The following is an 83,131-nucleotide window of genomic DNA, read 5'->3' as shown; positions in this document are numbered from 1 at the left end:
GACTGCCACCGTGGCGCATTGACGCCTCGGCTGGGGCGAGTCCATCCAATTACAGTGGATCGGGTACAGCCGTGGGAGATGGGTTGGTTGTGAGGTCGCCTTCGCTGGCAAGCCAGCTCCTACAGTAGATCGGGTACGGCCGTGGGAGATGGGGCGGTTGTGAGGTCGCCTTCGCTTCAAGCCAGCTCCTACAGTGGATCGGATACGGCCGTGGGAGATGGGTCGGTTGTGAGTAGATCGGGTACGGCCGTGGGAGATGGGGAGATTGTGAAGTCGCCATCGCCGGCAAGCCGGCACCTACAGGGTAATGTGTGCATTTGAAGTTACGTATCTTCCAGTAGGAGCTGCCGCAGGCTGCGATCTTTTGATCTTGCTTCGGCTTACCAGATCGGCAACGTATAGCTGAGGATCAGGCGGTTTTCATCCAGGTCGCTGCCAAAGTTGGTCGAGCGAACCGTCGCGTTACGCCATTTCACGCCGACGTTTTTCAATGCACCGCTTTGCACCACATAACCAATGTCGGTATCGCGCTCCCATTCCTTGCCCTCGGGACGGTTGTTGCCCAGGTCAATGTTGTCGCCGGTGAGGTAGCGGGTCATGAAGGTCAGGCCTGGCACGCCCATGGCCGCGAAGTTGTAGTCGTAGCGTGCCTGCCAGGACTTTTCGTCCTTGCTGGCGAAGTCGCCGATCTGCACGAAGTTCACCAGGAACGCGTCGGCACCGTTGATGTAGGCGAAACCGGTGTCGCCGCTCATGCCTTGATAGCCCAGGCCGAAAGCATGCCCGCCGAGGCTGTAGGTGAACATGGCGCCGATCGCGTTGTTGTCGACATTGCTGCCGCCATCGTCGGTAGAACGGGCGTAACGCAGGTCGGTCTTCAATGACTGGCCGGTGGTCACCGGCAACACGTAGGTCAGGTTGACCATGTGCTGGTCGTAGAAATTGTCGAGATGGCCGTAGGCGTAGCCGGTGGCGAGGTTGCCGGTCCACTTGTAGTTCAGGCTGGCGAAATCGAAGCTGTCGCTGGTGACATGGCGGGACGTGATGCCCTTGGCGCCGGTGCGGGTGATGCCCATGTCCTCGTAGTCCGAGGAGTCGCGCTGGTTGACCTGCGTCAGGCGACCGGCATCCACGGTCAGGCCTTCGAGTTCGAGCGAGGTCAACTGACCGCCCTTGAAGGTTTGTGGCAACAGCCGTGAATCGTTGGCCAGTACCGTCGGCAGTTTCGGCAGTAGCGTGCCGAGTTTCAGCGTGCTTTTCGAGGCGCGCAGTTTGGCGGTCAGGCCCAGTTCGCCGTATTCGTCCTGGGCACCTTTGCTGGTGTCGCTGTGGCGTTTGAGCAGGCCGGAACCGGCGCGATCGGGGCTGGAGTCGAGCTTGACCCCGAGCAGGCCGATGGCGTCGAACCCCACGCCGACCAGACCTTCGGTAAAGCCTGACTCATAGCGCAGCAGAAACCCCTGGGCCCATTCCTCCTGTTTGGATTGCGCGGCGTTGGCCTGGCGATAATCCCGGTTGAAGTAAAAGTTGCGCAGTTCCAGGCTGGCCTTGCTGTCCTTGATGAAGTCAGCAGAAGCAGGCGCCGTGAGGCTGATGACGCCGCCGGCCAACAGGAGACGGGTAGCGAGAATACGAGTGCTGCGGTCCATGGTGAAGCCCCTTGGTTTTTATTTTTGAAATGACGGGCACAGCAGCCCCTGCCGCGGTGGCAAGGGCCCGGGAAGTAAAAACCGCGACGCCAAAAGAGAGGAGCCGACGCCGCGGCGGTTCAATCGTCAGAACTGTTCGGCCGACAGGCCATACAGCGAGGCGCTGCCAGCACGAATGGATTGCTCCAGGCTCAGAATGCGTGGCAACAGGCGGTGGATGTAGAAGTCGGCGGTGGCGATTTTCGCGCCGTAGAAACTGTCGTCTTCGCTGCGTTTCTGCCCGGCAACCTGGGCCATGCGCGCCCACAGCCAGGCGTAGGCGACGTAACCGAACAGGTGCAGATACTCCACCGAGGCGGCGCCGACTTCGTTGCGGTTGGTGGCGGCGCGATCCTGCAGCCAGTCGCTGATGTCTTCCAGCCGTTGCACGGCATCGAGCAGTTGTGTGGCATAGGGGGCATCGGGCCGGGCGGCGAAGCGGCGAATCTCGCCGGTGAACTGGCGCAGCGCGAGACCTTTGTCGGCGAGCACTTTGCGCCCGAGCAGGTCCAGCGCCTGGATGCCGTTGGTGCCTTCGTAGATCTGCGCGATGCGCACATCGCGAACCAATTGTTCCTGGCCCCACTCACGAATGTAGCCATGCCCGCCGAACACCTGCTGGCCGTGGATGCAGCTTTCCAGGCCGGTATCGGTGAAAAATGCCTTGGCCACCGGTGTCAGCAGCGCGACCAGGTCCTGTGCGCTTTCCCGTTCCCCGATATCGTCGGAAAACTTCGCCAGGTCAAGTTGTTGCCCGACATAACTGGCGAACGCGCGACCCCCTTCGGTCATGGCTTTCATGGTCAGCAGCATGCGTCGCACGTCGGGGTGAACGATGATCGGGTCGGCCGCTTTGCCCGGCGCCATGGCGCCTGTCGGCGAGCGGCTCTGAAGGCGTTCGCGGGCGTACGCCACGGCGCTCTGATAGGACGCTTCGGCACAGCCGATACCCTGGATGCCGATGGACAGGCGTTCGTAGTTCATCATGGTGAACATCGCCGCCAGGCCCTTGTTCTCCTCGCCAACCAGCCAGCCGCTGGCGCCGTCGAAGTTCATCACGCAGGTCGCCGAAGCCTTGATCCCCATCTTGTGTTCAATCGAGCCGCAACTCACTGCGTTGGAAGCGCCGAGGGAACCGTCGGGATTGACCAGCACTTTGGGCACGACAAACAGCGATATGCCTTTAGGGCCCGCAGGCGCATCCGGCAGTTTGGCCAGCACCAGGTGCACGATGTTCTCGGTCAGGTCCTGATCGCCGCCGGTGATGAACATCTTGCTGCCGGTGATCTGGTAGCTGCCGTCAGCCTGAGGCTCGGCACGGGTGCGGATCAGTCCCAGGTCGGTGCCGGCATGGGCTTCGGTCAGGCACATGGAACCGGCCCAGCGGCCTTCATACATCGGCGGCAGGTAGAGGTTTTTCAAGGTCTCGCTGGCATGGGCATCCAGCGCCAGGCAGGCGCCGGAACTCAATGCCGAATACAGCGCAAAACTCGAGTTGGCGCCGTAGAGCATCTCTTCGAACTGCACCGCCAGCATCTTCGGCATGCCCATGCCGCCGAACCCGGCATTGCCGGACAGCCCGACCCAGCCGCCTTCGATGTAGGTGGCGTAGGCCTGTTTGAAACCAGCAGGCGTGGTGACACGACCTGCATGCCACTGCGCGCCTTCTTCGTCGCCGCTGCGATTCAAGGGCGCAATCAGCTGCGAGGTGACTTTCGCCGCCTCCTCGAGAATGGCGTCCGCGGTATCGGCGTCGACACTGTCGGCCAGGGCCGGCAGGCGCGCCCACAGGGCCGGGGCGTCAAAGACTTCATGCAGGACAAAGCGCAGGTCGCGCAGCGGGGCTTTGAAATCGGGCATAACGTGAACCTCAAAAGGACGGTTGTGCGATGGGCACGGCAGCGAATGCCGTGCCCTTGCAATCAATGACTGGAAGCGCTGGCGGCACCCAGGCCGGTCTGCGCGCGCACGAACTGGTCGGCGTAGGCGTCACGTTCCTTCTCGGCGCGCACGCTGCGGTCGAGCCGGGACACCACGACAATCACCAGGAACGCCAGCGGCATGGAGAACAGGGCAGGGTGGTCGTATGGGAAAATGGCGTGGGTATTGCCAAGCACCGTGACCCAGACCGCAGGCGACAGGATCACCAGCACCAGTGCGCAAATCAGACCGGCAAAGCCGCCGATGATCGCGCCTTTGGTTGTAAGCCCTTTCCAGTACATGGCCATGATCAGCACCGGGAAGTTGGTCGATGCGGCAATACCGAAGGTCAGGCCCACGAGGAACGCGACGTTCATCTTCTCGAACAGAATGCCCAGCAGGATCGCGATGATGCCCAGCCCCACGGTCGCCATGCGCGTGACGCGCATTTCCTGTTTCTCGCTGGCCTTGCCTTTCTTGAACACGGTGGCGTAGAGGTCGTGGGAAATCGCCGAAGCACCGGCCAGCGCCAGCCCGGAGACCACCGCGAGGATGGTGGCGAACGCCACAGCCGCGAGGAAACCGAAGAACAGGTTGCCGCCGACCGCTTTGGCCAGGTGCATGGCAACCATGTTGCCGCCGCCGATCAGGGCACCGCCGACTTCACCGTTGACGTAGTACTGCGGATCGGTACCGATGATCACCATGGCGGCAAAACCGAGGGTGCAGACCACGAGGAAGAAGAAGCCGATGAAGCCGGTAGCATAGAACACCGACTTGCGGGCTTCCTTGGCATTGGGCACGGTGAAAAAACGCATCAGGATGTGCGGCAGGCCGGCGATGCCGAACACCAGGCCAAGGGACATCGACGCGGTGTTGATCGGGTCGGCGAGCATCGAGCCCGGGCCCATGATGTTCCAGCCACTGGCGTGGGCCTGCACGGCCTTGTCGGCCAGGGTCTCGTAGCTGAAACCGAACTGCGACATCGCCATGACCGCAAGCGTGGTGCCGCCGGCCAGCAACAGCACGGCCTTGATGATCTGTACCCAGGTGGTCGCGATCATGCCACCGAAGATCACGTAGACCAGCATCAACGCACCGACGATCACCACGGCTACCGGGTAGTCGAGGCCGAACAGCAGCTTGATCAACTGACCCGCGCCGACCATCTGTACGATCAGGTAGCAGCACACCACGGTCAACGAGCCGAAGGCCGCGAAGATCCGCACCTTGTTCTGATCCAGTCGATAGGAAACGATGTCGGCGAAGGTATAGCGCCCCAGGTTGCGCAGACGCTCGGCCATCAGGAAGGTGATGATCGGCCAGCCGACGAAGAAACCGATGGTATAGATGAAGCCGTCATAGCCCTTGGCAAACACCAGGCTGGAAAGCCCCAGCAGGGTGGCCGCGGACATATAGTCACCGGCAATCGCCAGGCCGTTCTGGAACCCGGTGATACCACCGCCCGCCGTATAGAAATCGGAGGTGGACTTGGTCTGGCGCGCAGCCCACCAGGTGATGGCCAGCGTGCCCAGCACGAAGACGAAGAACATGCCGATGGCATTCAGGTTGAGCGGTTGTTTTTCCACCGCGCCCAGCGCGGGCGCGGCAATGGCGACGGAAACAGGCAACAGGCCGGCAGCGGCGAGGGCAAGCGTACGGAACAGGTTCATCACTTGCTCTCCTCGAGAATGGCGGCGCCCAGTGCGTCGAAGCGGGTGTTGGCGCTGTACACGTACCAGCCGGTCAACAACCAGGAAAACACGATGATCGCCGCGCCAACCGGCATCCCCAGCGTCAACATCCGATGTTCCCCAAGCGGCGCATGCAGCCACTGCGGGACAAAGGCCACAATCAGCATGAACAGGTAATAAATGCCCAGCACGGCGGCGCTCAACGACCAGGCCAGGCGCGACCGGCTACTCACCAGTTGGAGGAATTTCGGATTGCCGCGAATGCGTTCGCAGCGTTGCGTATCGGTTGAATGGATGTCGGTCATCGCTAGCTCCACTTTGTTCTTGTTATCGGTCTGTGGGGGCCGGGCAGCCGTATTCGGCGTGCACGAGCCCGAGGCGGCAGGTCAATCACCTGCCACCGTGGGGTACAACGTGGTTTTCGGTTAGAGCGCCTTGGCCCGGTCGCGCAGCACGTACTTCTGCACCTTGCCGGTGGACGTCTTCGGCAACAGGGTGAAGATCACGGTACGCGGCACCTTGAATCCGGCCAGGTGTTCGCGACAGAAACTGATGATGTCGGCTTCGCGAACGTCCTGGTGATCGGCCTTCAAGGTGACGAAGGCGCAGGGCGTTTCGCCCCATTTCTCATCGGGGCGGGCGACCACGGCCGCTTCCATCACGCCCGGGTGGCGGTAGAGCACGCCTTCGAGCTCGATGGTGGAGATGTTCTCGCCGCCGGAGATGATGATGTCCTTGAGCCGGTCCTTGATCTCGACGTAACCATCGGGATGACAGACCGCCAGGTCGCCGGTGTGGAACCAGCCGCCTTCGAACGCTTCGGCGGTGGCGGTCGGGTTCTTCAGGTAGCCCTTCATCACGGTATTGCCGCGCATGAAGATCTCACCGATGGTCTGGCCGTCACGCGGGGTGGGTTCCAGCGTCGTCGAGTCGCCGACCATCACGCCTTCGAGCGTCGTGTAGCGCACGCCCTGGCGGGACTTGATCTGCGCCCGCTCATCCAGGGGCAGCTCATCCCATTCCGCGTGCCAGGCGCACAGCGTCACCGGGCCATAGGTTTCGGTCAGGCCATAGACGTGAGTGACCTGGATGCCCATCTCTTCCACGGCGCCTATCACTTTGGCCGGCGGTGCCGCACCGGCGACCATGGCGTTGACCGGGTGATCGATGGCCGCTTTCGCCGACTCCGGCATGTTCACCAGGGCATTGAGCACTATGGGCGCGCCGCACAGGTGAGTGACCTGATGCTCGCGGATCAGCGTGAGGATTTTCTGTGGATCGACCCGGCGCAGGAACACGTGCACACCGGCCATGGCGGTAATGGTCCAGGGGTAGCACCAGCCGTTGCAATGGAACATTGGCAGGGTCCAGAGGTACACCGGATGGTTGCCCATGGCCCAGGTCATCTGGTTGCCCAAGGCGTTCAGGTACGCGCCGCGGTGGTGGTAAACCACGCCCTTGGGGTTGCCGGTGGTGCCGGATGTGTAGTTCAGCGAGATGGCTTGCCATTCATTGACTGGCCACTTCCAGTCGAACGCAGGGTCACCTTCGGCCAGCAACGCTTCGTAGTCCAGGTCGCTGACGGCCTGGCCTTCGCCGTATTCCGGGTCATTGACGTCGATCACCAGGGGCGGGTGATCCAGCATGCCGATGGCTGCGTGAATCACGCTGTGGAACTCGCGGTCGGTAATCAGCACCTTGGCCTCGCCGTGCTGCAGCATGAAGGCGATGGCTTCTGCATCCAGGCGCACGTTGAGCGGGTTGAGCACGGCGCCGATCATCGGCACGCCGAAGTGCACTTCAAGCATTTCCGGAATATTGGGCAACATCACTGCCACGGTGTCGTCCTTGCCGATACCGCGCCCGGCCAAAGCCGAGGCCAGGCGCCGACAACGGGTATAGGTCTGCGCCCAGGTGCGGCGGATCGAGCCGTGGATGACGGCGGTGTAGTCCGGGTAGACGTTGGCGGTGCGCTCGATGAAGCTGAGCGGAGACAGGGCAATATGGTTGACAGCCGAAGGGCCTAGCCCTTGTTCATAGATCGACATGTACGGGTACTCGGTGGCTGATTGTTAGCTCTATGGGAGCCCCTGCGGTGTACGCGCAGGGGTCGCCTTTTTTATGTCCGGTTTACTTTATATAACATTCATCCATTGATATGGAAGTACAACCTAAGTAATATAGTAAATGTACTATATTCAATTAGTCCGGTACCAAATCACTTGCCCCCGGACTTCCGTAGCCGGTATATGCTTGGATTTATTGAAGAAGTGGACCGGCAATGACCCTGACTCCCGTTCGACTGCACAGCTGGTTGCGCCTGCAACGTGAAGGCGTGTCCCTGGCTGCCCGGGCCGACGCGCTGTGTCATGCGCTGCAGGATTGCCCGGAAGTGCAGCGGGCGGTTTACTTGAGTTGGCAGCCCAATGCGCGGATCTACAGCCATGAGGGGGCGGCCCAGCATTTCCCGCCGGGCCTGGGCGACCCGGCGCTGGCCAGCGATCAGTTATTGTTCGAGCAACTGATCGAGGCCGGGCGCCTGGACCTGGCGCAAGTCAGGCAATTGGACTGCTGGCTGGCCGGCCGCCTGCGCCGAGCCGCCATCAGCCATGGCCAGGTATTCGACCTGGCCTTGCAGCCGGGGCAGGCGGGATTGCTGCTGGTGGAAGTGTGCGAGGGGGTGAGTCTTGACTGGCTGGGCTGGGTGCGGGATTTGCTGACGACGCTGTTGAGCAGCGTCAACGGCATGCTCCGCGGCTCGCCGCTGCTGGGCCACGATCCACAACCGAGCCTGTTGCTCGATGCACAGGGCCGACCGCTGGAGTTCAATGCGGCGCTGTTGGCCCTGCTGGCCGAGAAGCCATTGCCTGATGTATTGGGTTTTTTGCCGGTCAATCATCGGGTGCTGGTGCGCGCCTGTCTGGATCAGCAACGGGCCATTGAAGGGGTCGAGGCTCAGTTCGAAACGCAGATCCTGATCTGGACATTCATTCCCGACCCGCAGGACAACCGCGTGCTCGCCCGTTGCCGCGACGCCACGACCCAGGTCCTGGCGGAACGAGAAGCGACCACCGCACGCCGGCTTTACCGGCTGATCATCGAAAACACCACCGACCTGATTTCCCGCCACACCCCGGACGGGCGCTTCCTCGATGCGTCGCCCGCGTCCTGGACCCTGCTCGGCTACTGGCCGGAGGAATTGCGCGGGCAAATGGCCCAGGGCCTGTTCCATGGCCAGGATCTGGCCGGCCTGATGCAGCGTGCACGGGATGCGCTGGAACAGGATGGCTATCACACCATGACCTATCGCATCCGCCATCGCGACGGCCATTACCTGTGGTTCGAATCCGCCAGCCGGGCGATCCGCGAAACCTATACCGGGGCGGTGGTCGAAGTGGTGAGCGTCTCCCGGGACATCACGGCCCGGGTGCTCGCCGAGGAGAACAAACGACGCCTGGCCGAAGTGGTCGAGGCCAACATCGATCCGGTGTTGTTCATCGCTCCCGAGGGCCTGGTCACTTACCTCAATCCCGCCGCGCGCCGCATCCTCGGGATTGATGAGCAGCAATCCATGCCGGCCCTGGCCGATCTGTTCGCCAGCGGCGACCTTGCGCGCCTGCAACGGGATGGCTGGAGCAGCGCCGAGCGCGACGGCGTCTGGAGCACCGATGCGCGGCTGCAACCACCAGGCGGCGGTACGTCCGTGCCGGTATCGCTGGTGTTACTGGCCCACCGTTCCGCCGGCGGCGAGCGTTATTACTCGCTGGTGGCGCGGGACATGACCGAACGGGAACTGCGCGAAGCGCAACAGCGCCGCCATCAAGACGAACTGGCCCACACCGCGCGCCTGGTCACACTCGGTGAATTGGCCTCGGGCATCGCCCACGAAATCAATCAGCCGCTGGCTGCCGTGGTGAATTACGCCAACGCCAGCCAACGCTATCTACAAACACTGGGTTCCAATCCGCAGGCCGCCGTCCGGGTGGCGCAAGGCCTGGAACGCATCACCCATCACGCCACCCACGCCTCCGAAGTGATCCGCCGGTTACGCTCGTTTTTGCGCAAGGGCCAGCGGCGCATGCAGGCGCTGAACCTGACCGACATTGCCCGCGAAGCCGTGCGTTTATGCGCGTGGGAGGCCAGTCATTGCGAAGTGACAATCGAGGATCGACTGCCGGATAATCTGCCGCCGGTGTATGCCGACCGCGTGTTGCTGGAACAGGTGCTGCTCAATCTGTTGCGCAATGCCATCGACGCCAACCGTGACCAGCATCCGCACGAGCCTTCGCTGATCGTGATGGCGGTGGAGCAGGGCAGTGGCGCCACCGTGGAAATCAGTGTGCAAGACCAGGGCCCGGGCGTCAGCGAGCCCGAGCTCGAGCAGATATTTACCCCGTTCTATACCAGCAAGCCCGATGGCCTGGGGCTCGGGTTGTCCATGAGCCGCAGCATCATCGAAGGTTTCGGCGGCGAACTGAATGCCCGGCGCCAGCCTGTCGGGCTGCTGATGTGTTGCCGATTGCCGCTGGCCGGCCCAACAAAACAACAACAGGAATGACGTAATGGCAGGTGTGGCGGAGCACGTGGTGTATGTGGTCGACGATGACCAGGGAATGCTCGATTCGACGGTCTGGTTATTGGAGTCGGTCGGCCTGACAGCCCTGCCGTTTACCAGTGGTATCGAGTTTCTCCAGGCCTGCGATGCCAGTCTGGATGCCTGCGTGCTGCTCGACGTGCGCATGCCCGGCATGGGCGGGTTGAACGTGCAGGAGGAAATGCGCGTACGCCAGCTGAATCTGCCGATCATCTTTGTCAGCGGGCACGCCGATGTGCCCATCGTGGTCCGTGCGTTCAAGGCCGGTGCCCATGATTTCATCGAGAAGCCCTATAACGAGCAGTTGCTGCTGGACAGCGTGCAACAGGCGCTGGGCAATTGCGCCGCGCAACGCTACGGCAATCAGGGCCAGGAGGCGTTGCAGGCCCGCTTGCTCACGCTGACGCCGCGAGAGCGGGACGTCATGTTGCCGTTGGTGCAGGGCTACACCACCCGCGAAATCGCCGAGCAACTGGGGGTCAGTGCCAAAACCGTCGATCTGTATCGCTCTCGCGTCATGAAACGCATGCAGGCCAACACACTGCCGGACCTGGTGGGCATGGCGATTGCGGCAGACTTGGTGGATCCACTTAAATTGCGTTGATCCTTCACGTTGTGAATTGTGCGTCTATGCTGGGCTAACCGGTTTTCCTTCCCAGTGAACTGTCAGGAGACGTCCATGGTACCCATGCCGCTGTCAGAGAAGGCCTTGTCCCGCGGGTTGCTCGATGTTTTGATCCGCGCCGGACTGATTGTCGTGCTGGTGCTGTTCTGCTTTGAGATTTTTCGCCCGTTTCGCGACTTGATGCTGTGGTCGGTGATCCTGGCGATCACCCTCTACCCCTTGCAACAACGGCTGCGGGGACCGATGGGAGAAAAGGACGGACGTATTGCGACGCTGATCGTGCTGGTGGCCATCGCCATTCTCATGGTCCCGATCTACCTGTTGGGCACCTCGATTGCCGACTCGGTCGAAAATGCCATGACCGTGGTCCGGGACGAAGGCATCCGCATTCCGCCTCCGTCCGATTCCGTTGCCAGCTGGCCACTGGTGGGTAAACCGCTGTCGGCGCTGTGGCTGCAGGCGTCTACCGACCTTCCCGGGCTGACGTCGAAGTACATTCCGCAAATCAAGGACGTCAGCCTGTCGGTACTGGGCAAGGTGGCCGGCGTCGGCATGGGCCTGCTGATGTTCATCGTCGCGCTGATCCTTGCCGGGATCTTCATGGCCTATGGCGAAGCGGGTAGCCGCGCCTCCGTGCAGATCGCCTCGCGGATCAGCGGACCGGAAAAAGGTCCCCAAGTGGCCACCTTGTGCACCGCAACCATCCGCGCCGTGGCGCTCGGGGTGGTCGGCATCGCGTTCATCCAGATGCTGCTGGTGGGGCTCGGGTTCGTGTTCAAGGGGGTTCCCGGCGCCGGGTTGCTGGCATTGGCGGTGCTGTTGCTGGGCATCATGCAGCTGCCGGCAACCTTGATAACGGTACCGGTCATTGCCTTTGTCATCGCGACCGAAGGGGCCAATACCGTGACCATCATCTTCTCCATCTATGTCTTCGTCGCGGGCCTGGTGGACAACGTGCTCAAGCCATTGATGCTGGGGCGCGGGGTCGACGTGCCGATGCCGGTGATATTGATCGGAGCCCTGGGCGGGATGGTCACCGGCGGCATCCTGGGCTTGTTCATCGGCCCGGTGGTGCTGGCGGTGGGTTACCAGTTGTTCTGGCAGTGGGTGCAGGATCCGCCGCCGCCGGTGGTGGAAGAACGACTGTAGACACGAAAAGGGGCCGACGCGCCGTCGGCCGGTTCCTGCTTCAGAATCCGAGGTAACAGCAGTAGACAAGGGCCAATGCGGCGGCGACACCGAAGGCTCCCAGCGCCTTGATGGTCAAGGGGTGCGTGGACTCGGGGTTGATCTCGCGCTGCAGGCGGGGATCGGAGTAGGCCACCGGTTGATAGGGCCCGCGCATGATTGCCAGGTAGGTGTAGCGCAACCCGATCAACAGGAACAGGCTCGCCAGGCTGAGGAGCAGGGTGGCAAAGGTCGCAGGTCCGGCCGCTTTCCCGTGGTCATTTTCGCAGGCCGCGCTGTCGACTGCCACGACACTGATTTGCCCATGATCCGTCGAAGGCCGTACGCCTTCATTGAGCAGCCCGGCCTGTTGCACCAGGTCCAGAGTCTGGTACTGCCAGAGCGTCGTTGACCCTTCCCGGCAGTAGGTGAACCTTCCGGGGCTTGAGGCGGCGACGATGCACGCGTCGTCGATCCCACGCTTCTTGAGGGTTTCCATGGCGGTGCGGGAGAAGTCCAGATCGAGCACCGGCGCAATCCCCGTGGCGCAAACCGCGCCCGAGACCAGCAGACTCCCCACAACGCCGATAGTTGAAGTTTTCAAGGCTGGACTTCCTGGTTTTTATTGGCTTTTTTGTCAGGGACGCGGAGCTTTAATGAACCTGCCAGTAGTGGAGTCTAGAACGCGTTAGTCACTTTGATAAGCATGCGCATTTAAAAAATTGAACGGGTCGAACTAATCGCAGTCATCGGCAACGGCCTTCTCGGCACGCTGGATTTCCTGCTTGATGTCGGTGGTGATGCGCTGTTCCTTGCGTTCCTGGACGAGGAACTTCTGCTCACCCCGGGACTTGACCTCTGCGTCTTCAGCATGGATCTGTTTTTCGATGGCGGCAGAATGCTGGTCGATCACGGCATCGACCTCGGCTTCGTTCTTTGCCGTATCCAGCGCCGACACCAGTTTGCCGGCCTCGGCCTTTTCGGCTTCGGCATAGGCCTCCACCGACAACCCGGCGGCCAGGGCCCGCGCCTGTACTTCCAGGTCCTTGAGGTGCTGGCGCGCTAAGGTACAGACCGCTTCCTGGCGCTGACTCTGCAGGGTTTTCCAGGTGTTCAGTCCATAGACAGCGGTACCGATGACGACGACGGTAACAGCGACCCCCAGTAACTTGGCTTTCATTCCATCCCCTCAAGTGGCCACGAAACAGCCTTTGGCAATGATTCCCGAATCCATTCGGGGGAAAGAAAAGCGTAGCAGACTGGGTGGCACTCAAGTGCCATCTGGTTCGCAAGAAAGGCTTTGCAGGAGAAAGTTCTCGCTTATGCAGGGTTACTTTCACTTGACGGGTTAGCGGCGCACCAGCGATTTCGTCCCTGACGTTTCGCTGCGTAAAGCAGGGCGTCGGCGGCTTTGATCAGGGTGGCCGGCGTCACGTCCTCGACGTTCGGCCGGTGGGTGGTGATACCCGCACTGGCCGTGACCCTGCCCAGGGGATGGGCATTATGCTCGATGTCCATTGATCGAATGGCCTGCAGGATCTCTTCGGCGACCTGGGCTGCGCCCGCGCCATCGGTATTGGGAAGCAGCACGGTAAATTCCTCGCCACCGTAGCGGACGGCCAGGTCCCCGGGTCTTTTGACCGCCTGCTGGATCGCGGCGCCTACCGCACCCAGGCAATCATCGCCGGCGGCGTGGCCGTAGCTGTCGTTATAGCGCTTGAAGTAATCGACATCGAGCATGATCAGTGACAGCGAGGAGCCCTGGCGTGCAGCCAGGCGGATTTCCTCCGGCAGCGCGGTGTCCAGGCGGCGACGATTGCCCAGGCCGGTCAGGCTGTCTGTCAGCGCCATATCGCGCATGGCCTGGTGCGCGTGACGCAACTTTCTTTCCGTCACCATTCGCTGGCGCAACTGACTCAAGACGATGAGCCCGAACACCGCGAGCACCCCGATCAGCACCACCAGCACCCAGCCGGTTTTCAGCAGATCGCGACGCCAGGGGGCGATGATCGAATCCCGGGACAGTCCGGCTTCCACCACCAACGGGTAGGTGGTCAAGGCCCGGTAACCGTACAGACGCTCGGTGTCGTCCACGACGGCCTTGACTTCGGCGATGCCCTGGTTGGCATTGGGCAGGTAACGCTGGAAAATCTCGCTGCCCGCCAGGCTCTTGCCGACCACGGAGGCAATGAAGGGGCGCCGCACCAGGATTGTTCCGCTGCGGGTGGCCAGCACCAGGGCACCCTTGTCATCGATCTTGAAGTCGCCGTAGTAGTCGACGAAGTAGCTGACCTTGATCGTTCCCAGCAGAACGCCAGCGAAGGTGCCATCCGGATTGTTCAGGCGCCGGGAGATGGGGATGATCAGGTCGTTGGTTGATCTACTGGTGACTACCTCGCCGATGCGCACGTTTTTATCCGTGTGCGTGCGGTGATACTGGAAGTAATCGCGGTCGGCGTTGTTCACCAGCTCCGGCGTTGCGTCCTTGTCTGTCACGATCCATTGCCCGTCAGGGCCGTAGATGAACAGGCCATGCAGCTGCGGCATGATGTTCGATTGCTGGACCAACAGTTTGTGGATACGCGGGACGTCGATGTTCTGCAAGCCGTCGCCTTCCACCCGCTCACCGAGCGCGGCAGTCAGTACATCCACTTGCCGGATGGCATCTTCGGCGTGCTGCGCCGTGGCTCGCGCCAGGTTCGTCACCGAGTCGCGGGCCGAGGCGAAGGCTGACCGGTAGTCACGCCACGTCCGCCAACCCTCGACCGCGAGAAACGCCAGGACCACCACCAGCATGAAGCTCACCGTGAGCCGGAAGACCGCCCCAGCACGCAGCGTTCTCGCAGAGACAGTTTCAACGCCGCCATCAACCAGGGTTGGTGGCTGCTTGCGTCCAGGCATCAACCTCTCCTTTTGCGAGCGATCTGGGCTCGCCGAACGCAACCTGGGCTATACAAGACCGACAAATGACAGGATAACCAGGACGATTACGACGGCACCAACGATGTAGATAATATTGTTCATGGGGACCACCTCTGTCTCTCAAGGGAATGCGACACCGGGGTGTCTAGTACAAATGACACCTGCGGTCGTACATGCGTTCCGCAATCGGCCACCATCAGTCCTTGAGATCGTCCCGGGTTCTCGTGTGAGCCTGTTGGTAGATGTGGTTGACCATCGCGAAGAACAGGCCCGTGGATAACCCGCACATGAGGATGCCGGTCAAGCCTTCGATTGGCGCGAGCAACCGCCAGGGCGTTGCCAGCACCACCTCTCCGTAGCCAATCGTCGCGTAGGTGACAGCCGAGAAGTAGAGTGCCGTTTCGAGATCGGGCAGGCATTGCTGCCACAGATAAAAGGCGGCCCAGATCGAAATTTCCGCCAGGTGCAGAATCACCAGGTAGACCGCCACCCAGGCCAGCCTCCAGCTGATGGCCCAGAGTCGCGTCGCAGCCTTGCGGCGATTCAGAAGCCTGAGCATCAGCGCGATGCCGACGGCGTGCACGATCACCGTACTGACCGCCAGCCCCCAGGCGAAAAGGATGTTTGAAGACATGGGTGTTCCTCCGTCCGTATCGACCCAGGCACCCGAGCGTGGCAGCAAGGAGGGTGCCGCTTGACTCTAGTCGATGGACGGCTGGGCAACCAGCAAGCGCTTTCGCGCCTGGGGTTATTGACCAAGCAGGAGCATGCGGAAAAAATTCATCCCCGCGCCGCGCAGACAATCACCTCGACCAACAACGCCTTGTCCGCCAGTTTCGCCTCGCCACAGGCCCGGGCCGGCGCATGTCCGGCCGGTACCCAGGCGTCCCACACGGCATTCATCGCTGCAAAATCGGCCATGTCGGCAAGCCAGATGGTGGTCTGCAACAGTTGTTCCCTGGAGGAACCGGCTTGCTCAAGCAAGGCATCGACCCGTGCCAGCGCATCGCGGGTCTGCCCGGCCACGTCGTGATGGCGTTCGCCCACTTGCCCGGCCAGGTAGACTGTATTGCCGTGGATCACGATCTGGCTCATGCGTGGGTTGGTCTGTTGGCGCTCGATGGTTTGCATCCATTGTTCTCCTGTGGAAAGACGTTGCTCAGAAGCGTTGCACGGAAAAACTGTCCAGCCATTGGGGCGTTTTGCCGGCGATGCAGTCGGCGACCAACTGGCCGGTGGCCCCGGCCAGCGTCAGGCCCAGGTGCTGATGGCCGAAGGCGTAGATCATGCGCGGCTCGTTCGGTGACGGGCCAATGACCGGTAGCGAGTCGGGCAGGGAAGGGCGAAACCCCAGCCATTTGCGCGCGACCGGTTGCGTCAGGCCCATGACCCTGCGCACGTGACGCTCCAGATAATCGAAACGCTGCGGATTGGCCGGGTCGTGGGTCGAACCCAGCTCCACCGTGCCCGCCACCCGCAGTCGGCCCGCCATCGGTGTCATGTAGAACGCGCTTTCCACCGGGCAGCACGGGCGGTTGAGCAAGGTGTCCTGCAGGTCGAATTCGAGGTGATAGCCGCGCTCGGTATCCAGCGGGATGTGATCGCCCACCTGCCGGGCCAGCGCCGCTGACCAGGCCCCGCCGCACAGCACGACGCGGTCGGCGCGCCAGGATTTTCCTTCCACGCAGCTCAAGTACAGGCCATCGCTTTTACGTTGTACACCGGTGACCGTGGCCTGATGCAGCGCACCTTCGGCAATCAGCGGGGCCGCCAGCGCTTCGATGAAGGCGCGCGGGTCATCCATGTGTGAGGACTCGGGAAACAGGATGCCGGCCACCGCCTTGCCCGCCAGGGCCGGCTCCAGTTGTTCGACGTCTGCCGCGTTCAACACTTGCTGGGCAATGCCCAGTGAGCGGCGCAATTCGATCGCCGCCTGGGCACCGGCGAAACCTTGCTCGGTGCCATAGGCATAGAGGCAGCCGTTATGGCGCAGATGCCCATCGGCCTGCGGGCAGTCGTCCAGCAACGGCGCATAACCGCTGTAGGTGTGTTCGAGGATGCGGGTCAGCGCCTGGGTATTGGCTTCGCAACGCGAGGCGCGACATTCATTGAGAAACCGCAAAAGCCATGGCATCAGCCGGGGCAGCCGTGCCCAGTTGATGACGAAGGGCGACTCGCGGGAAAACAGCAGCGACGGGATGGCTTTCAGCAGCGACGGCTGGGCGATCGGCATCACACCGTAGGGGGCCAGGGTGCCGGCATTGCCGTAGGACGCGCCGCTGGCGATGGCGTCGCGCTCCAGCAGCACCACCCGGTAACCCTCGCGGCGTAGCCAGAGTGCCGTGGCTACCCCGACCACCCCGGCGCCGATAACGGCGATTTCACAATGAACTGGCTGTGTCATGTCCTCAGATCCGGTTGTGCATGTGGAGATGACCCTGGCGTGCCAATTGACTGATGACGCTCAGGGCTTTGATCAGATGCTCCCGTGACAGGGCCGCCGAGATGTTGATGCGTACCGCTTGCGGCGAAAGCTCCGGGCGCAAGGTAAAGGCGCCACCGGCCAGCAGTACCACGCCGCGATCCTGGCAGAGGCGGGCGAAGCGCGAGCCGGTCCAGGGTTCGGGCAGTACCAGCCAGGCGTGGGTACCGGTGGCGCTGTGCTGGAACTCCAGGCCTTGCAGGTGCGTGGCGAGCAGCGCCTGGCGGATCCGCAGTTCTTCGCGCTGTTCCGCGACCAGCTGCTCGGCATGCCCGTCTTCGATCAGGCGCGCGGCGATCAGTGCGGTCAGTGGCGAGGTGCTCCAGCAGTCGATGCGCTGCATGGCGGCGATGTCCTGCACCAGGGCGGGTGGGGCCATGACAAAGCCCATACGCAGGCCCGGCGCGATGCACTTGGACAGGGCCGAAATGTAGATCGTGCGCTCTGGCAGCAAGGCGACGAAGGGCGGCGGCGACTGATCCAGCAGCGGGCGATACACGTCGTCCTCGATCACCAGCAGATCGGTTTCGCCGATGACGCTCGCCAGTTGTGCACGGCGTTCGGCGTCCAGGGTGATGGCGGTCGGGTTATGAATAGACGGCACCAGGAACAACAGCCGCGGTTGATGTTCGGCGCAGGCCTGGCGCAGCGCCTCGGGAGACATGCCGCGCTCGTCGGCGTCGACCCCGACCAGGATCAGCCCCAGCGAACGGCACAGGGCATTGATGCCTTGATAGGTCACGCTGTCGGCCAGCACGGTGTCGCCGCTGTTGGTGAGGCTGCGCAAAGTACTGGCGATGCCGTGCTGCGCGCCTTCGACGATCAGCATCTGCGAGGCCTGGGCCTCGACGCCGGTGTGCCGCAGCCATTGCGCCGCCGCCTCCCGGGCCCACAACGGACCTTCGGAAGGGTGATAGTCCTTCATGTCGGCAAAGCGCGGGTCGCTGGCAAGACGCGGCAGCAACTGCGCCAGTACCCGGTTGAAGCCGTCGGTGGCCGGACGATTGACGCTCAGGTCGACGGTTCCCGGAGCATTGCTCGGTGCCGATTGAAACTGCGCAGCCGGATGCCGGGGCTGCGCGACCTGGGTACCGCGCCCCGGACGACTTTCCACCAAGCCTTTTTGCTGCAGCACCGCCATGGCCTTGGTCACCGTGGTGATGTTCACCCCCAGCGCGCTGGCAAAGTCTCGATGGGGCGGCAGGCGCTCGCCGGCCTTGAGCCTGCCATTGGCGATGGCCTCGGCCAGGGAATCGGCCAGCTGCGCGTAAAGGGTTTCGGCCTTGTCACGCTGCAAGGCGGCACTGGCCTTCAGTTCATCCAGCAGTTGTTCGAATTGACTCATGGTGCTTTATCCCTGTTGTCGTGCTCGTAGCAGGGCAATGAGCAGATTTGTATTGCTTTTTATCCGATACAAGGCCCATTGACAAGCTAAAAATCCGTGATTAGTGTGTGAGTTGTAATGCTTGTCATGCAACACAATAAGAAAATGGCTGCCATGCTCAGCCCCAACGGGTACGCACATGACCAATCAGACGATCCAGCCAGGTTCCGCCCTGGCGACCCGACACCACCGACCATCAAGCCTGTTCGCGGGCGGCACAGAGTATCCGATGTGTTGTCCCCCTCGCGCAAAGTCTTCGGTGAAATTATCCGGTCGCTCGACCCTATCCAATGCAGCGGAGGCCTTCCGATGAAAAGTGCCCAGCCAACCGAGACAAAACCCGGCCAACAGCGCCTCAGCGGGGCACTGCGCCAGCGTCACATCACCATGATTTCCCTGGGCGGGATCATTGGTGCCGGCCTGTTTGTCGGCAGCAGCGCGACGATCCAGGCGATCGGGCCGGCGGCTTTTCTCAGTTATCTCGCCGCCGGCATCGTGGTGATGCTGGTCATGCGCATGCTCGGTGAAATGGCCGTGGCGCTGCCCGGGGTCGGTTCCTTTACCGAATACGCACGGATCGGCCTGGGCAGCTGGGTCGGCTTCACCAGCGGCTGGTTGTACTGGTACTTCTGGGTGATCGTGGTGGCGGTGGAGGCGGTGGTCGGCGCCAATATCCTGGAGCAGTGGATACCGCTGCCGGCCTGGATGATCGGCCTGAGCCTGCTGGCGATCATGACCGCCATCAACTGCCTGTCGGTTAAATCCTATGGCGAGTTCGAATACTGGTTCGCCTCATTGAAGGTGTTCGCGATCATCGTCTTCATCGCTGTCGTGGGCGCCTACCTGTTCGGTTTCGCGCCCAGCACCAGTACGCTGCTGGGCAACCTGGTGAATGACCGCGGCTTCATGCCTTACGGCGTGAGTGCGGTGCTGGCCGGGGTGCCGACAGTGATTTTTGCCGTGGGCGGCGCCGAGATCGCGACCATTGCCGCCGCCGAGTCCGACGACCCGTCGAAGAACGTGGCGAACATGACCCGCTCGGTGATCTTTCGCGTCATCACCTTTTATGTCGGCTCGATATTCCTGATTGTCTGCGTGGTGCCTTGGGGGCAGATCGTCGCCGGTCATTCGCCGTTCGTGGCAGCGCTTGACGTGCTGCGCATTCCCGGTGCGGCGATGATCATGCAGGCGGTGGTGTTGGTGGCCGTGCTGTCGGCGTTGAACTCCGGGCTGTACGTGTCTTCGCGGATTCTGTTCGGCCTCAGCCAGCGGGGCGATGCGCCGGCGAAACTGGCGGTGCTCAGCGGGCATAAAGTACCAAGAGCCGCGGTGCTGCTCAGCAGTGTCATCGGCTACATCGCCATCATGGCGGCGATCATTTCCCCAGAGGGCGTGTTCCTGTTCCTGGTCAACGCTTCCGGCGCGGTGATGCTGTTCGTGTACCTCGCGGTGGCGCTGGCGCAGATCAAGGTGCGCCGCCAGGTCGAAGCCACCGCACCGGCCCGGCTGACCCTCAGGATGTGGCTGTTCCCCTGGCTGTCCTATGCTGTGGTGGCAGTCATCGCGGGTGTATTGGTCGCCATGGCGTTCCAGGAATCCTTGCGCACCCAGTTCCTGGCCAGCCTCGTCAGTCTTGGCGTGGTATCCGCTGCCTATCTGATGCTCAAGCGTCGTCGCTTGCAGGCCAACAAACCCCATGTCAGCGCCATCGACATCCTGGAGGGATTGCCTGCGCGTTCATGAGTCACAGGTCACTCAAACAACAGGAGGCAGGCGCCAGGGACGGTTATCAAGGCTTGTACCGGTCAAAACAATAATATTTGCCTATAGGTGATCTATGTCCGACTTCAAGTTCGATTCTCAGGGTTTCTCCCGGCGCGGGCTGCTCAAGGCAACTGGCTACGGATCATTGGCGGCATTGCTGGGCAGCGCGATGGGCCCGATGTCTGTTGCCTTCGCTGCCGGTGCGCCGATCAAGACGGTACGCCCCGGCTACCTGACTGCGGCCTGCCTGGGCGACATGCCTTTGGGTGCGCTGCGCGAGGGTGTGCCCGTCGGCACGGACCTGGAACTGCTCAAGCTCATCGCCGACCGTCTCGAGCTCAAGCTCGAGGTACTGACCATGGGCTTCCCGGCCGTCGTCGAAGCCGTGAGGTCGGGACGTGCCGACTGGTTTGGCGGCAACTTCGCCTGGAATCCCATGCGTTCGAAAATCCTGCTGTTGACCGACCCGGTGTTCTACACCGGCGCCTACGTGATCATGCGTGACAGCGAGCCGTTCGACACCTCGATCACCGTCAACGACGTGAAGGGCCGCACCATCGGCGCCATCACCGGTTATTTCACCATCCCCGACATGAAGAAAATCGAGGGCGTGAAGGAGGTCAAGCTCTACGACAACACCGACTCCTGCCTGCGTGACGTGCGCGCCGGTCGCCTGGATTTCGCCGTGCTGGATGCGCCGACCATCGACTACATGATCCTGCAGGACCCGAGCCTCAAGCTCAAGCAGATCCCCATGACCTACGATGAAAAATTCCCCAGCCTGACCGCCAAGTTCGAGGCGATCTGGGGCGTTCATCCGCAGAACCAGGACCTGTTCGATGGCGTGAACCAGGGGCTGCGCTGGTTGAAAGCCACGGACCAGATCCGGCCCATTCTCGCCAAGTACGGCATCAAGAACCCCGATTACCTGGTGCCACCGGCCAAGGATCCGCGCATCGGCGTGGACCGCGACGAGAAGGGCAACCTGATTGGACCGTTCGCTCACCCCGCCCGGGATTTCAGCCAGGCCTTTGCCTGAGTCGAGGACATAGCTCATGGCTGAATCAACTCCACTGGTGCGAATCGAGGGGCTGCACAAGTCCTTCGGTAGCCTGGACGTCCTCAAAGGCATCGACCTGAATGTGCAGCAGGGCCAGAAGATCTCGCTCATCGGCCCAAGCGGCTCGGGCAAGACCACCTTGCTGCGCTGCGTCAACTACCTGGAAGAGCCGACCAAAGGCGACATCTACATCGATAACGAACTGATCGGCCAGCGCCTGGTGGGCACCCGCAAGGTGCCCATGAGCGACAGGGAGCTGGCGCGGATGCGCGCCGGGATCGGCATGGTGTTCCAGCGCTTCAACCTGTTCCCGCACCTCTCGGTGCTGGAAAACATCATTCTCGGCCCGCTCAAGGTGCAACAGCGCAACCGCGCCGAGGCGGTCGAGCTGGCAGAAGACCTACTGAACAAAGTCGGCATGTTCGCCAAGCGTGATGCGTTCCCGGAGCAGCTCTCGGGCGGGCAACAACAACGCATCGCCATTGCCCGGGCGCTGGCGATGCGGCCCAAGCTGATGCTGTTTGACGAGGCCACTTCGGCGCTGGATCCGGAGCTGGTGGGTGAAGTACTTGGCGTCATGCGCAAACTGGCCGAGGAGGGCATGACGATGATCATCGTGACCCACGAAATGAGCTTCGCCGAAAGTGTCTCCGACGAGGTGATCTTCATGGCCGATGGCAACATCGTCGAGCAAGGGCCGCCCCGGCAGATATTTCGCGAGAGCCAGGTCGAGCGAACCCGCAACTTCATCCGCGCCGTGAAGGAGCATTGATCAATGCTCGATACCACTGCGCTGCACAAAGCCATCGAGATGCTGCCGTACTTTTTGAATGTGCTGGGCATCGGTGCATTGACCACCGTTGGCTTGACCGCCGCCGCGTTCGTCGTCGCTGCACTGCTGGGGTTCTGCCTGGCGCTGATGCGGCTGTCGCGCAGCCGCGTGCTGAGCCTGATCGCCAGCGTGTACCTGGAGATTTTCCGCAACATTCCGATCCTGACCCAGCTGTTCATCCTTTACTTCGGGCTCACGTACATCGGCATCACATTGCCCGCCATCGGCGCGGCGATCATCGGTTTTGGCCTGAACGGGGCGGCGATCCTGTCGGAAGTGTTCCGCGCGAGCATCCGCACCATCGACCGTGGGCAAAGCGAAGCGGCGTATACCATCGGCATGACCCGGTCGCTGGCGATGCGCATCATCGTCTTGCCCCAGGCGTTCAAGGTCGCCATTCCTGGCATGGCCAACTTCGCAATCGGGCTGCTCAAGGACACCTCCCTGGCATCGGCAGCCGCCGTGCCGGAGCTGACGTTCAAGGCCAAGATGCTGGTCAGCGAAACCTACCAGACCAACCTGATCTACTTCCTGCTGGCCATGATCTACCTGGTCCTGAGCCTGGTGCTGTCCCATTGCGCGGCGCGCACCGAACGCCGTCTCAAAGTCGTCAAGGAGCATTGATATGGGCTATGGCGAATTGTGGGAAGCAACCCATGTTGAATTGCTGGCGGCCGCCTGGGCCACGCTGCAATTAGCCTTCGGCGCCTTGGTCATCGGTTTGATCGTCGGTTTGCTGGTGGCGCTCGCACGGCTTTCGAACAGTCGGCCGTGGCGTCGGGCGGCATTGTTCTACATCGAGGTATTTCGGGGCACGCCGGCATTGGTGCAGTTGTTCATCGTCTACTTCAGCCTGACCGAAATCGGCGTTCAGTTCAGCTCGTTCCAGGCCGCGATGATCGGCCTGGGGCTGAACGCCGCGGCGTACCTGTCGGAGATCTACCGCTCGGGGCTGGAGGCCGTGCCCAAGGGGCAAGTCGAAGCGGCGAAGGCGATTGGCATGCCCCATCTCAAGGTGTTGCGCTGGGTCGTATTGCCCCAGGCCATTCGCATCGTGCTGGCGCCGATCGGTAACGTCGCGATCTCTCTGTTGAAAGATACATCCGTGGCTTCGCTGATCGCCGCGCCGGACCTGATGTTGCGGGCCCAGGACTTGAGCTCCGTGTACTTCATGCCGCTGGAGATCTACATCCTGGTCGGCGCGATCTACTTTGCGTTGTGTTACCCGCTGTCACTCGGTGTGCGATTGCTTGAGCGCAGGACGAGGCATTGATCCGTTCGAGTAGATTGAGGCGACACTTTAGCGTTACATGGGCATGGATGCGTTTGCGATGACGCCATCGCTGGCAAGCCAGCTCCTACAGGAATTGTGGGGTATGTTGAGTTTGTGGTGAGACGCCGATCTGTAGGAGCCGGCTTGCCGGCGAAGGCGTCCTTGAGGGCATCTTCGCTGGCAAGCCAGCTCCTACAATGGGTTGCGCAGCACGTGAATCCGTGACCGCCGCGAGTGATTGGGTAGAATTCAATATTCTTGAGGTGATTGCCAACTTCGACAGGAAGTAAAAAAACCTTGGCTCAACATTCCGCCTTCTCACCATGGCTGGCACTCCTGTTTCTGTGCCTGACACTTGAAATACCCGCACAGACCAGCGCCTGCCCGGCCGGCGAGAAGCAGGTGTGCCTGGACGGTTGCATCTGCCTGCCATTGCCTGACGACATCTACCAGATCGCGGCACCGGCCCTCGCGCTGTGGCTGACCCAGGCCCGCGCCGAAGCTGCCAACGCCGGCATCCAACCCATTCCACCGCAGATCCGTTTACAACTGCTGCGCTGGTACGACCCCGGCGTCCTCGATGCCGCGCGCTACAAAGTCAGCGACAACGGCCAGTTCAGCGCCGCCACCGCCATGCTGCAAAACCCCGACGTCGGTGCCGTGACATTGATCGACATCATCCTCTTTCGCGACGCCGAAACCGCCGAACAGAACGTCGCGCTCTGGGCCCACGAATTGAAGCATGTGCAGCAGTACCAGGAATGGGGGGTAGACGGATTTGCCCAGCGCTATACACAGGACTTCAATGCCGTGGAGGCGCCGGCTTATGCCATACAGGCCGAGGTCAGGCGGGCGGTGCGGGATCAGAAACAGGTGTCGCCTTGAAAGATCGCAGCCTGCGGTAGTGACTCGTGGGGCCATGAATCTGTCCCACCCAAAACAACTCCAACACGGTCATACCCCATGCACCCGTTACGTCAAAGCCTGCACAACGAACTGCACGCGCGCCCGTCACTGTATTTCGATGAACCGGCCCATGTGTTTCACCTGGCCTTCCTCGGCAGCGAGCAGGTGTGCAATGCCTTTCTTCAGGACTGCTGCCTGGCCGGCCTCGATCTGACTGCCGTCCAGGGCATCACCCAGCTCGACGGCCACGCGCTGAAATGGGAGCGCCATGCCGAATTTTTCACCCTGACCCTGGTGGTCACTTCCTCCGGCGATGATCTGTCCTGGACGGCGCTGCCCGACGTACTGGCGCAAAAAATCCAGGCGCATTTGCCGGCGCTGATCAATTCGGTGCAGATCGTGGTACGCGGTGAAGTGCAGCTGGAGCTGTCCCGCTACGGCTTCAAGGACCCGTGCGGTTCCTGCGTGGGGGGTGGCGATGCGGTGGTCTGGAGCGATTTTCGGATCAGCGAGGATGGCAGCAACCACCTGTTGTTCATCAATCGGCGCCTGAACGCGTACCGCCAGGGTCGTATGATCCGCCGGCTGCTGGAAATCGAGACCTACCGGATGATGGCCTCGTTATCCCTGACCATGGCCAAGGAAGTGAGCGCGCAGCTGGATATCTTTGACAAAACCCTGGTCACCCTCTCAGAACGTAACGCCGACCCCGACGGCAGTAATGCCAAAGCCCTGCTGGCGGATATTTCCAACCTGTCTGCCCAGGTGGTCAGCAGCACCGCGAAAACCCGCCACCGCTTCAGTGCCACCCAGGCCTATGCCCAGTTGGTGTTCGAGCGCCTGGGTGAATTGCGCGAAAGTCATGTGGGTGATTGCCAGCGCCTTGGCGTGTTCATCGAACGCCGCTTCAAGCCCACCGTCCGGTACTGCACCGCCACCGAGCAGCGACTGGAGCATCTGGCCGAAAGCGTGGCCAACCTGGGCGATCTGCTGCAGGCACGGGTCCAGGTCGAAATGGAAGAACAGAACTCGGAAATCCTCAAGAGCCTGAACGCCCGCGCCGACGCGCAGATCAAGATCCAACGCGCCGTGGAAGGCCTGTCGATCATTGCCATCAGCTACTACCTGCTCAGTCTCCTCAAGCTCGGTTACTCGGGGCTGCACCTGCTCGGCGTCGAGCTGGCCCCGCGCGAGGCCATGTTCGCCATGGCGCCGCTCGCGATCGGGATTCTTGCGTGGATCATCCTTCATATCAAAAAAGTCAAAGAGCATTGAAACGCCGAAAGGATGACGGACTGCAGGCGAACAGCCGACTGAACCAGCGGGAGAAGGCGCTCAATTCGGAAAAGCCGAGGACTCCGGCAATTTCGCTCAAGGGATGGTGGGGGTTTGCCAGGTAACGGGTGGCCAGTTCCCTGCGCACTTGATCCAGCAGCGAAGAGAACGTTGCACCCTCGCGCGTCAGTTGCCGGTGCAACGTCCGGCGGTCACGTCCAAGGTGGGCCGCCACCTGTTCTACGGAGCACCGCCCGGTAGGCAGCAGCGTCCAGATCATCTGGTGCACCTGTTCCAGCACGGCGGTCCTGGAATCTTCGTGAATGCTTTTCAGGTACTGATGAACGTGCCGGGCCATTTCCGGATCGGCACTGGGCAGGGCGCGATCCAGATCACTGCTGCGACAGACAATGCCATCGAGCAAGCAGTTGAACTGTACCGCGGTACCAAACACACGCTGATGCCGGCCATCTTCCCGTGGCGCGCAGTGGCGAAAACACACGGCGGTTGGGTGCCAGTGGTCACCCAGCAGGGTCTTGAGCATCCGGTGAGTCACCGCTACCGCCAACTCTACGGACTGGCGTACGAACAAGTGGCTCACGGTCACCAGTTCAAGCCGCAGCACCGCCACGCCGGCGTTTTCTTCAACCTCCAGGACCAGCCCCTGATTGTGCAGATAAAGAAATTCCTGAAGCGCTTTCAAGGCCGAGCGCAGGGTTGGCTCGCGCCACAGCAGTGCCAGGGGCCCGAGATTGGAGGCTTTGCGACTTTCCGCCAGGCGCAGGCCGAAATCTTCCACGCCGGCTTGCCGCGCCGAACTGTCCAGCAACCGCGCCACCGCATCGATGGAAATTTTCAGGTCTGGCTGCAGCAAGCAGCGCGGATCAAGACCGACAGCACGCAATTGCTGCATGGGATCGACGTTCATCGAGCGGGCAATTTCCGCGTAATTAGTGAGGCTGGCACTGCGAACAAGACCTTTCATTGAGGCGTTACCCATACGTTGCACATGTCCCGAGATGTCATGCCCGTGCCCCCTGGAGTCAATACGAGGGGCACTGGAATGCTTAGAGTTGAAAGCAACCACTCAACCTTGAGGAACTGCAGATGAACGAAGATCAAACCCGGACCGACACCCCAACCTGCGATGCCATGCGTGAAACCGGCAACTGGAATCCCGCCTGGGACTCATTGACCGAGCTGGATGCGCAATGGGTGGAAAAATTCTTCGGCATGGCCACACACCCGATACGCAAAGGGGTACTGGAACCCAAGACCTTCGAATTGATCGCCATCGCCGTCGATGCCTCCTGTACCCACATGTATGCCCCGGGCGTGCGTCGCCACATCCGCAAGGCACTGGAACTGGGCGTCACCATCGAGGAAATCCTCGCGGTGCTGCAACTGACCTCGATACTGGGCATTCACAGCATGGCGCTCGGCGCACCGATCCTCATCGAGGAAGCCAAAAGACTCGCCGACGAGGGACCGGTACAAGGCGCATTCTGAAATCATCAAGACTCCTCCAGCTCTGATGCGAAGGCCGGATCGGCCTTCGCTGATCCGCGCTTTACAATCCCCAGTGCAGCAACAGCAGCACCAGCCCGACCAGAAATACGGTTTCCCCGACCATCAGCAGGATTGGCTTGAGGCCGATCGTGGCGAGTTCCTTGAGCTGCGTCTTCATGCCCAGGGCGCTGATGGAGATCACCAGGCACCAGCGCGACAGTTCGTTAACAAAGCCTTGCACCGCCGGCGCGATCCAGCCGGTGCTGTTGATACAGGCCAGGAGCAGGAAGCCCACGGCGAACATGGGCAGCAGCGGAGGGCACTTGCCAGTGGCGTCCGCGCCCTGTGCACGAACTTGCCATCGCCGGCCAGAAAATTCATCGCGATACCGAGCAGCAGCGCGAACAGCATGACCGGTGCGCCATAGTGCTCGGCGAGGAAGGTCGCCGCGATGGCAACGATCACGCTGACGAAAAAACCCGGCGCAAGGTCGAGTGCGCGGGGGTGAATATTGACGAGAGCGATAGAGCTCATGGAGTTTTGTCCTCGCAGGCGATGCCATGGGGAGGTGAGCAACTGCCAGTGCGGCAGATGATTCACTCTAAGGCGATGGCCGCTGGAGAACTTCTCATTTGATGCCAGCGACCTTTCAATTGATGCCAGATTCGGCCGCTGGATTGCCGGGTCGAGCAGGGCGCCATGGACCCGGCGTAGCGTTGTTCATCCGACCAGGATCGATTCAGGCGAACTGCCCGCGGTGGCGAGTACGCGCAAATCCTTGCGCAATATCTTGCCCACCGTGGACTTGGGCAGTGCCGTCAGGAACCGCACCTGGCGCGGTACCTTGTAGGCCGCAAGGTGTGCGCGGCAGTGCTGGACCAGCGTGGCTTCGTCGAGTGTGGCGTTGGCCGCCTTGACGACGTAAAGGCAGACGGATTCACCACTGCGCTCATCCGGCATGCCGATCACCGCGCATTCGCTGACGCCTGGGCAACTGGCGACAACGACCTCCACTTCGTTGGGGTAGACGTTGAAGCCCGAGACGATGATCAAGTCCTTTTTGCGATCGACGATCTTGAGCAAACCATCGGCGGCAAAGATGCCAATGTCTCCGGTGCGAAAGTAACCATCGGCGGTAAACGCCTTGGCATTGGCAGTGGGTTTTTGCCAGTAACCGGACATGATCTGCGGCCCCTTGGCGCAAATTTCCCCGGCCTCGCCGAGGGTGGCGGGTTGATCATCGTCCTTGAGCAGCACGATGTCGGTCGAAGGCAGGGGCAAGCCCACAGCCGCCGAAAACTGGCTGCGTCCCATGACGTTCAGGCACAAGATGGCCGACGTCTCGGAGAGGCCGTAGCCTTCGAGGATTTCCTGCCCGGTGATGGTCTTCCACTGTGTGGAGGTGGCCGGCAGAACCGCCGCGCCGCCGCCAATGGCCAGGCGCAGGCGCGAGAAATCCACTTCACCGATGCGCGGATGGCGGACCAGCGCGCCATACAGCGTATTGACCCCGGTCAACAGCGTCGGCCGGGCGTTGATCAGTGTGTCGACCAGGTCATCGCTGTTACGCGCATCGGGGACCAGCCAGTTCTCGGCGCCGGCCGAAAAACCGATCAGCAGATTGATCGTCAGGGCGAACACGTGGAACAGCGGAAGCGCTGTCACCACCACGTTGGCACCCTCGGTGTCGAACATGTCAGGCAGAAAAGCACGCGCCTGCAGGATGTTGGCGATCAGATTGCGGTGTGACAGCGCCGCACCTTTCGAGGGGCCCGTGGTACCCCCGGTGTACTGCAGAAAGAGCAAGTCGTCGCCCGTCAGCTCGACCGGTGTCAACGCCAGCTGGCCGCCCTCGTGCAGGGCATCGGTGAAACGCGTTATCGGAAAGGCCGGCGATGAGGGGAGGTCGAACTCGCAGTTCCCCACGGGCCCGTCCAGGGTGTCTCCGGGGTGGACCACGATGACTTTCCTGATGGTGGTGCTGACCAGTATCGATTCCAGCGCAGGGAGGGCACTGGCGATGATGACAATGGTCTGGACCCCGGCGTCATTGAGCTGGTGCAAGAGCTCCTGCGGGGTGTACGTCGGGTTGACATTAACCTGGGCTGCACCGGCCCGCAGGATACCGAACATGGCGACTGGAAACGCCGGGATATTGGGCAGCATGACCGCGATACGATCCCCGCGCTGCACGCCCAGGTGCTGCAGGTAGGCAGCCATTGCGCGTGACTGCTGGTCGACATCGCCATAGCTGAGTGAACGCTTGAAGCAGTGGAATGCGGTGTGGCTGGCATAACGCTGCATGGCCTGTTCGGCCATGGCGACAACGGTAGGACAGGCATCCGGGTTGATATCGGCAGGTACGCGGGCGTCGTAACTCTGTTGCCAATGACGAGGGGGAGTGAAGGGTGTGGTCATGATCAACCTGCTATTGAAGTTATTGGTGGCGGGTGATGGGTTGGGGCAGAGTGATACGAATGCGTTCGTCGACGACCTCTACCGGATAGGCGCGCACGTTCATGCCACCACCGCGCATGCAGCCAGTGGCGAGGTCGAAGCTCAGGCCATGGGCGGGGCATCGCACGAAGCGACCCTCGAGTTTGCCGAACAACAGCGAGGCGCCGCTGTGGGGGCAACTGTCGTCGATGGCGTAAATCTGGCCATCGATGTTGAACACTGCGATATCGATGCCGTCGGATCGCACGCGAGCGCGCTTGCCGATGCCCAGGTCAACGGAACCGGGCACATCCAGGGTATGCGTCATGTTTTGCCTCCAGAGTGTGGCGGGGCTTGGCCGGCGACTGGCGCTTGCGATGGCGCCCGATCAGGAACAGGGTTGCGGGCAGATGCGCTCAAGATCAGTGCGATAGTTGCGAACCCCGACCATCAGCACCAACGCGGCGGCAATCCCCGCCAGGGGCAGCAGTTGCAGGGCCGAGGCCAGGCCAATGCGATCGGCGAGCAAGCCGGTGACGAAAGGGCCCGGGGCCATGCCCAGCAGGTTGTTGGCAATGGCCAGTGTGGCCATGGCGGTGCTGTGCAGGGCTGGCGGCGTCAGGTCGGCGACCATGGTGCCGGAGGGGCCGACGATACCGCCGCCCACGAACATCGCCAGGCCGATCATCACCAGTTGAGCAATACCCACCGGCAGCGCCAAGGCCAGGGTCAACAGCGCACTGCAGAGCAGGCAATAGCCCATGGTCAAGCGGATCTTGCGGGTTGGCGAACCGTTGCAAAGCCGGTCGGCGATGGCGCCGCACAGTGGCATGCCGACCGCCGTGCAAAGCATGAAGAGGGCGGCGATGGCACCGGCGCTGGTCAGCGGCATGTCGTAGAAGCGATTCAGATAGCTGGGCAACCACGTCAGCAAGGCGGCGATGGCGAACAACTGCAGGCCGCTACCGATGTAGATGCTCAGCACCGACGACGTCGAGAACAGGCTGCTGAGTGGAGGATGGGCCTTGGCCGGGCTCGAGCCCGAGCGAGTGCGTGGCGATTCAAGGCGGCCAGGGCGCACGACCAACGCGTACACGACCGTCAGCCCAATGCCATAGATGGCCATGCCCACAAAGGACGCTCGCCAGCCAAAATGGCTCGCCAGCACTCCGCCAAGGCCAATGCCGAGCACGGAACCGACCATGCTCCCGGCCAGGAAGGCCCCCGTGACCGTGGACCGCTGCTGCGGTGGAAAGATGCTCAGCACCACGGCCAGTCCGACGCTGCCATAGGCCGCTTCGCCGACGCCGATGAAGAAGCGCGCGACGAACATTTCCTGATAGTCGGAGGCGAAACCGCACATCAGGGTGGCCAGGCTCCAGATCGCCGCCATCAGAATCAGGCTGCGGATGCGTCCCAGGCGATCGGCGACCACCGACAGCGGAAAGGCCAGCACACCGACGGCAATGGCGACGACGCCGGACAGCGCGCCCAGCTCGGAATCGGAGAGGCCCCATTCGGCCTTGAGCTGCGGAAAAACCACCGTCAGCACCTGCCGCGACATGAAGTCTGACAGCAGCAGGCCGAAGGTGAGGGCGAAGACCACCCAGGCGTAGGGCCTTGCGACGCGTCGCCAGGTGTCACTGCGTACTTCCATTGGTGCATGCAAAGTCACGGAGTCTTTCCTCTTGTTACGGCCGCGTGCAATTCGCAGCTCTTGAAATGACGTGTTGCGGGGTTTGCGGGACGCACGCCGGTCTGGCAAGCGTGCCCCCCGCAGGGTGAGCTCAGCCGAAATGGGTAAAGCCTTTCTGACCGGATTGACGGTTCGGCGCAAAGCCGTTCTCGGCCAGCGTCTCGTCGGCGTCCTTGTAGAACGTGCCGATCTTGTAGATCTCGCGGGCTTCTTTGCCATTGGCCACTTCACGACCCATTTCCCGGGAAATGCGCACCAGTTGCTCGATCTGCTCGACGTTGCTCATCTTGCGATCACGGCCCTGGGTCCAAAGGTTGTCCTCGGTGCCGCAACGCACATGCATGCCCATGGCAATCGCCATCACGTTCAGCGGCAAGACATTGAGCATGGCGGTTTCCAGAGTTAGCACGGCACCGTCCGGACAGGCACGCACGAAGTTCGCCAGGTTGTAGAGGTTGGGCGCGTCGGAGCCACCACCAATCGCCACCCAGGTCAGGACCAACGGCACGTTGCAGACGCCACGGCGCATCATGCGCTCGACTGTTTCGAACGAGGGGATGTTGCCGAGCTGGAATTGCGTCTGAATGCCAGCTGCCGAGAGGCGCTTGATGTGCTCTTCAACCCATTCCGGGCCGGCCGGAATGGTCATTTCGCGGTAGGCGCGATAGATCTCTGGTGTGGCAATGCTGGTGCCGGCAAGATCGGCCTCGCACATCTGCTCGACGATGTTCATCTGGTTGCTGTTGATGGCAATCGTCACCTGGTCGGGCTTGGGCGAGAGTTCGGCAAGCATGTGGCGGGTGTCATCGGAGAGCCATTTGGCGACGTCGCTATCACCTTCCGGGGCGAAGGAAATCGAGCCACCGACCTGAATGATCATGTCCGGTACCGCTTCTCGTACGCCGGCGATCAGTTCATTGAACTTGGACAATCGCTTGGAGCCTTTACCATCGAGCTCACGGACATGCAGGTGAAGCACAGTAGCGCCGGCGTTGTAGCAGTCGACAGCCATTTGCACCTGCTCTGCCATGGTGACGGGGATGTCTTCCGGGAAGTCCGAAGGCATCCACTCCGGCGCGTAGGGAGCAACGGTGATGACGAGCTTCTGTTGATTTTCGGGGTGCAGGGATCCGTCGAGAAAGTTCATGCATGACTCCAATCTGTTGTTGTTTTTGTGACGCGGGTTTATGGCTTTCACTCTGGGCCAGCTGACCGCTGCAAACTTCTCATGCCATGCCAAAAAGCTTTCATTTCGTGCCAGGAACCACGGTGCTGGCAATCGGTGCCATATAATCGATTGCAGGCGGTAAACATCAGGCAGGGGAGATGAGATGGACGCGTTCGTAAGAGCCGCAACGCTCAAGCACTACATGGAGGTGGCGCAGACTCTGGCTTTGAATCCGGGCGAGATGCTGCGTGACGTCGGCTTGCTGCCAACCCTGCTCGACGACCCGGAATCCTTGCTGCCACTGGATGCGGCGCTCAGGCTGCTGGAGAATTCCGCCGAGCGTTCAGCGTGCCCGACCTTTGGCTTGCGCATGGCACAAGCGCGGCGCATGTCGGATATCGGAGTGGTCAGTTTGCTGCTCAGCCATCAGCGCACGCTGCGGGACATGTTGCTGACCAGTATCGAGTATCGGCACCTGCTCAACCGGACGCTGGCCATGAACCTGGAGACCACGGGCAATATGGTGCTGATCCGCGAGGAGATCATGGCAGAGGCGGGCATGCCCAAGCGTCAAGCCACCGAACTGGCCATTGGTATCCTGCACCGTACGTGCAAGTCGGTCATGGGCAACCAGTGGAATCCGCAGAGTGTTCATTTCAGCCATGAAGCGCCGGCAAGTGCGCATGAACACACGCGATTCTTCCGCTGCCGGGTGGTGTTCGACGCCGAATTCGATGGCATCTTTTGCAGTAAGGAGGACATCGATCAACTCAACCCACAGGCCGACCTGGCGATGGCCGGCTATGCCCGTCAGTTCATGGACTCGATGGCAGGCGCCAACGAACGCTCGGTGATTTTCGACGTGCGCAAGGCGATCTATCTGTTGATGCCGGTTGGACGCGCCACTATCCATCAGGTGGCTTACGCCCAAGCGGTCAGCGTGCGAACCCTGCAACGGGAACTCGACGAAGAAGGCCTGACATTTTCCGCGTTGCTCAACGCGGTACGTCGCGAACTGGCGCTGCGCTACATGGAAAACCGCAACTATTCCCTGCAGCGTGTGGGGATGATGCTCGGTTATACGGTTCCCACCTCATTCACGCGCTGGTTCTGCGCCGAATTCGGCTGTGCACCACGGGAATGGCGCAACCGCAACAAACAGCTCGCCAGCGATTCCTTCACCTGACCGCTCGATGTCCCACTGTAGGAGCCGGCTTGCCGGCGAAGGCGTCATGACAGCCAACCAATCTCTCGCGGCTGTATCCCATCCACAGGTCTTGCGAATGCCGCTCGATGATGGGGCGACCGGCCGGCCTGACCGGTTTTAACGACCGCCTGTCCGGCGTCCCGAAATGTCAAACCCATGCCCCGGCAAGTCAATCCGGTTCACAGCGATTTTCTTAAAGTGAATTCCGGGATCAGCGCTAACCCACCCGTAGCACGACCCCAATTACCCGTCGTCAGCCGCCATGGCTGACCTCAAGCCACAACAAAAACAATAAAGGTGTATCACCCGATGAAGAGTCGCAATCTCCTGTCTGCGCGACGCCAATTGCTCGCCACGGCTATCCTGGCCTCGAGCCTGCCGGCTGCCCACGCTTTCGAGCTGGATACCGGTAGCGAGGACTGGTCGGTCCGTTTCGACAACACCGTCAAGTACAACTATGGCGTGCGGACGGAAAGTGCCGACACGCGCATCCTGGGTACGCCCAACAGTAACGACGGTGATTACAACTTCCGCAAATCCGGCACCAACATCACCAACCGTGTCGACCTGCTGACCGAGCTGGATGTGGTCTACCAGAACAAGGCCGGTTTTCGTGTCAGCACGGCGAGCTGGTACGACAAGGCATATGAAAATACCGGCTCGAACGCCAACCCGTTCCCCAATGGCAACGACGATTATTCTTCGATCGCCGGGTTTGGCGGTCGTCCAGGCGCGCCGGCCGTGTTTGGCAGCCCGCACCTGAGCAACTATGCCCAGCGCTACTACAACGGGCCGTCCGGTGAAGTGCTCGATGCCTTCGTGTTCTACAACACCCAGGTGGGCGACGATTCCCAGCTCAGTATCAAGGCTGGCCAGCACAACGTGTTCTGGGGCGAGACGGTACTCAGTCCGGTGCATTCGCTGAGCTATGGCCAGGCGTCCCTCGACCTGGCAAAGGCGGCCGCATCGCCCGGTACCGAAGCCAAGGAGATGTTCGTTCCACGCAACCAGATCTCCACGACCTTTACCCTCAACCCCGAACTGACCTTCGGCGCCCAGTATTTCCTGGATTGGGAAGGCGCGCGCTTGCCCGAGGCCGGGACCTTCTACAGTGGGTCCGACGTGGTGGGCTTCGGCGCTCAGTCATTCCTCCTGGGGCATACCGGCGGTGCGGGACTGGCGGGGCCGAACGGCACGCTGACCACCGTTCGACGCGGGCATGACTACACCCCGGACAACCGCGGGGACTGGGGCCTGATGCTCAAATGGTCGCCCGAGTGGCTGGACGGAACCCTGGCTGCCTACTATCGCAAGACTTCGGACATCCTCCCGCAAGCTGTTCTCGACACCCGAGGCTTGACCAGTGTCGGGGGAGTGGCGGGACTGCGCAACTCGATCGGCACGACCTCCTATGAATTCGCTTATGGCGATGACATCGACATCTACGGCCTGAGCCTGTCCAAGGAAGTGGGCGGGGTCAGTATCGGCAGTGACTTGAACATTCGCCACAACATGCCGCTGGCCAGCATTCCGGCAATCATCAGCGCCGCAGGGCCTGGCGGGTTGCAGGCCGGGCTTGGCTTGCTGCCGGCGCGTAATCCGGGTACCGGCGTGATCACCGATGTGCCACGCGACGGTGACAGCCTGGCCGCCACGGGCGACACACTGCACTGGACCATCAACGGCCTGGTCGCCATTGCCGACACGCCGCTGTTCGATTCAGCGACCCTGTTGGGCGAGCTGTATTACAGCAACCTGTTGAGCCTCGATAGCAAGAACAAGGCGCTCTACAAGGGCGAAGACACCTATCGCGGTGTCGACAAGCCGACCCGCGACAACTGGGGCATCGCCGTCAACTTCACGCCGACCTGGTACCAGGTGTTTCCCGGTGTGGACCTGAGCGCGCCAATGTCGGTCAACGTCGGTATCGACGGTGTTTCGCCTGTGGTAGCGGGCGGTGCGGAAGATGCCGGCAACTATGCGGTCGGAGTGAGCGCGGCCATCTACAACAAGTACTACGTCGACCTCAAGTACGTCGACGCCTTCGGCAAAACCACCGACTGCAACGACGGCGCCACCGATGGTGCGACCCCTAACGCCCTTGATGGCACGCAGCGGTACACCTGCTATGCGGGCGGTCTTGCCTCGGCCTCCGGTTCCGGTGCCACCGAGGACCGGGGCGCGGTTTACCTGACCCTGAAAACCACCTTCTGATTCACCCAGCCTCGCGAAAGCAGGAGAACAACAAGATGAAATTCGCCTATACCCTGATGGCCGCTTCTCTGGCCCTGGCCCTTGCCGGGCCTGCCCACGCCGCCGTCGATGCCTCTGAAGCCGCCAAACTGGGTAACCAGTTGACCCAGGTCGGCGCCGAAAAAGCCGGTAATGCCGACGGTTCCATTCCGGCCTATCAAGGTGGCCTGAGCACGCCCCCGGCCGGCTTCAAGGCGGGCGACAAATTGCGCCCGGACCCTTTCGCTGCCGAAAAGCCGCTGCTGGTGATCGACGGCAAGAACGTCGACCAGTACAAGGGCCAACTGACCGCGGTGACCGCCGAGCTGGCCAAACGTTATCCCAGCTTCAAAATCGAGGTGTTCCCGACCCACCGCACCGCCGCGTTGCCTAAAGGCGTGCTGGACAATACGGTAAAAAATGCCACGGCGGCACGCTCCACCGAAGGCGGCAATTCCATCGAAAACGCGCTGCCAGGCATTCCATTCCCGATCCCCAAGACCGGTGCCGAGGCGATCTGGAACCACTTGCTGCGTTATCAGGGCGTCAACCTGCAGACCAAGTACGACAACTGGAATGTCGACTCCGCCGGCGTCGCCAGCCTGGCCACCACCGGTATCGCCCAGATCAACTATGCCGCCTATGACGACCTGGCCAAACCGCTGGCCGCCGCAGACACCTATTACCAGATCAAGCTGGCCTTCACCGGTCCTGCCCGTCGTGCCGGCGAGGCTGTGTTGGTGCGCGATGCGGTCAATCCGCTGGAGCAACCGCGCCGTGGCTGGCAATACCTGCCGGGCCAGCGCCGCGTGAAGCTGGCGCCGAGCCTGGCCTACGACACGCCTAACCCGGGCAGCGCGGGCGCCTCGACCTGGGATGATTCCTTTGTGTTCAACGGTGCCCTGGACCGCTTCGACTGGAAGCTGGTCGGCAAGCAGGAAATGATCGTTCCGTACAACACTTACCGTGTGACCTATCAAAACGATCTGAAGCCGATGATGACCCCCAACCACTTGGCGCCCGAGTTCGTGCGCTGGGAAAAACACCGGGTGTGGGTGGTCGAGGCGACCCTCAAGCCAGGCGCCCGGCACATTTACGCCAAGCGCCGCTTCTACCTGGATGAGGACAGCTGGGTCGCCCTGGCATCCGACCAATACGACGCGAACGGCCAGCTCTACCGCGGCGTCTTCACCTTCCTCAGCCAAAGCTACGACCAGCAAGTGCCGGATGCCTCGCCTTACCTGAGCTATGACCTGGTCGGTGGCACGTACAGCGCCGTCGGCTTTCCAGGCCCCTACGGCGGCATCAAGTACAGCGAGGCGCTGAGCAAGACCCAGTGGTCTCCTGAATCGCTGGCGGGTTCCGGTATCCGCTGACAGCTTCGCCGCTACTGCCGATTGCTGATCGCGCAGTTTTTGCGCCGGGTCGTACCCAGGTACCACCCGGCGCCTTTTTGCCAAGAGGGCGCAACATGGGCTCCTGTAACAAGAAGATCGCGCCACGGGTGCTGGGGATGCTGCTGGTATTGCTGCAGGGCGGCGCGCAGGCATCATCCTACGTTGACGTGCTGGACCTGCCGGCGCAGTCGAGTGCGCTGGTGCAGCGCAGCCCCTTGCTCGGGGTGACCCAGGCAGGGCAGCGCCTGGTCACAGTGGGCCAGCGTGGCCATATCCTTTATTCAGATGACGCCGGCCTGCGCTGGCAGCAGGCCGACGTGCCGGTCAGCTCTGACCTCACGGCGGTGAGTTTCCCTTCGGCAACCCAGGGCTGGGCGGTCGGCAATGACGGCGTGGTGTTGCACAGCAGCGATGCCGGCGTCACCTGGACCCGGCAACTCGATGGCCGCCAGATCGGCGAGCTGATGCTCAAGCACTACAGCGCCCTGGCCAAGGCCGAGCCGCAGGTCGAGCAATGGGCCCTGTTGGCCGCCGACGGCCAGCGGCTGATGGAGGAGGGTGCCGACAAACCGCTGCTCGACGTCTGGTTCGCCAACGACAAGGTCGGCTATGTGGTCGGCGTGTTCAACGTGATCCTGCGCACCGAAGACGGCGGCCAGACCTGGACCCCATTCCAGGATCGTACCGACAACCCGCAAGGTTTCCACCTCAACGCCATCACCTCCACCGGCGATGCGCTGTACATCGCCGGCGAACAAGGCCTGCTGCTCAAATGGGATGACGCCCGCCAGCGTTTCATGGCACTGCAGACGCCTTATGAGGGCAGCTTTTTCGGTGTGGTCGGCCAGCCCGGCGAAGTACTCGCCTATGGCCTGCGCGGTCATGTATATCGCAGCGCCGATGGCGGGCTCAGCTGGACCCGACTCGACAATGACCTGAAGGTCAGCGTCACCGCTGCCACGCTGGACGTCGACGGCCGCTTCCGGCTGTTCACCCAGGCCGGGCACATGCTCATGAGCCGAGGGGGTAATGCCCCGCTGCAACTGATGCCGCAAGCCCGACAGTCACCGGTGGCCGGTGCCGCATTGGCCGTCAATGGTGCGCTGGTGCTGGTTGGCGGTCTTGGTGTGCGTACGCTGCCCGTCGAATAACGATAAGAACCAGAGTGAGTACCCAGACATGGGCAATTTGAAGCAAGACACCCTGCCGGTGATCCGCGAACTGCCGGACTTCGACCGGCGCTCCGGCAATCTGCTGGAACGGCTGGTGTTCAACCATCGACCGCTGTTCATGCTGCTCATGGCCCTGGCCACCGTGGTCCTGGGCTACATGGCCATGACCCGCCTGGAACTGCGCCCCAGCTTCGAAAAGATGATTCCGCAGAGCCAGCCCTACATCCAGAATTACCTGGAGAACCGCCAGTCGCTGCGCGGCCTGGGCAACTCGGTACGGGTGGTGGTGGAAAACACCCGGGGCGACATCTTCGATCCGCACTACCTGACGGTCCTCAAGCAGGTCAATGACGAGCTGTTTCTCATGCAGGGCGTCGACCGCGCCTGGATGAAATCGCTGTGGAGTTCGGCGGTGCGCTGGACCGAAGTCACCGAGCAAGGCTTCCAGGGCGGCCCGGTGATGCCTGACAGTTATCAGGGTTCTGCATCGGACATCGAGCAACTGCGCCAGAACATCAACCGTGCCGGCATCGTCGGCAGCCTGGTGGCCAGCGACTACAAGTCCAGCATGCTGATCGTGCCGCTGTTGGACAAGGCCACGGCCACCGGCCAGGGCATCAACTACCACGCCTTTTCCCGCCAGCTCGAAGAGCGCTTGCGCGACAGGATCGAGTTCGCCAGCGACGCCGTGCACAAGGCCGGGGAGGAGGGCAAAGGTCAATACAAGATCCGTGTGATCGGTTTCGCCAAATTGATGGGCGACCTGATCGACGGCCTGATCCAGGTGATGATGTTCTTCGGCCTGGCCGTGGTCACCTCGCTGCTGATCATCTACGCCTACACCCGTTGCGTGCGCAGCACCTTGCTGGTGGTCGGCTGCTCGCTGATCGCGGTGGTCTGGCAGTTGGGCATCGTCGCCTGGCTGGGTTATGCCATCGACCCGTATTCGGTGCTGGTACCGTTTTTGATCTTCGCCATCGGCGTGTCCCACGCGGCGCAGAAGATGAACGGGATCATGCAGGACATCGCCCGTGGCACGCATAAACTGATCGCCGCGCGCTATACGTTTCGCCGTCTGTTCATCGCTGGCGTCACCGCGTTGCTGGCCGATGCGGTGGGCTTCGCCGTGCTGATGCTGATCGACATTCCGGTGATCCAGGACCTGGCGATCACCGCCAGCATCGGTGTGGCGGTGCTGATTTTTACTTCCTTGCTGCTGATGCCGGTGGTGCTGTCCTATATCGGCGTCGGGCGCAAGGCGGCCGAGCGCGCGCTGAAAATCGACACCCGTGCCGCCGAACATCGTGGCTTCGGCAAGTTGTGGGACCTGCTCGATCGCTTCACCACCCGCAAGTGGGCCACTTGCACCGTGCTGGTCGCCGTGTTGCTGGGCATCGGCGGCTTCATGGTCAGCCTGCAACTGAAAATCGGCGACCTCGACAGCGGGGCACCGGAGTTGCGTGCCGACTCGCGCTACAACCGCGACAACGCCTACATCACCAGCCACTACGCACTATCCAGCGATCAGTTCGCGGTGATGATCAAGACCGCGCCGGAAGGCTGCCTGGACTACAAGACCCTGATCCTGGCCGACCGCCTGGCCTGGAAGCTGCAGCAGCACCCGGGGGTGCAGACCACCGTGTCACTGGTCAATGCCGTGCGCCAGATCACCGCCGGCACCTTTGAGGGCAACCCCAAGCTCAACAACATCCAGCGCAATCAAAACGTGCTGAACTACGCCGCGCAACAGGCCTCGGTCAACGCCCCGGAGCTGTTCAATACCGACTGCTCGCTGATGCCGGTGATCGCCTACCTCAAGGATCACAAGGCCGAGACCCTCGACGCCGTGGTGGCGATCGCCGAGCAGTTCGCCAGGGAAAACAGCAGCGAGGATCGCCAGTTCCTGTTGGCCGCCGGCAACGCCGGCATCGAAGCGGCCACCAACATCGTGGTGCGCGAGGCCAATCGCACCATGCTGCTCTATGTTTATCTGGCGGTGACGCTGTTCTGCCTGATCACCTTCCGCAGTTGGCGCGCCACGCTGGTGGCGCTGCTGCCGCTGGTGCTGACCTCGATTCTTTGCGAAGCCTTGATGGTGGCCATGGGCATCGGCGTGAAGGTGGCGACCTTGCCCGTGATTGCCCTGGGCGTAGGGATCGGGGTGGACTACGCCTTGTACCTGCTCAGCGTGCAACTGCAGTACCAGCGCCAGGGACTGTCGCTGTCCGAGGCCTATCGCAAGGCCGTGGCCTTCACCGGCCGGGTGGTCGGGCTGGTCGGTATCACCCTGGCCGCCGGCGTGGTGTGCTGGGTCTGGTCGCCAATCAAGTTCCAGGCCGACATGGGCATCCTGCTGACCTTCCTGTTCCTGTGGAACATGCTTGGGGCGCTGATCCTGATTCCGGCGCTGTCGTATTTCCTTTTGAACGGCGATCGGCGCCGCCAGGACGCGGGAGTCCAGGGTCAAGTCACCGGCCTCAAGCCTCACTACGATACGGGCACTTCCGAATCCTGAATCTGCATTGTCCAATTTTCAAGCGAGCGATTTCATCATGGCTGACTACAAAGCACCCCTGCGCGATATGCGTTTTGTTCTGAATGAAGTGTTCGAGGTTTCCAGGCTTTGGGCGCAACTGCCAGCCCTGGCCAATGTGGTGGACGAAGACACCGCCAGCACCATTCTCGAAGAAGCCGGCAAAGTCATCGCCGGCACCATTGCCCCGCTGAACCGCAGCGGCGATGAGCAAGGCTGCTCCTGGGCCGACGGCGCGGTGCAGACCCCCAAGGGCTTCCCCGAGGCCTACCAGACCTACGCCGCTGGCGGCTGGACCAGCGTCGGTGGCGACGAACGGTTCGGGGGCATGGGCATGCCCAAGGTGATTTGCGCCCAGGTCGAAGAAATGCTCAACTCGGCCAACCTGTCTTTCGGCCTGTATCCGATGCTGACCGCGGGCGCCTGCCTGTCGATCAACGCCCACGCCAGCGAAGAACTGAAGGCTGCGTACCTGCCGAACATGTATGCCGGTGTCTGGGCCGGTTCCATGTGCCTGACCGAGCCTCACGCCGGTACTGACCTGGGCATCATCCGCACCAGGGCCGAGCCGCAGGCCGATGGCAGCTACAAGGTCAGCGGCACCAAGATCTTCATCACTGGCGGTGAGCACGACCTCACTGAAAACATCATTCACCTGGTGTTGGCCAGGCTGCCGGATGCTCCGCCAGGACCCAAAGGCATTTCGCTGTTCCTGGTACCGAAATTCCTGGTCGATGCCAACGGTGCGTTGGGCGCGCGCAACAGCCTGTCCTGCGGCTCGATCGAGCACAAGATGGGCATCAAGGCCTCGGCCACCTGCGTGATGAATTTCGACGGCGCCACCGGCTACATCATCGATGCGCCGAACAAGGGCCTGGCAGCGATGTTCACCATGATGAACTACGAACGCCTGGGCGTCGGGATCCAGGGCCTGTCCCTCGGTGAACGCTCCTATCAGAACGCCGTCGAATACGCCCGCGACCGAATCCAGAGCCGGGCGCCAACCGGCCCGGCCGATCCGGACAAGCTCGCCGACCCGATCATCGTGCACCCGGACGTGCGTCGCATGTTGCTGACCATGAAAGCGTTGAACGAAGGCGGCCGCGCGTTCTCCAGCTACGTCGCCCTGCAACTCGATAGCGCAAAATTCAGCGAAGACGCCGCCACCCGCCAACGCGCGCAAGCACTGGTGGTCCTGCTGACGCCGGTGGCCAAGGCGTTCCTCACCGACATGGGGCTGGAAACCACGGTGCATGGACAGCAGATCTTCGGCGGTCATGGTTTTATCCGTGAATGGGGCCAGGAACAGCTGATCCGCGACTGCCGCATCACCCAGATCTACGAAGGCACCAATGGCATCCAGGCACTCGACCTGCTGGGTCGTAAAGTACTCGGCAGTGGCGGGGCGTACTACCACCTGTTCGCTGACGAAATTCGGCAATTTACCGCTTCGGTCGGCGCTGACCTGATGGAGTTCACCCAACCGCTGAACGACGCTGTGCAGACCCTCGACGAACTGACCGCATGGCTACTGGATCGGGCGGCATCCAACCCGAATGAAATCGGTGCGGCGTCAGTCGAGTACCTGCACGTATTGGGCTACACCGCTTACGCCTACATGTGGGCGCTGATGGCGCGTACCGCGTTGCAAAAGCAGGGCAAGGATGTTTTTTACCGGACCAAACTGGGAACTGCGCGCTTCTTCTTCGCTCGCCTGTTGCCTCGGGTCCACTCCCTGGCCGCTGCGGTCAGGGCCGGTAGCGAGAGCCTGTTCCTGCTCGATGCCGATCAATTCTGACGTGACGAACGCATCAACCCCATTTCAAGGAACCCCCATGAACGTTTTAATCGTGCATGCCCATCCCGAACCGAAATCCTTCACCGCGGCGCTGCGCGACCAGGCGGTCGAGACCTTGCAGGCGCAAGGGCATCAAGTCCGGGTATCCGACCTCTACGCGATGAACTGGAACCCGGTGGCCAGTGCCGAGGACTTCTGCGTCAGGGAGAATCCCGAATACCTGGTCTACGCCCTCGAGCAACGACGCAACAGCAAGGAGCAGACCCTCGCCGCCGATATCCAGCAGGAGCTGGACAAACTGTTGTGGGCGGACCTGCTGATCCTCAATTTCCCGATCTACTGGTTCTCCACGCCGGCGATTCTCAAGGGCTGGATTGACCGGGTGCTGGTATCCGGCATCTGCTACGGCGGCAAGCGCTTCTATGATCAAGGCGGCCTGAGCGGCAAGAAAGCCCTGGTGACGGTGACCCTGGGCGGGCGTGAACACATGTTCGGCGAGGAAGCCATCCATGGTCCCCTGGAAGACATGTTGCGCCCGCTGTTGCGCGGGACGCTGGCCTATGTCGGGCTGGAGGTGCTACGGCCTTTTGTCGGTTGGCACGTGCCGTACATCAGCGCTGAAGACCGACAGGCATTTTTGCTCAGCTATCGCCAGCGCCTGGAAAATATCGAAGCGGATGAGCCCATCCAATACCCACGCTTGAGTCAGTTCGATGATCGGCTGTATCCGCTTCAACCCGTTACCATGTGATGCCTTGACTTGCAGATTCACTAGGCGCTGGCATCGGCTTCATGCTCATCGGCGAAGGCCATTAGCACGTCCAGATCAAGGACATCCAGCTTGATCCGCGAGATAAACGCCGAGAACGCCAGGTTGGCGGCGAGCAGGCGCAGGTCGCGGGCCCAGGCCGGCACATGGACCGGTGCCTGGAGCCAGCCGGACTCGAACAGCGGGGCCAGGCGTACGGTGTCCCCCAGGCTCAGGCGCCCGGCGAACAGATAGCCGACCAGCTCCGGCCGGTTGTCACGGATGGCGATGCGCAGCAAGGTGTGCACGCCGAGCAGACCGGTCAGGTAGGCCGCGTCCTTGGTGAACGCCGAACCGCCGCGCAGGTCGGCGCCGCGAAATACCCGCTGGGTCGAACGGAAGGACTCTTCCTGGGTCTGGCCGGCAGCGAGAAAACCTTCGAACACCTGGATGAAATCGGCACCATCGAGCGCCTGTTGCACCGCGAGCACGCGCAAGGCCAGGCGACGCAGGCGGTTGATGTCCATGCTGCCGGTGAACAGCTCGGCCAGGGTGGCGATGCCTTCCTGGGTCTGGGTGGTACGCGGCGCGCCCAGGCCAAGGCTCTTGAGGTTCGATTGCAGCGCGCCGTTCTGCGCCGTGGCCACATGCACGAACGCCTCGTGCTGCAACAGCTGGTTCTTGTCCAGTTCGGAAAACAGCGCGCTGGCCCGCAGGCGAATGCGGCTCGCGCCGGCGATGGCCTTGGCCGCCAAGGTCGGATCGAGCAGCACGGTGATCCGGCCGGGGCCGAAGAAGCGGTCCAGTTCCGGCTGCATCCAGGCCGCGAAGGCTTCGGCCGGTATCTCCGCCGGGCTCGGCGGGATCCGCGCACCGCCAATAAGGGCGTCGGTGGTGTTGAGGAAGAAGTTCGCCGCGTCCAGCATGCTCAGGTTCAGATTCGGGTAGGAGAAGTCCGGGCGCCGGTACAGCGCCGACGAATACTGAGTGAAGGCGGGCGTGCCAATGGCACCGAGCATGTGCCCGGCCGTGGCATAACTGCGCGCAGTCATGGCCAGGTGGCGCCCGGCCGGATGGCCCACATCGCAGCGGTCGATAAAGCCTTCGAGCGCGTCAATGTCGGCGCTGTGATCACGCGGTTGCAGTTGGACCCTGGGCAACTCGGGCTGCCCGGCGCGCCAACTCGCCAGGAACGCTTCCTCGACCCCATCCGGCCAGGACAGGGCGTCCAGCACGCGAATCTTGCGCACAAGGCCAGGCAGGGCGGCATCGAGTTCGGACAGGGGCAGGCTGCTCACGAAGATCTCCTCAGGAAAAGAAGCTCAATCGTAGAAGCTTAGCCGGTGTCGAGACGTCACGGGGCAGGGCTGAAACCAACTACGGTCTTCAGCCCAAATCTTGCGCCTGATGCCGCTCAGGCACCTGCGTCGCCTCATCCCCCCACGTCCGATTGACCCGCTGACCACGAATGACCGCCGGCCGCTTGGCGATTTCTTCCGCCCAGCGCTGCACGTGGGTGTATTGGTGGGCCGATAGAAACTCGGCCGCCGAGTACACGTTGTCGCGCACCAACTGGCCGTACCAGGGCCAGACCGCGATGTCGGCGATGGTGTAGTGGTCACCGGCCAGGTAGGGACTCTCGGCAAGACGACGGTCGAGGACGTCCAGCTGACGTTTGGTCTCCATGGTGAAGCGGTTGATCGGGTATTCGAATTTCTCCGGCGCGTAGGCGTAGAAATGCCCGAAGCCGCCGCCCAGGTAGGGGGCCGAACCCATTTGCCAGAACAGCCAGTTAAGGGTTTCGGTGCGTCCAGCGAGGTCGGTGGGCAGGAAGGCGCCGAACTTTTCCGCGAGGAAAAGCAGGATCGAACCGGATTCGAACACGCGGATCGGCGGCTCGGCGCTGCGGTCCAGCAGTGCCGGTATCTTCGAATTCGGGTTGATCTCGACGAAGCCGCTGGAAAACTGATCGCCCTCGCCGATGCGGATCAGCCAGGCGTCGTACTCGGCACCGACATGCCCAAGCGCCAACAGCTCCTCGAGCATGATGGTCACCTTCACGCCATTGGGCGTGGCCAGCGAATACAGCTGCAACGGATGCTTGCCGGTTGGCAGCGTCTTGTCATGGGTCGGGCCGGCAACCGGGCGGTTGATGCTGGCGAACTGACCGCCAGACGGCGCGTTGTGTTTCCAGACCTTGGGCGGAACATAAGACGCTTTGCTCACGAGATGGACCCCATTGTTTGTAGTGATGACATTGACCGCTTGTGATCGCGTTGGGGTAAAACAGTATGTCGCGCAAGCAATACGAGCAACTGCTGTCGATTTCGCAGAGTCCCGTTCGACTATGGGTCAGGGAATGCATTGGGGTCGATGTTCCCTGAACGAGGACTAATCAGGAGAAAAACATGCGCAAACTCATCGTTGCCGTTTTCATCAGCCTCGACGGCGTTATTCAAGCACCCGGCGGGCCGGATGAAGACACCAGCGGCGAATTTCGTTTCGGTGGCTGGATAGTGCCTTATTCGGACGAGAGCTCTGGCCAGGCTATTAAGGACCTGTTCTCACAGCCATTCGAGTTGCTGCTGGGACGTCGCACCTACGACATCTTCGCGGCCTACTGGCCACGGATAAACGGCGGGGCACACAACTACATCGCTGACCTGTTCAACACGGTGCCCAAGCACGTGGCCACCCATCGCCCCGATACGCTGGATTGGCACAACAGTCATGCACTGCAGGGCAACCTCGTCGACGCCATACGCGCGCTCAAGCAACAGGACGGCGCCCACCTGTTGACCCAGGGCAGCGCCGAGCTGGTGCACCAATTACTGGCAGCCGGATTGGTGGACGAGCTTCGGCTGATGACTTTCCCCGTCGTCCTCGGGCACGGCAAGCGCCTGTTCGACGACAAGGCGCAAGCCTCGGCGTTCACGCTGGAGCATTCGACCTGCACCCCTGGGGGTGTGTTGATCGGCCGTTACGTGCGCAGTGGCGAGGTGCGCACGGGATCGTTCTGATCCCGTACCTGGGCGCAAAGACACTCCAGGAAGCTTTTGCAAACCGTTGACAGGTAGGGAGCCGGCTCGCTGCTGTGGGGTAGGGCTCGAAGTACCACCGGACTGCGCGCAGCCTTTGGTGGCCCGCGCAGGTTCACGCGACAAGGAAGAACTGATGCTGCCGGGCGGTCATGTCAGCCTGGTGGCGGGGCCGGCCGCAGTCAAGCGGATGTGGCCCAAGCTTGATCAATGGTTGGGCGGGCGATCCGTTTGATCTTGTAAATACTCTGTTCCCGGTCAAGCTTTCAGCAGGTGTATTCGCGGCTGTACCCGATCCACTGTGGGAGCCAGCCTGCTGGCGATGGTATTCCAGGCGCCAAGTGACCTTTATCGCCAGCAGGCTGGCTCCCACAGGGTTCGGCGGCGGTCGACAGAGGGGGACGATTCACCGCGAACCTAGCGAATACCGGTCCCCGCCATGGACTCCGGCACCCACTGCGCCGTCGACAGCGGCTCAATGTAGCGGATGCCGCCATGGGGACCGACCATGCCATTGATGTTGTAGGTGCCACGCGACAGGTCGTACGTCATGAAAGGGGTGGCATCCGGGACTTGCTGGTCATAGCTCTGGCTGAAGAAAGCGAAGGAACCGCGATACAGCTGGCCACGGGTGTCGTACTGATCGGACGCCACCGCGGCCCAGGTATCTTCATCGAGGTAAAAACGGCGCTTCTGGTAGATGTGCCTGGCACCGGGCTTGAGGTTGCCCTCCACGACGTAGACCCGGTGTTTTTCCCAGCGCACGAAATCCGGGGAGATGAAATCGGGGGTGGTCAGCGATTTGGCGTCGCGAGCGTAGGTGAGCTTGTAGGTGTTGTAGGGCACGATCATTTCGCGCTTGCCGACCAGCGTCCAGTCGTACAGCTCCAGTGCACGGGCGGTGCCGGGGTTGGGGGTGTCGTAGGCCAGGATCGAAATTTGTTTGACCCGACGCTGTGCCGGCATGTACTGCCAGGCACGACCGGGAAACTCCTTGGGATTGGTCGCGTTCTTGAGCATGATCGATTCACCGGCGCGGCGTGCAGGCCCGGTATAGGACAGTTTCAACTGATAATAAATGTCCGAGCTGTTGAACGGCTTCGACATGTTCTCGTAGATCGGAAACGAGACGAATGCCTCACCGGTGACGGCCAGGCTCGGTACGCCTGCCGTGTCGACGCTCCAGGAGTCGTACTTGGAATGGATGTTCACACCCTGGTAGCGCAGCAGGAAGTTCCACATCGCCTCGGCGCCCGATTTCGGGATCGGGAACGGCACCCCGGGCATCACATTTTCGATGGCAGTCCCGCCGTTGAGGGTCCTGGCGTTGGTGGCATTGGTGCGGCTGTTGTCCAGGACCGCCTGGGGCAGCGAGGCCGTGCGGTGGGTCGGGTACACGTCGACGCGAAAACCAGGGTAGCGCCGGGCCAACTCCAGGGTGGTGGCGGTCAGCATGCCCTTGTAGGCGTCAACGTTCTTGCCGTTGATCACCAGCAGCGGTTTTTCATGGGCAAAGGGGTCAGGGCGCATGCTGTCGCCGGCCTTGAAACTGGCGGGGGCTGTGGTCAGGCCACCGCTGTAGGGCGGAATGGAGCCATCGGCATTGCCGGCCTTTTCGGCACCCACCGACGTCAGGCTGGTGCCCAGCCGGGCGGCTTCCTGACTCGATACATAGGCATGAGCATCGATGGCCAGCGCCATGAGGGGGATGGCGGCCAGCAGGCTTTTCACGGATTTCATATTGTTATTCTCCTGCCTGGCGTACCAGGCAACTCGTGACTCAGGGGTCGCGGAGGGATCCGTCGACTCAATTGCCAGAGACTTTTTAGTACCCCCATTAAAAAGCCCCCGATTCGGGGGCGCTTCGCATTTGACGACAGTTGCTTGACTATTCATGACAGAGCCGCAGGCTTGCCGAGGAGGCGCAGAGGTTGACTAGCTCACGTATCTCTCGGACTTTGCCTACAACCTAACGAGAATTACCTGCTATCCGGATCTAGATGAAAAGGAGACAGTAATCGCACCTGTATGCCCCGTGGCTCGTAAAGCATGATCCTGCAACCGCTTTGCCATCAGGTCCTTTGTCCCTTTTTCCTGTCGTGAACGCGTAAAGGCGGTATGATTTAAGCAGGAAGTACCAGAGCAACAATTCGTACGGAGATTCCCGATGATTGTGACAACTAAAACGCTCTCGGACCAAGAAATGGACGTTCTTGAGCGCGAGGTGCCTGACCTGGCCAAGATGGCTACCATGACTGCTTATGCTCGTGCATTGTTGGTGAGCAGTAGCGTGCTTCGCGTGGATTCTGGGGATTTGGTGCGGGTGTCGCCGGATGGGAACAAGGTTTTTGTTGCCAAAGCAAAGCCACGTCGCAAGGTCAAATTGGGTGAAGTAATTACAGTGCGCCGCGTAGAAGGTAAAACGGCAGTTGGTCGTGCCTAGACTCCGGGTTTTTGCGGGGCCAAACGGCTCAGGAAAGAGCACGATCAAGGATGTCATCGATCCCGCTCTAATTAAAACCTACGTGAATGCAGATGAGCTCGAAAAAGAAGCGAAAGCTACTGGCTTTATCGATCTGACCGCGTTTGACGTCCAGACAACTTTACCCGAGCTACTATTTTTTCATGCCGAGCATTACCTCATCAGAAACAAAAAACTGAATGATCAGGTTGAAAAAATAGGAATGCAAGGCTCGAAAGTTGATTATCGAAATGTGGCTGTCAATTCCTACTTTGCATCCGTGATCTCTGATTTCCTGCGACAACGTCTGTTGGAAAAAGGGGTAAGTTTTACCTTCGAGACGGTAATGTCGCACCGCAGTAAGGTCGACTTCATGAGGTCGGCACAAGCTCTTGGCTACCGGATATACCTTTACTTTGTTTCTACGGAAAATCCGGAAATCAACATCGACCGTGTGGAGATCAGGGTGCGAGAGGGTGGTCATCCCGTAGCTCCCGATAGGGTGAGAGATCGGTATCACAAATCTCTAGCATTACTTCCAGATGCCATTGCAGTAAGCAACCGGGCGTACATCTTTGATAACTCTGGTACCAGCGCAGTTCTACTCGCGGAAGTAACTGACGGGATCAGTCTTGAGTACGGCACCGAAGAAATCCCTGATTGGTTCTTTGAGTCTTACGTCGATAAAGTGGAAGGCTGATCGGCGTTCCCAGCTCGCTCACGTCGAGCTCCAAGGGCCTCCATCCGCAACCGGTACCTCGTCCAGATCTAAGGTATTGCCACTCCCTCAGGATCGAATCAGCGCATGCACGCGTGAACTGAGTTCATTCAAGCTGAAGGGTTTGGCCAGAACCCGCGTGGTTGCATCGACCGACACCAGGTTGGAGCCGCCCGCGAAACCGGTGATGAAGAGCACCTTGAGCCGAGGGTGTTTGAGCTTGAGTTCGGCGGCCAGGCTGATGCCGTTCATCATGCCTGGCAAGCCGATATCGGTCAGGAGTAAATCCAGGTGTTCCAGTTTTTCCGCCTGGTTGATCGCGGACACACTGTCCACGGCTTCCACGACGCGGTATCCGGTTTCGCTCAAAAGCTCAGAGGCCATTTGGCGTACGGCCGCTTCGTCGTCCACCAACAATATGATTTCGTTGTGACCGGTTGTCTCGGTGGTTTGGGAGGAGTCCGTTCGGGTCCCGATCTCGACCGGCTGTGAATCATCGACGGGAAAATACAGGGTCACAGAGGTTCCCACACCGACCTTGCTGTGAACGCGCACCTGGCCCCCCGATTGCTGGGTAAACCCATAAATCATCGAAAGGCCAAGCCCGGTGCCTTCGCCAATTTTTTTTGTGGTGAAAAACGGATCGAAAATACGCGACAGGATGTCCGGATTGATGCCCGTGCCAGAGTCCGTGACGGATATGCTCACATAGGATCCTGGCGGCATCATTTTGTCGGAAGATGACGCTGGATCAATGACGCAGCGGTCGACCAGAAGATCCAGCCTGCCACCGTTGGGCATTGCATCCCGAGCGTTGATCGCGAGATTGAGCAGTGCATTTTCCAGCTGGTTGAGATCGCACTTGATACGGTCATTGGCCTTGAATGAACACTCAACTGCGATGCTCGGGCCCACTGAACGCCGGATCATGTCTTCCAGATCCGCCACGACCTTGCGAGGTTCGAGCAGTTCGGGATCGAGTGATTGCTGCCTTGAAAATGCCAGCAAGCGTTGCGTCAAAGCGGCAGCGCGGGAGGCGGAGGTCATGGCGATGGCGTTGTATCGGTTCAATTCCTCGTAGCGCGCAGCATCGATTCGCCGTTGCATCAGCTCCAGGTTACCGATGATGCCAGCCAACAGATTATTGAAATCATGGGCGATTCCGCCGGTCAGCTGGCCTACCGCTTCCATTTTCTGACTTTGCCGAAGCTTGAGTTCGGCCATCGCGCGTTCGTGTTGTTCGGCTTCAAGCTGCTGGGTGCGTTGAACGATGCGATCCTCGAGCAGGTCGTTCCAGTCACGCAATGCGCTCTCCAACTGAACGCGATCGTCGATGTCGTCAATGGTGCCGTACCATTGTTCGCAGCGTCCGTCGATGCCGAAACTGCACAGCGCGCGGACTCTGAACCATCGGTAATCTGCCGTGTGTTTGCGCAATCGAATTTGCGAGTCGAAAGGCTGCAAGGTGGTCAATGATTGATCCCAAAGCAGGATCAATGACGCCTTGTCTTCAGGGTGAACCGCATTGGCCCATTCACGCCCTAACGTTTGCTCAGGGGTCAGGCCGGTGTATTCAAACCAGCGCTGATCAATGGAAATAAGGTCGCCATGGGTGTCCGCCGTCCAGGGCCAGAGTGGATTGAGCTCGGCCGCTATGCGGTAATGCCGTTCGCTTTCACGCAGTTTTTTCTCGGTCAAATGCATGGACAGCATGGTTTTGAAGCGCTTCAACACTGCCCCAAGCAGGTTGCTGTAGCCCCGAAGAAAATCGATATCGCTTTCGGTGAACTCGCGGGGAACCCGACTATCGACTTCAAAGATGCCGAAAGGGCGCTCTCCATCAGCGCCGAGGACAAGCACGTTGACGAATGCCTGTACCCCGTTGGCTATTTGAAAGTCGTGATAGCGAAATCGCGTTTCCGAGGAAATGTCCGTCGATATCACCGGGCCGTTGGTGTCCAGGGAATGCCGCTCCGGGCTCCCTTCGTCGGCCTGTACCCGAACTTTTCCGACCACATCGGGTGCCCAGCCCACACCATTGCGCACCAGGAAGGTGATGCCGTCTTCCTGCAGGAGCATGAATTTGGCCATATTGGTTTGGAGGGCATCGCCGACCAAACGACATGCCTCGTTGAGAATGTACTCCAGGTCATCTGACGCCAAGGCCAGCTCGCCAAATGTGGCGAGCACTTTGCGCTGGCGCAGAAGTGTATCCTCGGTTGCCATGTCGTCACCTATGGGCGTTTTAGTATCCGAGGATCGCGGGTTCGCCGAGGTTCAACCGATTTGATCAAACGCAGTCACATCGGTTTGTTACCTGCCCAAGACAACGTTCAACCTGCCGTCCCGGTCAAGGTGATAACGCTGCAGATCCCGCGCCAGGAACAGCTCGCCGGTGAAGTGTGCGGCCGCTTCCTTTTGTACATCCTCGATGCACGGACTTCGCTCGGGATTGTTCTGGTAGCGTGCACTGAAGTGGGTAAGCACCAGATTGGGAATGCTTGCCGACTCGGCAAAACGCGCCACGGCGGCGGCACTGCTGTGCCCGTAATGCTCGTGGGCGTGATCGATCAGGGCCTGGGTGAAGGTCGCTTCATGGACCAGCACATTAGCGCCGGCGGCCACTTGCGCCAGCAGTTCAGGGCTATCGTTATCGCCGCAGATGATAAAGCGCTGAGCGGGGCGCCAAGGGCGCAGGTATTGCTCGGCATGAAATATTCGTCCGGCGTGCTCGATCTCGCGTCCGTGGGCCAACTCGCCCCACAGGGGGCCACGGGGAATACCTTCTGCTTCCAGGCGTTGGATATCCAGGCGCGGATTGGGATCAGCTTCGTCAAATACATAGCTATGGCAGGGAACACGATGGGAGAGGGCAACGTTATTGACCTGAACCTTGCCGTTTTGCCAGCCACTGAAAGTTTCGCTCGCATGCAGGTGCAATTCGAAGGGTAGCCAGGATTTGCTGACGGCGAGGCTCAGGCGCACCCAGGGATGAAGCGCAGCGGGCAATACAATGTCCAGGGGCTCGACTCGACCGGACATGCCGGCACTGGCCAACAAACCGGGTAAGCCGAAGCAATGATCGCCATGTACATGGGTGATGAAACACCCGCGCAGCTCGTGCAAAGACAGCGAGGTGCGCATCACCTGGTGTTGCGTGGCTTCACCGCAATCCACCAGATACCAGCCTTTGCCTGATGATTCGATAAGGGCTGTGCCGCTCACATTGCGACTGCGGGTGGGAACGCCTGAGGATGTGCCAAGAAAAATCAGATCCATGGTCGATCCTTTATTCAGGCATTAACTTCTCGGCCAGCCCGACGATGAGGCCCTCGGGCCCACGGATATAGGCGAGCCGGTACGATGCCTCGTACTGCATCTGGCCAATGACTTCTGCGCCATGGGCCTGCATCCGCGCAACGACAGCATCGATGCCATCGACGGCGAACATGATGCGGCGAAGACCCAGCGCGTTCACTGGCGTATTCACGGGCCCGAACCTGACTGCGTCGGGCGTGTGGAACTTGTCGAGCTCAATGCCCTGCCCATCGGCTGTGCGCAGCATCGCGAGGGTGGCTCGCACGTTTTCAAGCCCTATGAGCTTGCCGATAGCAGGCCCTTCAACGGTGGTCTGGCCCTCAAGCTCGAGGCCCAACTCGATAAAAAACGCCTTCACCGCTTCGAGATCGTCGACAACGATCAGCACGTTGTCCATTCGCTTGACTGTCATGGCCTTCGCTCCCTTTTTTGTACTGTGTCGCATATTTGGGGGAATTGGCGTCCGGATTGACCCGAGCAAATGATTATAGCGAGCAAACAGCCTGCCCGAGATCTGCCCTTGTCGGCGAACGCCGAACCTGCGGCCGAAAGAGATCCAATGTAGGAGCGAGCTTGCTCGCGATGGTCGTCAACGAAGGCGCGTGCTTCCCGGGTGAATGCGGCGCTCTGAAGTTCTTCGCGAGCAAGCTCGCTCCTACAGGAGAGGTGCGCAGTGCATATCGCTGTTGGCGGTGAGCAGGGTGGCGTTTGCCGAGGCAGTCTATACTCGGGGTCGATTTGGTAACCAGGTGGGGGCATCCGCTTTCATGACCGGTAAACTCACTTCAAAGACTGCGATCGTGACCGGTGCTGCCCAAGGGATTGGCGCAGCGATTGTGCGACTCTTCGCGCAAGAGGATTGTTTTGTCTACGTCACCGATATCAATGACGAGCTCGGCAAGACCCTTGCAGATTCACTCGGTGATCGCGCCAGCTATCTGCGCCTTGATGTGCGCCGCGAAGAAGATTGGCGGCGAGTGACGACGCAAATCCTCGAGGAACGCGGCAGGCTCGACATCCTGGTGAACAATGCAGGTATCACCGGATTTGAGCACGGCGCCGTACGGCATGACCCGGAGCATGCGCGCCTGGAAGACTGGCACGCCGTTCACCAGACCAATCTCGATGGTGTGTTCCTGGGTTGCAAGTACGCCATTCGCTCCATGCGGCCTCACGGAACCGGTTCCATTATCAACATCTCCTCTCGTTCGGGCCTGGTGGGCATTCCCGGAGCGGCGGCCTATGCGTCGTCCAAGGGTGCTGTGCGTAATCACACCAAGACGGTGGCGCTGTACTGCGCTGAGCAAGGACTCACCGTGCGCTGCAACTCGATTCATCCAGCGGCCATCCTCACACCCATGTGGGAGCCCATGTTGGGCACGGGCACCGATCGTCATGCGCGAATGGATGCGCTGGTTCAAGATACACCGCTCAGGCGGTTCGGCATGCCCGAAGAGGTTGCAGCGGTGGCATTGTTGCTGGCCTCGGATGAGGCGACGTATGTCACCGGCAGCGAGTTCAATATCGACGGTGGGCTCTTGGCAGGCACGGCGGCGACGCCTGCCGCAGGGGATGATGCAGGTGCGTAGGTGCGGGTTCGCTCGCGAGTAACCTGAGGGCGCCTCGGGGTGTCAGGTTTCCCGCGTTATCGTTGACTTCCATCGCGAGCAAGCTTGCTCCTACAGGGCGTGCCCTGAGCCTGTCCGTCATCCTGTGAGTGTCTCCATCGGCGCCTCTACCAACGTTGGTCCGCGCCGGGTTAAAGCCTGCCTGGACGCCATCGCCGGCAGGCCAGCTGCCTAAGTAGCTCGAGTACAACCACAGCCATCAGTGCGAATGCCGTGGCTCGCCACCACTGCGGGCGATGACCCGCAAATGCAGGGTGGCCGGCTCCAGGCAGCCGCCCGTGGACAGCTGGCCGACCAGTTGCCGGTACAGCTCTTGCCAAGGGGTTTGCGAGGGCGGGATGTTCGGCGTCCACTCTGCGCGGCGGCGGGCCATTTCGGCTTCGTCGACCAGCAGGTTGACCGAGCGCGCGTTTAGGTCCACGCGCAGGCGGTCGTTGGTTTTCAGCAACGCCAGGCCACCGCCCACGGCGGCCTCCGGCGACATGTTGAGGATCGAAGGGCTGGCTGACGTACCGCTCTGGCGGCCGTCGCCAAGGCAGGGCAGGGCGTCGATGCCTTGCTTGATCAGCGCTGCCGGCGGGGCCATGTTCACGACTTCAGCACTGCCCGGGTAGCCCACGGTGCCTGCGCCTCGAATGACCAGGATGCAACGCTCATCGATGTCCAGCGCCGGGTCATCGATGCGGGCGTGATAATCCTCCGGCCCTTCGAACACGATCGCCCGCGCTTCGAAGCTGTTTTCCGCGCCTGGCTCGGACAGGTAGGTCTTGCGAAACGCTTCACCCACCACCGACATCTTCATGATCGCACTGTCGAAGAAGTTACCGCTGAGCACAATGAAACCTGCTCGGTGTTTGAGCGGCGTTTCAAAGGGGTAGATCACGTCGGCGTTACTGGTCAGCGTGCTGCTGACGATTTCGCCGATGCTCTTGCCGCTGACCGTGGTGCAGTCTTCGTGCAGGCGCCCGGCTTTCTGCAGTTCATGCATGACCGCCGGAACACCGCCGGCACGATGGAAACCTTCGCCCAGGTACTTGCCGGCCGGCATGCAGTTGACCAGCAAGGGGACGTCTTCACCGATGCGTTGCCAGTCATCGAGGCTCAGCTCGACGCCCATATGGCGGGCGATGGCGATCAGGTGAGGCGGGCAGTTACTCGATGCCCCCAGTGCCGAAGCCACGGCGATTGCATTTTCGAAGGCTTCACGGGTCATGATCTGCGATGGACGCACATCCTGCAGTACCAGTTCGCAGATGCGCTTGCCGGTGGCGTAGGCCATTTGTCCACGCTCACGATAGGGCGCCGGAATACTCGCGCAACCCGGCAACGACATGCCCAAGGCTTCAGCCAGGGCATTCATCGACAAGGCGGTACCCATGGTGTTGCAGTGACCCACCGAGGGCGATGCCGCGGTGGTCATTTCCATGAAGCCTTCGTAGTCGATTTCCCCGGCGGCCATCAGGTTGCGCGCATGCCAGAGCACGGTGCCAGAGCCGATCAGTTCACCCTTGTGGTGGCCATCGAGCATCGGTCCGCCAGACAGGACAATGGAGGGAAGATCCGTGGTCGCGGCGGCCATCAGGCAGGCCGGGGTGGTCTTGTCGCAACCGGTGGTGAGCACGACACCATCGAGTGGATAGCCGTGGAGAATCTCCACCAGCCCCAGGTAGGCCAGGTTACGGTCGAGTGCGGCCGTAGGCCTGCGTGATTGTTCGGCGATGGGGTGGACGGGGAATTCCATGGGAATGCCGCCGGCATCGCGAATGCCGGCCTTGACCCGCTGCGCGAGTTCCAGATGATGGCGGTTGCAAGGGGTCAGGTCGCTGCCAGTCTGGGCGATGCCAATGATCGGGCGGCCCGATTGCAGCTCTTCACGGGTCATGCCGTAGTTCATGTAGCGTTCGACATACAGGGCGGTCATGTCGGCGTGGGCAGGGTCGTTGAACCATTGTTCGCTGCGCAGGCGACGACCAGGGGTATCACTCATGATTCATTTCTCTCTTGTCATTGGATGAATCGACAATCTGGTGTGGCTTCAGCGTGCAAGCAGTCCTCGGGCGGCCAGGTTACGCAGCAAGGCACCCACGCCAAAGGTCCATGGCGCTGCCTCGGAACTGTGGGTCACCTGGTTGTGCAGGCTGCCAAGCAAGGGGCTGCTGATACTGACCCGGTCACCGAGTTTGTGGGTGAAACCGCTGCCGGCATGATCGCGATCTGCGGTAGGGGCGAACAGCGTACCGAGGAACAGCAGGAAACCATCGGGATACTGGTGATTGGCGTTGAGGGTCTGGCCGGCCAGGTCTTGCGGGTCCCGGCTGATCTGACTCATGGAGCTCGATCCGTGCATCCGGTAACCGTCCTCACCTTGTACCTCAAGGTCGACCACGCAGGCGCGGACATCGTCCAGGCTGAAGTGATCGTCGAACAGGCGGATGAAAGGCCCGATCGAGCAGGATGCATTGTTGTCCTTGGCCTTGCTCAGCAACAGCGCGCTACGGCCTTCGAAGTCCCGCAGGTTGACGTCGTTGCCCAGGGTCGCCCCGTGGATCTGCCCGCGACTGTTTACCGCGAGCACCACTTCCGGTTCCGGGTTGTTCCACTGCGAACCCGGGTGAATGCCAATCCGGCTGCCGCTGCCGACAGAGGCCAGCACCGGTGCCTTGGTGAAGATCTCCGCGTCCGGACCGATACCCACTTCCAGATACTGCGACCACATGTCCTGTTCGATAAGAAAGGCTTTCAAGCGCATGGCCTGCTCGGAGCCTGGAACGATCGAGCGCAGGTTGTCGCCGATCACCCCGTGCACGGTGGCCCGCACGGCTTCAGCCTTGGCGGCATCACCACCGGCCTGCTCCTCGATCACACGCTCGATCATGCTGGCGGCGAAGGTTACGCCGGCAGCCTTGATCACTTGCAAATCCAGGGGCGGTAGCAAGTACGGTCTGGATGGATCGGCGTCGGGCCCCGTGTTGGCCAGCAGGGCTTCGACGCTGGCGATGAAAATGCCGGGCGCGTCGCGAACTGCCGAAAGGGGAGCATCGGATTCCAGCAAGTCACTCAAAGTCGCGAAATGCTCCGACAGGTCGAATACGCCGTCGGCGCGCAGGACGATTGGCGAAGGTCCGGCGATTCGTCCTGGTACCCAGGCACGGCCAATCAGGGTTCCGGCTACACCATCGGCTGGCAGGGTGTTTTCGGGGGTAAGCATTAGCGACATGGCAATCTTCCTGGTTCGTAAAGACTTCACGCTAGGGCGCACAGCCGATAAACTCCAATGAGATAATTTCAATAATTGATAACGTACAGTTATCGCCTGGCGAGGTGTGCCCATGTCGGAACTTTCATTCACCCACTTTTGCGGATGGCTCAAATTCAGGCATTTGCAGCTGATCGACACCTTGGGGCGCACCCGCAACATGCACCTGGCGGCGCAACAGATGAATCTGAGTCAGCCGGCCATCAGCAAGATGCTCAAGGAAATCGAAAGCCTGCTGGGCTTTGCTTTATTCGAACGCCTGCCGCGTAGCATGCCACCTACGGCACTGGGAGAGCATGTGCTGCGCTATGCGCAGATTGCCCTGAATGACGCGCGCTCGTTCGTCGAACAAATCAGCAGCCTGCGCGAAGGCGGTCATGGCTACCTCAGGATCGGCGGTATTTTCGCCGCCACCGCCGTGGCGTTGCCCGAAGCCATCTTGCAGATCAAGGAACGCTGGCCGTTGCTATCGATCGAGGTGGTGGAGCAAACCAGTAACCACCTGATGAAAATGCTAGAAGAGAAAAAACTCGACCTGGCCATCGCCCGTTTCACCGATCAAAGCCAGCAGCAGCATTACGACTTCCAGCCACTGGCGCCCGAACCGTTCTGCATCGTGGTCAACGACCGACACCCGCTGGCCGCTGCCGGCCCCCTCTCATTGCAGCAATTGGTGGACTTGCCGTGGATTCTCTACCCGGTGGGCACACCCATTCGTGGCCGCATGGAACTGGCGTTCGCCGAAGCTGGCGTGGGCATGCCGCGAAACACCGTCGACACCATCTCCATGCAGACCTTCCTGCAGGTGCTGCAACGCGGGTCCATGATCGGAATGCTGCCCAACGCCATGGTCAATCCGCTCCTCGAGAGCGGCCAGCTCAAGATCCTGGATACGCCGTTGCACCTGGTGCCGCAGGATTACGGCATCCTCACGCGCAAGGGCGAGCAGCTGGTGGGGGCGGCCCTGGAGTTTGCCGAGATATTGAAGGACAACGCCCGGCTGGCCCGGGATCCGACCAGTTGAAAACGGCGACGTTTGCAGGCGTTTTCGATAACAGATCGTTATCGGTTAATCCGAAAATGCCATTGGGAATGAATCGATTCGCGCCAGTAAAGTGACCCCGTCGATAAAAACAATCAGGCGTGTCCACATGCCCAGGGGTTACCTCATGCAAACGATATCCGAGCAGATACCTGCGCAGGCGCAAGCCAGCGAGCTCGACTTTGAAGACCGAACCTACCGCAAGGTCATCTGGCGCATACTTCCCGTCCTGCTCCTGTGTTACATGGCCGCGTACCTGGACCGGGTCAACATCGGCTTTGCCAAGCTCGACATGCTCAACGAGCTGCAGTTCAGCAATACCGTCTATGCCTTGGGCGCCAGCATGTTCTTCTGGGGCTATTTCCTCTTTGAAGTGCCGAGCAATCTGTTGCTGCATCGCTACGGCGCACGCTTCTGGATCGCCCGTATCATGTTGACCTGGGCCGTGATCTCCATGGCCGTGGCATTCACCGTGCCATTGGCGGGCTTCTTCCACATCGAGTCGAGCACCATGTTCTACGTGCTGCGCTTCCTGCTGGGGATCTGTGAAGCCGGTTTCTTCCCCGGTGTGATTCTCTACCTCAACTACTGGTTTCCGACCCATCGGCAAAGCCGGGTGATGTCCGGGTTCCTGATGGCGATGCCGATCAGCCTGACCCTGGGCGGCATTCTGTCCGGCTGGTTGATGAACAGCATGCAAGGCGTGCACGGCATGTCCGGCTGGCAATGGATGCTGATCATCGAAGGCATTCCTTCGGTGATCATGGCGTTCGTCGTGATCGCCTGCCTGGCCAACAACATCGACTCCGCCAAATGGCTGTCCGCTGCGGAGAAAGCCTTGCTCAAGGCCAATCTGCAAACCGATAACCAGGGCAAGGCCTCGCGCCTGAGCGAAGTGTTCTTCAATCCGCGGGTGTGGCTGTTGGTGCTGATCCTGCTGACCTTCAACACCGGCTTCTACGGACTGGCGTTCTGGATGCCCTCGATCATCAAGAGCACCGGTATCACCAACAGCTTGCACATTGGCTTCCTGACCGCCATTCCCTACGCCGTGGCCGTCGTGGCCATGCTGCTCAACGCCCGCCACTCCAACCGCACCGGCGAGCGCCGCATGCACGCCGCGATTCCTGCGTTCACCGGTGGCGTCGGCCTGATCCTCAGCGCCTTCTTTGCCGACAATCTGGTGCTGTCGGTGTTCTTCCTCAGCATCGCCGCTTCCGGGATTCTCAGCCTGATGCCGATTTTCTGGACCCTGCCGGGGACCGTGCTGTCGGGAGTCGCGGCGGCTGCCGGCATCGGCATGATCAACGCCATCGGCAATCTGTCCGGCTTCACCGGTTCGATGATCACGGCCGTGGCGGAGAACCTCACCGGCAACATCAACAACGGTACCTATGTCCTGGCGCTGTGCCTGTTCGTCAGCGGCGGGCTGATCCTTGCCATTCCCGCATCGATGCTCGGCCGAACCCCTAAAACCGCGACCATCAACGCGAAGCTGGAGACGGCATGAACCTGCAGAACAAACGAGTGCTGATCACAGCCGCGGGGCAGGGAATCGGCCTGGCCAGCGCCAAGGCCTTTGCCCAATCCGGCGCCGAGGTGTTTGCCACGGACATCGATATTCGCGGGCTGGCGGGCGTTGATGGCATCACCGCCATCACCCTGGACGTCACCTCAGCCAGTGCCATCAGCGAAACCAGCGAGCGTATCGGTGGACTGGACGTGTTGTTCAACTGCGCGGGGTATGTGGCCAGCGGTAATATCCTGGAGTGTGACGAAGCGTCCTGGGCGCGCTCGATGGACATCAATGTCACGGCCATGTACCGGATGATTCGCGCCTTTCTGCCGGGTATGCTGGAACGGGGCGGCGGATCGATCATCAACATGTCTTCGGTGGTATCGAGCGTCAAGGGCGTGCCCAACCGCTTTGCCTATGCTGCCAGCAAGGCGGCCGTGGTGGGGCTGACGAAAGCCGTTGCCGCTGATTTTATCGGCCAGGGCATTCGCTGCAATGCGATTTGCCCTGGCACCGTGGAATCGCCGTCGCTGCGCCAGCGCATTGCCGCCCAGTCCGTGCAGCAGGGCGTCGACGAAGCACAGGTGTTTCAGCAATTTCTCGAGCGCCAACCCATGGGTCGAATCGGCAGCGCCGAAGAGATTGCCCGGTTGGCTCTGTACCTGGGCAGTGATGCGTCGACCTACACCACCGGTGGCGTGCACGTCATCGATGGCGGCATGAGCATCTGAAACCCGGTTTGCACTTTTCAGTTTAAGCAGGAGAAGCAAATGAAACTGTTGCGTTATGGCGAAAAAGGTTCGGAGAAGCCCGGCCTGCTGGATGCCGACAATCAGGTCCGCGATCTCTCGGGCCACGTGGCGGATATCGCCGGGACGGCCCTGAGTCCTGAAAGCCTGGCGACGCTAGCCGCGATCGATCCGGCCAGCCTGCCGATCGTTTCTGGGCAGCCGCGGATTGGCGCTTGCGTAGGGCAGGTCGGGAAATTCATCTGCATCGGCCTGAACTACGCCGACCATGCGGCCGAGTCGAACATGGAAGTGCCCAAGGAGCCGATCATCTTCAACAAATGGACCAGCGCCATCTGCGGTCCGAACGACAACCTCGAGATCCCGCGGGGCTCGCTCAAGACGGATTGGGAAGTGGAGCTCGGCGTGGTCATCGGCAAAGGCGGGCGTTATATCGATGAAGCGAACGCCATGGAGCACGTCGCCGGCTACTGCGTGATCAACGATGTCTCGGAGCGTGAATGGCAACTGGAGCGTGGCGGCACTTGGGACAAGGGCAAAGGCTTCGATACGTTCGGCCCACTCGGCCCGTGGCTGGTCACCCGCGATGAAGTTGCCGAGCCCCATGCGCTGGACCTGTGGCTGGAGGTCGACGGACACCGCTACCAACAAGGCAACACGCGCACGCTGATCTTCAATGTGCCGCAATTGATTGCCTACCTGAGCCGCTGCATGAGCCTGCAACCGGGCGATGTGATTTCCACCGGCACGCCACCGGGTGTCGGCTTGGGCATCAAGCCACAGCCGGTGTTCCTGCGTGCGGGGCAGACGGTTCGGCTGGGCATCACGGGGTTGGGCGAGCAGCGACAAGTGACCGTGCAAGCAGATTGAAGTGTCGACAAACAGACCCTCCTGGAACGCAAATGGTTTGATAGCAGCCTCGGATGCAAGGGTGGGGCAACCCGGACGTTCCCCCCACCCATTCAAGGGTGGGACATGCACGACCTTCTCTGGATAAGCTTGGATCTGGTAGCAGACCAGCCTGGTATCGGCTTTCATCAATGGAGACAGGATCATGAACCCGACCGAGTTCGATGCGCTTGAGGGTTTGCTGCAGCGCCGCCGCAGCTGCCGCGCCTTTCTTCCACAACCCGTCGACCCCGTGCTGATCTCTCGACTGTTCGCCTTGGCGCAACGCACTGCGTCATGGTGCAACACGCAGCCATGGCAGGTCATTGTGACCCGGGGCGATGCCACCGAGCGCTTCCGCACCGCGTATATCAACGAGCTGCAGACGGGCTCTGCGGCGCCGGACTTGCCTTTCCCCGGTGAATACCAGGGCGTATATCAGCAGCGTCGCCGTGAATGCGCACGACAACTGTACGAAAGCATCGGCATCGCGCCGGGCGACCGGGTCGCCAGCCAGCAACAGACCCTGCGCAATTTTTCACTGTTCGACGCGCCGCATGTCGCGATCATTACCAGTGATCGCACACTGGGTACTTATGGTGCAGTCGATTGCGGCGGCTACGTAGCCAACCTGCTGCTGGCAGCCGAGGCACTGGGCCTGGGGATCATTGCCCAGGCCGCGCTGGCCAGCCACGCCGGGTTTGTGCGTCGACATTTCGGCATCGACGAGGACCGGCTCGTGGTCTGTGGTGTTTCCTTTGGTTATGCCGACCACGATTCACCTGCCAATGGCTTCTACACGACGCGAGCACCCGCGCAGGAGACGCTGCTGTGGCATGACAGCTGAGATCGATTCGAGGCGCGTTTTCGACGCTTTTGCACAAACTTTGATTGACGCGCAACAGGCCTCGATCGTTGAATGGCCCTCTTCCATTAGCGCCCGACAATGCGCGCCCATTCAACTGAAAGCGAGATCATCGGTGCTTAGAAATGTGACGGACATGGATCTGCGCCTGTTGCGCATTTTCGCCATCGTCGTGAAGTGCGGTGGGTTTACGGCTGCGCAGGCCGAGTTGAACATGAGCCAATCCAACATCAGCACGCACATTTCAAGCCTGGAAAAACGCCTCGGTTATCGCATCTGCGAGCGCGGCAAGGGCGGGTTTCGCTTGACCGAAAAAGGCCAGCGGATACTCAAGGCTTCGGCAGCGTTGTTCGGCGCGGTGGATGCATTTCGCGACGAGGCACAGGACCTGGCCGGGCGCCTGGTGGGTGATCTGTATCTCGGCCTGGCCGATAACATCGCGACCTTGCCCACCGCCCGGATCGATGCGGCCATCGGCCGTTTTTATCAGCGCGACCACGACATGCACGTGCACATCTTCGTCAATTCGCCCACGGAGCTTGAGTTGGCGGTCATCGATGGGCAACTGGACCTGGCGATTTCCTATTTCAGCCGGCCGTTGCCGACGCTGGCCTACCAGCCGTTGTACAAGGAAGAAATCGGCATTTTCTGCGGGGATAGGCACCCGCTGTTCTCGGTCGATGCGCCCACTGTCGAACAGCTGCAGGCCAGTGACTGGATCAGGCATGGTTTCCTGCCGGCCGACCAGGTCCTGCCGGTGACGCCCGAGCGCGCTTCAGCCACCGCCCATCATATGGAAGCGGTGGCCCATGGCGTACTGGCCGGCACACACCTGGGGTATCTCCCGGCCCATTACGCCCGGCCCTGGCTGGCGAGCGGACAAATGCGCGCGTTGCAGCCGGCGACGCTTCGCTACGAGGTACAACACAGCATGATCACCCACGTCGGTCACCCGCAAAGCGAAGCCGTGCGTGCCTTCATCGATGACTTGCTGGCCGAGCACAACCTCTAAGCCTGTCAGCCAAGGCAGCGGGTGATGTGTTTGACCGACTGATAGGCGGCCAGGCCCCACGGTCCCAGCTCACGGCCGATGCCGCTGCCCTTGGTGCCGCCCCAGGACGTCTCGACGAACACCGCCTGGATCGAGTTGACCCAGACGTGGCCGACTTCCAGCGCCTGGGCGACCCGTTCGGCGCGAACCAGATCGGCGCTGATGACGGTAGCCACCAGGCCAAAGCGGCTATCGTTGGCCACTGCCAGCGCTTCTTGCTCCGTGGAGAAGCGACGGGTACACAACACCGGGCCGAAAATCTCTTCGGTCCACAAGCGGCTGGTCACCGGCACGTCCGCATAGAGGGTCGGGTTGACGAACCAGCCCGGGTCACGCTGCACGTCGCCGCCGGTCACGCAATGCAAGCCTTCGCTGCGAGCGATGGCAAAGTATTCCGACACTTTGGACCATTGCGCCTGACTGGTGAGTGGGCCCATATCGACTTCGCCGTTCAGTGGATTGCCGACCCGCAGTGTTTCGAATGCGCTCTTCAGGCGTTGCATCAACGCATCGGCGATGCTGTCCTGCACGAGCAGCCGCGAGGTCGCCGAGCACATTTGCCCGGCATTCCAGCAGATACCGGCGACGATCCATTCAACGGCCTGATCGAGGTCGCAATCGTCGAAAACGACAATCGCGGACTTGCCACCCAGCTCAAGCGTCAGAGGGCGGCAATGGGCAGCCGAGCTGCGCATGACCTGGCTGCCGACGGCGTTGCTGCCGGTGAATGACAGCTTGTCGAGACCGGCGTGGTTGCTCAGCGCTGCGCCGACTTCGGCTTTACCGCCGACAATGTTCAGCACGCCCGCGGGCAGGCCCAGTGCATCGGCGATGTGGCCGTAGGCCTGCTCGATCAACGGCGTGATCTCCGACGGCTTGAGCACCACCGTGCAACCGGCGGCCAGTGCCGGTGCGAGCTTCCAGGCACTGGTGACCAACGGGAAGTTCCACGGCACGATCAAGCCCACCACACCCACCGGCTCAAGGCGCGTGTAGGCATTGAAACCCGGTACGGCCAGCGGCACATCACGGTCCTGCCGGGCATCGAGTGCTTCAGCCAGGACTGCGTAATAGCGAAACGTCGCGACGGCATCGTCGATGTCCACCACGGCTTCATGGCGGGGTTTACCGTTGTTCTGCATCTGCAGCGCGATCAGTGCTTCGCGGCGCGTTTCGATTTGTTCGGCAAAACCATTCAAATAAGCTGCGCGCTGCGAGCCACTGAGGTTGCGCCAGCCGGGGAATGCCTGGCGTGCGGCGGCAATGGCTTGATCGACTTGCGCGGCACTCGCTGCAGTCAGCTCGGCAAAGGGTTGGCCCAGTGCCGGGTCGAAGACGGTGATGCAGTCGAAACCCTCACCGGCCACCCAACGGCCGTCGATGTAATGGGTGGCGGTCATGGTCGTACTCCCTGAAGCACGCCCTGTATAGCGTTGCGGAAAATCTGGCTGTAGTCGTCAGCACTGAGGACGCAGGCATTGGTGTCCGATGAGGAAATGTCGGCCAGCGCCTGTTCTCCCACCCAGGACGCGGCGTCGGCATCAAGACCGATTTCAGCCAATGAGTGAGGAATGCCGAGGCGTTTGCGCAGGTCCAGCACCCAATCGAGAAAGCCGTCGAAATCCGCTTGCTGCAACTCCAGGTAGCGCGCCAGCCGCGCGATGTCCGGGGCAATCGTTTCCCGGTTGGCCATCAGCACATAGGGCAGGAGGATCGCGTTCAACAAGCCGTGGTGCTTGTGATAGCGGGCGCCCAGCGGATGGGCGAGGGCGTGCACACCGCCCAGGCCTTTCTGAAAGGCCACGGCGGCCATGGCGGAGGCCACGAGCATGCCTTCGCGCGCGACCATGTCCTGGCCGTTGGCATGGGCATCGATCAGGTGCTGCTGGATCAGGCGAATGCCCTCCACCGCAACGCCCGAAGACATCGGGTGATACAGGGGCGAGCAAAAGGCTTCAATGTGATGGGTCAAAGCGTCCATGCCCGTGGCCGCCGTCAGGGTGGGCGGCAGGCCTCGGGTCAAAACCGGGTCGAGAATCACCGTGGCCGGGAGCAGTTCCGGGTGGCTGATCACCCGTTTGACGTTCTCTTCGCTCTGGGTCAACACGGCTTCGCGGCCCAGTTCCGAACCCGTGCCAGCCGTGGTCGGCAAGGCAATCAAAGGTGGCAGCCCCAGGCGGGGAAAGTCCGTCAGGGTGGGGTAGTGGGCGATGACCTGGGACCATTCGAACCGTTGCAGTCCTTGCCCGTCGATGGCCGCCAGGCTGATGCCCTTGGCGGCATCCATCGCGCTACCGCCGCCCAGGGCGATCAGTGAGTCATGCTTGCCGGCCTTGAACGCAGCAACGCCTTGGGCCACGTCCGCCATGCTCGGGTTGCTGGCGACTTCGCTGAACACGCTGAACGGTATATCGGCCTGGGTCAGGTGAGCCTTGAGCAGCACCAACGGTTCCAGGGACAACATGCCAGGGTCGGTGACCAGCAAGGGATTGCGCATGCCCAGCAAGGTGCAGCGCTCCGCCAACGCATCGAGCGCACTCGGTCCGCAGAAAATATCCGTGGGGTAATTCCAATAGTGAAGGGACATCTGAAACTCCAGATCGGCAAGGCGCAGGAGAGGCGCCTTGCACGGCAAGACAAGGGCGTTATTGAACGTGCAGGTGGGGGCTGACGGTGCGTTGATAGGGTTTGGCGTAGACCATGTAGATCAGGCCCAGTACCGCCAGGATCGAGAACACCAGGATCACCGCCCAGACCTGAAACCAGGGCGCACCGGGTGGGGCGAGGGATTCCCGTGGCCAGGCCACGTTAATGCTTTCGAACACCAGCCAGAAGAACGCGGCAAGGTTGATCGGCACACCCCAGCGGCCGAGGCTGAACACGCCAGGCTCGGCTTTCCATTTACCGCTCAGGCGAGCGAGCAGGGCGCAGGTCACCACGATCAGGAACACCACGAAGAAACCGCCGCTGCCAAACGCGATCAGGGTGCCGACGGCCGTTGCGTTCAAGCCCAGGGCCAGGCCGAAGCTGGCAAACAGCGTGCTGAACAGCATGGCGGCAAAGGGCACTTTGCGCTTGTCCACGCGGCGCAACAGCTTTGATGCGGGCAGGATCGAGTCCCGTGCCATGCCGAATACGGCACGACCGATGTAGGTCTGCACAGAGACGACACAGGCGATGAACGCGACCAGCACGATGCCCACGAACGGCCGTTCCGACCAGGCGCCAAAGGCATCGACGACAGCCGGGGTGACCGGGTCGACGACCTGGCCGGACACCATCGCCGCCGTGTCGGTGTAGGACAGGGTGACGGCGAACGCAGTCAGCATTACGGTCAGCCCGACCAGAATCATCGAGCGCAAGATGGCCCGTGGGGTCGATGTGCGGGCGTCGGCGGTTTCCTCGGACACTTGCGAGCAGGCATCAAAACCGAGGAACGCCCATCCACCCACGGCCATGGCTGTCAGGAAGCCCGACAGGTAGGAACCGTCGGAACCCTGCGTAGACGTCAGGCCTTCAAACACCAGCGACAACGAGTGGTTGCGGAAGAACAGCAGCAACAATACGCCGATGCCGATGGAGGCAATCGCCTCGGCGATGATGCCGGCATTGACGAAATACTTGAGCGGGTTGATCCCGAACAGATTCACCCCAAGACCCAGCAGCAACAACACTGCACCACTGAACACCTGGGCGTTGGCGGAAGGCGGTAAGCCTGTGAAAAACAGCCACAGCCAGAACCCGCCCAAATAGGCCACGGTGGTTAACGAGGCCAGTGCGGATGCCAGGTACATGAAGCCGGTAAACCACGCCCAGCGATCGCCCGCCAGGCGCTTGACCCATTGGTAGCAACCACCGGCAAGCGGGTACTGCGAGGCCAGCTCGGCATAGACCAGGGCCACCAGCAATTGCAACGCCAGGCACAACGGCACGATCCAGACCCACGAAGGACCCACACTCATGGCACCCAGCGACATGACCGAATAGATACCGACCACGGGCGAAACCGTGGCGAAGCCGACCGAAAATGATGACCACAGAGACAGCCCCCGATGCAGCTCCTGGGCATAGCCCTGGCTGTGCAGCAGGTGTTCATCGGCGCTTTGCCGTGTAGATGACATAGGAATTCCTTGAGTCGGCAGACACATTTATTTTTAGGATCGCCTTGTTCGTTCAGGCGTACCGACGAAACGAGCTCCTTCGGGAAAGGAGTGACAAGGAGCTTAAAGTGGGGAAACATCAAAGAAAATTCATATGTATTGAGGCTGACATCTGGATTTATTGATGTATTGGAAAGCCATTTCGATACCTTTGCGCCTCCCCCGTAGGAGCGTGGCTTGCCCGCGATGAACGATAACGCGGAGCACCTGAAGGCATACAGCGCGCCATCAACCTTTGATCCGGCAATCCATCAGCGTCCCGATTTCGTGCTGAACTCAATCGCAGCACTGATCAGGAGGGATCACCATGGCCACCATGAAAGCCGCAGTATGCGTCGAGAAAAACCGGATAGTGCTCGACGACAAACCCATCCCCGAAGTCGGCCCGCTCGATGCCCTGGTTCGCATAACCACCACCACGATCTGCGGCACCGACGTGCATATCCTGCGTGGCGAATACCCTGTCGCCAAAGGCCTGACAGTGGGCCACGAGCCAGTCGGCGTCATCGAACGACTGGGCTCGCAGGTGCGCGGTTTTGCCGAAGGCCAGCGTGTGATCGCGGGCGCAATCACCCCCAGCGGGCAAAGTTACGCCTGCCTGTGCGGCTGCGGTTCACAGGATGGCCCGGACACCCGGCACGGTTTTCGGGCCACCGGTGGCTGGAAATTCGGCAATATCATCGATGGTTGCCAGGCTGAATACGTATTGGTGCCGGATGCGTTGGCCAATCTGTGCCCGATACCGGACGGCCTCAGCGACGAACAGGTGCTGATGTGCCCGGACATCATGTCCACCGGCTTTTCCGGGGCCGAGCGAGGCGGGGTGGAAATCGGCGATACCGTCGCGGTGTTCGCGCTGGGGCCTATCGGGCTCTGCGCGGTGGCCGGCGCACGCCTTAAAGGCGCGACCACGATTATCGGCGTCGATGCGGTCGCCGAACGCATGAGCGTCGCCAAACAACTGGGTGCAACCCATGTGGTCAATTTCAAGGACGGCGATGTGGTTGAACAGATCATGGCCCTGACCGATGGGCGTGGTGTCGATGTCTCCATCGAGGCATTGGGCACCCAGGGTACGTTTGAGTCGGCACTGCGGGTTTTGCGTCCGGGTGGTCGGCTTTCCAGCCTGGGGGTTTACTCCAGCGACCTGCGCATTCCGCTGGACGCTTTCGCTGCCGGTCTGGGCGACTACAGCATCATCACGACCTTGTGCCCCGGCGGCAAAGAACGCATGCGGCGCTTGATGGCGGTGGTGGAAAGTGGCGGGGTGGATCTGTCGCCGCTGGTGACTCATCGCTACAGGCTGGATGACATTGAAGCGGCGTATGATTTGTTTGCTCATCAGAGGGATGGGGTGATGAAGGTGGCGATTACTCCGTAGAGCCGATTGCAACCTTTCGCCCCCACCTGCGAACCTCAACCTGATCCTTAGCCCACGGGCAGCTTCTTCAATCGATAGGCCAGCGCTGGTCGCGTTATGCCAAGTAAGCGGGCAGCTTCCGAGACGTTCTGATTCGCTCGATCCATAGCGCCCTGTAACAGCTGTTGTTCCACGTCATCCAGACTCACCCCCATATCGAGGAGCCTGTCCACCCAATCATCTGCGGGCTGAAGCTTCTGGCTGACCAGGTTACCTTCGCTCGACAGCCCAATGCTCAGTGCCTCTACAGACATGTGCGGGAAGAGCGCCTCCACCGATATCGTCTTGTTGTTGTCCGTGATGATCACACCACGCTCCAGCAGGTTTTCCAGCTCGCGAATATTGCCCGGCCAGTCATAGCGCAAGCACGCCTCGTAGGCACGATCGGATAGGCCGAGGGTCTTTTTTTCGTAGCTCTGGTGCAACTTTTCCAGGAAGTGATCAATCAAGAGGGGGATGTCTTCGCGACGATCACGCAATGCCGGAATTCGAACGGGATAGACATTCAGGCGGTAGTAGAGGTCGGCTCGAAATCTTCCATTCTTTACCGCCTGGCCCAGGTCTTCGTGTGTCGCGCCGATTACGCGCACGTCCACTCGTCGAGTCTGGCTATCGCCCACCCGTTCGAGTTCTCCCTCCTGCAGCACACGCAATAAACTCGCCTGGGCGCGTGGAGAGAGTTCGATGATCTCGTCAAGAAACAGGGTGCCTCCATGTGCCCGCTCGAAGCGGCCCATGCGAGATTGTTGTGCACCGGTATACGCGCCTCTTTCAACGCCAAACAGCTCGGCTTCTATCAGGTCCGGGCTGATTGCCGCACAGTTCATGGCAATGAAAGGACCTCCCGCACGCTCACTGCGCAAATGCAGGCTGCGGGCGATGACTTCCTTTCCGACGCCCGTTTCACCCAACAGCAACACGGATGCTTTTCCTGGCGCGACCTTGTCAATCAGTTCACAGGTCTTGCGGTAAACGGCAGATTGGCCAATCCCGTAAAACTGACCTTCACGCAACTCGAGGCGTTGATTCATGTTTTCGACTTGAAGCTGCAGGGTGCGCAACTCATCGATGATTGGATCACTCTGGAAGTAGCGCATGAAGGTATCGGCATCCTCCCACTCTTCAGCGGGTTTACCGATGATGCGACACATGCTGTCGCCACAGCCGCGGCAGCTGACTTCCTTGTAGATGATCTGACGACCCGTGAAAAATGACGAATAGCTGATCGCGTACCCGAGCAAGGTCCAGCAGACGGGTTGATCGGAATGCAGCTGCTCGCTCTGATGGTTCTCGACCTCGAACGAGTCGATCCATTCGATTTCGGCGTAGAAGGTTCCTGCCTCGATATCAATGTTCATGACGATCGGACGTACCTTGACCATACCCTTGAGCGAGTGCAGTTGAGGGCCTATCAGGAACATGTCGATGTCACTGCCGTTGGGGCGTAATTTGCGGGCCAATTCAGCATCTTTCAGGCCGGACTGATAGCCCAGCCGCAGGAAAAACCCCTTTGCACGCTCTTCGCCGATCGTCTCGATGAGCTCTCGGCGAAACGATGCCATCGATGAAACCTGCATCAGCATCATCCGCTGTTCATCCAGCCAGATTTTCCCCTCACTGCCGAGGAAGTGGATGCGATCGGTCAGATCCTTGAGCAGCGCGGAGTGCTCCGAGGCTCGGTACTTCATGGTCATGCAAACACACCCCTAAGTCTTTTTTGTTGGTGGGGATGATTCGTCACCCTACGCCCAGGCTGAGGCGCGTTTTGGGGGTGCGAACCAGAACTCTTGCTACTTGCGCTCCTTGAAAACTCCCTATCCGGAGCGTCCTGAAAACTGTCTTGAAGGCATCGCCAACACAGGGTCAAGGATAGTCCGAATGGTCATTGTCATGTATGGGCTATTTGCTCAAATCGGCAGGCCCGGGATTGATCAAATGATCAAATCGTCGCAATCAGCACTCACTCCAAATTAACCCCGGGATTAGAAAGCAGAACCCTGGAGAGTGGTTTATCTATCTGTTTTATAAGATATTTATTTTTTGTTTTTTCCTCACTGCTGTTGCTGGCACCGTTGTTGCTCCGTCTCCCTGCAGAACAACAGGGGAGTACCCGAGCATGAACCAACCTGGTAGCAACTTCGACCAAATGCCGCGCTTCATCCGAGTGCGCAGCAAGCCGGAAGATGCCTTTGTCGAATTCGATTTCGCAATCGGCTACCCGGAGCTGTTTGTCGAGCTGGTGCTGCCGCATCAAGCCTTCAAGCAGTTTTGCCAGAACAACCATGTGCAACACATGGACGCGCAAATGTCCGACGCCCTGGACGCCGATGCACGCAAGTGGCGTTACGGCGACTCCCGCGAAGCTGAATAAGCCGCCCCCCCAAACAACAACAACTACAGGAGACCGCTCCATGAGTGTCGAGATCAAGACGACGACTGTCGAGACGATCCGCAACACCTTCAGCCATACCCGTCGCCGTTTTGGCGACAAGGTTGCCAGCCGTTATCAGGAAGCCAGTTTCGACCTGGAATCGGCGACCAATTTTCATTATCGGCCGCTGTGGCAACCCGACAAACTGCTCAACGATGCCACCCGTACCGATGTGGTCATGGCCGACTGGTATGCCGTCAGCGATCCGCGCCAGTACTACTACGGTGCCTATGTCCAGGCCCGGGCCAAGATGCAGGAAAACGCCGAGCACGATTACGCCTTCTGTGAGAAGCGCGACATGCTCGCCAGCCTGTCGCCAGAAAATATCCGGCTGATCAGTACGCTGTTGCTGCCTCTGCGCCATGCGGAGCTGGGCGCGAACATGAACAACAGCAACATCGCCGCCGATGGCTTCGGCACCAGCGTCACGCAGATGCACATGTTCCAGGCGATGGATCGATTGGGCATCGCTCAATACCTTTCGCGCATAGGACTGATGCTCGATGACGGCGACGTCCAGCTTCTCGCCCAGGCCAAACAGTTGTGGCTCAACGATTCTGCCTGGCAGGGGATGCGCCGCTACGTCGAAGACACCCTGGTCATACGTGACTGGTTCGAACTGACCGTGGCGCAGAACGTGGTCAGCGATGGCCTGGTTTACCCGCTGATGTTCCACAAGCTCGACGAGCATCTGTCGGCCAACGGTGCCGGCCAGGTCGGCATGCTGACCGAGTTCATGCGCCTGTGGTTCGCCGACAGCCAGCGCTGGGTGGACGCCCTGCTCAAAACGGTGATCAACGAAAGCCCTGAAAACAAGGCAATGGTGCAAGGCTGGGTCGATCGCTGGAGCCAGCGCTCGCTTGAAGCCTTGGCCCCATTGGCAGCCAAAGGTCTCGGTGTTGCTGCACTGGAAGCCGTCCAGGCGGATTTCACCGCTCGCTTGAAAAAAATTGGCCTGACAGGAGCTGCCGCATGACTTCCCTCGTTTACATCAACCTGCAAGACACCGATTACGCACGCTCGATCGTCGAAGCCATCACGACCGACAACCCCCACGCGGTTGTCCAGCATCAGCCGTCGATGATCCGCATCGAAGCCAGTAATCGCCTTGAAATTCGTCGCGAAACCGTAGAGCAGATCACCGGTACTCCTTGGGATATCCAGGAAATGCTGATGTACGTGATCACCCTGGGCGGCAACGTCGAGGAAGAGGACGACAGTTTTTCCCTGCACTGGAACAGCTGAGTGCGGCCATCGCGCCGTTAGCGTTTGTTCGATAACAAGAATTCTGGAGAGCCAGCATGGCCGTGAAAAAACGCCTCAATGCCAAAGAAAAATATCGCTGCATGACCCGCGACCTGGACTGGGAACCCAGCTACCAGACTCACGAGGACATCTACCCCCACGAGCGTTTCGAAGGGATCAAGATTACCGACTGGGACAAGTGGGAAGACCCGTTCCGCCTGACCATGGACACCTACTGGAAATACCAGGCCGAGAAAGAGAAAAAGCTGTACGCGATCTTCGATGCCTTCTCGCAAAACAACGGCCATACCACGCTGTCGGACGCCCGTTATGTCAACGCGCTGAAGCTGTTCCTGTCCGGTGTGACACCCCTGGAGTATCAGGCCTACCAGGGCTTCGCCCGGGTTGGCCGGCAGTTCAGCGGCGCGGGTGCGCGCATCGCTTGCCAGATGCAGGCGATCGACGAACTGCGTCACGTGCAGACGCAGATTCACGCCATGAGTCATTACAACAAGCACTTCAACGGCCTGCATGATTTCGCCCATATGCATGACCGTGTGTGGTTCCTCTCGGTGCCCAAGTCTTTCTTCGAAGATGCGCGCACGGCGGGTCCGTTCGAGTTCCTGACGGCGATCTCGTTCTCCTTCGAATACGTGCTGACCAACCTGTTGTTCGTGCCGTTCATGTCGGGTGCCGCGTTCAACGGCGACATGGCCACGGTGACCTTCGGTTTCTCCGCACAGTCCGACGAAGCCCGGCACATGACCCTCGGTCTTGAGGTGATCAAGTTCCTGCTGGAGCAACACGAGGACAACGTGCCGATCATCCAGCGCTGGATCGACAAGTGGTTCTGGCGCGGCTACCGCCTGCTGACGCTGGTCGGGATGATGATGGACTACATGCTGCCCAACAAAGTCATGTCCTGGTCCGAAGCCTGGGGCGTGTACTTCGAAGAGGCCGGTGGTGCGCTGTTCAAGGACCTGGAGCGTTATGGCATCCGTCCGCCAAAGCATGTCGAAGAAGCCAATATCGGTAAGGACCACATCAGCCATCAGGCGTGGTCGATCTTCTATCAGTACAGCCAGGCAACCAACTTCCACACCTGGATGCCGACCGACGAGGAGCTGGACTGGCTGTCCTCCAAGTACCCGGACACCTTTGACAAGATCTACCGCCCACGCTACGAGCACTGGCGCGCGCTGCAAGAGAAGGGTGAGCGCTTCTACAACCCGACGCTACCGATGCTCTGCCAGATCTGCCAGATCCCGCTGGGGTTTACCGAGCCTGATGAGCTCACGACCTTGAGTCATCGCAGCGCTGAGCACGAGGGTGAGCGTTATCACTTCTGCTCCCAGGGTTGCTGCGACATTTTCGAGTACGAACCCACGAAGTACATACAGGCCTGGTTGCCGGTGCACCAGATCCTCCAGGGCAACTGCGGGGCTGGCGATGTCGAGGGAGTTGTGCGCGATTACTACAACATCAATTCCGGTGAGGACAACTTCGAGTACCTGGGCTCCGCCGAGCATCGACGCTGGCAGGACTGGCACCCGAATGATCGTAACAGCGCGCCGACTACCCCTGCCGATCCGGATCTGCGCAAGACCGGTTGAGGCCTGGCGCTGAGCGACGAAGCGGGTGTTCGCATCCGCTTGCAAACTACCTGACAAGAAGAAGGACAAGATCATGCCCGTGACTGCCATTGGTGCCTACAGCGCCCAACCCCTGGATAGCCAGGACAACTTCAATGGCCTGCAGCTGGTGTACCTGTGCTGGGAAAAACACCTGATGTTCTGCGCGCCCTTTACCTTTCCTCTGCCACCGACCATGCCATTCGCAGCGTTCATCGAGCAGGTCGTGAAGTCGTCCATTGCGCAACATCCGGATGCCCCTCGTGTCGACTTCAGCCAGGCACTGTGGCGATTGAACGACCGGCCTTTCACTCCGGACTACGCGGCCAGCCTGATCGATAACGGCATAGACCATAAAAGCCTGCTGCATATGAACACACCCGGCTTGAACGGCATTGCCGGCACTTTCAACTGAGGAACCGGTCATGAGCTACCAAGTAACCATCGAACCCACCGGCGAGCAAATCGAAGTGGAGGAGGGCCAGACCATCCTGCAGGCCGCCTTGCGTCAGGGTGTCTGGCTGCCTTTCGCCTGCGGCCACGGTACCTGCGCCACCTGCAAGGTCCAGGTGCTCGAAGGCGAGGCAGATCTGGGGGCGGCATCGTCATTCGCCTTGATGGATATGGAGAGGGATGAAGGCAAGGTTCTCGCCTGCTGTGCCATTCCTCAAAGCGACATGGTGATCGAAGCGGATATCGACGCCGACCCGGACTTCCTCGGACACCCTGTCGAGGACTATCAAGCGGTTGTCACCAGGCTTGAGGATCTGTCGCCCACCATCAAGGGCGTGCATCTGAAACTCGACCGGCCCATGGCGTTTCAGGCCGGTCAGTACATCAACCTGCAACTGCCAGGTGTTGAAGGGACGCGGGCGTTCTCGCTGGCCAACACGCCAAGGCGCGCAGACGAAGTTGAACTGCACGTGCGCCGTGTAGACGGTGGATTGGCCACCACCCTGATCCACGATCAACTTCAAGTCGGTCACGCAGTGGAATTGTCCGGCCCCTATGGCCAGTTCTTCGTACGAACATCACAAAGCGGTGATCTGATATTCATCGCCGGTGGCTCGGGATTGTCGAGTCCTCAGTCGATGATTCTCGATCTGTTGGAAGCCGGTGATACCCGCCAGATTGTGCTATTCCAGGGCGCACGCAATCGAGCTGAGCTCTACAACCGCGAGTTGTTTGAAGAACTGGCACACGAGTTCAGCAATTTCACCTACGTACCTGCGCTCAGCCAAGCGGAGGACGACGAGGAGTGGAAAGGTTTCAAGGGCTACGTCCATGACGCTGCGAAACAGCACTTCGAAGGGCGTTTCAGCAGCCGCAAGGCCTACCTGTGCGGACCACCAGTGATGATTGATGCAGCCATCACCTGCCTGATGCAGGGGCGATTGTTCGAGCGCGACATTTTCATGGAACGCTTCTATAGCGCCGCGGATGGCGCAGCCGAAAGCACCAGATCGGCGCTCTTCAAAAAAATCTGATTTCACCCTGGAAAAAACGCCAACCCTGCTGGTTTGCCGACAACCGGCAGGGTACCGGCTGACTATAAAAACAACAAAATGGTCATCAACTATGAAAGCAGTACCAAACAAGACTTGCGCTCGTCATCTGTGCCACGCCGGTTTAATTTTGCTGGCCGCCACCAGCATTGGGGTTCAGGCCACCGAGAACGGCGGTTCCTCCTACCCCATGGGTTCTGAAAACTACATGTCGGGGGCGATGCCTCCACCGGGTCTTTATTCGCAGTTCTTCGTCAATCATTACGAGGCCGATTCACTGCGTGACAATAGCGGCGCCAAAGTGCCGGTGGATTTCAGGGTGCGGGCCAACGCCATTGCGCCGCGGTTGATCTGGGTCACTGAGCAACAAGTATTCGGGGGGAGCCTGGCTTTCCACGCAATCGCTCCACTCGTGGATTTGAAAGTAGAGCTCAACGGGCAATCGCAAAGCAAACAGGGCTTGGGCGACATGATTTTTGGTCCGGCACTCGGCTTTCATCACAGCGAGAAACTTCACAGCATTGTCGCCCTGGACTTTATCGCGCCCACCGGCGAGTACGATAAAAATGACTTGGCCAACCTCGGTCGTAACTACTGGGTGATCGAGCCTGTATTAGCGGTGTCTTATATCGACCCGAACGGGCTGAACATCGATGCCAAGACCATGTATGACTTCAACCTGCGCAATAAAGCGACTGATTACCGCTCAGGTCAGGAGTTACACATGGATTACGCAGTGGGTTGGGGGCTTGGTAATGGCTGGGTCGTGGGGGTGGGGGGGTACATTTACCAGCAGACCACGGATGACCGACAAGATGGCGATACCATAAAGGACAATAAAGGCAAGGTATTCGCTATTGGCCCTTCGGTGAAATACACCAGTGATAAGGGCTGGTTCTTGACTGCTAAATGGCAGCAGGAGTCCCAAGTTCGGAACAGGGCAGAGGGAGAGGCTTACTGGGTGAAACTGACCGTGCCTTTCTAATTTACTTTCAAGTTGATAGCCGCACACCCCCGGCCCGCTATTGCGGCAACTACCGCAATAGCGGGCCGTGCAAAAGCCGTCAGTGCGAATGACTTTGGCTTACTACCACTTCGGGCGATGACCCGCAAATGCAGGGTGGCCGGCTCCAGGCAGCCGAATGAGCGGCCTAGAACACCTTGATCGGTACGTTGACGATAAGCCTGAGCTCGTCCTCATTGCCTTCCAGTTGATAGTCACTGGCACGGTGCGAGGAATAACTGGTGATCAGGCTGATGTTCCTGAAGGTTCCCGATTGCACGGTGTAGCTGGCATTGACGCCCACTTCATAGTGGCTTTCACCCTGTTGCTTGAGTACCGAGTTGTAGATGCCGTTCGGGCCACCGTCGTAATGACTGCCGTCGATGCCCATGCCCTTGATGTACCAGAGCGTAGTCTTCAGGCCCGGTAGCCCATAAGCGACCAGGTCGTTGCTGTAGAACGCCCCGATCGAGTGCTCATTGGGGCCGTTGAAGAAGGACATCATGATATTGGGCAGGCTGATGGCATTGGACTCGAAGGGATAATCGAAATATTCGTCACCCTTGATTTTCTGCAGGCCGATCTTCAGCGAGTGGTTGCGCCATTGCGGCGTGATACTCAGGCCGTAGGCCTGCTGGTCGATTTTGCCGCCGATTTCGCGACCACTGGACCGGGTGTTATAGGCATCCAGTTGCACATCGACGTTGACCGGCCCCCAGTTGGTTTTTTTGCCCAGGCCCAGATACTGGCGATCCCAGATATCGTCGAAGCGAGAGACGTAGGCGCTGCTGCGCCAGCCCGCGCTCGACAGGTAGTCGGCCCCGGCGTAAGCGTTGAAGTCACTGGTGACCAGGGGCGAGCCATAAGTGGGCGTCAAGTCCTGGCTTCCGGCTCCCGTACGCGGCGAGCCCTTGTCGAAGTAGCCAGACTTGATCGTCAAACCTTCGATGTCACGGCTTTCCAGGGTCACCCCATTGAACGATGAAGGCAAGGTTCGGGTGTCGGTGTAGGACATCATCGGCGTCCGGACTTGCTGCCTGCCCACCTTGAGCAGTGTGTCGGCAACCTTGAACTTCAGCGCCGCGATGCCGAGTTTGCTCCAGTCATCGACCACATCGCCGTCCTGGTTCACCAGCAATCGGTTACTGCCGCCTGCCGCGGCTTCGCGGCTGCGTTCCAGCGCCACGGCCGAGAAGGTCGACAGATCCAGGCCAAATTTGACCGGCCCTTGGGTAAAACCGGAAACGAAGTCGAGCCTGATGCCTTGCAGCCAGGCGGTACGGTCACGCAGCTTGCGGACCCCGTCGGGTGTTTGCAGTTTGAAAAAAGTATCCTTGTGGCCGACCTCGTGTGAGTACCACTGACGGGTATTTAGCGTCAGTGAGCTGTCTTGCACAAAACCTTGTTCCTGGGCCTGGGCCTGGGAAGAACAAACTGCGGCCGCCAGCGAGCCGACGGTGAATAACGCCAAATTACCTGTGCGATACATAGACCTTGCCTGTTGTTGTTTTTAGGGCAGATAAGAAGTAAGTCGCCGAGTCATCGTTATGGATTTTTTGCGAGGGCAGGGCGTGGCCCGACTAGCCCATCAGGCCGCAGTGGGCCTGATGGCGGTCGTTCAAAAGCGGGTTGTCGGTTTAGCGGCTGCAGAGATAATCCTTCACCAGTTTCAGCCAGCAGTCAGAGCCGATGCGAATCAGCTCGTCATTGAAGTCGTAGTGGGGGTTATGCACGGAGCAGCCATGAAACTCGCCTTCGCCGTTGCCCAGGAAGAAGTAGCAGCCCGGAACCTCGGTCAGCATCCAGGCGAAGTCTTCTGTCGCCATTATCTTCGCCGCCTGGGGCAACAAGTGACCGGGCTTGAATAGCGGCTCCAGGCTTTGACGAAGCATCTGCGTTTCCGTCGCCGTATTGACCAGCGCTGGCGCCAGCTGCGTAGTTTCAAGTTCGATGTCGACGCCGAACATCTGTTCATGACCTTGAGCGATCTGTGCCAGGCGCTGATTGATTTTGCCTTCGGTCTGCGCAGTGTCTGTGCGCACGCTGATCAGCATCGAGGCCGTGTCGGGAATGATGTTGTAGACGGTGCCGGCTTCGACCATGCCGATGCTGATCACGGCGTGTTCATCAACACACAGATTGCGAGACTTCACTGTCTGGATCGCGTTGATCATGCTGGCCAGCACCGGTATTGGATCTACGGCGCGCTCGGGCATTGCGCCGTGACCTCCACGACCTTTGATCAAAACCTTCACGCATTCCGAAGAGGCCATGGTGGGGCCGGCCTGGACCACAGCGGTGCCCAGCGGTATTCCCGGCAAGTTGTGCAAGGCAAAGATCGCGTCACACGGAAAACGCGTGAACAGACCGTCGTCCATCATGGCCTTGGCGCCGCCCAGGCCTTCCTCGTCCGGTTGGAAAATCAGGTTGAGGGTGCCATTGAAGTCGGCGGACCGGGCGATTCGCCACGCGGCAGCCAGCAGGATGGCGGTATGGCCGTCGTGGCCGCAGGCGTGCATGCGGCCAGCGATCCGGCTGGCATGGGCGAAGCGGTTGTTCTCCTGCATCGGCAGAGCATCCATGTCGGCACGCAGGCCCAGGCGACGAGTGCCGCTGCCTCGACGCAGTACACCGACCACGCCATGGCCACCGATACCGCGATGCACTTCGTAGCCCCATTCTTCGAGCTTGCTGGCCACCAGTTCGGCGGTCAGCGGGGTGTGCGCGCCCAGTTCAGGGTTCTGGTGGATGTCCCGGCGCAGCTGGATGAAAGCATCCAGGTCCAGTTCGGCCGGGGTTTGGGTTTGGGTCAATGCATTCATCAGGTCACTCCCGACCAGGGTTTTCGGGGAATACCGCCAGGCACGCCAGGCTGATGGCGCCGCCGGCGAGCAGGTACAGGGCGGGCGCCTGGGGGTTATCCAGGGCCGCCGTGAGCCAGGTGGCGATCAACGGCGAGAAGCCGCCGAACAGGGTGACGCCGAAGCTGTAGCTGACGGCGGTGCCCAGCGCCCGGCGATTTTTCGGGAAGGCTTCCATGATCAGGGCGAAGAAAGCACCCGAACCGATACAGCCAGGCAGCACCAGCATCGCGATGACGAACATCGCCACCCACAAATTTGTGCTCAAACCGAGCAGGTAGAAGGCAGGCCACGCCATCAGCACGGGCAGGGTGATGGTCCAAGCCAGCAGTTTCTTGCGCAGGCCGTGGCGATCGGCAAAGCGCCCGGCCAGGGGCGTGATGACCGCCAGGCAGGCACTGGCCACGCAGGCAATGGCCAAGGCGCTGCGCTGCGGGTAACCCAGGGTGACCGTCAGGTAGGCGGGCATGTAGAAAATGAACAGGTAGATGCCGATGGTGGCGCTGGCCATCAGGCCGATCGCCAGCAGGGTGTGCCGCAGGTCGATGTGATCACGCAACCGACCGTCGCGTTTGCTCGGTTCGGCTTCGTGGGTTTCCGGCAGGCAACGGCGGATGTACCAGCCCAGCGGTCCGATCAGCAGCCCCAGCATGAAGGGGATGCGCCAGCCCCAGCTTTCAAGGTCCTCGACACTCAACGCGTTGTTGAGCAGCAAACCGAGACCAGCCCCGACCATGGCCGCGTAGCCTTGGCTCGCAGCCTGCCAACTCACATTGCGGCAGCGATTGGCCGTGGCGCTGGACTCCATCAGGTACACCGATGCTGTCCCTATTTCTCCGCCGGCGGAAAAGCCCTGGGTCAGGCGGCCAGCCACCAGCATCAAGGTGCCGAACAGGCCTATGTCCTGATAGGACGGCGCGAAGGCGATCAGCGCGGTGCCGAAGGTCATCAGACTGATCGTCAGGCTCAACGCGGCCTTGCGACCCCGGCGGTCGGCGAAGCGACCAATCACCACGGCGCCCACCGGGCGCATGAGAAAGCCGACGCCAAAGGTGGCCAGCGACATCAGTAGCGAGGCCATGGCCGATTGTGCGGGGAAGAAGTTTTTCGCGATCACCACGGCGAAGAAGCTGTAGATCGTGAAGTCATACATTTCCAGGGCGTTGCCTAGCGCGCAGGCGACAGTGGCTTTCCTGGAACCGATCGCGGGGGGCGTCGCGGCGCAGCGGAGGGGGGGCGCTTGCAGGGTAGTCATCGGTTTTTCCTGTGACAGTTTTGTTGTGCCCCGAATATCCGGCAAACACTGTCACTGCGCACTTGCGCTTTTCTTCGAGGATTAACCGTTGGTTAAGATGCGTAGCCGCCCTTGGCAAAGGCGGCGCCAGTTCGGTGCGATATTGCCCGATTATCGATCACACGCACTGTTTGACGACAGCGGCGCCGTCTTGCTGGCACAGCGCGCAGGCGGTTGCTGCAAGTTCCGGCCCTCTATCCGGGAGGTTAGGGCGACCGGGCCCAACGGATGGGGAGAGACTTAACCGTTAGGCATATCGTTGCGTTTTTCTTAAGTTTCTCGGGCCTGCGCTAGCGCGAAGAATCCGCTGTTTGATGCTTTGAGAGCACGTCTCTGATCGCGTAATAAAGGTCACGAGCCGTTGTGGTCAGCGCATTGCGGTCGATACAGACCAGGTAAATGGGGTACTCGGGGATGATTTCTTCGATCCTGACCTGTACCAGGTCTTCATTGAGCCCCTTGGGCAGTGAATTTTCCATGCCGGCTTCGCTGAGCGTCATGAAAGCATCGGCGTGGTGCAGGAGATCAAGCGCCAACAATACCGATGAGCACTCGGTAATCCGCTGCGGTGGAGGAATCTCGTTGTCTTCGAACATTTGATAGAACTGCGACGAGTGATCGTCGATGGCATCGAGGCTGATCCAGTTGGCGAACTGCAACTGACGAAGCGAGTGGGAATGGCGCAGCGGATTGTTTTTTCGACAGACCACCAGGCCCTGCATGCGGCTCAGCGCCTCCCAATCCAGGTTCAGCCTTTGGGTATGCTGTTGCGAGGTAATGGCGAAATCCAGCGTACCGTCCCGCAGTCGCTGCAGCATCAGGTTGGGCCGAAGATCCACCAGGCGGATCCGCACACGCGGATTCCTGGTCTGGAACCCGGCAATGCATTCGCCCAGGCCTTTGAGCACCGATGTCAGGGAAGTGACACCGATGGTGACTTCACCGACCTGCATATCCTTGATGTTTTCCGCCTCCAGTTGCAGGCGTCGCATGCTCTCGACCGTCAACTGTGCATGGCGAATGATGCGGCGTCCTTCGTCGGTGAGCGACATGCCCTTGTGGGATCGCTGCAACAGGGCCAGGCCCAGTTCGCTCTCCAGATCCTTGATCGATCGGCTGATGGCGGGTTGGGTGACATGCAGAATCTGCGAGGCTTCACTGATGCTGCCGGTCTGGTGGATGGCGACCAGTGCCTTGATTTGATGGAGTTTCACTTAACGACAGGTCCTTGCAGTGCGACGAAGGTGCTGCACGTTACTGCAAGGCCTGGGCGCAAAGAAACCGCTCAGGTGAATTAATCAGAGAACAACTCGAACATCAGCTGGCGCAGCCAGCGATTGGCGGGATCCTTGTTATAGCGTGCATGCCAGAACAGGTTGATTTCGATGTTGGGCAGTTCTACCGGCGTCGGCAGCACCGTGAGCCCGAAGGGATGTTCGCAACTGCTGGCGAATCGTTCAGGCACCGTTGCCATCAAGTTGGTGCGTTGCAGGATGTGGCCTACTGCGACGAAATGGGGGACCTCCAGGCGTATATTTCGCTCGATGCCGGCCCGCGCCAGGAACGTAT

71 protein-coding genes and 1 pseudogene are annotated in these 83,131 nt (G+C 60.7%); 37 read left to right on the top strand and 35 right to left on the bottom strand.

The genetic code is table 11. The features are described from left to right. Window positions 1-380: 380 nt before the first annotated feature. The 5 genes from SOP95_RS21205 to SOP95_RS21185 all read right to left on the bottom strand — a co-directional run bounded on the left by SOP95_RS21205 (window position 381) and on the right by SOP95_RS21185 (window position 7,350). Window positions 381-1,649 carry an OprD family porin gene (locus tag SOP95_RS21205; RefSeq protein WP_323608201.1) on the bottom strand — a complete coding sequence of 423 codons (1,269 nt, stop codon included), beginning with the start codon at window positions 1,647-1,649 and terminating at the stop codon, window positions 381-383. A 126-nt stretch (window positions 1,650-1,775) separates the two neighbouring features. Next, entirely contained in the window at window positions 1,776-3,548 is a 1,773-nt protein-coding gene (locus SOP95_RS21200; protein WP_323608200.1) for an acyl-CoA dehydrogenase C-terminal domain-containing protein, read from the bottom strand. A 62-nt stretch (window positions 3,549-3,610) separates the two neighbouring features. Then, window positions 3,611-5,281, bottom strand: coding sequence for a cation acetate symporter (locus tag SOP95_RS21195; RefSeq protein WP_274075347.1), 1,671 nt, complete (start codon window positions 5,279-5,281; stop codon window positions 3,611-3,613). Then, window positions 5,281-5,607, bottom strand: coding sequence for a DUF485 domain-containing protein (locus SOP95_RS21190; protein WP_323608199.1), 327 nt, complete (start codon window positions 5,605-5,607; stop codon window positions 5,281-5,283). Before SOP95_RS21190 ends, SOP95_RS21195 begins: the two co-directional genes overlap by 1 nt. A gap of 120 nt (window positions 5,608-5,727) precedes the next feature. Beyond that, window positions 5,728-7,350, bottom strand: coding sequence for an acyl-CoA synthetase (locus tag SOP95_RS21185; protein ID WP_323608198.1), 1,623 nt, complete (start codon window positions 7,348-7,350; stop codon window positions 5,728-5,730). A 233-nt stretch (window positions 7,351-7,583) separates the two neighbouring features. On the opposite strand from SOP95_RS21185, the gene SOP95_RS21180 reads away from it, so the two are divergent. The 3 genes from SOP95_RS21180 (at window position 7,584) to SOP95_RS21170 (ending at window position 11,670) form a co-directional block, all read left to right on the top strand. Beyond that, window positions 7,584-9,860 carry a PAS domain-containing sensor histidine kinase gene (locus tag SOP95_RS21180; protein WP_323608197.1) on the top strand — a complete coding sequence of 759 codons (2,277 nt, stop codon included), beginning with the start codon at window positions 7,584-7,586 and terminating at the stop codon, window positions 9,858-9,860. A gap of 4 nt (window positions 9,861-9,864) precedes the next feature. After that, window positions 9,865-10,500, top strand: coding sequence for a response regulator transcription factor (locus SOP95_RS21175; protein WP_323608196.1), 636 nt, complete (start codon window positions 9,865-9,867; stop codon window positions 10,498-10,500). 75 nt (window positions 10,501-10,575) lie between these two features. Then, window positions 10,576-11,670, top strand: a complete 1,095-nt coding sequence (locus tag SOP95_RS21170) for an AI-2E family transporter (RefSeq protein WP_323608195.1) — start codon at window positions 10,576-10,578, stop codon at window positions 11,668-11,670. 40 nt (window positions 11,671-11,710) lie between these two features. Here the strand turns inward: SOP95_RS21170 and SOP95_RS21165 are convergent, their stop codons facing one another. From SOP95_RS21165 to SOP95_RS21135, 7 genes are all read right to left on the bottom strand, one after another. Next, window positions 11,711-12,292, bottom strand: a complete 582-nt coding sequence (locus tag SOP95_RS21165; protein ID WP_323608194.1) for a hypothetical protein — start codon at window positions 12,290-12,292, stop codon at window positions 11,711-11,713. Between the two features lie 132 nt (window positions 12,293-12,424). Then, window positions 12,425-12,868, bottom strand: coding sequence for a hypothetical protein (locus tag SOP95_RS21160; protein WP_323608193.1), 444 nt, complete (start codon window positions 12,866-12,868; stop codon window positions 12,425-12,427). 140 nt (window positions 12,869-13,008) lie between these two features. Then, entirely contained in the window at window positions 13,009-14,589 is a 1,581-nt protein-coding gene (locus SOP95_RS21155; RefSeq protein ID WP_323608192.1) for a sensor domain-containing diguanylate cyclase, read from the bottom strand. A gap of 217 nt (window positions 14,590-14,806) precedes the next feature. Next, complete coding sequence (locus tag SOP95_RS21150) at window positions 14,807-15,244, bottom strand: potassium channel family protein (RefSeq protein WP_274075338.1); 438 nt, start codon at window positions 15,242-15,244, stop codon at window positions 14,807-14,809. A gap of 146 nt (window positions 15,245-15,390) precedes the next feature. Beyond that, window positions 15,391-15,741, bottom strand: a complete 351-nt coding sequence (locus SOP95_RS21145) for a RidA family protein (RefSeq protein ID WP_274075337.1) — start codon at window positions 15,739-15,741, stop codon at window positions 15,391-15,393. A gap of 28 nt (window positions 15,742-15,769) precedes the next feature. Next, window positions 15,770-17,014 carry an NAD(P)/FAD-dependent oxidoreductase gene (locus tag SOP95_RS21140; protein WP_323608191.1) on the bottom strand — a complete coding sequence of 415 codons (1,245 nt, stop codon included), beginning with the start codon at window positions 17,012-17,014 and terminating at the stop codon, window positions 15,770-15,772. A gap of 4 nt (window positions 17,015-17,018) precedes the next feature. Further along, window positions 17,019-18,437 (bottom strand): aminotransferase-like domain-containing protein, encoded by a 1,419-nt coding sequence (locus tag SOP95_RS21135; RefSeq protein ID WP_323608190.1) that lies wholly within the window; start codon window positions 18,435-18,437, stop codon window positions 17,019-17,021. A gap of 348 nt (window positions 18,438-18,785) precedes the next feature. On the opposite strand from SOP95_RS21135, the gene SOP95_RS21130 reads away from it, so the two are divergent. The 7 genes from SOP95_RS21130 (at window position 18,786) to SOP95_RS21100 (ending at window position 25,586) form a co-directional block, all read left to right on the top strand. Then, complete coding sequence (locus tag SOP95_RS21130; RefSeq protein ID WP_323608189.1) at window positions 18,786-20,219, top strand: amino acid permease; 1,434 nt, start codon at window positions 18,786-18,788, stop codon at window positions 20,217-20,219. 94 nt (window positions 20,220-20,313) lie between these two features. Next, window positions 20,314-21,279: an ABC transporter substrate-binding protein gene (locus SOP95_RS21125; protein WP_274075333.1), complete on the top strand. Its 966-nt coding sequence runs from the start codon at window positions 20,314-20,316 to the stop codon at window positions 21,277-21,279. A 16-nt stretch (window positions 21,280-21,295) separates the two neighbouring features. Continuing rightward, complete coding sequence (locus SOP95_RS21120; RefSeq protein WP_274075332.1) at window positions 21,296-22,072, top strand: amino acid ABC transporter ATP-binding protein; 777 nt, start codon at window positions 21,296-21,298, stop codon at window positions 22,070-22,072. 3 nt (window positions 22,073-22,075) lie between these two features. Beyond that, window positions 22,076-22,756, top strand: a complete 681-nt coding sequence (locus tag SOP95_RS21115) for an amino acid ABC transporter permease (RefSeq protein ID WP_274075331.1) — start codon at window positions 22,076-22,078, stop codon at window positions 22,754-22,756. A gap of 1 nt (window position 22,757) precedes the next feature. Further along, window positions 22,758-23,405: an amino acid ABC transporter permease gene (locus tag SOP95_RS21110; RefSeq protein ID WP_274075330.1), complete on the top strand. Its 648-nt coding sequence runs from the start codon at window positions 22,758-22,760 to the stop codon at window positions 23,403-23,405. 297 nt (window positions 23,406-23,702) lie between these two features. Beyond that, window positions 23,703-24,290: an eCIS core domain-containing protein gene (locus SOP95_RS21105; RefSeq protein WP_323608188.1), complete on the top strand. Its 588-nt coding sequence runs from the start codon at window positions 23,703-23,705 to the stop codon at window positions 24,288-24,290. A gap of 78 nt (window positions 24,291-24,368) precedes the next feature. Further along, window positions 24,369-25,586: a DUF3422 domain-containing protein gene (locus SOP95_RS21100; RefSeq protein ID WP_323608186.1), complete on the top strand. Its 1,218-nt coding sequence runs from the start codon at window positions 24,369-24,371 to the stop codon at window positions 25,584-25,586. Here the strand turns inward: SOP95_RS21100 and SOP95_RS21095 are convergent. After that, window positions 25,573-26,571 carry an AraC family transcriptional regulator gene (locus SOP95_RS21095; RefSeq protein WP_323608185.1) on the bottom strand — a complete coding sequence of 333 codons (999 nt, stop codon included), beginning with the start codon at window positions 26,569-26,571 and terminating at the stop codon, window positions 25,573-25,575. The genes SOP95_RS21100 and SOP95_RS21095 overlap by 14 nt on opposite strands. 122 nt (window positions 26,572-26,693) lie before the next feature. Here SOP95_RS21095 and SOP95_RS21090 point away from each other — a divergent pair, with 122 nt between their 5' ends. Continuing rightward, window positions 26,694-27,095 (top strand): carboxymuconolactone decarboxylase family protein, encoded by a 402-nt coding sequence (locus tag SOP95_RS21090; protein ID WP_323608184.1) that lies wholly within the window; start codon window positions 26,694-26,696, stop codon window positions 27,093-27,095. A 61-nt stretch (window positions 27,096-27,156) separates the two neighbouring features. Here SOP95_RS21090 and SOP95_RS32225 read toward each other — a convergent pair. Then, window positions 27,157-27,447 (bottom strand): annotated as a pseudogene (locus SOP95_RS32225) (putative sulfate exporter family transporter); the annotation flags it as partial. Between SOP95_RS32225 and SOP95_RS32220 the strand changes: the two are divergent. After that, a complete protein-coding gene (locus SOP95_RS32220) occupies window positions 27,441-27,731 on the top strand; it encodes a hypothetical protein (RefSeq protein WP_442967749.1) in 291 nt (96 codons plus the stop codon). The pseudogene SOP95_RS32225 and the gene SOP95_RS32220 sit on opposite strands and share 7 nt — an antisense overlap. Window positions 27,732-27,815: 84 nt before the next feature. On the opposite strand, the gene SOP95_RS21080 is transcribed toward SOP95_RS32220, so the two are convergent. The 4 genes from SOP95_RS21080 to SOP95_RS21065 all read right to left on the bottom strand — a co-directional run bounded on the left by SOP95_RS21080 (window position 27,816) and on the right by SOP95_RS21065 (window position 32,374). Next, window positions 27,816-29,513 carry an AMP-binding protein gene (locus tag SOP95_RS21080; RefSeq protein WP_323608182.1) on the bottom strand — a complete coding sequence of 566 codons (1,698 nt, stop codon included), beginning with the start codon at window positions 29,511-29,513 and terminating at the stop codon, window positions 27,816-27,818. Window positions 29,514-29,532: 19 nt separating this feature from the next. Then, on the bottom strand, window positions 29,533-29,859 hold the full coding sequence (locus SOP95_RS21075) for a Rieske (2Fe-2S) protein (RefSeq protein ID WP_274075324.1): 327 nt from the start codon (window positions 29,857-29,859) through the stop codon (window positions 29,533-29,535). 60 nt (window positions 29,860-29,919) lie between these two features. Continuing rightward, window positions 29,920-31,188 carry an MFS transporter gene (locus tag SOP95_RS21070; protein ID WP_442967748.1) on the bottom strand — a complete coding sequence of 423 codons (1,269 nt, stop codon included), beginning with the start codon at window positions 31,186-31,188 and terminating at the stop codon, window positions 29,920-29,922. Window positions 31,189-31,318: 130 nt separating this feature from the next. Next, window positions 31,319-32,374: a 3-keto-5-aminohexanoate cleavage protein gene (locus SOP95_RS21065; RefSeq protein WP_323608179.1), complete on the bottom strand. Its 1,056-nt coding sequence runs from the start codon at window positions 32,372-32,374 to the stop codon at window positions 31,319-31,321. A 184-nt stretch (window positions 32,375-32,558) separates the two neighbouring features. Between SOP95_RS21065 and SOP95_RS21060 the strand changes: the two genes are divergently transcribed. The 7 genes from SOP95_RS21060 (at window position 32,559) to SOP95_RS21030 (ending at window position 43,485) form a co-directional block, all read left to right on the top strand. After that, window positions 32,559-33,581, top strand: a complete 1,023-nt coding sequence (locus SOP95_RS21060) for an AraC family transcriptional regulator (RefSeq protein ID WP_323608178.1) — start codon at window positions 32,559-32,561, stop codon at window positions 33,579-33,581. Window positions 33,582-33,911: 330 nt separating this feature from the next. Beyond that, window positions 33,912-35,816, top strand: coding sequence for a DUF1302 domain-containing protein (locus SOP95_RS21055; protein WP_323608176.1), 1,905 nt, complete (start codon window positions 33,912-33,914; stop codon window positions 35,814-35,816). Between the two features lie 35 nt (window positions 35,817-35,851). Further along, a complete protein-coding gene (locus tag SOP95_RS21050; protein ID WP_274075320.1) occupies window positions 35,852-37,210 on the top strand; it encodes a DUF1329 domain-containing protein in 1,359 nt (452 codons plus the stop codon). 95 nt (window positions 37,211-37,305) lie between these two features. After that, window positions 37,306-38,382: a WD40/YVTN/BNR-like repeat-containing protein gene (locus SOP95_RS21045; protein WP_323608175.1), complete on the top strand. Its 1,077-nt coding sequence runs from the start codon at window positions 37,306-37,308 to the stop codon at window positions 38,380-38,382. A 28-nt stretch (window positions 38,383-38,410) separates the two neighbouring features. After that, window positions 38,411-40,918: an efflux RND transporter permease subunit gene (locus SOP95_RS21040; RefSeq protein ID WP_323608174.1), complete on the top strand. Its 2,508-nt coding sequence runs from the start codon at window positions 38,411-38,413 to the stop codon at window positions 40,916-40,918. Window positions 40,919-40,955: 37 nt separating this feature from the next. Continuing rightward, entirely contained in the window at window positions 40,956-42,734 is a 1,779-nt protein-coding gene (locus SOP95_RS21035) for an acyl-CoA dehydrogenase C-terminal domain-containing protein (RefSeq protein ID WP_323608172.1), read from the top strand. A 37-nt stretch (window positions 42,735-42,771) separates the two neighbouring features. Then, on the top strand, window positions 42,772-43,485 hold the full coding sequence (locus tag SOP95_RS21030) for an NAD(P)H-dependent oxidoreductase (RefSeq protein WP_323608171.1): 714 nt from the start codon (window positions 42,772-42,774) through the stop codon (window positions 43,483-43,485). A 20-nt stretch (window positions 43,486-43,505) separates the two neighbouring features. Here SOP95_RS21030 and SOP95_RS21025 read toward each other — a convergent pair whose 3' ends face one another. Together SOP95_RS21025 and yghU are read right to left on the bottom strand one after the other, a co-directional pair. Next, entirely contained in the window at window positions 43,506-44,780 is a 1,275-nt protein-coding gene (locus SOP95_RS21025; RefSeq protein ID WP_323608169.1) for a flavohemoglobin expression-modulating QEGLA motif protein, read from the bottom strand. Window positions 44,781-44,868: 88 nt separating this feature from the next. Then, the gene (gene yghU / locus SOP95_RS21020; RefSeq protein ID WP_323608167.1) at window positions 44,869-45,708 is read right to left on the bottom strand and encodes a glutathione-dependent disulfide-bond oxidoreductase; all 840 of its coding nucleotides are present in this window, start codon (window positions 45,706-45,708) and stop codon (window positions 44,869-44,871) included. Between the two features lie 182 nt (window positions 45,709-45,890). Here yghU and SOP95_RS21015 point away from each other — a divergent pair, with 182 nt between their 5' ends. Then, complete coding sequence (locus SOP95_RS21015; RefSeq protein ID WP_323608166.1) at window positions 45,891-46,502, top strand: dihydrofolate reductase family protein; 612 nt, start codon at window positions 45,891-45,893, stop codon at window positions 46,500-46,502. A gap of 435 nt (window positions 46,503-46,937) precedes the next feature. Here SOP95_RS21015 and SOP95_RS21010 read toward each other — a convergent pair whose 3' ends face one another. Further along, window positions 46,938-48,260, bottom strand: coding sequence for a DUF1329 domain-containing protein (locus SOP95_RS21010; RefSeq protein ID WP_323608165.1), 1,323 nt, complete (start codon window positions 48,258-48,260; stop codon window positions 46,938-46,940). Between the two features lie 427 nt (window positions 48,261-48,687). Between SOP95_RS21010 and SOP95_RS21005 the strand changes: the two genes are divergently transcribed. Next, complete coding sequence (locus tag SOP95_RS21005; protein WP_274075312.1) at window positions 48,688-48,963, top strand: hypothetical protein; 276 nt, start codon at window positions 48,688-48,690, stop codon at window positions 48,961-48,963. Continuing rightward, the gene (locus SOP95_RS21000) at window positions 48,950-49,681 is read left to right on the top strand and encodes a zeta toxin family protein (RefSeq protein WP_323608163.1); all 732 of its coding nucleotides are present in this window, start codon (window positions 48,950-48,952) and stop codon (window positions 49,679-49,681) included. Before SOP95_RS21005 ends, SOP95_RS21000 begins: the two co-directional genes overlap by 14 nt. Window positions 49,682-49,768: 87 nt before the next feature. Here SOP95_RS21000 and SOP95_RS20995 read toward each other — a convergent pair whose 3' ends face one another. The 3 genes from SOP95_RS20995 to SOP95_RS20985 all read right to left on the bottom strand — a co-directional run bounded on the left by SOP95_RS20995 (window position 49,769) and on the right by SOP95_RS20985 (window position 53,429). Next, window positions 49,769-51,925, bottom strand: a complete 2,157-nt coding sequence (locus tag SOP95_RS20995) for an ATP-binding protein (protein WP_323608162.1) — start codon at window positions 51,923-51,925, stop codon at window positions 49,769-49,771. An 87-nt stretch (window positions 51,926-52,012) separates the two neighbouring features. Beyond that, window positions 52,013-52,978 (bottom strand): ribonuclease Z, encoded by a 966-nt coding sequence (locus SOP95_RS20990; RefSeq protein WP_323608160.1) that lies wholly within the window; start codon window positions 52,976-52,978, stop codon window positions 52,013-52,015. Window positions 52,979-52,988: 10 nt separating this feature from the next. Then, window positions 52,989-53,429, bottom strand: a complete 441-nt coding sequence (locus tag SOP95_RS20985; protein ID WP_323608159.1) for a VOC family protein — start codon at window positions 53,427-53,429, stop codon at window positions 52,989-52,991. Between the two features lie 355 nt (window positions 53,430-53,784). Between SOP95_RS20985 and SOP95_RS20980 the strand changes: the two genes are divergently transcribed. Next, window positions 53,785-54,606 (top strand): SDR family oxidoreductase, encoded by an 822-nt coding sequence (locus tag SOP95_RS20980; RefSeq protein ID WP_323608158.1) that lies wholly within the window; start codon window positions 53,785-53,787, stop codon window positions 54,604-54,606. Between the two features lie 238 nt (window positions 54,607-54,844). On the opposite strand, the gene SOP95_RS20975 is transcribed toward SOP95_RS20980, so the two are convergent. Continuing rightward, the gene (locus tag SOP95_RS20975) at window positions 54,845-56,632 is read right to left on the bottom strand and encodes an IlvD/Edd family dehydratase (protein WP_323608157.1); all 1,788 of its coding nucleotides are present in this window, start codon (window positions 56,630-56,632) and stop codon (window positions 54,845-54,847) included. A 48-nt stretch (window positions 56,633-56,680) separates the two neighbouring features. Beyond that, window positions 56,681-57,862 carry a fumarylacetoacetate hydrolase family protein gene (locus tag SOP95_RS20970; RefSeq protein WP_274075305.1) on the bottom strand — a complete coding sequence of 394 codons (1,182 nt, stop codon included), beginning with the start codon at window positions 57,860-57,862 and terminating at the stop codon, window positions 56,681-56,683. Window positions 57,863-57,974: 112 nt separating this feature from the next. Between SOP95_RS20970 and SOP95_RS20965 the strand changes: the two genes are divergently transcribed. From SOP95_RS20965 to SOP95_RS20940, 6 genes are all read left to right on the top strand, one after another. After that, complete coding sequence (locus tag SOP95_RS20965) at window positions 57,975-58,925, top strand: LysR family transcriptional regulator (protein WP_323608156.1); 951 nt, start codon at window positions 57,975-57,977, stop codon at window positions 58,923-58,925. 145 nt (window positions 58,926-59,070) lie between these two features. Then, entirely contained in the window at window positions 59,071-60,453 is a 1,383-nt protein-coding gene (locus SOP95_RS20960) for an MFS transporter (RefSeq protein WP_323608155.1), read from the top strand. After that, on the top strand, window positions 60,450-61,190 hold the full coding sequence (locus SOP95_RS20955) for an SDR family oxidoreductase (RefSeq protein ID WP_323608154.1): 741 nt from the start codon (window positions 60,450-60,452) through the stop codon (window positions 61,188-61,190). Before SOP95_RS20960 ends, SOP95_RS20955 begins: the two co-directional genes overlap by 4 nt. Window positions 61,191-61,229: 39 nt before the next feature. Beyond that, window positions 61,230-62,078, top strand: coding sequence for an ureidoglycolate lyase (locus SOP95_RS20950; RefSeq protein ID WP_323608153.1), 849 nt, complete (start codon window positions 61,230-61,232; stop codon window positions 62,076-62,078). Between the two features lie 184 nt (window positions 62,079-62,262). Next, window positions 62,263-62,943, top strand: a complete 681-nt coding sequence (locus tag SOP95_RS20945; RefSeq protein ID WP_323608152.1) for a nitroreductase — start codon at window positions 62,263-62,265, stop codon at window positions 62,941-62,943. Between the two features lie 133 nt (window positions 62,944-63,076). After that, window positions 63,077-63,973: a LysR family transcriptional regulator gene (locus tag SOP95_RS20940; RefSeq protein WP_323608151.1), complete on the top strand. Its 897-nt coding sequence runs from the start codon at window positions 63,077-63,079 to the stop codon at window positions 63,971-63,973. Between the two features lie 5 nt (window positions 63,974-63,978). Here the strand turns inward: SOP95_RS20940 and SOP95_RS20935 are convergent, their stop codons facing one another. The 3 genes from SOP95_RS20935 to SOP95_RS20925 are packed head-to-tail and all read right to left on the bottom strand — an operon-like array spanning window position 63,979 to window position 68,133. After that, complete coding sequence (locus SOP95_RS20935; protein WP_323608150.1) at window positions 63,979-65,412, bottom strand: aldehyde dehydrogenase family protein; 1,434 nt, start codon at window positions 65,410-65,412, stop codon at window positions 63,979-63,981. Next, window positions 65,409-66,599: an iron-containing alcohol dehydrogenase gene (locus tag SOP95_RS20930; RefSeq protein WP_323608149.1), complete on the bottom strand. Its 1,191-nt coding sequence runs from the start codon at window positions 66,597-66,599 to the stop codon at window positions 65,409-65,411. The genes SOP95_RS20935 and SOP95_RS20930 overlap by 4 nt, the downstream gene beginning before the upstream one ends. 58 nt (window positions 66,600-66,657) lie before the next feature. Next, complete coding sequence (locus tag SOP95_RS20925) at window positions 66,658-68,133, bottom strand: APC family permease (protein WP_274075298.1); 1,476 nt, start codon at window positions 68,131-68,133, stop codon at window positions 66,658-66,660. A gap of 346 nt (window positions 68,134-68,479) precedes the next feature. On the opposite strand from SOP95_RS20925, the gene SOP95_RS20920 reads away from it, so the two are divergent. Further along, the gene (locus SOP95_RS20920; protein ID WP_323608148.1) at window positions 68,480-69,553 is read left to right on the top strand and encodes an NAD(P)-dependent alcohol dehydrogenase; all 1,074 of its coding nucleotides are present in this window, start codon (window positions 68,480-68,482) and stop codon (window positions 69,551-69,553) included. 47 nt (window positions 69,554-69,600) lie between these two features. Here SOP95_RS20920 and SOP95_RS20915 read toward each other — a convergent pair whose 3' ends face one another. Further along, complete coding sequence (locus tag SOP95_RS20915) at window positions 69,601-71,286, bottom strand: sigma-54-dependent Fis family transcriptional regulator (RefSeq protein ID WP_323608147.1); 1,686 nt, start codon at window positions 71,284-71,286, stop codon at window positions 69,601-69,603. 422 nt (window positions 71,287-71,708) lie between these two features. On the opposite strand from SOP95_RS20915, the gene SOP95_RS20910 reads away from it, so the two are divergent. The 7 genes from SOP95_RS20910 (at window position 71,709) to SOP95_RS20880 (ending at window position 77,389) form a co-directional block, all read left to right on the top strand. Continuing rightward, window positions 71,709-71,963, top strand: a complete 255-nt coding sequence (locus SOP95_RS20910; protein WP_274075295.1) for a phenol hydroxylase subunit — start codon at window positions 71,709-71,711, stop codon at window positions 71,961-71,963. A gap of 40 nt (window positions 71,964-72,003) precedes the next feature. After that, window positions 72,004-72,999, top strand: coding sequence for an aromatic/alkene monooxygenase hydroxylase subunit beta (locus SOP95_RS20905; protein WP_323608146.1), 996 nt, complete (start codon window positions 72,004-72,006; stop codon window positions 72,997-72,999). Beyond that, window positions 72,996-73,268 (top strand): MmoB/DmpM family protein, encoded by a 273-nt coding sequence (locus tag SOP95_RS20900; RefSeq protein WP_274075293.1) that lies wholly within the window; start codon window positions 72,996-72,998, stop codon window positions 73,266-73,268. The genes SOP95_RS20905 and SOP95_RS20900 overlap by 4 nt, the downstream gene beginning before the upstream one ends. Before the next feature lie 56 nt (window positions 73,269-73,324). Beyond that, entirely contained in the window at window positions 73,325-74,881 is a 1,557-nt protein-coding gene (locus SOP95_RS20895; protein ID WP_274075292.1) for an aromatic/alkene/methane monooxygenase hydroxylase/oxygenase subunit alpha, read from the top strand. 73 nt (window positions 74,882-74,954) lie between these two features. Beyond that, window positions 74,955-75,314, top strand: a complete 360-nt coding sequence (locus tag SOP95_RS20890) for a phenol hydroxylase subunit P4 (RefSeq protein WP_274075291.1) — start codon at window positions 74,955-74,957, stop codon at window positions 75,312-75,314. 10 nt (window positions 75,315-75,324) lie between these two features. Further along, complete coding sequence (locus tag SOP95_RS20885) at window positions 75,325-76,386, top strand: NADH:ubiquinone reductase (Na(+)-transporting) subunit F (RefSeq protein WP_274075290.1); 1,062 nt, start codon at window positions 75,325-75,327, stop codon at window positions 76,384-76,386. Window positions 76,387-76,477: 91 nt separating this feature from the next. Beyond that, window positions 76,478-77,389, top strand: coding sequence for a SphA family protein (locus tag SOP95_RS20880; protein ID WP_274075356.1), 912 nt, complete (start codon window positions 76,478-76,480; stop codon window positions 77,387-77,389). 166 nt (window positions 77,390-77,555) lie between these two features. On the opposite strand, the gene SOP95_RS20875 is transcribed toward SOP95_RS20880, so the two are convergent. The 5 genes from SOP95_RS20875 to SOP95_RS20855 all read right to left on the bottom strand — a co-directional run. Continuing rightward, complete coding sequence (locus SOP95_RS20875) at window positions 77,556-78,803, bottom strand: OprD family outer membrane porin (protein WP_274075289.1); 1,248 nt, start codon at window positions 78,801-78,803, stop codon at window positions 77,556-77,558. 241 nt (window positions 78,804-79,044) lie between these two features. Continuing rightward, a complete protein-coding gene (locus SOP95_RS20870; RefSeq protein WP_274075288.1) occupies window positions 79,045-80,229 on the bottom strand; it encodes a M20 aminoacylase family protein in 1,185 nt (394 codons plus the stop codon). Between the two features lie 4 nt (window positions 80,230-80,233). Then, window positions 80,234-81,523, bottom strand: a complete 1,290-nt coding sequence (locus tag SOP95_RS20865) for an MFS transporter (protein WP_274075287.1) — start codon at window positions 81,521-81,523, stop codon at window positions 80,234-80,236. Between the two features lie 329 nt (window positions 81,524-81,852). Further along, the gene (locus SOP95_RS20860) at window positions 81,853-82,776 is read right to left on the bottom strand and encodes a LysR family transcriptional regulator (RefSeq protein ID WP_274075286.1); all 924 of its coding nucleotides are present in this window, start codon (window positions 82,774-82,776) and stop codon (window positions 81,853-81,855) included. 80 nt (window positions 82,777-82,856) lie between these two features. Further along, window positions 82,857-83,131: LysR substrate-binding domain-containing protein (locus SOP95_RS20855; RefSeq protein ID WP_323608145.1), on the bottom strand; the 275-nt coding region annotated here is incomplete at its 5' end.

Origin of the sequence: Pseudomonas sp. YuFO8, assembly GCF_035065025.1 — a bacterium.
GTDB lineage: Bacteria > Pseudomonadota > Gammaproteobacteria > Pseudomonadales > Pseudomonadaceae > Aquipseudomonas > Aquipseudomonas putida_AE.
Note: the sequence above shows the minus strand (reverse complement) of the source record. Positions and strands in the feature narration are given on the sequence as shown.

What these genes read in the sequence shown, in the direction of transcription:
- SOP95_RS21010 (WP_323608165.1), bottom strand. Translation starts at nt 48,260, where the DNA reads ATGAAATCCGTGAAAAGCCTGCTGGCCGCCATCCCCCTCATGGCGCTG.
- SOP95_RS21050 (WP_274075320.1), top strand. Translation starts at nt 35,852, where the DNA reads ATGAAATTCGCCTATACCCTGATGGCCGCTTCTCTGGCCCTGGCCCTT.
- SOP95_RS21200 (WP_323608200.1), bottom strand. Translation starts at nt 3,548, where the DNA reads ATGCCCGATTTCAAAGCCCCGCTGCGCGACCTGCGCTTTGTCCTGCAT.
- SOP95_RS21170 (WP_323608195.1), top strand. Translation starts at nt 10,576, where the DNA reads ATGGTACCCATGCCGCTGTCAGAGAAGGCCTTGTCCCGCGGGTTGCTC.
- SOP95_RS21140 (WP_323608191.1), bottom strand. Translation starts at nt 17,014, where the DNA reads ATGACACAGCCAGTTCATTGTGAAATCGCCGTTATCGGCGCCGGGGTG.
- SOP95_RS20865 (WP_274075287.1), bottom strand. Translation starts at nt 81,523, where the DNA reads ATGACTACCCTGCAAGCGCCCCCCCTCCGCTGCGCCGCGACGCCCCCC.
- SOP95_RS21080 (WP_323608182.1), bottom strand. Translation starts at nt 29,513, where the DNA reads ATGACCACACCCTTCACTCCCCCTCGTCATTGGCAACAGAGTTACGAC.
- SOP95_RS20895 (WP_274075292.1), top strand. Translation starts at nt 73,325, where the DNA reads ATGGCCGTGAAAAAACGCCTCAATGCCAAAGAAAAATATCGCTGCATG.
- SOP95_RS20975 (WP_323608157.1), bottom strand. Translation starts at nt 56,632, where the DNA reads ATGAGTGATACCCCTGGTCGTCGCCTGCGCAGCGAACAATGGTTCAAC.
- SOP95_RS21035 (WP_323608172.1), top strand. Translation starts at nt 40,956, where the DNA reads ATGGCTGACTACAAAGCACCCCTGCGCGATATGCGTTTTGTTCTGAAT.
- SOP95_RS21030 (WP_323608171.1), top strand. Translation starts at nt 42,772, where the DNA reads ATGAACGTTTTAATCGTGCATGCCCATCCCGAACCGAAATCCTTCACC.
- SOP95_RS20965 (WP_323608156.1), top strand. Translation starts at nt 57,975, where the DNA reads ATGTCGGAACTTTCATTCACCCACTTTTGCGGATGGCTCAAATTCAGG.
- SOP95_RS21070 (WP_442967748.1), bottom strand. Translation starts at nt 31,188, where the DNA reads ATGGAAGTACGCAGTGACACCTGGCGACGCGTCGCAAGGCCCTACGCC.
- SOP95_RS21090 (WP_323608184.1), top strand. Translation starts at nt 26,694, where the DNA reads ATGAACGAAGATCAAACCCGGACCGACACCCCAACCTGCGATGCCATG.
- SOP95_RS21045 (WP_323608175.1), top strand. Translation starts at nt 37,306, where the DNA reads ATGGGCTCCTGTAACAAGAAGATCGCGCCACGGGTGCTGGGGATGCTG.
- SOP95_RS21150 (WP_274075338.1), bottom strand. Translation starts at nt 15,244, where the DNA reads ATGTCTTCAAACATCCTTTTCGCCTGGGGGCTGGCGGTCAGTACGGTG.
- SOP95_RS21015 (WP_323608166.1), top strand. Translation starts at nt 45,891, where the DNA reads ATGCGCAAACTCATCGTTGCCGTTTTCATCAGCCTCGACGGCGTTATT.
- SOP95_RS20920 (WP_323608148.1), top strand. Translation starts at nt 68,480, where the DNA reads ATGGCCACCATGAAAGCCGCAGTATGCGTCGAGAAAAACCGGATAGTG.
- SOP95_RS21095 (WP_323608185.1), bottom strand. Translation starts at nt 26,571, where the DNA reads ATGAAAGGTCTTGTTCGCAGTGCCAGCCTCACTAATTACGCGGAAATT.
- SOP95_RS20945 (WP_323608152.1), top strand. Translation starts at nt 62,263, where the DNA reads ATGAACCCGACCGAGTTCGATGCGCTTGAGGGTTTGCTGCAGCGCCGC.
- SOP95_RS21110 (WP_274075330.1), top strand. Translation starts at nt 22,758, where the DNA reads ATGGGCTATGGCGAATTGTGGGAAGCAACCCATGTTGAATTGCTGGCG.
- SOP95_RS21120 (WP_274075332.1), top strand. Translation starts at nt 21,296, where the DNA reads ATGGCTGAATCAACTCCACTGGTGCGAATCGAGGGGCTGCACAAGTCC.
- SOP95_RS20905 (WP_323608146.1), top strand. Translation starts at nt 72,004, where the DNA reads ATGAGTGTCGAGATCAAGACGACGACTGTCGAGACGATCCGCAACACC.
- SOP95_RS21195 (WP_274075347.1), bottom strand. Translation starts at nt 5,281, where the DNA reads ATGAACCTGTTCCGTACGCTTGCCCTCGCCGCTGCCGGCCTGTTGCCT.
- SOP95_RS20960 (WP_323608155.1), top strand. Translation starts at nt 59,071, where the DNA reads ATGCAAACGATATCCGAGCAGATACCTGCGCAGGCGCAAGCCAGCGAG.
- SOP95_RS20910 (WP_274075295.1), top strand. Translation starts at nt 71,709, where the DNA reads ATGAACCAACCTGGTAGCAACTTCGACCAAATGCCGCGCTTCATCCGA.
- SOP95_RS20900 (WP_274075293.1), top strand. Translation starts at nt 72,996, where the DNA reads ATGACTTCCCTCGTTTACATCAACCTGCAAGACACCGATTACGCACGC.
- SOP95_RS21005 (WP_274075312.1), top strand. Translation starts at nt 48,688, where the DNA reads ATGATTGTGACAACTAAAACGCTCTCGGACCAAGAAATGGACGTTCTT.
- SOP95_RS21155 (WP_323608192.1), bottom strand. Translation starts at nt 14,589, where the DNA reads ATGCCTGGACGCAAGCAGCCACCAACCCTGGTTGATGGCGGCGTTGAA.
- SOP95_RS20935 (WP_323608150.1), bottom strand. Translation starts at nt 65,412, where the DNA reads ATGACCGCCACCCATTACATCGACGGCCGTTGGGTGGCCGGTGAGGGT.
- SOP95_RS20890 (WP_274075291.1), top strand. Translation starts at nt 74,955, where the DNA reads ATGCCCGTGACTGCCATTGGTGCCTACAGCGCCCAACCCCTGGATAGC.
- SOP95_RS21190 (WP_323608199.1), bottom strand. Translation starts at nt 5,607, where the DNA reads ATGACCGACATCCATTCAACCGATACGCAACGCTGCGAACGCATTCGC.
- SOP95_RS20955 (WP_323608154.1), top strand. Translation starts at nt 60,450, where the DNA reads ATGAACCTGCAGAACAAACGAGTGCTGATCACAGCCGCGGGGCAGGGA.
- SOP95_RS20930 (WP_323608149.1), bottom strand. Translation starts at nt 66,599, where the DNA reads ATGTCCCTTCACTATTGGAATTACCCCACGGATATTTTCTGCGGACCG.
- SOP95_RS21115 (WP_274075331.1), top strand. Translation starts at nt 22,076, where the DNA reads ATGCTCGATACCACTGCGCTGCACAAAGCCATCGAGATGCTGCCGTAC.
- SOP95_RS21175 (WP_323608196.1), top strand. Translation starts at nt 9,865, where the DNA reads ATGGCAGGTGTGGCGGAGCACGTGGTGTATGTGGTCGACGATGACCAG.
- SOP95_RS20880 (WP_274075356.1), top strand. Translation starts at nt 76,478, where the DNA reads ATGAAAGCAGTACCAAACAAGACTTGCGCTCGTCATCTGTGCCACGCC.
- SOP95_RS21180 (WP_323608197.1), top strand. Translation starts at nt 7,584, where the DNA reads ATGACCCTGACTCCCGTTCGACTGCACAGCTGGTTGCGCCTGCAACGT.
- SOP95_RS21100 (WP_323608186.1), top strand. Translation starts at nt 24,369, where the DNA reads ATGCACCCGTTACGTCAAAGCCTGCACAACGAACTGCACGCGCGCCCG.
- SOP95_RS21060 (WP_323608178.1), top strand. Translation starts at nt 32,559, where the DNA reads ATGGACGCGTTCGTAAGAGCCGCAACGCTCAAGCACTACATGGAGGTG.
- SOP95_RS21185 (WP_323608198.1), bottom strand. Translation starts at nt 7,350, where the DNA reads ATGTCGATCTATGAACAAGGGCTAGGCCCTTCGGCTGTCAACCATATT.
- SOP95_RS20995 (WP_323608162.1), bottom strand. Translation starts at nt 51,925, where the DNA reads ATGGCAACCGAGGATACACTTCTGCGCCAGCGCAAAGTGCTCGCCACA.
- SOP95_RS21160 (WP_323608193.1), bottom strand. Translation starts at nt 12,868, where the DNA reads ATGAAAGCCAAGTTACTGGGGGTCGCTGTTACCGTCGTCGTCATCGGT.
- SOP95_RS21135 (WP_323608190.1), bottom strand. Translation starts at nt 18,437, where the DNA reads ATGAGTCAATTCGAACAACTGCTGGATGAACTGAAGGCCAGTGCCGCC.
- SOP95_RS21125 (WP_274075333.1), top strand. Translation starts at nt 20,314, where the DNA reads ATGTCCGACTTCAAGTTCGATTCTCAGGGTTTCTCCCGGCGCGGGCTG.
- SOP95_RS20950 (WP_323608153.1), top strand. Translation starts at nt 61,230, where the DNA reads ATGAAACTGTTGCGTTATGGCGAAAAAGGTTCGGAGAAGCCCGGCCTG.
- SOP95_RS20925 (WP_274075298.1), bottom strand. Translation starts at nt 68,133, where the DNA reads ATGTCATCTACACGGCAAAGCGCCGATGAACACCTGCTGCACAGCCAG.
- SOP95_RS21075 (WP_274075324.1), bottom strand. Translation starts at nt 29,859, where the DNA reads ATGACGCATACCCTGGATGTGCCCGGTTCCGTTGACCTGGGCATCGGC.
- SOP95_RS20970 (WP_274075305.1), bottom strand. Translation starts at nt 57,862, where the DNA reads ATGTCGCTAATGCTTACCCCCGAAAACACCCTGCCAGCCGATGGTGTA.
- SOP95_RS21040 (WP_323608174.1), top strand. Translation starts at nt 38,411, where the DNA reads ATGGGCAATTTGAAGCAAGACACCCTGCCGGTGATCCGCGAACTGCCG.
- SOP95_RS20990 (WP_323608160.1), bottom strand. Translation starts at nt 52,978, where the DNA reads ATGGATCTGATTTTTCTTGGCACATCCTCAGGCGTTCCCACCCGCAGT.
- SOP95_RS21065 (WP_323608179.1), bottom strand. Translation starts at nt 32,374, where the DNA reads ATGAACTTTCTCGACGGATCCCTGCACCCCGAAAATCAACAGAAGCTC.
- SOP95_RS20985 (WP_323608159.1), bottom strand. Translation starts at nt 53,429, where the DNA reads ATGACAGTCAAGCGAATGGACAACGTGCTGATCGTTGTCGACGATCTC.
- SOP95_RS21205 (WP_323608201.1), bottom strand. Translation starts at nt 1,649, where the DNA reads ATGGACCGCAGCACTCGTATTCTCGCTACCCGTCTCCTGTTGGCCGGC.
- SOP95_RS21055 (WP_323608176.1), top strand. Translation starts at nt 33,912, where the DNA reads ATGAAGAGTCGCAATCTCCTGTCTGCGCGACGCCAATTGCTCGCCACG.
- SOP95_RS20915 (WP_323608147.1), bottom strand. Translation starts at nt 71,286, where the DNA reads ATGACCATGAAGTACCGAGCCTCGGAGCACTCCGCGCTGCTCAAGGAT.
- SOP95_RS20980 (WP_323608158.1), top strand. Translation starts at nt 53,785, where the DNA reads ATGACCGGTAAACTCACTTCAAAGACTGCGATCGTGACCGGTGCTGCC.
- SOP95_RS21130 (WP_323608189.1), top strand. Translation starts at nt 18,786, where the DNA reads ATGAAAAGTGCCCAGCCAACCGAGACAAAACCCGGCCAACAGCGCCTC.
- SOP95_RS20870 (WP_274075288.1), bottom strand. Translation starts at nt 80,229, where the DNA reads ATGAATGCATTGACCCAAACCCAAACCCCGGCCGAACTGGACCTGGAT.
- SOP95_RS21145 (WP_274075337.1), bottom strand. Translation starts at nt 15,741, where the DNA reads ATGCAAACCATCGAGCGCCAACAGACCAACCCACGCATGAGCCAGATC.
- SOP95_RS20885 (WP_274075290.1), top strand. Translation starts at nt 75,325, where the DNA reads ATGAGCTACCAAGTAACCATCGAACCCACCGGCGAGCAAATCGAAGTG.